We start from the raw sequence: 115,343 nt of genomic DNA, 5'->3' as shown, positions 1-115,343 counted from the left end.
GGATGTGCTAGCAGGAATTTTAGGACGAGGTCGTATGTCCAGGCTGTTTAGGGATTTGCGAGAAGAACGGCAACTGGTTACTCAAATTGGGGTTAGTAATATCACTCAGCGGCTGCAAGGGGTGTTTTATATTTCTGCTAAACTGCCAGCTGAGAATTTGGCAGAGGTGGAGAATGCGATCGCAAACCATATCCATCGCTGTCAGACAGAATTGGTATCAGACTCAGAGATTGCTCGGATTCGTACCAAAGTGGCCAATCAGTTTATCTTTAGTAATGAAAAACCAAGTGCTCGCAGCAATTTATATGGTTACTATTACTCCCAAGTCGGGGATTTAGAACCAGCACTGAATTACCCTAGTCATATTAAATCAGTTAGTGCTGTTGATATCCAAAAGGCTGCACAGCAGTATCTGTCTCCCCATGCTTATGGTATTGTGATCGCAAAGGGAACAGGGAACAGGGAGTAGGGAATAGACTAAGATGTGGAAAGAAATTGCTGACCAGATAAGCCAAGTCACTCGTGAAACCTTTGAGATTAACCAGCGCCAATCTGTTGGTGGTGGCTGTATTAATCAGGGTTATGCTCTGGTCGGTAAGACTAATAAGTATTTTGTTAAACTCAATTCTGCCTCTGCTGTCTATATGTTTGAGGCCGAAGCCCTCGGTCTAAAGCAGATGGTGGCAACTCAGACTATCCGAATCCCCAAACCAATTTGCTATGGTACTGCCGTGGATTGTTCTTATATTGTTTTGGAGTGGCTAGACCTTGGTGGCGGTAACAGTACCGAGTCTTGGGTAAAAATGGGACATCAGTTAGCAGCCATGCATCAGGCTGCTACTCCCCAAGCTTCAACCGAGATGGGTAAGTTTGGTTGGAATCAAAATAATACTATTGGTTCGACACCACAAGTTAATCAATGGATGTCGGATTGGGTAGAGTTTTTTGTAGAGTATCGCCTGGGTTATCAGTTTCAGCTAGCACGGCGTCGCAGTGGTCATTTCCCGAAACAAGACCAATTACTGGCAATAGTTCCTAAATTACTGGATCATCAGCCTCAACCTTCCTTAGTACACGGTGATTTATGGGGTGGTAATGCGGCTATTACCATGTCGGGAGAACCAGTAATTTTTGACCCTGCTACTTATGTAGGCGATCGCGAAGTTGATATTGCGATGACCGAATTGTTTGGTGGTTTCCCAGCAGCATTTTATCGAGGCTATAACGAGGTGTGGCCTTTAGAGCAAGGTTACAAACGGCGGAAAAACCTCTATAACCTTTACCACATCCTCAATCACTTTAATCTCTTTGGTAGTGGTTATGAATCCCAAGCTAACCGGATGATTGATCAGATTTTGAGGGATTAATTCTAATTAATTTGGCTCTCAATAATCTCCTCAATCATTGCTTCTAATTCACCCATAGGAAGATTGAGGTCATCGAGTGTTACCTGAAATTGGACATAACGTTCATCTAGATCGAATGTTTCTTCTAGAAAACCCCCAAATCCACGGGCTCGTTTATCTATTTCTAAGAAAACTTCTAAGTCTTCTGAGTAGAGAGAAAAAATGATTTCCAATTCATCCAAGCTACCCTGATACTTACCCATGGGACGAAACTCGAACTCTTGGACGAATGGATATCTACCCCCGAAGTGAGTATTATACTGACAATCGACTTCATGAAGTTGAAATCCTAGGTTTTCTAATGCATCAAACACCGCTTGCATTAACGGGTGTGGATGTACCTCAATGTAATCGGTGTCTTTCGGGTCAACGGCAATGGGAATATCTAAGCCAGTACGTAAATATACTGGTTGGCTGGTTAATGTCAGTGGTGTTTCCTCAGGGAGGGGAAACGAAAATGGAATAACTATTTCCTCTTTTGCCTCCAAGTTGAAGCGTTCCGAGAGGCGATATTGCATTAATATGCATTCCTCTGTGATTGAGGTATCTTCTTCTTCCCGCAAGTATTCGGTAACTAGATAAATATAAATATCATCAATCTTCTGGGAAACATCTCCCCCAGTAATATAAACTTCCCCTTCTACCATTTCCCCAGGAGCTAGGGAATCAAAGTACAAACGTGTATCTACCTTTGCTGCTCCAATGCCAACCTGAGCTAATAGCTTTTTGAACATAAACCTAGTTTTTTAACTAACTTTGCTACTAGCTTAATCTATGATTCTGGAGTTTTAGGGAGTCGGGAATCGGGAGTCGGGAATCGGGAGTCGGGATAATAAAATTTAATGTACCTGATCAGTATAATCAACTATATAAATGAAACACTTAGGTCGTGGGATTGCCCTACGGCCACGCTACGCGATTGATCTACGGTCACGCTACGCGAACACAAATTGAGATTATTTGGGCTTGAGGCAGATTAATTGGGGTTGGGGACAAATACAGTCAATCCCTTGGGAATACATTCAACTTTGATAGGAGTTGTTCCAATGACTTCTCCATCCACAACCACCTTCTGAGGGGGATCTGTGGCGATTTTGATACTGCGGGTTCGGACATGATGAATATTTTCTTGGTTGGGTGTCAGGTGAACCAACGCGGCACCAAAGGCATTGACCATTGATGTGACCGCCTGAAGTTTTGTGTCTACTTTGGCCATGGTGACATCCAGTAACCCGTCGTCGTAAATAACTTCACCCATTCCTTGGGCTAACACTGAGGTAGGGGGAGCCGCATTAGCCACAGTGATAGCCCCTACTTCAACTCGATAGATCTGGTCTTCAATTTCCACAGCCGCATCAAATAGCTCTTGTTCATCCAGTTGTTGCCATCCCGCTACCAGATAGGCCAGTACCCCCCACTGATCCTTGAATTCTCGGCTAGCTTTATCGACCATTTCTGCTTCAAAACCAATTCCGGTTAATAAAATCATGGGGGTGTCGTTACAGCGAGCCGCATCAATCACTTTGGTATAGCCTTCGGAAATGATGCGGCAGGCGGCGCGAATGGGCATTACTGTGCCACCAATGCCCAACGCCTGACAAAAGGCATTAGCGGTTCCTCTGGGAATAATGGCGAGGGGAATGTTGGTATCAATCAGCTGACTGGCAACGGCGGATACGGTGCCGTCACCGCCAGAGGCAATGATGAGATCGGCGTGGACTGCGATCGCCCGTTTGGTCAATTCTTCCGCCGTAATTTCTAGAGTAGTTTGATGGATATGGAGATTGAAATGGCCACCCAGCATGTTTTCAATAATGGTCAATTCATGATCGGAGTCTCCTTGACCGGCCACTGGATTAAAAATAAGGTGAGCCACTTGGGTCCGCGCTAGGGCACTGATGACCAGTTCTCCTGTAGCTAAGTTGGTGGCGATCGCTACATCATGGACATCACAAATCCGTAAGAGAGCCTGAATATCAGGTTCATGGGATTTAGCATGGAGTGCATCGATGAAGAAAAACACAGCACAGACCTTTCCCTCCGCCACCGCTGCAAACAACTGGGCATCTCCACCGATAGGACCAGGGAGTAAGCAATCAACAGGTAAGCCAGTGGAGTTTTGAATTTGTTTCCCTGTGTTCCCTGTAGCAATTAAGGTGTAGCGAGAGAAAACGATGTGGTGGCGCTTGACAAATGCCACTATATCATTTTTCTTGTTGTCGTGGGCAATCAGGGCAATAGTTGCAGGCATACTACTGTACCGGAACTCAAAACCAAAATTCTCAAAGGCCAATGGGCAAATGACCCAGTATTTACGTCATTCTAAAGCGTTTATTCCAGTTGTGTAGTTAAGCTATGGATAACTCGATACTAAGTTGCGGTCAAAGGTACAACTTTCTCTTTCCCAAATCTCCCTATCTCCCTATCTCCCTATCCCAGCAATCTACTATAGCAGTCGCCAGGGTAATTAGGACATGACAAAAGTCTCAAACTACAGTTTGGCTTGAGTTTAACTTCTGACTTCTGACTTCTGACTTCTGACTTCTGCTATATCTTTGAATGCAACTTGGTATAAAAATATTAACATTCCTAGATAAAAATACAAGCCTAAACATAAAAATTTACAAAAAAACCATTGACATTTTAAATTAGTTTATGCTAGGGTTAGATGTGATCAGATTTTTTTTGATATTCTAGTTTTTTCATCTTCTAGTCTTTAGCTTTTCCTTGAGGGGAAGGTTTTTACTAACTTTTTCTTCCCCATTTTTTTGGCTTTTTTCTAGGTTTTAGGGAGCAGGGAGCTAAGGCCGTGGGCCACGCTTACTGGCAGAGCCAGACGCTGCGCGAACGCGAACGGAGCTTCGGAGCAGGGAAAAATATTTATATGATGTACCTGATTAGACTAGGAAAAACTATAGAAAAATAAATACTATTCCCCATCTCCCTATCTCCCGACACTTGCCCATCTTCCCAATTGATATAATACCAAATCCGCTTGGTCATTACCCCTTTATTAAAATCGACCAAATCTTTTTATGCCAGGAATCTAGGGCTATGGGGATAAGGGGGGTATGGGAACAGAATTGATATAAGTCCTAATCCTATTCCACCATCTGCACCAATTTCCCTAGAATAGGTTCGATGGGAGGGAGTAAATATTCGGCGAGATCGAGGGTTACTGTTTTTTCCTCCAATTTCAGAAATCGCCATAGAGTCCCAGTGGTTACGGCACCGTAAACCGTTGCGATTGGCCGTAGGCCACGCTCCGCGAACGCATTACCGTTACTATTATTCTCCTGTTGGTTAAACCGACCAGCTGCTACCATCGCGGCGATACATTGTCCTAACCCCCCTTTCAGGTCTTCTTTTTTAGCTTCTATAATAATGGCTACCGGGGCTTTAATAAATAACTGTTCCGGTGACAGACTAATAATAAAATCACAGGTGCCATTTAATCCTACTTCTGGGTCAACATTAAACTCTTCCCCAGAAAACAAGCTAATCTGGTATTGATGGAATTCTCTAACTGCCAGTAACACTGGACATATCAAGAGTTCTGATCGGGCTTTTTCAGTATTTAGTGCGATGGCCAGTTGGTAATTTTGGGTGATAAATTCCGCTAAATAAGGACTAGGAGAAATTACGCGTTCGCGTAGCGTGGCCGTAGGCCAATCGCTTTCAAAAATATTCCCTTGTTCGATTAAAGTTAAGTCAAAATCCTTGACTACTTTTTGAATAGTAAATTGACTGTAAGACATGATCTAGGGAAGGGAGTAGGGAATCGGGAGTAGGGAATCGGGAATCGGGAATCGGGGGTAAAATATTGTGTACTTGATTACTAGGAAAAACGGGCTTATTGGATTTTTTAACTATTTTTTTTAACTATTTGCTGAAATGCTATACTTTGAATGCGAACGCAAACAGAAGGCAAAGTGTGCTATTCAATAATAATACTACCGTAAGGTAACGCTTCTTTTAGTGACGTTTATGAACTCTCCCAATGACAACCATTCCAACAATCTCAGAACATATTGAAATCACTCCGGGGGTTTGTGGCGGGAAACCTCGGATTGCCGGACATCGGATTCGAGTTCAAGATATTGTCATCTGCCACGAAAGCATGGGAATGTCACCGGATGAAATTCTCTATCACCATCCTAGCATTACCATGTCAGATGTCTATGCAGCACTGGCTTACTACCACGACCATAAAGAAGAAATCAGACAGGATATTAAGGCAGGAGTTGCCTTTGTACAAACGGTACAAGCTCAAACACCGTCTCTATTACAGCAAAAACCTCAGAATCGGTAATGACCAAAAAGCGATGCAGCGCGGTCTTGGGGGTCCCCCCCATGAGCGACTGCATCAAGACAGATCCGATTCCATTTGGATGAAAGTGTTAGCAATGCCATCTGCTGAAAGTTTGGGTTTAATTTCTGTGATTTCCCTTGGTCAATCGCTTCGCGACCATTCAAAATTATCAATTCAAAATTCAAAAACACCCCACGATTGAATTATTAGGTAAATTCAATTTTGTTATTCCTACTCCCGATTCACCACTCCCGACTCCCGATTCCCGATTCCCGATTCCCGACTCCCGATTCCCGATTCCCGATTCCCGATTCCCGATTCCCGATTCCCCACTCCCGACTCCCGACTCCCGATTCCCCACTCCCGACTCCCCACTCCCACTAGTCTTTTGCGGAATTGAATTATCTACTGGTGTATACCGTTAAAGAAACTAACATTGATTCACCAAAGGTTTCCATCGTGTCTACTCCAGTTGAACCATGCTCTCCCCAAACCCTCGCTGAGGCCAACCTGCAACCGAGGGGCAATGTTTATCCAAGTCCGATTACTTGGCGAGACCAGATTCTATACTTTCTGCTACCTGACCGATTCAGTGATGGGTTAGAACTAGAGCGGAAAAAATTTGACCCTAGTAACCCCAACCAATTTAAAGCCAAAAATAAAGGTGACTGGATGAGCAAGGGAAAAAGGTTTCAAGGGGGTACCCTCAAGGGAATCGAAAGTAAATTGGACTACTTGAAACAATTAGGTGTCACTACCCTTTGGATTGGTCCAGTTTGGCGACAACGGATTGAACTAGACACCTATCACGGCTACGGGATTCAAAATTTCCTAGATGTTGACCCCCGATTTGGCAGCCGTCAGGATTTACGGGATTTAGTGGATGCTGCCCATGAGCGGGAAATGTATGTGATCTTAGACATCATTTATAACCACAGCGGCAATAACTTTTTCTACCAAGACGAGAATGATAATCCTAAAGCTAGCCTTCCCTACCGTTTTGAACCACCTTATCCAGTTCATAGTTGGCGTTCTGGCACTGGTAAAGCGATTTCCGAAATCACTACAGAAATTGATGGGGTATGGCCTCAAGACTTTCAAAACATTGATTGGTACACTCGTGCTGGTCATATTAACGAATGGGGTGCAGACCCTTGGGAAGACAAACTGCATCCGGAGCTAGAATTTCGCCGAGGGGATTTCTTTGATTTAAAAGACATTAATCTGGCTAAACCGGAAGTCCTAGCAGGGATTATTAAAGTCTATCAATACTGGATTGCCCTAAGTGACTGCGATGGATTTCGCATTGATACGGTTAAGCATATTCCTTGGCGAGTTTCCCGTAGTTTTTGTGGTGCTATCCGGGAATATGCGGAATCGATTGGTAAGGAAAACATCCTACTGGTGGGAGAAGTAACGGATGGGGCTCATATGTCCCGCAACTACCTGGAAGTATTTGGTCGCAATTTGGATGCTGTGCTTGATATTGGGGAACCCACAAAGCGATTAGCACAGATGGTAAAAGGATTAACACCACCAAGGGAGTTTTTTAGTCAATTTGAGGAGCATAATATCCTTGGTAGCCACCGGGAAACGGGACGGTATCATGTTTCGATCTTAGATGACCATGATATGGTCGGACGCGATCGCAAGCATCGGTTTGCTGCTAATAACTCTATTCCTAGTAAATACCAGCAAATAGCCCATGCGGTAGGGGTGCAACTGACCACGTTGGGTATACCCTGTATCTATTACGGTACTGAACAAGCCTTTGATGGCACGGAAAACCGCCATGACCCTAGTGTTGAACCAATCAATGAGTATGGCAACATTTCCAATAGCGATCGCTATATTCGTGAATCGATGTTTGGGGGTAGCTTTGGAGCATTTGAAACCAGTGGCTGTCACTTCTTTGACCCAGACCATCCCACCTATCTCAGAATTTCTGCGATCGCAAACCTCCGAAATCGACAAGACCTGATTGGAAAAACCCTACGTGGCGGTCGTCAATACCTCCGAGAAACCTCCTATCTCGGCAAACCTTTTGCTATTCCTGATGCTGGAGAATTAATTGCTTGGTCAAGGATTCTCTACAATCAAGAAATTCTGGTGGTTTTAAACACCCATGGCATGGAAAGCCGCGGTGCATACGTCACCATTGATGCCTCACTACACCCCCACGGCTCAACCCTTACTCTGCTCTACAACAGTTACTGGAGTAACTCTCAATTACCCCATCCACCCCAGAATCAAACCGTAATCGTTCAACATGACCAGGGTAGGGCAACGGTCAGGATTGAATTACCCCCTAGCGGCATGATGATTTTGGCCTAGGGATTCTACCCAAAAACATTAAGGATTATAACATTTTGCTGGTATAGCAAGGTGAGGGGTTGCACCCCACATTTATCTTGCTATACTGAGATCAAGTAGATACACCCTGATGATCGAGAGAGTCACAAGCACGGCTCTCTATTTTTTTTTGAGATGGCTGAAACATTCTAATGGTGATTGAAGTCAAGGGTTTCAAGGGTTTCAAGTCAACTACTGGTTGCTGTATGAGTGGGTACGCTTCATCCCAAGCATTAAGCCTCAGCACACTATTAAGTTTTGTAACATTTTGCTCGCTTTAAGGGGTGAGGGGTTGCACCCCACATTTATCTTGCTATACTTAGATCAGTAGATGCACCCTGATGATCGAGAGAGTCACACCAACGGCTCTCTATTTTTTTTGAGATGGCTTAACAGTTCTTTACGTGTTTGAAGTGAGAGGTTTGAAGGGAACTGGTGGTTGCTGCATGAATGGGATTCGGGCAAAGCCCGACGCTGCGCGAACGCTTGATCCCAATCATTAAGCCGATGCGCACTATTAAGTTTTGTAACATTTTGCTCGCTTTAAGGGATGAGGGGTTGCACCCCACATTTATCTTGCTATACTTAGATCAGTAGATGCACCCTGATGATCGAGAGAGTCACACCAACGGCTCTCTTATTTTTTTTTGAGATGGCTTAACAGTTCTAATGGTGCTTGAAGTCAAGGGTTTCAAGTCAACTGGTGGTTGCTGCATGAGTGCGTAGGCTTGATCCCAATCATTCAGACTCTCCTATCTATTAAGTTTTGTAACATTTTGCTTGACTATAGGGGTGAGGGGTTGCACCCCTCACTTATCTTGCTATACTGAGATCAGTAGATGCACCCTGATGATCGAGAGAGTCACACCAACGGCTCTCTATTTTTTTTGAGATGGCTTAACAGTTCTAATGGTGCTTGAAGTCAAGGGTTTCAAGTCAACTGGTGGTTGCTACATCAATGGGATTCGGGCAAAGCCCGACGCTGCGCGAACGCTTTATTATCCCAATCATTAAGCCTCACCAAACTATTAAGTTTTTTAACATTTTGCTCCCGTTGAGGTATGAGGGGTTGCACCCCACATTAATCTTGCTATACTGAGATCAAGTAGATGCACCCTGATGATCGAGAGAGTCACACCAACGGCTCTCTTATTTTTTTTTGAGATGCCTTAACAGCTCTAATGGTGCTTGAAGTCAGGGGTTTCAAGGGAGCTGGTAGTTGCTGCATCAGTGCTTACGCTTCATCCCTTGCTGTGGGAGGGACAAAGTCACGAAAGTCCTAAGGAAACTTAAGTAATTACCGAAAAGTTCAGAAACAGTTAGTTAGGCCAAGTATGCTTGCTTACTTCGTCTATAGTCAGCGAACTTAATCTAGGGTTTTCGCCTATCATCTTCAAACCTATATCAAACTACCCTGAAATTATAATTAAAAAAACCTAAGCCTTCAGCTGTCAGCTGACGGCTGAAGGCTGACGGCTTAATGCTTATAACCAAAGACCAATTACTGAACACCAATTGTCATGGAAGATCAGCAAATCTATCAGTCTGTTGTCAATTATCTTAGGTCTGCTATCGGTCTGCTTGATTTGGAGCAAGACTCACCCTTGCGAAAGGATGTGATTGCCCTGTGCGACCATCTAGAAAATCCCACATTTCGGATTGCTGTCTTTGGTCCGTTTAATTATGGGAAATCTACCTTGCTCAATGCTTTGCTAGGAAAGCGCACTCTGCCCATTGGTCTAATTCCCACTACAGGGGCTGCAATTCATATCCGATATGGAGAAGAATTGCATACTCGAATTATCCTAACTGATGGCACAGAAATTAGTGAAAATAGCACAGAGGTCCTCAAGCGCTATGCTATCCTAGATGAGCAACGGTGTATGCGCTCTGATGTCGCTTCGATAGAGGTTTACTGTCCCCATCCCTTCCTAAAAACTGGTGTAGAATTTCTGGATTTGCCAGGAACAAATGACCGGGAAGCTCAGGATAATTTAGTGCGCGACCAACTGCTAACAGCAGATTTAGTCGTTCAAGTGCTGGATGGTCGCCAGCTGATGACCTTGGGTGAGCGGGAAAACCTGAGAGATTGGTTAATAGATAGAGGAATCAAGACTGTTGTTTTTGTGGTCAATTTCCTGAATTTATTGGAACCTGATCAGCAAAAAGAAGTCCAGACTAGGGCGTGTCTTCAAACTCGGAGATCCCCCTAAATCCCCCTTAAAAAAGGGGGACTTTGAGTATGGCTCCCCCCTTTTTTAAGGGGGGCTGGGGGGGATCATAATCTTGCGGAAAACTTTGAAAACACGCCCTAGGCTACGGTTTGTAGCGGAAAGTTTTCGGTCGGAATTACCGAATACCCTTAGTAACTTGTATCGAGTTGATGCCCTACCTGCTTTGAGAGCTAGACTAAAAGGATTATCTGATCAAGCACACACCACGGGATTGGCGATGTTTGAATCAGCACTGCAAAGCATGGTAGCTGCTCAACGGGAAAAGACAACGGTTCGGCTGGATCGTGTGGATGCGATCGCAACTCAGGTTAAAGCAGCACTACAGTCTAAAATCCAAGTCATCAACTCAGAATTAGAAAGTGCCAAAGAGAAGCATCAGGCTAAACTTGAGCTGCAACAAAAAGCTCAGAAATTGATTAAACAAGGATTCCAAGCCGCTGTTTCTGATTTCGAGAGTTGGCTGTATTTGCCCAAACTTTTAGAACGCTATCAATCGAAACTTGCGACAGCACTTCAGCAAGGGGAATTTAGCAGTTGGCAAGCACAATTCCAACAAGACATTGATGGATATCAACAGGCAATCCAAGAATGGGTTGATAAAGCGTGTGAGTTTTTTGAGCATCAGTCTCCTGGTAAGCTAATCATTTCCGTTCCCGATACTCCTCAAGTTATTATACCTGAGCCTCCCGAATTTTCTCAGGAGTCAAAGAAAGTTATCCCAATTGGTCTTTCTACTGGAATCCGTTTGGTTTTAAAAGGTAAAGTGGGCGCAGCTATGGCTGGAGGCGCTAGCTATATCCTCAGTAAAGGGGCAAAGAAAGATAAGTCAAATTCATCCGCTGACTCTTATGACCATCAAGTAGCCCAAGCCTTAAGTGATGCAGCTCAGGATTATCTGAGTTGTTTCAGTACTGACGCTTTCTCGATGGTGCGTAAGTATCAAGCCAAGGCAGAGAAAGTGATTAGTTTGCCAACAAATCAACAACCACAGGATACCAGCAGCCAGGTTTATCAGCTACAGTTATTAAATAGTGTTTTGGAAAGATTGAATGCAGAATTAATAATTTAGAATTTAGAATTAAGAATTAAGAATTTTCCATATTTTTACGTCCGCTTACAAAAAATGTAGTAATATCGTTCCAAATACCTTTGTCGGTGACTAAGGCATTAATTTCGGCAACGTAGTCAGCCTTGGCTTGTTCTAATTGTTTTGGCTCTAGTTGCTGCAGTGGCCAACACAGGGGATGTTTTAAGCTACCATCCCAGGTGCCTTCTACGTCACTTATCGTAATGTAGCTGCCCAATTGCTCCCGCTTAATTTTAATATCTTCAAATCCTGCTGCTGTGAGCAAGGAGTAGCATTTTTCTTCATCTCCGGTGACATCGCTAAATATCAATGAAATTCCGTATCTTTGGGCAACGTTCTGGAGAATAAAGCCAGTAGTAAAAGCGGTTTTAGCAAAAACACACAAGCCCATTAAGCCTCCTGGTACCAGAAAACGTTTCCATAAGCGTAGATCAGCAGGAACGTTTGTCATTAAAGGCAGGGCTGAACAACATAACACTCTGTCGAAACTGTTGTCAGGAAAGTTTAGGGTCTCAGCATCAGCTTCGATTAGCTCAATATTAGTCAACCCTGCTGCGGAGATCTTGCGTTGAGCTTGATTGAGTAAACCCGTAGAAATATCTACTCCCACCACTCGACCATCCTGACCAACCCGTTTTGCTGCTTCAATAGCAACTAAGCCAGTTCCCGTAGCAATGTCCAAGATTTTTTGTCCAGGTCTGATATCAACATGTTCGATTAGACAATTTGCAAGCCGAGGATGGAAATCCCCCTTATCGTAAGAATTGCTCCTGTTATCATAGATAGTAGCAATTTCTTGTTTAAACTCACTTAGCTCAAGATTATTGGTCATGGTATTTTGCCTCTTTATAGTTGATGTTAGCCTAAGCATTCAGCTGTCAGCTGTCAGCCGTCAGCCTTGGCCGTTGGCCACGCTACGCGAATGGCTGATAACTGATAACTGATAACTGATAGCTGATAACTGATAACTGATAGCTGATAGCTGATAGCTGATAGCTAATAGCTGAATGCTTTTGAGCTTAATGCTTTTGATCACAAGAAGAATACTCAAGGGGCACAAACTCTAACCCAGACTCCTGGTTGGGACAAGGCACCACATGGACTAAGATTTGTGAGGGATTCTTACGATTACCGTTAGCCGGTTCAAACTCAATTTTTCCCGTTACCCCATCAGCACTAAAATCAGGACTTTTCAAGGTTTTCTGCATACCAAGACGTGTGGGATTCTTCTGTTTTTCGATAGCTGTAATCAACACACGAGTTGCATCATAGGCTAAAGCAGACCAGGCAGTTAAGGAATTAAAAGATTTTCCCCATAAGGTTTGAGCATCTTGATTAACTTGTGGGTTAGCACTGTTTAGGTGATGCCAGGAAACAGACACCACAAGGTTCTCGAATAGATCGGGTTGTTTAAGTGCTAGTGTTTTTGACCTGGCGATTCCCGAGGAACCCACCATCACATTACGACCATTGTTTTCCTTGATCATATCGATAGCATTAGTGACAGCATTGGTGACTTGACCATCAGGATTTAAAACAATAGCTGTGTCCTGGGTTTTCCCAATTTCCTCTATTGCTTGCTTAGGGTTAAAGTTGGGCTTAGATATATCGTAGTGTTTGATATCGACAAGTTCTCCTCCTTGGTTAGTAAACTGCTGTTTAAATTCTTGCCAGAACGAGTGAGTGAATGGACTGCGAGGATTATAAAAAACTGCCGCTTTTTGGTGACCATTTTCAACCAAATAATCAACCAAATATTGGGCTGCAATTTTAGCGGTAGGTACCGTCCGGAAGAAAAAATTTCTAGGGTGCTCTGTCAGTTCTTCCGTTGTGGAGCCAGAGGAGATTAACACTAGCTTATTACTATTATAAATATCCACAGTTTCCATGGTCATATCACTAGCATAGTGACCAACTACCCCTAGGATATCCCGTTCCTTGACTAGTGCCTTTGCCCTTTGGATCGCTTCTGAGGTGATATTAGCATCATCAGCAATAAGAACTTTTAGACCCTTACCCTTGATAGATTTACCGTTTATAACATCCTTTCCTAGTAACTTTTCAGTAAAGTTGTTAGGGAGTTTGTCATTATCCTGAAAAAGCTCTAAGTTAACTTCTGTTTGAGCGTGACCGATTCCTCGAAGAATTTTTTGAGCTAGCTCCCGATGTTTGACAGAGCCATTTTTGTTTCTAACGATGGGCACCGCCACAGCAATGGTGTAGTAATCGGATTTAGTAGCCTCTAAAAGGGCATTATTCAGATAAATTAACGTTTCTGGGTCTTTGTCTTCCTCTTGCCAGGATTTTAAGAATAAATTACCAGCTTTTTTATAGTTAGATTTTGTCCACCAACACCTCTCCCATCGTTGCCAAGTTTTTTGACTAAAAATGGCTAAGTTATCTCTCCAGGGAGTCTGACATTTTGCCATAAATTTAACACCCCGGTGCTTGAAACGTCGAGCAGAGGTTGTATCCAGTATCTCTTCTCCAGAACTAATCTTGTCTCCTAGCTTGTTAGGCTCTGTGGCAATTTTGTAAATTCCGTAAATGCTAAGGAGCGCAACAGTCCCTAACGCTAATTTAATCAAAAGTGTAACTAATGATCCTGACACTGGCCAACGCCATGGTTGTGCTTTAGGATGGTGATAAATCACCGGTAACCAAGTAGCGTAGGGTAATTTTTTATCTAATCGATTCTCTAGATAATGGAGTCTTTTTCGTGCTACTTTAACTGCCTTATGGAGAGACTTTCCTTGAGAAAATTCTTCGAGAAAGAACCTGAGGAAGGTCTGGGCAACTTCATCGGGGACTGGCTCTTTCATAATAATCGCTTGTGGCATTTGTAATCTAGCTAGAGCATTGGCTAAGCCTAAGCCATCACAGCTATTAAATATCGCTAGCTTCAAGCCGTTTTTAATGGCTTCCTTTAGAGCAGGAATTAAATCATCAATGATGAGACTGTCTTCCTGATTGATATAAATTCGACCACTTTCATCATTACATTCGCTAGAACTATGACCAGCAAAAAACAGAATATCCCAGCCCTCTTTTTCCCAAAGTTTATGGTCTAATTCCTCTCGTGTCGGTTCTACTAGAAAGCAGGAGGATGAATCTAAGCTAGAGACTTGCTGCCAATTGTTGTGGTCGGTTTCGATATCAATTCCGTCACTGTTACCAAGAATGGCTAATAGTCTGACTCGATTTCTCAGTTTAGTTTCTGGAGTTGGCTGGTATTCCAAGGGAATTAAACTAAATTCAACGGAGTCATGATTATTTTCCCATACATCCCAGAGGTGCCATGGTAATCGTTGAAGCTGAGGATTATCGGTCTGAATCAATACCCGAATATCACGATGACGGCTTAACTCAGTTGTTAATTGATTTCTGATCTGGTCAAAGCCATCGGATCTAGAATTCAGCCATTGGTTAATATTGTTGCTTAACTCGTCAACCAATTGCTCACAGGATTTCATCGAAGAGATGTACAGTCCTTTGGGAGTTAAGCGGGGGTTTCGGTAAAAATACTCTAAATTACGATATCCTTTCTGCCAATCGGTGTATAGTTGATAAATTTCGGGGTTTGGTGCCAACCGACTCATAATTTTTCCTTCAGCTGACTTGTCTGTTGTTCCCCATGCCAAAGTGACTCGAATTCCCCTGTCTAGGTCACCATCTAGTGTTAGAATAACTACTCTATTCATTTCTATTTATTGCCGTATTTTTGTAGATTGCCAGATCCAATCACCGACAGGAGTCTCCTTGACTCTGATTGACTGACGAAAATTTGCATGTTGATGATTAGCGCTGTTACTCCCTCAGGATTTACTAGGAATTTTAATCCTAAGAATTGTGAGTCAAGCAGCGCTTTGAGTTATGGGGGTATGGGATTTAGGCAACTAGCATACTTGATAGTATATGGACTATACCATATTTTTGAAATTATCCAGAAATATTTAAACTATCTTCACACTAATTTGAAGCCAGACTGCCGCTCTAATGGTATGCGTAGTGCTATATCAGGCTGCTGAGAAAAGCGATTGGCCGTAGGCCACGCTACCCGAACGCAAAATCAAAACACCTTTTCATAAAACCTTGTTTTTGGGCTGAATATAAATATATGGGTAGATTCAGGTAACTAGCATTGTACAGGAAAACACAAACAATGATGAACCTTCAACAAACCCAACTCTATCAACGCCTTCAGGCATTTTCCTTAGATGATCCTGATGCCAAATTTCCCTTTAGCAAGCGACTGGCTCGGGAAAATCACTGGAGTCTTAAATACACTAAGCGAGTGATTGATGAATACAAGAAATTTGCGTTTCTAGCAGTAGTAGCTGACCATCCCGTTTCCCCTTCTGATCCAGTGGATCAAGTGTGGCATCTACACTTGACCTATACCCATTCTTACTGGAATGAATTTTGCCCAAACATTCTACAAATCCCCTTTCATCATCTGCCTAGTGGTGGTGGTGCCAGTGAAAAGTCTAAATTCGACGATTGGTACACTAAAACCCTAGCCAGCTATCACTATTTCTTTGGGGAAGCACCACCATTAGATATTTGGGCACCTGCTGATCTTCATGTTAGTCAGCATGTCAATTTTGTGCGGTTAAACCCTCAGCAGTACTGGATTTTACCTAAAGTTAATTTGCCTAAAGTTAGTTTGCGTAAGGTTAGTTTAGACTCACTACCCAACTTCGGCCTCAACCAATACAGGATGGTTTTCCTATTGTTCGTCTTGGCAGTAACCATCACAGGTTGTGAGTCATTAGTCTTAGTCAATAGCGCAAACCCAATTAATTTCACAGGACTATTATTTCTCGGGTTTTATCTAGTTCTAGTAAGTGCTGCGGTGGTCTTGGCCTACGGTTTACGTTGGTATCTACAACAACCAGCTTCCGATCCTGAGGGGAAATCCATCTCTCTCGATGCCTATGAGACAGGCTATTTAGTTGGAGGTAAAGAGCGAGCTGTCGATACAGCCATCGTTAACCTTGTGCAGGGTGGACATTTAAAACCTGTGCCTGAATACCGAGGGCTAGAATTAGTAAATCCTTTGGTTTACAAAAATGATCCCCTTGAGTTGAAAATTGACATTGGTGCTAGAACTGGTCAGACTATAACTCAAATTAGAGCATCCGCTGCATCCGCTACAGACCAAATACGCGATCGCTTAACCGATCTCAATCTCTTACTTACAGAAGACCAAACCAAATCAGCCCAGCAATATCCCGCACTCCCTCTGTTTGCTGTCTTGCTCCTAGGAATCAGCAAAATTATAGTAGGCATTTCGCGACATAAGCCAGTCGGTTTCCTGATGATACTGTGCCTCATCACAGCAATCATGGGTTTGTTCTTTCTGGTTGAACCAGTAAACCGTAGTGGTTACGGCGATACTGTATTAGACAACCTAAAAGTTAAGCATCAGATGCTGGAAAATGCTCAGAATAATTCTCAAGTAGCCCTGGCATTTGCTCTATTTGGTAGTACAGTTTTGAGCCAAAATGGTCTACAAAACTTGCGAAAGGTATTTAATCCTCCCAGCAATTCTGGTAATAGCAGTAGCAGTGGCTGCAGTAGCAGTAGCTGCGGTGGCAGTAGCTGCGGTGGCGGTAGCAGCTGCGGTGGCGGCTGCGGTGGCGGCTGCGGTGGCGGCTGCGGTGGCTGCGGCGACTAAAGAGTTATAGCGGTTCCCGCGACTGTGAGGTACATCTCGATCAGCCCTACTAGGGGAAAGAAATTTGGTATGTACCTCATCTAACTACAGAATCGCTATAGTTGATCGTTATCCTTCTGTTCCCTGATGGTGCCAAAGCATGGTTTAAGAGTAGCTTTGATGATTGCTTTTGGCTGACCTTTGTTAATCACAGGAGGTGGGATGGAGTAAAGTTATTATCTTACACCATTCTCCCCTCTTTTCTTTATGAGTTTATTCTGAATTTCAAGATTAGCCGAAATTGAGATTAAAAATTGACATTATTGAATTTTTTATTTAGTATAATCAAGGATTTAAAGGCAATCAATTTTGTTCATAGGGAGATTTAGTTTGTAACAAGATTACATTCATTGCTATTCAACCCAAGAGCAAAAACGCCTAATTGAACAAGCTCAATATTGGCGATAAAAACTGATACTGCGTGATTTAAACCTGTCTGGTGGTGAGCATGTCCTAGAACTCGGTTGCGGTGTCGGAGCTGTCTTCGGAATAATTTTGGAAACTTTTCCAGATTTAAGAGTAGCTGGAATTGACCTACAGTCTACCCAAATTGAGTACGCTCATCACTATTTAAATACTCTTGGTTTCGACAATATTGATCTGTGTGTAGGTGACCTGGGGGCGCTTGTCGCCCCCCCAGGTTTTTAGAGTATGTTTACTCTTGTCTAGAGCCAACTCTCAGGCAAATGACGGAAAAACTGGGAAAGGATTATCAACGATTAAAAGCCGGTCTAGAATTTTTTCGAGGTCTTTCAAAGCAGCCAGAAAGTGCAGCAACAATTACAGTATATCGGGCTTCAGGCACACGGTAGTCAAATCACAGACTAAGAGTATCTGATCCAGGACTTACGCAGACACAGTATGTATGTTATATGTTGATCGTTATCCTTCTGTTCTCCTTTCCCTGTTCCCTGCTCCCTATTTCCTATTCCCTGCACGCAGCGCTATAATTGGCTTAAGCTTCATCTTCATTTGCCGCAATAGAAGTGAGCAGTTTGATCCTAATGAAGCCTCCCCCACCTAGCTTTGCTTGAGGTGGGGGTGTCCTATGCTATCGTTTGAGGTTACCCATAGATCACATAAGACTGCCCGACTTCTAGGCAACCGAGTAGAACTTTTGCTACTACGGTTCTCACTGTCATTTCTGCGAGTGAGTTCTTGAATAGCTCTAGCTGCAATGTTGTAACTAGCGCTTAAATCAGCGTTGTATCGTTTACCGTTACTGAACGTAGCTAGAGCGTAATTTTTCCGATCACGCCAAACTGTTCCACTACCGTCATAAGCGTTGCTAGATGTTCCTCGGGCAACTACATCACAAATCTTCCCGCCAGATTCGATCCATTTCATTTCCGTTAATTCTCGAATTATAGACTTTAACCAACCGTGGAAACGCTGTTTAAGATTAGATTTCTTCTTACCACCTTTGGGCTTCCAGTTTTTTAGATATTCAAAAGCGATAACCGAAACATTATACTCAATGCTGATCTCAACAATCCCCTTAGAGACTATCTGGGCTATTTGACGGTTAATGTGGCGACATTTCCGATAAGTATTCCGGCAAAAACCTTTGTGTAACCTTCCGCCTTTACCCATCGTTTTCGACGCTTTTTTTGAGACTGATTTCAGCTTTTTATCACGACGGTCTATGTCTCTGACTGGGTGAATAAATTCACGATAAATTACAGTGCCATCGGACTCAACGACTGAAATAACAGCAGTTTTATTAATTCCTCTATCTACTCCTACTACACGATTAACTTCTTTTTTATGATTAGGTTTGCAATCAAACGGAACGGATAACCACGCTTTACCATTTCGTTGAATCAGCGACGGTTACAGCTGTTTGTTAGCTGGGATAGTATGTCGATTCCTAGTTGAAACGATCCCAACCGTTGTCCATACCCAATTTTTCCCGTTTAATACTTTGATTTGAATTTGTTCGAGGGAATCTAACCGATAACATTGACCTTGACCAAGTGCTGGATAACAGTTAGCTCCAATCGTCATTAATGGTGGCTTAGCATCCCGTCTCTTCCGTGACTGTCCACATTGCCAGTCTCTATATCTCGTTACAAAGCTGCTAACTTGCCCCAAGGAAAAAGCGATAGCAGCACGACGATAATAAGACGGCAATTTCTAAAATACTCGATTAAATATTTTATACTTAGGGTTAGGGTTTTTATTGGTTTGGTGCATTAGCCGTTCTACGGCTGTAACGGCTTCTTTTGTATCTTTGGAACCGATTGTCTCCCAATGGGTAAATAGTATTGAAGTCAAAAACTTACAGGCACGTTGATAAACAGAGATTGTCTCAGCAAACATTAATTGCTGAGGGGCACTTGGGTTAAGACTCCACTTATCGGTGCGAAGAATTTTCTGTGACTTCTTTGCTATCATGGCTACATGATAGAACATGTGTTCTTGTGGTTTCAAGCCGTCTAAGGTCTTTTTCCCATAGCGTTGGCTCGATTGAGATACATATAGTGTTTGTCACGAAGTCTCGTTATCCGGTGAGATCTGGTGATGTAGAGTTAGACATAATCGATCTCATCCATGGAATATGTCAGAAACACCGCTGCCTACTTAAAGAAGCGAAAGGTGACTTAGTTAAAAATGACCAGATCCACTTACTGATAGATTTGGCACCTGATGTATTAATAAGCAGGAAAATTAGGGAGATAACCATTTAACCATTAATAATAAGTTGTTCCTTGACCCCCACTTGAACGAAGTGGGGGAATGCGTCACAAATTTTGTTCAAAATCTCAGGAGCATGGTTAATGGCGAATCACAATCAACCATGCTCTGTAATTCTTCGAAATATCATACATTAGGCAAACCCGATTGTAAACATTGCTTTGCCACCATGTCTATATAAGTTCTCAAATTACGACATCAGAAACTGGCCAAGGAAAGAAGGATTTTGATGTCGTAATTTTATGTCAGTCTTGTTTTAGACTATCAAAGCATCGGCCTGAATCCTTTGTAATCTATCGGTTCCCGCCACCGTCAGCTAAATCTGGAGCAGGCTCATAGGTGAGAGTGGCAACAGAAGAAGGAAGGGGAAGAAATTTGGGTGTAGTTCATCCCAATGTTAACCCCTATAATAACATTTTCGAAGGAAAAAAGCAAAAGATAAAAGGCATATATAAAACTAAAAAAAAGCCATTAAAACTAAAACAAAATAATTAATGTTTTTCCACTTTTTATTGTTATTTTTTGTGGATTTTGACTATTTGATATTGCTAACAATCTACATCGTCAACCCTATACTCAAGCTATTAATTCTATGTTTACCTCAACTCTCGCCAAAGTTGGAGCAGTTTTTGCCACTGCTTCTGCTGTCATGCTAGGTTACACTTCCAACGCACAGGCTGAAATGTTGTTTGACCGGGGACTACCTACAGAAAATCTCAATAATATTTCTGGAGCAAACCGCAGTAATGTCCGTTGGGCTACAGATGCCCAGAACCAGGGCTTCTTTGGTGATGATTTCACTATCGGCAATGTAGGAGACACTTTTGTTATCGATACCATCCGCACTTGGATGGTACCTGGTATGAATATTGGTGACCCAGACAACTTGGGGGATTGGTTTGAGAGCTTGACTCTGTTGACAGGTTTTGCCGCTGAGGAGGATATTTCTCCCTTCGCCACTGCAACCTTAGACCCTAACAGTAACGTGACCAGCAACCCAGATATTACCATTACCCAAGTCCCGTACCTAGATGCTGCTGGCTCGATATACGATAACTTTGGTGATTTCGTCAATATTTGGCAAGTGGATTTCAACAATCTCAACTGGACTATCGAAGGCGGTACAACCTATAAATTCGGGGTGCGGGGTGTTGGTCGTCAGATCCCTGATTTCGATCTTTTCTATCCCTCGTATAACCATGCTTCCAACGCAGCATTGAGTGGTTCGCCCCAGGATGGCGCTGACAATCGTTACTTGCAGTTTGATGCCTCAGGTAACTTCGTTGATATCGTCGATAGCAATGGTAACGGCTGGGATAAGTCTTCGGATATTAATGTGCAGATTTTTGGCGAAGCGACTCCTAAGACTTCTGTACCAGAACCAGGTTCTGTATTAGCTTTACTGGCGTTTATTACCTTTTTAACTGCAGGTTCACCAAAGAAGCAATAGAAATCAAAGTAAGCATTCAGCCTTATGGGATCAGTTAAAGTTAAAATAAATCCCCTACCGAGGTGAGAGGTAGGGGAGCAAGGTATTGTCTTGAACGCAGACTGAGAGCTAGTAACTTGTGTCTAGAGCTTGTGTGTCTAGAGCTTGTGTGTCTAGTAACTTGTGTTTGGACAAAAACAGACTAAGCAATACTTTAATTACAATACTGTTTGCTCTGTTTGTGTCGCCAAAATGGCTCCAATTTCAAAAAAGGGAGCTTCGGAGTAGGGAAGTCGGAAGTGGAAAAAAATCCTGTATACCTCATGACTATCAGAACCGCTATAACCAGTGGGGATAAAAACAGATGCGTTCCCGTAGGGTCGGCTTTGCCGAATCGCATCCCCAAATCCCAATCATGCCGAAGCAGTACCCGAAACGCCCAAGCCAGAAGCAACTCAGTCCCCTGTACAGCCGAGCGCATTATCTGAAGCATCACAGATAGAAGCAGCACCCGAAATGACCCAACCACCAGAAGAGATTCAACCGCCAAAAGAGTCGAGCCAGCAACAGCAATGGGTGGACAGTCTAGCGCCAGACCTAGCTCAACTTTTGTCAGACGTGCGTTCGCGTAGCGTGACCTACGGTCAATCGCCCTTATTTTGCTTGATACGGCAGAGATGAATGGTGCAGATTGATTTTCAGATCACCGTTTTCATCGCGAACATAACCAAAAGAGTATTCTACCTTGATCTCGCTACCGTCTGTTTTGGTGAAAAAATACTCACCCATCGACATGGCTGTATCGCAGTGGGTAATAATTCCTTCATTCTCAAAGCGCACATTGTTATAGGGCGCAAGAGCAAAACCTTTATCTTCGCTGATGCTGCCGCGGACAAAATAAGACAAAGCCTCTTTCTCCGTGCCTCTGAACGGATCATCGCTGGCCAGTGTTGGTTTGAACAAAACCGTACCAAGATCATAAGCATAAAGCCTGTCAAGAGTACTTTGTGCTTCTGCTTGTGGGTTTTCTGCCTTGCCAATGGCGACAATGGCTTGGCCCCAGCTTTCCTGTGCAGCTAGAACATCGTTTTTTGTGACAGGATTTTCGCATGGCGCAGCCTGTGCTCTTGGCGTACCTCCAAGGTTCGTGCAACCAGCTATTGTGGTTACTGTGGATAGCATTAAAAGTGCAGAGAAATATGGTTTCATGGTGATCTTTTTATTTTATAAGACTAGGCGTAAATCTCAGTAAAGGACAAAAGTTGCCAAAAGAGCAGCGTGGGCGTAGCGCAATCGGTGCTTTTGAATAAAATAAGCTGTTCGCGCAGCGTGAGCTTTAGCTCACGGCTGTTCCCTTAGCTTGGTCTACGGCCAACGGCTGACGGCACCTCAAGTAGCGTGAGCCAAAAGCTGACGGCACCTCAAGCAGCGTGCGCGTAGCGCATATGCCGACGTTACAGATTTCGCGATCAAGTCGCTCAATCGAGATTCAGCTGTTGAACCGATTTCAACCCCGTAGCAATACCACAAATACTCTACCACCATTTTTCTGACATAATCCCAAATAATTGGGGTAAGTCGCTGATTTGAACTCTCCTCGACTTGAAACGTTGAGGATTTTGGGCTGATGGTGTGCAACCCTTGGCTAATCGCTGTTAGTTGACGAAATTATAGCACAGCAACCTATGTATTTTACATTACATTTACAAATATTTACATTTAGGCTAAAATTGATATAATAGAACAGGTTGTGTACATGTGATCTAGATCAGGAGCAACATCTATCGGGAAATCATAGGCTGTTCAGGATTCAGCCAAAACTGTTACGTGATAATAAAATCTGGGAATTCTATTAGAAAGTCCTAGACAGATTGATATGAGGTTACTAAATCCGGAACCAACAGCTCAACTGTTGAAGTCAAGCATAGGCAAAACGTTTACCGTCCAAACCTAGAGTCAGGATATCAGTCCTGAAATCAGAGCGGGGAACAGTTTCAGCTTGACTACCTCAGCTGAAATATTCAACCTTCCCTGCCTATAGACAACAATCTATCCAGCAAGAGCAAAGCATCTACTGAGTTGTTCGGTATTGAGTAATTCTCACTACTGATCACTCAATCTATACTCACTATACTTACTACTCAATACTCACGACTGACGTCTTCTGATGCCTCCAACGGATCTATTTCGTGAGGGTTTCAGACTCGCTTTATTGAAATTGTTACGGATGTCCCTAAGGATTATACCTTATGAATATTACCATTATTGGTTGCGGTTATGTTGGCACAGCTCTAGCAAATTTCTGGCATCACCAGCCGGGTCACCAGGTGACAGCTACCACTACTACCCAAGAACGGGTAGCAAAGCTGAAGGAAGTTGCCTCACAGGTAGTGGTGATGAAAGGGGATGATACCCAAGGGATGCAGTCGGCACTTATTGATCAAGACACTATTCTCCTGAGTATTGCCCCGATCAGTAATAGGCAAGTTGATGCCAACCTCTACGAAGCCACTTACATCCCCACCGCTAGCAATTTGGTAGCAGCTTTAGCAGATCATCCCACCGTGAAGCAGGTAATTTACCTAAGTAGTTGCGCCGTCTACGGTAACCAACAGGGAGCATGGGTAGATGAAAATTCTCCTATCGTTCCAGCGAACGAACATGGTCGGGTTTTGTCTTTGACGGAACATATTTTATTAGGGGCAAGCAGTGAAAATTGCAACGTCTGTATTCTGCGCCTTGGGGGGATTTATGGTCCCGGTCGTGAGTTAAGCAAGCGGTTTGAGCGACTGGCTGGCACGACGCTTCCTGGCAGTGGCGATAACTTTATCAATTGGATTCATCGAGACGACATTGTTCAGGCAGTAGAGTTCGCCAGACAAAACCGCTGTCAAGGTATCTACAACCTAGTTAACGACCTCAAACTCACGACGCGGGAGCTGACTGATCAAATATGCGATCGCTACCATCTTCCCAAAGTGTTATGGGATTCCTCACAACCTAGCTTCCGAACCAATAACGCCCGTGTACATAATCGGAAGTTGAAAGTTGCTGGTTATGAGTTGATTCATGCTCAAACCTTGATTTAAGCAATGCCTAATAATGTGAACTATAATCTAGAAGGTGACTAGCTTTTTATGAATAAACCTTACCGAAATTAACCCATAAATTACCAGAATACTGTATTTATAATTTTGGAAAAGTTTCGTTATTAATTCCCGCGCCCCATTAAACCTTGTTGGGTGGAATCAATTTTTTGAATACAATCAATCTCCGTTGATTGGAGTGCATCTCACTTTTGCAAAAATACGACCATTTAAGTAAAAAAGTTGCAAGCTTGATCTTCCTCCTTTACTGTAATCACAATCACCTTAAGATAGAGCAAAACTTGCTTTCTGATTTCTTTCAAAAGCCGTTCATAGTTTGAATTGTAATTTATTTTAAAATCTTTTCTTTAAATACTTCGGCTAAATTTTTTAGAGATAGGTTATAGTACAGCTGATTATAATTTTTGAAAAGGGTTTTTTCTGCTTCTGTCTTGGGTTGATCTTTTATAGCAGTCGAAGTAAAGCTTAAGACATCTTCTGCTCCCTGCTCCCTGCTCCCTGCTCCCTGCTCCCTTTCAACCAAAAGACTATGTCCTAAACTATACTTCCCTTGCTATACTTTGTTAATATCTTGAATGCAGGTTTGAAAAAACGGCTTAGTACTTTCATTTTAAAGTTTCAAATAAGGCTGACCATCACTATCTTTGCCAGCAATAAAATTGTGATATATTGCTTCAGATAAAATTTTTTTTTCGATTTCCATAAAACGCTCGCATAGTGCAGAAATAAAAATCGTTAAAGTAGTGATTCGTTGTTGACCATCAACAATCTTTAATTCTTGTGATTTGTCCTCCCCAACTAAAACAAGAGCACCTATAAAATGTTCTTCATGGTGAAACTCATGATTGTCTATAATCTCAATATTCGAGATTATATCTTCCCACAACTCATTAACTTCGTCTGTTGACCAAGAATATTCTCTCTGAAATCTAGGAACAATATACTTTTTGTTAGCGGCAAAAATATCATTAATTGTTCTAGTATGTGCATGAAGTTCCATGAGTTATGATCTTGATTTTAACTAAAAAACAACATTAGTAGGGATATAGCAGTTTTTAATTGGGTGATTTACACAAACAAGTTCAGAATTTTAGGAAACAGGTAACAGGAAAAAAATCCTGTGTACCTCATAGGTATGATAACCGCTATCTCTCTGATTGTGATCAGAAGATACAACCTTAGTATTACCAAAAAATTTTGTTTTAACAACAAGGTGTAAAAAGCATTTTACCCGATCAACCATCAACCATCAACCATCAAGCTTCCAACCTTTTAATCTGTCCTGCTTGTACTGAAAGAATCTGAGACGAATTCAGCCATTGGGAATCAAAGGCTCCCAAGTGAGTAGTGGTAATTAAAGTCTGAAACCGATCCTGAATAGCATCCAACAGCAAATTTTGCCGATTCAAGTCTAATTCAGCTAATACATCATCGAGTAGCAACAGAGGTGCTTCTCCTACCACCTCTTCAATCAGCTTCAATTCTGCTAACTTGAGCGCTAATACCAACGTTCGCTGTTGACCCTGAGAACCATAGGACTTGGCTGGGGTCTGATTAATGGTAAACTGTACTTCATCCCGGTGAGGACCAACTAGGGTTCTCCCTTGATGAAATTCAGGAAGGGAGTACTGTTGGATTTTCTCCAAAAAAGCCTGCTTGACTAGATCTGGGTCATCTTTGGAAAGACTGACATTAGGGGCATAGGTAATATCCAATACCTCTGTCTTGCCACTAATACTAGCGTGCCATGCTTGGGCTAAAGGAGCTAATCGTTTTAGCATTCTCTCTCGACGGCGGGTGACTCGTGAGCCAGCGGTAGCCAGTTGGGCATCCCACAACCCTAGCTCGGCATTGTATTGCTTGGATACCGATGCATCAACTTCCCCTTCTTGTTGAAGTTTACGGATTTTTTTCAGCAAAGCATTGCGCTGTCGCAATACTTGGTTATATTGCTGCAAAATGTAAGCATAAATTGGTTCGAGCTGAGTCAGAATCGAATCGAGCCAGGCGCGACGCCGTTCTGGTGCTCCTCGCACTAGTTCCAAATCTAAGCTAGAAAACTGTACCGCATTCAGAATACCTAAAAAGTCCAACTGCCGACGTAAGGATTCTTGATTGAGAGCAACAGTACGTCGTCCTTGAGTGCGCAAGGTTAATCCTAGTTCTACTGAACCATAGGTTCGTTCTAGAGTAGCCCGAATCTCCGCAATGGGAGTAGTTTCTAAGACCAATTCGCGATCGCGTACTGACCGATGACTCTTGAGGGTAGAGAGCAACTCTACTGCCTCCAGTAGATTCGATTTCCCCTGAGCATTATTACCCAGCAAAATTGTCTTGGGAGCATCGAAGTTGACCAGGCAATCTCTGTAGTTACGAAACTGTCGCAGGTGTAGGCTCTTAAGGTACATCCATTTAAGGTTACAGGTTGGGGGTTAGCAGGTTAGTAGGTTAGCAGGTTGAAGGTTAACAGGTTGAAGGTTAACAGGTTGAAGGTTAACAGGTTGAAGGTTAACAGGTTGAAGGTTAACAGGTTGTTCCCCCAAGGCGTCCCTTATAGGGTAGGTTAGCTGGTTGAAAGTGAGCAGGTTCTAGGTTAGCAGGTTCTAGGTTAATAGGTTAACAGGCTTAAGATTAGAAGTTTGATCTGAACTTAAAAAAATATCTAACCGTCCAACCAGCTAACCTTCAACCTTCAACCAGCTAACCTTCAACCTTCAACCAGCTAACCTTCAACCTTCAACCTTCAACCAGCTAACCTTCAACCTTCAACCAGCTAACCTTCAACCAGCTAACCTTCAACCTTCAACCTTCAACCAGCTAACCTTCAACCAGCTAACCTTCAACCTTCAACCTTCAACCAGCTAACCTTCAACCAGCTAACCTTCAACCTTCAACCAGCTAACCTTCAACCTTCAACCAGCTAACCTTCAACCTTCAACCAGCTAACCTACTAACCTTGAACTTTTCCCTTGCTATACCAACGAATAAATAATTTCTCCAGCTCAACCCAAACAAATAGTGACGTACTAAAGCCAATACAGACAGCAAATTCCATCATAGTCAGAGGCTCAGTGCCAAAGAAGTCTTGCAAAAAGGGTACATAGACCAGCAACAGCTGTAAGAGAGTAGTTACAGTAACTGCCAACAGCAAATAAGGGTTAGAGAATGGGTTTAATTCCAGAGTAATGCGTTTGTTGGAGCGCACTGCCAGGGCGTGACCCATTTGAGCAATACATAGGGTAGTAAATACCATTGTCTTCCAGTGAGGGAAGTATCCATAGGCGATTGCCATTAAGGTAATGTTGAAAATGGCAAAAACAATACCAATGCGCACCATATAAGAGCCCAATCCTCTGGCAAAAATACTTTCCTGAGGACTAAAGGGCGATCGCTTCATCACATCGGGTTCTGCTGGTTCCACAGCTAGGGCAAGAGCGGGTAAACCATCAGTGACTAGGTTCATCCAGAGAATTTGTAACGGTGTGAGGGGAACATCTGGTAATCCCATGATCGGGGCTGCGGCAATAGTTAATACCTCACCGATGTTACTGCCCAGGATGTATCTAATAAAGCGACGAATATTGTCATATACTGTCCGACCTTCTTCTGTGGCAGCAATAATGGTGGCAAAGTTGTCATCTAAGAGCACCATATCGCTGGCTTCTTTACTGACATCGGTTCCCGTAATTCCCATAGCGATACCAATGTCAGCTTGCTTGAGAGCGGGTGCATCATTCACCCCATCTCCGGTCATGGCAACAAATTTACCCCTACCCTGGAGTGCCTGAACTATTCTGAGTTTGTGTTCAGGAGCAACACGAGCATAAATGCTGACTTGGTCTACCTGTTCCTCTAGATCAACCTGGGAGAGCTTTTGTAACTCCTGACCAGTCAGTACCTGATCACCATGATTAGCAATTCCCAAATCCTGGGCAATCGCTTTAGCGGTAAGTTTGTGGTCTCCAGTAATCATAATCGGACGAATTCCAGCATTCCGGCACCGCTGAACTGCTTCTAGTACCTCTGGGCGTGGAGCATCCAACATTCCCACTAACCCCAACCACACCAACCCTTGCTCTAAGATTTCATGGTCTGCTTCTGGAGCTGATAAGCGATCTAGGGACTTATAGGCAAAACCTAGCACTCGCAAACCAGCCCCTGCCATTTGGTTATTCTGTTCCAAAATCTGTTGCCGCTGCTCTTCTGTCAAGGGTTGACACCCTAGAGTTCCTGCTGCTCTGTCATCATGATGTACTGATGAAGTACAATGCTCTAACACCAATTCTGGAGACCCTTTGGTCAACATCATGTAACGGGTCAGTTGTGGGTTCTCGGTTGTTCGCGTAGCCTGGCCGAAAGGCCAAGGTTGTTCGCCTTTGGTGTTCGAGTAGGGCAGGTTAGCAGGTTGAAAGCGATCTGGAGAACTATCCCACTGACAAATCACACTCATACGCTTGCGCTCAGAGGAAAAGGGAATTTCATCCACACGGGAATACCTTTGACTCAGGGGTTCCTTATCCACACCCCCTTTACCAGCCAGAGCAATTAATGCTCCTTCTGTGGGGTCTCCTAAAATCTTCCACTCCCCCTGTTCATACTGCAAGATCGCATCATTACACAGAGCACAAGCTAGAAGTAGGGGTTCGAGTTCGGGATACTGTTCTGTAGCAATGGGCTGATTGTCTAGGAGAAATTCCCCTACAGGTTCATAACCATCCCCAGTCACCTGAATACTATAGTTGAGGGTATCCACCCGTTGCACAACCATTTTGTTTTGGGTCAGGGTACCAGTTTTATCAGAACAAATGGTAGTCACACTTCCTAAGGTTTCCACAGCTGGTAGTTTGCGAATTAGAGCATGACGGCGTACCATTCTCTGGGTTCCTAGGGCTAAGGTAACAGTCACCACAGCTGGCAAGCCTTCTGGAACTACAGCCACTGCCATACTTAAAGAAACTTCTACCAGTTGTTGGAACACACTCAAGTCCCAACCGCTTACGCCCAAGCCAATGATAATTACTAGTGCTACTAGCAACAGCGAACCGGTTACCAAGACTTTTCCCAGCTGAGACATGCGCTGTTGCAGAGGTGTCGGTTCACTTTCCACCCCTTGTAGCATCTGGGCAATTTTCCCCAGTTCCGTATTCATCCCAGTACCAGTAACTAGGACTTTACCTCTGCCTTGGACAACTTCAGTTCCCTGAAAAACTAAATTAATGCGATCGCCTATGGGAGTATCTTCTGATAGCTCCACCTCTACGGTTTTATTGACAGCATTAGCTTCCCCAGTCAGTGCGGATTCTCTGACCTGCAAATTCGATGCCTCGATTAGCCTACCATCTGCTCCAACTTGTACCCCAGCTTCCAGCAACATGATGTCCCCTGGAACAAGCTGTGGACTGTCTATCTCTAAGGTACGACCATCCCGCAACACTCGTACCTTAGGAGATGCCATACTTTTCAGGGCTGCTAGGGCTTTTTCAGCACGGCTTTCCTGGAGATACCCGAGGATGCCATTGAGAATCACGATTGAGAGGATAGCAATCGTATCTTTGAAGGGGAATTCACTCGCCTTTTCTGAGGCTTGTTGCAGATTGATCAGATCTAAAATCCCGGAAACTATCGCTACTGCAATCAGCATCAGCAGCATGATGTCCTTGAATTGATCAAGGAACATTGCCCAGGAACTGCGCTTTGCTTTTTCCTCTAACTGATTTAAGCCATAGTATTCCAACCGCTGTGATACCTGTTGAGAGGTCAAACCGACTTGAGGGTCACAGCCGGATTCTGCTAGAGAATTTTCGACAGATTGGTTGTACCACGCTTTTAACGGGTCAGGCAATAAATTAGAATGGGTCAATGGATTCACCGGGAATGTTTGCTTTTAGATGATATTCATTCGATCATAAAAATTTCCTAGGAAGTTTGTAAGCATTCAGCCGTGAGCTTTTAGCTCACGCTACTTGAGGTGCTGTCAGCCGTCAGCGGTGAGCTTAAAACAAGCTATCCGGCTGACGAGTTCAACGGACTGCCAAAGACTATCAATTCCTGGCCGAAAGGCCAGGGAACTGAAATTAAACGAATGCTTACCTCTTTCATTCAAAAGCACCTCAAGTAGCGTGCGCGTAACGCATTAGCTGATAGCACCTCAAGTAGCACCATCTGTAGCGCATTAGCTGTTCACGAACCGTGCGCGTAGCGCATTAGCTGATAGCTTACGGGAGTTTGGAAACCAAGACTATAATCGAATCTAGCGGAACAAAATAGCACCCGATGCAGCAATTGAAGATCTGTTGTTCAAAGTCTGTATTGTTAAGATAGCGAGTTGCCGCTAATTATAGTAATTTAGTCCGTATTTGATCAGGTTTTATATCAAATCCGGATAATTGCCCACAGTTACGATATCTAGAGAAAATCTTTTTCTCCCTGTACCCCTGCGCCCCTGCGCCCCCTGCTCTTTTCACCAGGAAGTATGGGTATTCAACTGGATTTGATATTATTCACTGTTAACGCTCAACGGTTGCCCATTAACCTTAATCGTCAGAGTTTAAATAGTTTAATATTGATAGCGAACATTGAAGTAGAAGCCCTCATCCTGGGCATTGTTACTGCGATCATCCAATTCAAGCAGAGGAATGCCATAGTCAAGTCGCAGATTAAGCCCTGTCACTGGTTGCACAATTAGCCCTAAGCCAATACCCGCTAAAAACCGCTGTGACGGTAACGTATTAGGATTATCAGGGTTATTCCATACATAACCCATGTCGAAAAACGGAATTAGTTGTAATGCGGGGTCATCGTCTACGTCTCGATGTAAAGTTATACGGTCTTCTATAGAAAACCGTACTCCATTGTCCCCTGCTCTGATATTTTGACGGTAGCCCCTCACCGATTGACCACCGCCAAGTAAAAATTGTTGGGGAGGCAATAGGCTATTGGGGGTAAGCTGAACCTCGGTTCCCATAATTAAGAAATTATCCTCTGAGAGAATCTGTAACCGCTGTACTTGACCTACCCAGCGAAAAAAGCGTCCATCAGGTATAGGATCGGGGTTGATAGTGGCATCAAACCACCCAGTTCCGAGACTCAAAAGCGATCGCAAAAACCAAGTTCCCTCCAAATCCCGACGTAGATACTCTTGTTCAAACTTAATCACGCTCAGGGTAGTCGAGCCATCTTGATCTGGACCAAAGCCAAACCCAAGAGGCTCATCACCCAAAAAAGTCTGACCATCTCTGTAGCTGAATCCTAGAGACAGAGCAAATTCTTCCCGAGGTGTGCGGTACAACGGTTGACGAAATCGAATTTCATATAGCTCAGATTCTCCCTCAATATCAAAAACATTGAATGGTGCTTGAGTCACCCGATTACGGTCGATCACTGTTCGCAGTTCTAAGGTACCATTTCGGGGATTGAGGGGAAAGCGATAGCCAAAATCAAAAATATTAGACCCGCCAGTGGTCGAACGGCGATAAGTGAAGGAAATTTCATCCCCATTGCCAGTTAGGTTGAGATGGCGAAGATTAAAGCTGATTCGTTCAGAACCAATACTAGGAGGTGAGTAATTATCAACCCCTACACTTCCTTTGAACGGATTAGCTTCCACAACACGAACAATCAGAATGCTCTGTCCTACTTTTGTTCCTTTGCGGAGGCTCGCTTCTATACTTTCCAACTTTGGGTCAAGCCGTAACAATCGTAATTGTTTTTCCAAATCAGTAGTATTGAATGGTGTTCCGGTACCCAACTGGACACGGCTGCGGATATAGTTGGGATTGAGGCGGCGTGTTCCTTCAACTTCGATCTTTTCTATACCCCCTTCTATAACACGGATTGTAACAATGCCCTTGGTAATGTCAATCGTTTGCTCAGCAAGAAGAATTGCTCTAGTGTTAATATAGCCCTGCTTGAGGTAAAGGGTAGTAATAGCATCCGCGACTTCTCTTAGTTGCTCAATAGTCAGGGAGCGTCCTTGATAGGGTTGTATAATCAGCTTAAACTGCTCTGGTGAAAAGATGGTGCTACCAATGACTTCAATTTTATCAACTTGAATGGTTTTAGAGTCCAAAGCAGTTAGTCTAGCAGGTGTAGTGGCTTGAGTTTCTAGTATAACTGGTCCAACTGAATCTGATAGTATGGGCGCTAATAGTTCAGCTATCTGATTTTGATAATTTCCATCAACCAATTTTACTGACTCCTGAGCGGTTTTATGCTCCTGCTGCTTAAGCAGAAGTTTACTTGCTCTTAGAGATCTATGATTGCTTGGCAAAGAAGTTAGGGTTACTGCTAGGGCATCATTACAACTGGTACAGGCAATTATTAAATACAACGGTGTAAATTTATTTGATATGAATTTATTTAAGAAATACTTTATAAGCACAATTTGAATTAACATCTGATGCCAAAGCAATCCGATCTTCGAGCGCATCGGGTTTTTTATTCTCCTTGGGTGGGGATATCTAGGGATTTTGGGTGACAACGAATGGTCCAAACGTAAACGCCACTAAAAAGCCTAACCCTGATTAGTTCAAAAATTCCAAAAAACTATCACCATCGTCTATCGCAGTTATAGCTTATATCAAATTCGTTTAATTACCCATAATCAAAATCTCTACCCTGTCTGACCGTGTGGTGGTTTTTCCGGTGTCAGTCTAACCTGTGGGTATTCAACAGGTCCGACCCGTGGCGAATTTAATAATTAGATGCGGAAAGCGCACCTAACGGACTTGAGATGAGTTGTTATTCTCTTCAAACCACTTGCGATCATAACCAATTAAGCACACTTGAGGTGCGACCCGTGGCGAATTTAATTCTTAATGGTAAGAGCGCACCTATTGACTTTTGGCAAAAAAATCCCCCGGCTAGTGTCGGGGGAACTCCTTAGAAGTATGAAGTGTGAATTCTGAGGTTATTATAGGCCAATGCTGCTTCTTGAACTATAGCAATCCTAAATAGGTTGTGCTAATTTTATCCAAACGTGATTCTTGCTATACCTGGGTTTCAAGCCCTTGACTTGCCACAACTGATTTAAGGTCGCTATATAGCGTTTATCACAGCTATGAGGTACAGATATTTTTTTCCTTATTACCTATTCCCTGTTTACTGTTCCCTTCACCATGTAAAAGCTGGTTTGGCTTACCCCACCCAACTTCTAAAGTATGGGTGAATAATGATGGGTGGGGAGTATACTCAACAATTGTGTTCAATTGCACACGAGATCAGTATGGCATGATTGCGTCTTGCAGATGAACTTCATATGGATTGAGCGAGTTTCCTTGCCATGCGCTGACACTACCATGATTGGGTAGTCAATTAGGACATCCTGGAAAGACATCTGCAAGCGGAAGGTCCCGTCTGGGTTAATCTTGACTGGACGTCCATCAATAGTAACGGAAGCATCAGGATCGATGCTTCCGTGAATAATTAGCTCTTCATTTGCCACTAAGGACAATTCGGGAGAACGAGCGGGGGGAGCAGAAGCATTGAAACCAGCTCCCGACATGTTTGGAGAAAGCCACTTACCAATACCCGAAGGGAAAGGATTGGAACTTATTGCTGACCTTGGTGCTTGCTCCATAGAACTATAAACAGAATCAGCTACTGCCTGAGCTTCCCCAGATTGAGTTATGCCAAAGATTTCCCCATAGATAGGTCGATCAGGAATTTCCGAGCTACTCCCATTAGCTGTCTGGCTAGGCGGCACAAGTTTTAGGACAGTCTTACCCTGTAGATTATCATCCCAGTTGACCGTGACGAATTGGTCTTCCATCCATTTAGAGGGATAGGCAGGGGGAACATGGATAGGTGCTGAACGGGCCAGAACTAGCCATTGACCATCTTCACAGCGATAACCAATCTCAACTAAATAATCGCGATCGCTAACTGGCATGGGTAGATACCATTCTCGCGCTAGCTCATCACAGGGATATTCTTGGATACTATGGGGACTTTGATAATCCAGTTTGATTGCGGTAACATCATAGAGCCTTAGAGCGAGTTGTTGACCTCCCTGAGAGCGCAGTTCTTTTTTATGTTCATTGGGAATATCCCAATAAGCATAAGACCAATGTGGATCACGAGGCATTAGCACAATCCGGCTTTCACCATAACCTTCTGGTAGCTCTGCTAATCCCTCATCAACAGAAACTAGACTATCACTAGTCGGCTCTTGTTGAGCTAATTCAAACTGGCTTGATTCCTCCTTTGCTTGTGCCTCAATTATCGGCGATGGAGTGGTAGACCTTTTGTGACGTTCTATTGCTTGAATTTCCGCCAATAAGCGTTCTTTACGCATTCTACTGTATCGATATATACCATATTCACTCGCAACTCTACGTAATTGCCGTAGAGTCATTTCTTCTAGGGGAGTTCCTTCTTTTGCCATGATTTCTGTTCTATACGTTGTTAGGTTGCCTGATAGATTACTGATGTCAATCTTGAGGTGCGACCCGTGGCGAATTTAATTCTTAATGCGGAAAGCGCACCTAATTAAAAAAAGTTTTGGTTGCTATGAAACTTACCTAAAGGTCAGACCTGACTAAAGTTTTTATCCTTCTTGATTCCCAGACTTTAATGGAAATTGCCCGTCTACCCTTGCGACATTTCAGTGATTTTTTATACCAACAATATGTTCAAGTCAGCCATCTATAATTTGGTGAAATACTAACAAACCAGCATTTTTATGGGATCCTCTGATCAACTATATATAACAAGGAATTTTTGGGTCAGGTCAAGGGGTAAATAAGCCGATTTTCGGTAAATTCACGCATTTACCAGAAAATCGGGACTCAAAATGTCATGAAATTATCACATCACTCCTCAGGTGCGACCCGTGGCGAATTTAATAATTAGATGCGGAAAGCGCACCTAAGGACTCAGTCATCAATATTATCAAGTTAGGCACCATCAGTGATCCGTATCCAAGAAGGATGAAGCCCTGATCTACTTATCCTTGACACTCTTCATTAATCATTTATCTCTTAGCCTTAATGAGGATAAGCAAGACTATTTGGCTGCTTTCCTCAAGGGTGAGCGAAGCGTGGCAAGGCAAAGCTAATCGCATCATCAATAATCAACAGGAATAATCATTACTTTTCCATTTTCTTTTCGACAGGAATTGACTGGTCAGATATGTTTCTAGTTATCTTACCATCCAACCCTTAATTAACCACTGACCCCCTTGGCGTACTAAGTCATACTTGACTCTTAAGTTGTCATTACTCGAAGCTGCCGGACTCAACATACCATCTTGATATACCTTTGCTTGCTCTTTCACCGCAGCATCTATCACAGCTTGATTAGGATTCGATGTGCTAGTCTCAACTGAGTTAATTTTGACCGTGTGCTTGTAGATCCGGTAATAGTTCTTGGTTTTAGCCGCTTTAGCACTTTTGAGCCAGACAGACAGAGCTGGCTCAGCTAAGATTTTACTAAGTTGCCCTACTTCATGTTTTGGTCCAAAAGCAAGTTTTTTAGTATTTAACCAGGTTTCGATGAGTTGCTGAGCCGTTTCTTGATTTAGAGGACCACTCGGAGCGATCAGCCCACTGCCTGTCGGAGGAATCGGGACTGGAGGTTGGTCAAGCTGAACAAAAGGTTGTTCTCCCTCTAACGGTGGTTTTGAAAAACTTTTGAGAGCTTTATTGAGCAACATCAGCAGGATACCCAGTCCTAGCAAACTTAAAAGACTCAGGAAAATCAGACGTCTTAGTTTAGCCCCTGGTTGGAATCGCTCTGGTGAAGGTTCCATACGATCAGGGGATGAATGATTCAGACTGCTCCGCTGACTTGAGGAGTCTTTGACCAAAGAACCGCCTCTAGACCACCCACCTGAGGCGGTTGAATTGTGACTATCCAGGGTTTTGCCTGACTTCCCACCACCCAGAAAGCTACCTAAGGACTGACGCCTACGACGCCGTCCATGACTCCGCAAGCCTGTGGTTTTTGACTCTAAGTCCTGAGAGGTTTGTGGTTCTGAGCCATTTGATGAGTGGGATATCCCTTGAGCTGTAGGCAAAGTTGATACCCCATTAGTGGTGAAGCGATCGCTATTGACTCGGCTTTGACTAACACCGTTTGCCAACGCCCCACTTGGCCACCTTGACCCCACCGTTACTGGTTCTGCCGTTGTCTGTGAGCCTTGGCCATTGCTTAGTCTATCTTGCCCCAGGATGCTTTTAGAAGAGCCTACCGTTGCATAGGTGGTTGTTTGGGAAGGTACAACCGTCCACTGATTGCTAGTTTCCTCAGATGAATCTGGTAAATTTTCTAGATAGGCTTGTACTTGCTGATCAGCAAAGTATTCCTTCAAAGACACCTTCTGATTGGCCAGATCCCGGAAGTGGGGAAATACAGATTCTTGTAGCCAACGCTCTCCGTAGAGGCATAATCCTGGCAATAAGTCTGGGGAATTTTGAGAATGTTCCCGAATGAAAGCTAGGGGTTCGTATTCCTGGCTCAGTTCCAAGGCACGACTGGCTTCTTCCGTTTGGCCGAGAAGCAGAGCACAAACCCCTTGTTCTAGGTGAACATCCTGCCGCTTACCCAAACGCATCAGCATTTTCTTGGCACGAGCAATCAAAGCCGGTTCTCTGTGGGCAAATCCCCTTGCTAGTAAGGCGTAAACAGCTAGGTATGTAGCAACAGCTGAAGGACGTCGTGCTTCAGCTTCAAATAAGGTTTGCTGTTGGTTGGAGGTAAGATAGCCTCGCAACTGTTGGATAAAGCGTAGAAAGTCATCAATCCCTAAACCAGATTGATCATTACCAGTGCCATCGATCCCTCGACGCTCCTGTAACATTTCTTGGAGCAACCGCAAGCCTTTGCGCCGCTCAATGGCTTTTTCTTCTGGCAGGGCTAATAATTCTAAAATCCGATAAGGGCGAAGTTTATAGAGGTCTGCTTGGATTTCCCCTCGAACACTCGGAAATAAGCCTTCTTGTAGGAGTAATTGTTGTCCAGTTTCTAGGGACATAGCTGCGTTTTCATACTCCCCTTGCTGCCATTCCTCTCGACCTAGCTCTAAGCAGGCAATAGCTAAGGTCAAAACCACGTCGGGTTGAACAAGTTGGGGATCCCCCAATTTCCCCTGACTTAATCCAACGCTGTCACCTTTTTCCAGTAACGGTTGCGCCAGTTTTAGAACCAGTTCGTATTCCCCAAGTTCTTGAAGAATCAGTAAGCTTCCGAGTAATTGGTCGTTATCAATCTCAATCGTAGGAGTTTGAGCTTCGACGGTTTCACCTGTTACTGTTTGATTAGTACCAGGAGCACCCGCCACTGATGGGTGTTGCTCTTGGAGTTGATAAGCTTTGGCAATCAAGCCAGCATCGTACTCCTCTCTTGTTTCAGGGTCACTCAAAACCCCGTAGGCTTTTTCAAGGAGTGTTTTACGAGAGGCTATTGCTGCTTCCGAATACTCTCGGCGCGGTAGTTGTAAGGTACGATCACGATAGGCTTGGCTGAGCTGTTGGGCTGTAGCCTGAATCGGCAATCCTAATATGCGGTAGTAATCGAGCGGAATGCGCACGGTTCACTTCCCCAGCTTTTCGAGCAACTGAATGAGTTGATGATAGCCCATATCGTACTCCCTAAACTGGCTATAGCTATTTATCTGTCACTTTAAAAGACACAGTATCGCAGCTAACCGGTTTTGTCGAGTCGCTAAATACTATTTATTTTAGCAACTGGATCATCTCCTGTGAAGTACCCCAACCTGCAACGCTCACGGTTGGGGCAAACCACTCTCAGGTCAATTCAGGGACGGTCTTATTCGTCTTTTGGGCTTCCCGCGCGCGTCCCCGACGCCTCAAAAAGCCGCGCTAATTTTGGTCTTACTCAGCGTCCACAGGCAGACATCCGCCTTCTATCGACGTATACTTTTACGACAGACAAGTCTTGGAATTACAGCACTGTGGCTAACCAGCCGGGGCTTGTCTCTTTCCTGAGCTCCGCGCTTTACTTTGTATACCTCCAGGTCTAAAAACTGATAGTATATTAGACCGTTTATAAGGTAGCCTTTTAGTCGGTCAGGCGGCTCAGCGACCATCTTCATTTTAGCACGAATCATCACAAGTTATCGTCTCGCTATCCATCCCGGATACGAAACCTGATTGTTGGGTCGCCTTATTACAAAAGCGCCGTTACCTTTTATGCATATCCTGCCGACGCTCAAGCCGCGACCCTACCTTACGGTAACTTCAAGCCCACCTTGGAAGAAGGTGGGTAATTCCGCGAGTTTTGTTAATTAACTTTTACTAAACTAAACAGTATTGATTGTCAAGCAGTAGTGTGATTCTCACTCAACTCAACTTGACCTAACTATTCGCTCTAGGCTTGACCTAAAAGAGAAATCCTAAAAGAGAAATCCTGTAGGCTTGAGTGAAACTTTATGATAGCTTTGCTTAAATTGGCTAAACAAGTAGTTTGGCGAAATGCCAGTATAGTGTTGCGACAAGTATAGGACAAATTAATGGCTCAGGAAAGAACTTTACCTAAAGTAGAGGATTACAGCCCCATTACCAGCGCAGAAGGATTACTCCTTTACGAGGATATGATGCTCGGGCGCTTGTTTGAGGACAAATGTGCTGAAATGTACTATCGGGGCAAAATGTTTGGTTTTGTCCACCTCTACAACGGTCAAGAGGCAGTGTCAACAGGAGTCATCAAGGCGTTGCGTATTGGTGAAGACTTTGTTAGTAGCACCTATCGTGACCACGTCCATGCCTTAAGTGCAGGAGTGCCAGCACGGGAAGTGATGGCAGAGTTATTTGGCAAAGCCACAGGCTGCAGCAAGGGGCGCGGTGGTTCAATGCATATGTTCTCACAAGAACATAATCTCCTGGGAGGTTATGCCTTTGTAGCTGAGGGGATTCCCGTGGCCACGGGTAGTGCTTTCCAAAGTAAATACCGTCGCGAAGCCTTGGGTGATGAGAGTTCTGATCAAGTCACCGTTTGCTTTTTTGGTGATGGAGCTTGCAATAATGGTCAGTTCTTTGAATGTTTGAATATGGCAGCCCTTTGGAAATTGCCCGTTATCTATGTTGTGGAAAACAACAAGTGGGCAATTGGGATGGCTCATGAACGGGCAACATCCCAGCCAGAAATTTACAAAAAAGCCAGTGTATTCGGTATGGCTGGAGTAGAAGTCGATGGCATGGATGTAATGGCTGTCAGAACTGTTGCCCAAGAAGCGATCGCTCGGGCTCGTGCAGGAGAAGGCCCAACCCTTATTGAAGCCCTGACCTACCGCTTCCGAGGTCACTCTCTGGCTGATCCCGATGAACTCCGCTCCAAAGAAGAGAAGGAATTCTGGTTAACTCGTGATCCCATTAAAAACATGGCAAGTTACCTGACAGAAAATCATCTAGCTACTCCCGAAGAACTCAAAGCCATTGAGAGCAAAATCCAGGAAGTCATTAATGATGCAGTTGAGTTTGCCCAAGCCAGTCCTGAACCTGACCCTAGCGAACTACATCGCTATGTTTTTGCTGAGGATTAGTTAACTGAACTAGGAAGTGTGAACTATGAAATACTTCACGCTTTCTTAGTCACGGTCTCAATCCTAGGAGTGCCATCGGTTTCTACCCAGGCAATGTAGGTGATACCGTGACCCAAGGCGTATGCTCTAATTTGTGCTGGTGAGCGTCCCCCTAAATCCATCTCTACCCTGACCAAATGCTCAGAATCTCTAAGTTTCTGGGCATAGGTAAAAGCTACCGCCTCAGCCTCGGGAAATTCTGGCACCACTAACCAATCACTAGCTGGTGTCCGACTGGGTAGTTGATTACTCGACAGTAAGACATAATGAAGGTCTTCTAGGTTGAGGCAAAAACCAATTCCAGGGTAGGTTTCTCCTTGAGGATGATATAGACTCAGCAATTGATCGTACCGCCCTCCCTGGCCTAAAACTCGGCTAGAGCCCTCGCTACTACTGACTACTTCAAAGACAATACCAGTGTAATAGTCAAAGGTTTGTACTAAGGTCAGGTCAAGAACAATCGGTAAGGGGCTAGCGGAACTACTATTTAAAAGTTCCACCAGGGATTTGAGATTGCTCACAATCTCGTGTTCTGATGAGTCTAAATCCAAGCTGGCAACCTTTTGCAAAACATCAGCAGGGTCTCCCCTCAGGTCAAAGAGAAACAATGCCCGCTCTCGTAATTCTGGGGATAGGGGTAACGTTTCTAGGCTAACACGGTCAAGATAGGCAATGGCTTGACGAACCTTGTCTTGCATAGGTTTGGGGAAGGGAGACAAAAGCGATCGCGTTAGCCGAGCTTCCCCCAAAATCAGGTGCCACTGCTGCAACCCTAAATTATTAAGACAATCGGCTAGCAACAGCAGAATTTCCCCATCTGCCAACAGCCCACCAACTCCCAATAATTCTACTCCCGACTGGTAAAACTCTAGTTGACGTCCGTGGTTACCTATAGTTGGTCTGCGAAATACATTGGCATTGTAATAGAGTCGCTGGGGTAAGGATAGGCAGGCTTCACTATTACTGCCAGCAATACGAGTGACCATTGCTCTGGCTATGGATGCCGTTAATTCTGGACGTAGCCCCAGCGTTCCTTCCTCAGCATCGTGCAACTGGATGACCGTGGAACGTTCGACAGCTCCTCCTGCCATCAAGGTATCCAACCATTCTAGAGTTGATGTGATAATCCGGTGATAACTCCAGCGGTGAAATACTTGCTGTAAGTGGTTAGCAATCCAGCGTTTTTGGGTAACTTCTAGGGGGAGTAAATCCCTTGCCCCTGGGGGTGGTTGATGAATCATTACTTTTTCTTTCCACCAAATAAACCACCAAATAAGCCACCACCAGATTTATTGGACGGTTTCCCTTTAGCTGCTTCAGGCGAAACCTTTGGCTGGCTACCGGCACTTTTCGGGGTTAATTCATTTAGAATCTGTTTCGCCTTCAATGCTTTTTCGTTCTGAGGGTTCAATTGCAACGCCTTATTAATGTGTACTTTAGCCATTGTCCCCTTATTTTGCTTCAAATAAGCAATTCCCAATAAACTATGGCAGTCGCTATTGTTTTGGTCCAACTTCAGAGCTTCTCGCAACTCCAAAACTGCCGCAGCAAAATTGTTTTTCACCAAATATCCTTCAGCACGGCGGATATAGCTATCCACTCGTGATACTCCCTTAGTCCCAACCGACCCTCCCTGTGATGTGGCACCGGTAGTAGTCTGACTATTTGGCTGGGTCACACCAGTTGCTTGAGTTTTCACAGGGGTTGAGACAGAAGTTTTTACCGTTTCGCCCTTACCACTTTTACACATCAAATAAACTAGGTTAAGTTCACTGATTTCGGCAATTTTTGCCAAGGCTTGGTCAAGGGCTTGGTATTGCTCTGATGCTAGGTGGTCAACTGAGGTTTTGTAAAGATTATCTAAATTTGCCCCTGCTTGTAATAATTGCTTAGCCGTTGCGCTAGCCAGGGAAATTTTATCTCCTTGAGCCCCTAACCGCTTACTCAAGTGACTTAGACTAGCAGCATAGTCACGATGACCTCTAGAGAGCTGTTCATAAGCAGGATTAACCAGCCGTGTTAACAGCAGATTTGCTTGATTTTTTTCCACTTCGGTACTGGCTTTGCAACTGTCGGGATGCAAACGTCTAGCAATTTGAAGGTACCGTTGACGGACTGCCTTAACATCCGCATCAACTGGAATTCCTAAAACTGCGTGGTAGTCAGTGAAATCAAGCTTGAAGAGTCCGTATTCAATTTTCAAAGACATAGGCAACTGTCCCATCTCAACTGCTGCAAGGCTCGTTTCTAGTATCTCTTAGATTAGATAATCTGGGTTTGTTTCGGCAATAAAAAGCAGCTGCTTCGTTGAAGAAGCAGCTGTATCTATCTTTTATGCCAATTAGAGTGCTTTAATTCATTCGGTAGGCTTTAGTAATCAAAATCGCCACCCATACCAGCACCAGCAGCAGTATTTTCCTTAGGCTCAGGCTTGTCTACCACAATACACTCGGTGGTCAACACCATACCTGCGATGGAAGCGGCATTTTGGAGAGCAGAACGAGTTACCTTAGCTGGGTCAACGATTCCAGCTTCAAACATATCTACAAACTCACCATTGGAAGCATTGTAGCCGACGTTAAATTCTTTTTCTTTAACTCGCTCAGCGATCACCGCACCATTTTGACCAGCGTTCTGGGCAATTCGCTTCAGAGGTGAAGACAGGGCACGAGCAACAATCAATGCACCGGTAAGTTCTTCAGCCTTCAGGTTCTCGTTTGCCCAAGTTTCTAGGTCAGGAGTCAGGTGAGCTAGAGTTGTACCACCACCAGGGACAATACCTTCTTCCACAGCTGCCTTGGTAGCGTTGATGGCATCTTCCAGACGCAGCTTGCGGTCTTTCATTTCCGTTTCTGTAGCAGCACCGACTTTAATCACAGCGACACCACCAGCCAGTTTAGCTAACCGCTCTTGCAGTTTTTCTTTGTCGTAGGAAGAATCCGTTTCGTCCATCTGACGGCGGATTTGCTCACAACGACCCTTCACTGCATTTTCGTTACCTTCAGCAACGATAGTGGTGTTGTCCTTAGTTATGGTCACACGACGGGCTTTACCCAGCATTTCCAGCTTAGCGTTTTCAAGCTTTAGACCTGCATCTTCGGTAATTACTTGTGCACCAGTTAGGGTAGCAATGTCTTCCAGCATAGCCTTACGGCGATCGCCAAAGCCAGGAGCCTTGACAGCTGCCACATTCAAAACACCCCGTAGGCGGTTGACCACCAAGGTGGCCAGGGCTTCTTTCTCAATGTCTTCAGCAATAATCAGCAACGGCTTGCCAGAACGAGCCACTTGCTCAAGTACTGGCACCAGGTCTTGTACCAGGGTGATTTTCTTGTCAGTGAGTAGGAGGTGAGGTTCTTCTAGAACTGCTTCCATCCGCTCAGTGTCAGTAGCAAAGTAGGGAGAGATATAGCCTTTGTCAAAGCGCATCCCTTCGGTAATTTCTAGTTCAGTGGTCATAGACTTCCCTTCTTCAAGGGAAATCACGCCCTCTTTGCCCACTTTGTCCATTGCGTCAGCAATCATCTGACCAACGGTCTCATCGTTACCCGCAGAGATAGAACCAACTTGGGCAACGGCTTTAGAGTCTTCTACTGGGCGGGCATGTTCAGCAATCTTGTCCACCAGAAACGCAGTAGCTTTATCAATACCCCGCTTCAGGGCGATCGGGTTTGCACCGGCAGCAACATTGCGCAAGCCTTCTTTGACCACAGCATGAGCTAGTACCGTAGCGGTTGTAGTCCCATCACCAGCAGCATCATTGGTTTTTGAAGCTGCTTGCCGAATCAGAGAAACACCAGTGTTTTCAATGTGGTCTTCCAGTTCAATCTCTTTAGCAATGGTGACACCATCATTAACAATTTGAGGAGCACCAAACTTCTTCTCTAACACTACGTTGCGACCTTTTGGTCCAAGGGTGACAGCTACAGCTTCAGTCAGAGTGTCCATTCCCTTTTCTAGGGCGCGACGAGCATTTTCGTTGTAAATAATGCGCTTAGCCATAGGTTTTGAGTTCAGTTCCTAACGGTGATTAAGGTTGAAGATAAAAGCCTTGAAGGTAAAAGGGTTGAGGGTTTAAGGGCTCAACTTGTTTGCCTTCAAGGTGTTAGCTGACGACTGCCAAGATGTCTTTTTCTGACAACAAAACGTACTCTTCGTTCCCTAACTTAATATCGGTACCAGCGTACTTGGAGTAAAGTACCTTGTCCCCTACTTTGACTTCGAGAGCAGCGTGAGAACCATCATCGTTGCGCTTCCCAGGTCCGGTGGCTACAATTTCCCCAACTTGAGGCTTTTCCTTAGCGTTATCGGGTAGTAGAATACCGCCAGCAGTTTTTTCTTCAGCGGCGCTTACCTTAACAAAAACTCGATCCCCTAAGGGCTTAACGGTGGAAACACTCAGAGTTACAGCTGCCATATCAGTTTTTCCTCTCTACTTCATCTGATTCATCTGAGCCGATTTAGCACTCTCAGCTCCTGAGTGCTAATTTACTCAAAATCAGCAGTACATGGCAATAAATACCTCTGTACGGGTTCCCGAACTCATAGCAGGTTAACAGATAGCAAATGCACGGATCAGATAGCTTTGGGTTATTATCTGTGTATCAGTATCGGTATGGTGTAGCTTGTCCCTATTTCATCAGGTGCGACCCGTGGCGAATTTAATTCGCCGACGGCAAGGGCACCTAGAAGGTTTTACATTAGTCCCAGAAATTGGTTAAAAAACCAGCACTGCAACCAATGGACTGCTGACCACTGACAACTAGGACAAGCAAATAGATATAACAGATAGGTTGTTACTCTCCCCCTTTAAGCATTCAGCTAATGCGCTACAGATGGTGCTACTTGAGGTGCTATCAGCCGTCACTTAATCAACGGTCGGTAGTAAACAAGCACCGGGAGTGCTGGTACGGCTGGTTGAAAATCCCTGCTCGTTTTACTGATCCAACGCCGTGCAGTTAAAGCCCCTGCTAGCTGATAGCTGATAACTGACCGCTGATAGCTGACCTCGCACTTTCAACTCATCCTCACACAAAAGCCCTAAAACTCATGCCAGCAGACAAAACTGAGCCTGAAGCTACCCAAGCATCTAATTCTGATAATTCTGATAATTCTGATAATTCTGACACTTCCACTATCGAAGCATCAGAGCAAATTACCCTAGCTGCTAACATAAAAAGCTTAGGGCTTAATCAAATTCAGCGCCACATTTTCCTGTGTGCTGATCAAACTAAACCGAAATGCTGCTCAAAAGAAATTAGCCTTCAATCCTGGGAATATCTCAAAAAACGCCTTAAAGAGCTAAAACTAGACCAGCCCAAGGATGTTCAACCAAGTGGCATTTTTCGCACCAAGGCTAATTGTCTGCGAGTCTGTACCTATGGTCCTGTCATGGTAGTTTACCCAGACGGTGTTTGGTATCACAGTGCTACTCCTGAGGTGATTGAACGCATTATTCAAGAGCATATTATTGGCAACCAAGTTTTAGAAGACTATGCTTTTTTAGTTCATCCTTTGCCAGAAACTCTTCAACCATCTGCTTTAGACTACCAGGCAATGGAAGCAGCTCCTCCCCAACCCCAAGCAGGTTAACATCCTAGTTGTAATGAAGCCCACCTTGGCGACGCAACGGGTTCTAAAATCTACTGACTTGGCCAGCCTAGGGTTCCCGGTGCAACGTTCAAGTTAAGTCTTTTCCTTACCAACCCTAATTCTTACCAACCCTAATTATGGTGAGGTAGGATTATTGGTTGGAGAGTTAAAGCAGCTTGGTAACTTCCAGGCATTAGAAAAGGCAAGAGGTACTACCACTATTAACAAAATTAAGCAAGCAAAGTATAAAAAACGTTACAGTTATGAAGGACAATGCTGTAAGAGAGCAACAAAAACTGCTGCTGATTGATGATGACCCCAACCTCATATTGCTAGTCAAGGACTACCTAGAGTTTCGGGGATACGAGGTGATGACCGCTGAACATGGGAAAGAAGCTCTGGACATTTTAGAGCAGGATATTCCTGATATGATTATCTGTGACGTGATGATGCCAGAAATGGACGGCTATACCCTGGTAGAAAAGGTCAGAGATGATTCTCGCACCAGCTGCATTCCGGTACTATTTCTCTCAGCCAAGGGTCAAAGCCAAGATCGAATAAAAGGACTCAATAAGGGTGCGGATATTTATATGGTTAAGCCCTTTGAGCCAGAAGAACTGGTAGCACAGGTGGAATCTTGCCTCAAGCAAACTGCTCGTATGATGCAGCTCACAGTTTCTAATCCAGACAGCGCACCCAGAATTAACGTTCCTTACGATGTTGATTTGACTCCTACTGAGCGGAAGGTTGTCCAGTTTGTGGCAAGAGGTATGGCAAATCGGGAGATTGCTCAGCAGCTGAATGTTTCTCAGCGTACCATAGAAAGTCATGTGTCTAACATGCTAGGGAAAACTGGTCTCCATAACCGTACTGAATTAGCCCGTTGGGCAATTGAAAATAGTATGGCATAACGCTCCATACGCTCATTGGTAAAGCCTAGCAAGCCAACCTTGACCGTTCACTAATCACACAAGGACTAAGCTCGTGAGCCCAGAAACTATTGTTAACAATCCCACCCGACCGGCAGAGTCAGCTCCGGCTGGGGGTGCACCTTATGACCTAACTGAATTTGATGCTAGGGTCATGAAAACCTATGGACGCTTTCCTATTGCCTTAGAGCGGGGTGCCGGTTGCCATGTCTGGGATACTTCCGGGCGAGACTATCTTGACTTTGTGGCAGGGATTGCTACCTGTACCTTAGGTCATGCTCACCCAATTGTGGTAGAAACGGTAATTAAGCAAATCCAAAAGCTAAACCATGTTTCCAATCTCTACTACATTCCAGAGCAAGGGGCATTAGCGAAGTGGCTCATTGACCATTCTTGTGCAGAACGAGTATTTTTCTGTAACTCGGGAGCGGAGGCTAATGAAGCTGCTATCAAACTGGCACGGAAATATGGCCACACTGTGCTCGATATTGAACAGCCAGTGATTTTGACCGCTCAGGCCAGTTTCCATGGGCGAACCTTGGCAACAATCACAGCTACTGGCCAGCCTAAGTACCAGAAAAACTTTGACCCCTTGGTACCTGGGTTCGAGTACGTACCCTACAACGATATTCAGGCATTGGAAAATGCGATCGCAGATATTGATGAGGGAAATCGCCGGGTAGCAGCAGTGATGCTGGAACCATTACAGGGAGAAGGAGGTGTTCGGCCAGGAGACCTAGACTACTTCCAGCAAGTTAGAGAGATCTGTGATGAAACTGGCATCCTGCTGATTCTGGATGAAGTCCAGGTGGGTATGGGTCGCACTGGTAAATACTGGGGCTATCAGAATCTGGGAATAGAGCCAGATATCTTCACCAGTGCCAAGGGATTGGCTGGTGGCATTCCCATTGGAGCAATGATGTCTAAGAAATTCTGTGATATCTTCCAACCCGGAGAGCACGCTAGCACCTTTGGTGGTAATCCATTTGTCTGTGCAGTCGCCCTATCTGTAGGAAAAACCTTGGAACAGGAGAATATTTTGCAAAATGTTCAGGTGCGGGGTGAGCAGCTGCGCACCAGACTAACAGCGATCGCTCAGAAATATCCCGAAGTTATTGACGAAGTGCGAGGCTGGGGTCTAATTAATGGGCTTGTACTAAAATCAGATATCGATCTGACTTCCGTGGATGTAGTTAAAGCCGTTATGGAACGAAGTTTGTTGTTGGTACCAGCAGGACCAAAGGTAGTTCGCTTTGTTCCACCCCTAATTGTGTCAGCTCAGGAAGTTGACCAAGCGGCTCTTATTGTAGAGCAAGCCTTACAAGCTTTAGCTTAACCGTCAACGGTCAACCGTCAACTATCAACAATGTCGATAATCTTGACTTTAACTTGACCCTCACCTAACTGAATTTGTAGTTCTTCTCCAGGAGCCAAATGCCCTGTAGACGAAGCAATGGTTCCATCTGAGGTGCGCACTAGTGCATAGCCTCGTTGTAGGACTTTTTGAGGGTCAAGGGTATTGAGTTTTTCCTTGAGAAGTTGACAGTGCTGGATCCCTTGGCTCAGACGCTTTGATGTCACTTGCAACAATCGCTGATGCTGAAATGCAATCGCATTTTGTTCCTGGTGTAGTTGTTGGTCTAGAGCTAGGTGTCGCAATCGTGTTCGTAGATGGTGCAGTTGATGGCGAGATGCCTGTGTGATTTGAGTCACCGCTTGATAAAGGCTAGTCTGCCGCTGTTGATGTTCAGCATAAAGGGTGATCAGTTCTGGTACAGCTTGTTCCGCTGCTGCTGTCGGGGTGTGAGCACTGTAGTCAGCTACTAAGTCAGCTAAGGATTCATCCCGTTGATGACCAATACCAGTGATCACCGGTATTGAGCATTGAGCAATTGCTCGCACCACCCGTTCATCATTGAAACAAGCTAAATCCTCTGATGCTCCACCCCCCCGAGCTAATATCAGCAGTTTGGCTCTGCCATCCCGCTCGACTCGATCAATAGCGTTAACTATTGATGTGGTCGCAAGTTCTCCTTGAACCTGAGCTGGTGAAAGCAAGACTCGTAAACCAGGATACCGTTGCTGTAGTGTACGTTTAATATCTCCCCAAGCGGCAGCTTGGGGGGAGGTAACCACAGCAATAGTTTCAGGATGAATCGGCAAGGGGCGCTTTCGTAGTGGGTCAAATAATCCTTCTGCTTCAAATCGTTGACGTAATTGGCGTGAGCGCAAGGCTTGCAACCCCTCACCCGCCGGTAAGGCTTGCCAGACATTCAGCTGATACTGTCCCCGCTGAGGATAAACTCGAAGGCTGCCCAAAATAATCAATTGTTCTCCTATTACTGGTAGTTGCACCAGCTTGCTTAACTGGCTCCTCCAGGCTACACACCGTATAGTAGCCTTGGCATCTCCGTCTTGGAGGGTAAAAAACATCCCTTTTGGATGGTGGTTACTACTAGAGACTTCTCCAATCACCCAAACTCTATGGAGTTGGTCATCTTCCTCTAACAACTCTTGGATATAGTCGGTTAACCCAGCAACCGACACAATTGCTTCTGAGAATAGGGAATTGATTGTAGATGAGGCCATTGTATCGGTAATCGTTAATAAATTAATAATTTTTCACATCATGCTCTTGAATGTTTCCTAGTGACTGATCGCGTAGCGTGGCCAAAGGCCTTTCAAGGCTTTTGCTGATTATATATAATCAATTTTAGTTAAATCCTGAACAAAAGTATTTCCTAGTGGGTAGCCCATGCCAAGATTGATACCCATAGCAACAGGTGCGCGCCCGTTCGCGCCCCGCGTATCCTAAGGAAAAGGTAAAGCGGACCTATGAGAAAATCCCACTAGTTCCTTTAAGATCATTTCTTTACAAGCAAGTACTTTTGTACTATACTTTACTCAAGTAACTGATCCTCCTCAGCATTCCTACCCAGCTTAACCAAGCAGTGTTGCAGAGAGCTCAAGGAGCTTAAACAGTTAAAATGGATCAGTAACTATAGTCTGGCCTGATCCTTGCATTTAAGAGCCAGAAGGATTGAACAACACCAATCTTAACAAGGGATGGGATTTACCAAACCGTTGGCCTAATATAGAGTATCAGTCAGATCGGTGAAAACCCCTAATTTCAATAAAATTAAAATTTACAGCACAGCTGTTGTTGAGGTATTTTCCCTCCTCCTGTGGCAATAACTACCACAAAGCGTGTTAGTCCAATCCTACTTTTAAGGTTGCGTGTAGGCGGTCTTTAACTCCTTGAGCAACATCCCCTCTCAATTCCCCATGTTTCTTTAGGGGGAGAATTCAAACTACCTAATTAGTCCCGATACAGTAAACTTTTTGAGGCATCCATGGCTACCCCAATCACAAACAGTCCCGAAAAAGAAAAAGCTCTGAACCTGGTACTAAAACAAATTGAGCGTAATTTTGGTAAAGGTGCCATCATGCGCTTGGGTGATGCCACCCGCATGAAAGTGGAAACCATTCGGAGTGGGGCAATTACCCTAGATTTAGCCTTGGGGGGTGGTCTGCCAAAAGGTCGCATTATTGAAATTTATGGCCCAGAAAGCTCTGGTAAGACAACCCTAGCCTTGCATGCCGTTTCAGAAGTGCAAAAATCTGGGGGAGTTGCAGCGTTTGTTGATGCAGAACATGCTCTTGATCCCACCTACTCGGCAGCTTTGGGGGTTGATATCGCCAACCTTTTAGTATCTCAACCTGACACAGGGGAATCAGCCCTAGAAATTGTGGATCAACTGGTTCGTTCTGCCGCAGTGGATATTGTTGTTATTGACTCTGTAGCTGCTTTGGTACCCCGTGCAGAAATTGAGGGGGAAATGGGTGATAACCAAGTGGGTTTACAGGCGCGGTTGATGAGTAAAGCGCTCCGCAAGATTGCTGGTAACATTGGTAAGTCTGGGTGTACTGTTATTTTCCTCAATCAGCTACGACAAAAAATCGGCATCACCTATGGTAGCCCAGAGGTGACTACGGGTGGTAATGCACTTAAGTTCTATGCTTCAGTTCGCCTGGATATTCGTCGAATTCAAACCCTGAAAAAATCTAACGAGGGGGAATATGGGATTCGTGCCAAAGTCAAAGTTGCCAAAAATAAAGTTGCCCCTCCTTTCCGCATTGCAGAGTTTGACATTATTTTTGGCCAAGGGATTTCCCGCTTAGGGTGTCTGGTGGATTTAGCAGAACAAACCAAAGTCATTCTGCGCAAGGGAGCCTGGTATAGCCACAATGGGGACAATATTGCTCAAGGTCGGGATAATACAGTTAAGTATTTGGTTGAACATCCCGAGTTTGCTGAGAATATTGAGCAGCAAGTACGTCAACAACTGGACATGGGAGCAGTAGTTTCAGCTAACTCAGTGGCTCCTGTGGATAGCAAGGAAGCAGATAGCATTGAAGCAGGAGAAGAAGAGGCTTAATCTATCAGCATTCAGCTATCAGCATTCAGCTATCAGCATTCAGCTAATGCCCTACGCGCACGCTACGGGAACAGCTTTTGAATCAAACAGGTAAGGATTGGTTTAATCTGAGTGAAGTCACAGGCTGGAAGCCTGTGCCACAAAGCTGAGTGCTGACCCCTGACCCCTGACCCCTGACCCCTGACCCCTGACCCCTGACCCCTGATAGCTGAATGCTTACAATTTACTTTTCTTGAGTGTACTTTCTAATCAAAAAGCGGTCTGTTTCTGGTGGCTCTACAGACGAGTATCATGGTTTTCCTGCTATAACTTGCGTTCTGCCTTATTTTCCAAGCGAAATAGCCAAACCATCAACATAACTACACCAATTTGCAGAGCCAAGTTAGGCATGGCAGTAGCTACAGCTTTACCAGCAGCTAACTGGGCTAGAAAAACCATTGCACCGATAAAACCAGAGGCACCGAAGGCAATATAGATAAACTTTCTTAAGCCTCGGTAGGGATGTTGGGCTTCTGCTTTTAGCCTGGCATACTTCTCGGGATTGATTTTTTGCCCAGAGACTTTGGGATTGGGGTAAGGTTTTTTTGAGTTCGAGTTGGTCATGAATGTTTTACCCTAACTTACCTGACTGATTTGCTGTAGTAATATTTGCTATATTAATAAACTGGTGCCGATGTAGCTCAGTGGTAGAGCATTCGATTCGTAATCGAACGGTCGGCGGTTCAAATCCGCTCATCGGCTTTGGGTAAGCAATCAGCAATCAGCAATCAGCAATCAGTTATCATTTATAAACTATCAGTTATCAGCTATTAGTTATCAGCTATTAGTTATCAGCTTATGGGTTAGGTTCGAGCGATTAAAGTCACAGGGTCGAAGCCTGTGCCACAAAGCTGACGGCTGACGGCTGACCACTGACCGCTGAATGCTTACCCAGCTTTTATGCCAGTTTTAAGGATATTAAAGGTTAAATGGGAGCCACCTTTAGGTATGATCTTAAAAAAGTATGAAGTTAGTCGTGTCGCAAAATCAGATGGTTTTTGATCTAGATTCCCAATTCTAGAAGTTTCACCATCAGACCAATGTCTCATGTACTACTTCATCTTCCGTATTTCATATCTTCTTGGGAGAACTCAACATGGCAACACTCAAAATCATTGTTTATATAGTGGTTAGCTTCTTTATTGCCTTATTTGTGTTTGGCTTCTTGTCAAACGATCCATCTCGTAACCCTAAGCGGAAAGATTTCGAGTAAATAGCGTTCGCGAAGCGGTTCCAAAGGAACATCGCATTATCATGTCAGGTCTATCAAAGACCTCAACTAGAGATAGCCACGGCTCGTGAAGACGGGATTATCTAGACAAAACCACGCTCTTAGATGAGGGTGGTTTTGTATTTATGCTTAATTAGTTGTAATATGGGCTGTCTTTGTCGATAACCGATTTGGAACTACAATCTTGGGGATTGAGTCAAGGATTGTTGGTCTGAATAGTAAAACACCAGCCAATTAGTGAAAAATGCCCCAGCCAGTTCAGCCGCCGGTCGTACCCGCAATTATTCAAACCGTTAAACCTTCCCAGACCACTAGCCACCTCGATGAATTATCTCAAAGAATAACCGTTTCGGCACCGTACCAAACACAGCAAAACCAGGTACTGCTCAAACCCTACCCAACAGGAGAGCTCAAGATTGAGGCTTTCCCAATATTAGCCACAGACAAAAGCGCTGCTAGCTTAGGTCTACCAATTTCCCGAGCAGTTGGCCAGACCTTGCCAAGCATAACAAACAGCCAAGACAATTGGCAACTAGGGCAAGGAAAACAGTGGCAACAAACTTTTCTAAAACCAGGAATCAAGCAACCACTCCATCCTGATTTAACCTCCTTACTCAATAGTCCAACTCCAGAAGCACCATCAACTCTGGAACCGGAATTTTCGACTAGGGTTTCTCCTAGGTTTTCCTCGTCGGTTACTTCTGAGACAGGGGTTGCTGATTCTGGGTATAATGCGGCCCCCCTAGCCCCCCAAGTTTGGGGGGAACAAAACCTTCAAAGTACTCCAAAATTAGGCGTTGCTGATTCTGGGTATGATGCGGCCCCCCTAGCCCCCCAAGTTTGGGGGGAACAAAACCTTCAAAGTACTCCAAAATTAGGCGTTGCTGATTCTGGGTATGATGCGGCCCCCCTAGCCCCCCAAGTTTGGGGGGAACAAAATCTTCAAAGTACTCCAAAATTAGGCGTTGCTGATTCTGGGTATGATGCGGCCCCCCTAGCCCCCCAAGTTTGGGGGGAACAAAATCTTCAAAGTCCCCCAAACTTGGGGGATTTAGGGGGCTTTCCCAAAACCAGACGATCCCACATTAATACTTCAATTCACCAAAGCCAACCTAATAGCCAACCTGAAATTAAACCTGAAATTAAACCTGAGCTAAGACCTGAGCCTGGGAATCAAGAAAGATTCTTCGCTGTTAACTCTTACCCCAAACGATGTTCTACTCTCGAAACCTTACCCAGGCCAGATGACCCCTTGAGCATCAATCCAAATTGCCCTTTGCCAATTCCTAGGAGCAAGCGTATTATAGCTCAAGAGCGGGGGGGAGAGACTAGAGAATTTGAGTTAATCATCCCTGAGCAATCTAACCCACCTTCCCTAGAAGAGACTGCACCACAATCAGACCAAGACTTGTCTCAACGCCAATCTGGTTCCGAGTTAGATTCGGAGGTTACTGCTCCCACAAGTACCTTCGATACTAATGAGCCAGACATACTTGAATTGACTTCAGACCGTCAGGAGTATGACGATACTAGACAAGTGATTACAGCAGTGGGTAATGTTACCTTGCGGTTTCAAGATGCCTTACTAGAAGCTGACCGTTTGCAAGTAAACTTGCCTAATAAGATTGTGGTCGCGGATGGGAGTGTGGCTCTCACCCGTGGTAACCAGGTGCTAGAGGGAGAGCGCTTTGAGTATTATTTTGTTCAAGATACTGGAGTGGTGTTGAAGGCTAGGGGAGAATTTGTCAGAGCAAGTTCAGATTCTGGGCAAACCACCCCAACTCAACCGGTCAGCCGCAGAATTATTAATAGCCAGCCCTTAGCTGGAATTAGTAATCCCGGAGCCTTTGCCATTGAGTTTGGTGCTCGGGTTATTCCCAATACTGAAACTGGGGCAACCACAACCGCTATCGAATCTCCCGACATCGAAGGGACTATCAATCGATTCCGCTATGAAGCAGACCGGGTGGAGTTTGATGGGTTAGAAGGAGTTGCTACTAATGTCAGAATTACCAACGACCCCTTTTCCCCACCAGAATTGGAGTGGCGCACCAGAAATGCTCGATTTCGGCGGATTTCCCCAGAAGTAGATGAAGTAATTGCCAAGAATCCTCGACTGGTGTTTGATCAAGGGTTTTCCTTGCCTACATTTCGTGAACGGTTTGTGATTGACCGCCGTGAGCGGCAACCGAGTTTATTGGATTTTGGGTATGATGATGACGACCGGGGTGGTGTGTTTATTCAGCGTGGCTTCAAGGTAGTTGAAACACCCTCGGTCAGGTTTAGTCTAACACCACAGTTCTTTCTTCAAAAAGCCATTCTTGGAGATAATGATGAAGATGAGAACAATGATCCAGAAGGTGGTGGCGTAATCGATCCGGCTAACTTTGGTTTGCTTGCTGACCTGGATGCTTCCTTAGGGCCACGCACGACACTAGTAGGTTCCGCAGAACTCACTAGTCTGGATCCTGATGATCTAGAAAACGAATCTCGGGGAAGTTTGCGGCTCCGACAAACTATTGGTAACACATATCCTCATCGCCTGACCTTGGAATCCAGCTATCGCGATCGCCTTTTCAATGGGTCTTTGGGTTTCCAAACCGTTCAGAGTAGTATTGGGGGTATATTTGAATCACCAACAATTCCCATCGGGCAAACTGGTTTGACCATTCGATATCAAGCTGGTGTTCAGCATATCAATGCTAAGACCGATCGAGCAGATTTGCTACCTCTGCCACCTCGGGATAACAATCGGATTAGTTTGACCCGTTATCAAGGGAGTGCAACTTTAAACTGGACACAACCCCTTTGGCAAGGTAAAACATTGCCAGCAACTGCGGAAGAAGGTATGCGCTATACACCAGCACCAATCTTACCCAATGTTCAACTAAATTCATCCATTACCGGTGTGGCTAGTGCCTATAGTAACGGTGATTCTCAAGAATTTCTCCGTGGGAGCATTGGCTTAACTGGGCAATTCGGTCATTTTTCTAAACCGTTTCTTGACTATACCGGTTTTAATATTGGCTATAGTCAAGTCGCCTTAGGAAATACATCACCATTTTTATTTGACCGAGTTGCAGATACTCGAGTCCTTAATGCTGGTATTACCCAACAACTCTATGGTCCATTTCGAGTGGGTTTCCAGACTTACCTAAATTTAGATACAAATGAGGAAATTAGTACTGATTTCTTTTTAGAGTATTCTCGTCGAAGTTACAATGTTTTATTGCGCTATAATCCAGTACAACAACGGGGTTTAGTTGGTTTACGAATTAATGATTTTAACTGGACAGGTGCCACAGAACCCTTTGATACGTTTAGTAACAGCTGGGAGGATGATTAGGGAGGTCAGCCGTCAGCCATCAGCGGTCAGCCGTCAGCCGTCAGCTAAAAGCTCACGCTACTTGAGGTGCTTTTTAGCACAGGCTTTGGCCTTTGGCCACGCTGTGCGAACGACGCTGTGACTTTCGTGACTATTAAACCAATCCTTACCTGTTTTATTAAAAAGTTCCGTAGCGTGCGCGTAGCCCATAAGCTGATAACTGAAAGCTGATAGCTGTTCGGTGTAGCGTGCGCGTAGCGCTTAAGCTGACATAGGGAGTAGGAGTATGAAGTAGGGTGAAGCAAATCGAATGGCTCTGATAATTATCAGAAACGTTAGAATTATTTGTGTGGAAAAAGAAACCGTAAACATTCAGGTAAGCTATCAGCTAATGCCCATAAGCTGATAGCTGATAGCTGACGGCTGAATGCTTACGATAAACCCTACCCAAATTAAGCTCCTGGATAGGTTGGGCATCTCAGATGAAGACTAATAAGCATCGGTCAGTCTGTGGGAAATTCAAGCAGCGGTTAAATAATGCGATTAAACGCTGGTTTAATTCCCCTAAAAATCGTCATAGCAGCACCACACAACCGATACCTCTTTCTGTGGGAGAGCCTTATTCTCCCTACAAACCTCCCTTAACTACTCAGGGACCTAACCACAGCTACGGCGTAACTAATCATACCTGGCCCCCTGGTTATCGGCTCCAAAAGGGTAAGTACACCATCGAAACAAAACTAGGAGAAGGTGGACTGGGTATTACCTATTTAGCCCGAACTAAAAAAGGCGATCGCATTGTTATCAAAACTATCGTTAATCATGTACTCCGCCAAGATAATTTATTAGAGTATTGGAAAATTTTCGCCAATGAAGCGGTAAAATTAGCCCAATGTAGCCGTGGGAATCCTCATCTAGTCCGTTTATCTGAAGAAATCATCCGAGAAGGTGAACTGCCCTGCCTAATTATGGAATACATCGAGGGGGAAACCTTGTCGGATATAGTTAACCGGCAGGGTGTGCTCTCAGAAGAGAAAGCCTTGCTTTATATCCAGCAAATTGGTAGCGCCCTCTGGGACATTCATCAGCAAGGGTTGCTCCATCGGGATGTTAAACCCAATAACATCATGGTGGGTCACGATGGTTCTGGTGCGGTGTTGATTGATTTGGGTATTGCTACTAGGTTTGTCCCTGGGGTTACCCAAAGTCATCTTTGTGCTGTGACTCCAGGTTATTCTCCTCTGGAACAATATCAGTTCCGAGGGCAACAAGGTCCCTACACCGATGTTTATGCTTTGGCCGCTACCTTGTATGTTCTCTTAACTGGAAATGAACCAGTACCAGCTGACGAGCGGGCTGAGGGAGCTGTATTACCAGCACCAAACTATTTTAATCCCCAGATTAGCGATCGCATAAATCGAGCCATTATCCATGGCATGAATTTGGTGGCAACCGATCGCCCTCAATCTATACCAGAATTTTTAACGTTACTGGGTATTGAGTTACCAACTAATAATAGTAACTATAATAGCACAAATAACAGCAATATTCAACCACAGACAACCGCTAAAGTTGAAGACTTTTATATAGAACGTCCTCAAGATGCTGAGTGTTATCAAAAGATTTTACAACCAGGGCAGCTAATTCGGATTAAAGCACCCAAGCTGATGGGGAAAACTTTACTCAGTCATCGGATTATTGATTATGCTAAGTCTAGGGGTTATGGTACGGTTTATTTAAATCTTAATCAATTACCTTGCCATGAATTGGATGTATTTTTACAGTCGTTTTGCGTGCGGGTTGGTGATAACTTGGGCTTATCAGACCAGTTGGATAAGTATTGGAGTAAACGGTTATATAGTAAGGTAAATTGTCAACGATATTTTGAGCAGTATCTGTTAACGTCTTTATCGAGTCCTATAGTGTTGTGCTTGGATGAAGTCGATCGCGTTTTTCCTCATCCAGAAGTAGCTGGAGAATTTCTAGGGTTGTTGCGCACGTGGCATGAGGATGCGAAAAATAATCAACTTTGGAATAAATTGCGATTGATTGTAGTTTATTCTACCGAAGTTTATATTGAATTGGATATCAATCAGTCTCCTTTTAATGTGGGAGAAGCAGTAGAGTTATCGGACTTTTACTTAGATAAAGTTCAGAGTTTAGCTGGGCGTTATGGTTTAAATTTATCGATTAAATCAGCTCAAAAATTAATGGGAATGGTAGGCGGACATCCTTATTTGTTGACCCTGGCTTTCTCTACTCTTAGCAAAAATACCAACATGACCATGGAGCATCTTTTAGAAACCGCTCCGACAGAATCAGGGATTTATCGTCATCATTTGCGAGAACTTTTAAATAATCTCATTCTCCATCCCAATTTACTGGAAGCTTTCAAGAAATTACTGACAACTACTAAAGCTGTTCGTCTGGAACCTAAGGCAACCTATCTATTAGAAAGTCTGGGATTAGTCAGAGTCATCGGTAATGATTGTATCCCTAGATATAATTTGTATCGTGAATATTTTAGTAACAGGATTTTCTAGTTAGGGAGCAGTCAGCAGTCAGCAGTCAGCAGTCAGCAGTCAGCAATCAGCCGTTAGCAGTCAGCAGTCAGCAGTCAGCAGTCAGCAGTTAGCCATTGGTTGGAAAATGAAAAGTGAAAACTGATAGCACCTCAAGTAGCGTGCGCGTAGCACATAAGCTGATAGCTGATAGCTGATAGCTTCTTTATTCCCTACTCCCTTTCCTACCATGACCAACCAACCAACAATCTATCAAGTTGGGGGAAGTTTACCTCAAGATTCCACAACTTATGCTGTGCGCAAAGCTGATGACGAAATTTTTCAGGCTTTGATGGCTGGGGAATTTTGTTATGTGCTCAACTCGCGACAGATGGGGAAATCGAGTTTGCGGGTACAAACTATGAAGCGTCTCAAAAAAGCAGGAGTAGCTTGTGGTTGTATCGATTTTACCATGATTGGGAAAGAGAATATACCCATAGAGATGTGGTATTCAAGCTTGATAGTGATGCTGGTGGATGAGTTTAAGCTATCAGATAAATTTGATGAAGAGGCTTGGTTTAGAGAAACAGAGCACATCGCACCCTTGTTAGGGTTTGGTAAGTTTATTGAATCGGTATTGTTGGCAACTATTCCAGAAAATATTGTTATTTTTCTAGATGAAATTGACAGTATTATTAAGGTAGCATTTAAAGATGATTTCTTTGGCTTTATTCGCAGTTGTTATAACAAACGAGCTGAAAATCCAGTCTACAATCGGCTGAGCTTTTGTTTGCTGGGAGTAGCAACTCCAGCGGATTTGATTCAGGATAAACAGCGCACTCCCTTTAATATTGGTCGGGATATTGAACTGACTGGCTTTACCTTTGAAGAAGCGAAAACACCACTGCTCCCTGGTTTGCTAGGAAAAGTGGATAATCCGGAACAGGTGTTAGGTGAGATATTGATCTGGACAAGGGGACAACCGTTTCTGACCCAGAAGTTGTGTAAGTTAATGGTGGAGAATGCTCTGGCTTCCCCCTTATTAAGGGGGACGGGAGGGGGATCCATCGATAGCACTTCTGGAGAGGGTACCCCCCTAACCCCCCTTAACAAGGGGGGAACTTCTGGAGGGGGATCCATCGATAGCACTTCGGGATTGGGTACCCCCCTAACCCCCCTTAACAAGGGGGGAACTTCTGGAGGGGGATCCATCGATAGCACTTCGGGATTGGGTACCCCCCTAACCCCCCTTAACAAGGGGGGGACTTCTGGAGGGGGATCCATCGATAGCACTTCGGGATTGGGTACCCCCCTAACCCCCCTTAACAAGGGGGGAACTGGAGTTGGGGGAACTGGAGTTCACACAACTTCAGTTGAACAGGTCGCCCGTAGCCAGATTATTGAAAATTGGGTATCTCAGGATAAGCCAGAGCACTTGAAGACTATACGCGATCGCATTCTCAGAAATGAGCAACGAGCCAGTAGGCTGTTGGGATTGTATCAGCACGTATTAGATCAGGGTAGTCTTGCCGCTGATGGCAGTGAAGAACAGACGGAATTAAGGCTATCGGGGTTGGTAGTGGAGCTGGATGGGTATTTACAAGTTAGCAACCGGATATATGGCAGTGTTTTTGATAGGGATTGGGTTAAGCAGGAATTAGCGAGACTGCGTCCCTATTCTGAAGCATTTACCGCTTGGGTTGAGTCTGGGTGTCAGGATGAAGCTCGTTTGTTGCGGGGGGTAGCGTTAGAGAATGCTCAAGCTTGGGCGAAGGGTAAAAGTTTGAGCGATTTGGATTATCAGTTCTTAGCGGCTGGTCAGGAATTAGACCGCAGGGTATTGGCAGAAGAAAGTCGGATATTAGAGCAGGCTAATGAGACGTTAACTGAGGCTCAAAAGAAAGCGAAGCGAACCATACAGAGAGGGGGTTTAGCACTGGGTTTGTTCTCAGTTATAGCAATAATTGTGGCTGTGGTAACTGGGATCAAAGCTAGAGATAATTTTAAACAATCACAGGAAGCTAAAACAGGTGCGCGACTAGAACAACAAGGGGTTAGTATTTTACGACGCTTAGGAGGGGATAATGTTTACTATGGCGAGCGAGAGCTTTTATACTCAGCCATGGAGACTGGGCAACAGCTGTTTAACATAGTTAAAGATGGTCGTTCCCTAGATAAATATCCTGCCATCATTCCTCTGTATGCTCTACAGCAGAGTCTTAGTAAATTCAAAGAAAAGAGAAGATTTCGAGGACATGAATCCTTGGTATCAAGTGTAAGTTTTAGCCCCGATGGTAAGATTATTGCTACTGCATCATTTGACAAAACGGTCAGACTCTGGGATTTACAGGGAAAGCAATTAGCTCTGTTGAAAGGACATCAATCCTCGGTAAGAAGTGTAAGTTTTAGCCGAGATGGTAAGAGGCTTGCTACTGCATCCGACCTTACTGTGATACTTTGGGATTTAGAAGGAAATCAATTAGCACTGTTGAGAGGACATCCATCCTCGCTATTAAGTGTAAGTTTTAGCCGAGATGGTAAAAGGCTGGCTACGGCATTATCGGACAAAACGGTCAGAATCTGGGATTTACAGGGAAATCAATTAGCACTGTTGAAAGGACATCAAGATTTGGTAAGAAGTGTAAGTTTTAGCCTTGATGGTAAAACCTTGGCTACAGCATCAGACGACAAAACGGTCAGACTCTGGGATTTACAGGGAAAGCAATTAGCTCTGTTGAGAGGACATCAATTCCGGGTAAATAGTGTAAGTTTTAACCTTGATGGTAAAACCCTGGCTACGGCATCATACGACAAAACGGTCAGACTCTGGGATTTACAGGGAAAGCAATTAGCTCTGTTGAGAGGACATCAATCCTCTGTATCAAGTGTAAGTTTTAGCCGAGATGGTAAGATGCTCGCTTCTGCATCAAAGGACAAAACTGTTAGACTCTGGGATTTACAGGGCAATCAATTAGCTATATTTCAAGGACATCAAGACTCGGTAAATAGTGTAACCTTTAGCCTTGATGGTAAAACCTTGGCTACAGCATCAGACGACAAAACGGTCAGACTCTGGGATTTACAGGGCAATCAATTAGCTATATTTCAAGGACATCAATCCTCGCTATCAAGTGTAAGCTTTAGCCCCGATGGTAAGATGCTTGCTAGTGCATCATCGGACCATACCGTCAGACTCTGGGATTTACAGGGCAATCCATTAGCTCTGTTGACAGGACATCAATCCGAGGTAAATAGTCTAAACTTTAGCCGAGATGGTAAGATGCTTGCTAGTGCATCATCGGACCATACCGTCAGACTCTGGGATTTACAGGGCAATCCATTAGCTCTGTTGACAGGACATCAAGAGTTGGTATTTAGTATAAGTTTTAGCCGAGATGGTAAGATGCTTGCTACTGCATTATCCGACAATACTGTCAGAGTCTGGGATTTACAGGGCAATCAATTAGCTATATTTCAAGGACATCAAGACTGGGTAGAAAGTGTAAGGTTTAGCCCCGATGGTCAGAGGCTGGCTACGGCATCATGGGACAAAACGGTCAGAGTCTGGGATTTAGAAGGAAATCAATTAGCTCTGTTGAAAGGACATCAAGACTCGGTAAATAGTGTAAGCTTTAGCCCCGATGGTCAGAGGCTGGCTACGGCATCATGGGACAAAACGGTCAGAGTCTGGGATTTAGAAGGAAATCAATTAGCTCTGTTGAAAGGACATCAAGACTCGGTAAATAGTGTAAGCTTTAGCCCCAATGGTAAAACCCTCGCTACGGCATCAGACGACAAAACGGTCAGAGTTTGGGATTTAGAAGGAAATCAATTAGCTCTGTTGAAAGGACATCAAGACTCGGTAAATAGTGTAAGCTTTAGCCCCGATGGTAAAACCCTCGCTACGGCATCATCGGACCATACGGCCAGACTCTGGGCCGTTGAAGATTTAGATGAGATGCTAGCTAGGGGCTGTAAGTTGCTTGAAAATTACTTTGTGGAGAATTTTCAAGCTTTAGAAAGCTTAAGCTCATGTCAAGATTCAGTTAACAAAGCAGCAGTAGCTCCCGGTCTTGTCAAACAAGGTGAGAAGTTAGCTAAAGAAGGTAAATTAATCAAAGCCTTATCTCTCTATAAAGAAGCACAACAACTAGATCTAAATCTAAAAATTGATGCTAATTATTGGAACAACCTCTGTTGGGATGGTAGCCTCCATGGATATGCTGTTGAGGTGATGGATGCCTGTGAAAAAGCAGTAGCAAAAGAACCTGAAAATGGATTCTTTAAGAGGAGTCGTGGTCTGGCTAAAGCTCTGACTGGGGATAAAGCAGGAGCAATATCAGATTTTCAGGTATATGTAGACTCGACCGACAATGATGAGTGGAAAGCACAACCGCAAAAATGGATAGATGACCTCCGGGCTGGTAAGAATCCTTTTACGGAAGAGGTGTTGAAGGATTTACTTGAGGAGTGAGGGAAAGTCAGAAGTTAGAAGTCAGAAGTCAGAAGTCAGAAGTCAGCGGTCAGCGGTCAGCGGTCAGCAGTCAGCGGTCAGCAGTCAGCGGTCAGCGGTCAGCAGTCAGCGGTCAGCGGCCAACTTTTTGGCATAGGCTTCGACACCAATGTTATTCACAAGCTGAACGCGATCGCGTGTGCGTAGCACATAAGCTGATAACTGAACGCGATCGCGTGCACGTAGCGCATAAGCTGATAACTGATAGCTGTTCGCGTAGCGTGCGCGTAGCGCATAAGCTGATAGCTGATAGCTGATAGCTGATAACTGATAGCTGATAGCTGATAGCTGTTCGCGTAGCGTGCGCGTAGCGCATAAGCTGATAGCTGATAGCTCCCTTTGTTACAAAATTTTTCAAAATATGTTATAATATAAGATTATTTGTGCTACACTATAACAGTGGGCGCTGAGACGCCCAGAGTCAAGAGCTAGCCCGGTGAAAGTCCAAAATCGACGGGCTAGCTCTGGCTCTCCAATCACAAGGAGATACTTTTATGATGACGTATTCAGAACGGCTTCATCCATGGGTGGTCATGCGACTGTTACCCAAGATGCAGCGGGTAGTTGTTGCTCGCTTCCGCAATCGGTCGGATGCAGAGGGACATTTGTGGGCTTTGAAAAGATTAATGCCTGATGCGGAATTTATAATTATTTTTGATGTCGGTAATAATAATCCGATGGATGAAGAATCCTAGAAAATTACATGCATCTTGGTGGAATGGGCATCTTGCCCGTTCCACACTGAATACTGATAGCTGTTAGCGTAGCGTGTGCGTAGCGCTTAAGCTGATAGCTAAACATACGGCGGTTTGCATAACTATCAAGTACACTGACTTTTATCCCTATTCCCTATTCTCTATTCCCTCTTCCCTGCTCCCTGCTCCCTGCTCCCTAAAACCTAGATATTTGTACCTCACAAGTCGTAGAATTGCTATCAAACATCATGCTAGTATTAAAATCTTGCGCCCTAATCTTATTCACAACTTGTTTGATTAGTTTTTCTTGGGCAGGCTTGGCTTTATTTACTCGGCCTAACGGAATCCCAAATGGTGTGCGGATTCTGTCTGTCTTATGGACGCTATTAATAGTTCTACAGGTCAGTACCATCGTTCTTACTGAAGAAACCAATCTAATCCTAAGTTTAATGGGACTGAGCATCTATATCAGCTCACTAGTTTTGTTTTCGTGGACAGTTAAAACAACTAAGGAAAAGCCTTTGTCTCTTTGCTATTCCGATGATTTACCAAACCACATCTTTACCACTGGCCCCTATAAATTCATTCGTAATCCCTTTTACACATCCTACTTACTCTGTGTGCTAGGTGGTGTTTTTGTTACTAATCAACTCTGGCTAATAATCATAGTAGTAGTAATCTTTGTACCCTACTATCAAGTTGCTCGCCAAGAAGAAGCTAAATTTTTAGCTAGTAGTTTTGCGGCTGACTATAAAGTGTATAAAGAAAACACAGGAATGTTTTTACCTAAGTTATGGCCTCAATCACAAGGTTAAAAGTTTACATATGACAATCCCACACTATAACGATCTCGGCGGTGCGATTCGTGGGGTCTGCCATGCTTGGTGTAAAGAGCAAGGCTATAGCAATCCCTTTTGTCGCAATGGGGAGTGGTGGGCGTATCCCCCTAATGGCGTCATGCCTATCCAAATCAAAACAGTGATGGGAAAAAGTTGCCAGCGCCCAGTTCGACTCGGGCGATTGATTCTGTTTCTATATCCCGATGGATCCTTAGCTCCTGAGCCTGAGTTAGCTCTTGATGTGACAATTTTCAAATAACAGTGTCCTACTCCCGACTCCCGACTCCCGACTCCCGACTCCCGACTCCCGATTCCCTATTCCCTACTCCCTTCTATTCAAAATGGCCACAACCGTTGCAGCAATCGCCAAATTTTAACCACTAGCTCTTCTATCCAAAGTATGGTGATGTCTAACCACTCCAACACTCGTTCTAAAGGATGCTTAATATATCCTTCTGGAGTTGCTTGAGTTTCAATCCAGTCTTGATCTGGCTCTAGATCACTAGAGTTTTTAGAGTTAGCGATCGCACTATTTTCTTCTCCCTTAGATCCGTTAACCTTGGTGCTACCAGAGTTAACAACTGCTAGCGGTTGATCTTGAGATTCTTTGGGAGTAGTTTTTCCTAAATTATCCTGAATTTGGGACAGGTCTGGTGATTTATCAGTTTTAGAATTTCTCTTCTGGCTGATCGATGGTCTTGCTTTAACTTTTGAGGATTTATTTCTCGATATAATCAGCTTACCTGGAGCCTTTAGTAAGTGCAGGTATCGCTTAAAGAGGGTCCAAATAGACTTTTCTGACTTCACAGGAATCTTGCTGTTGAATCCTTCGGGTAACTGATGTCTATTATATTTAAGATTAGCAACCGGTAATTCTGCCTGATTTCCGGAGTTGGAGGTTGAGGCAGAGAAATTTTGGGAGTGGTCAGATCCATCTGGATTGCCCCATAAATCATTATCGGTTAACCAAGGCTCCAATTCATCTGATTTAGACCCAGATGGTGTTGAGGTGGATGATCTTAATGAGGGGGAAAGTGGAGGGGAATTATCTCCTGATAGCTGATGGGCTTCTGGGTATAAATTATCCCTGTTTCCTCCTGGTAAAACCTCTCCAGAACCAGAAGCAATTTCAGATTGGTCTGAGGAACTACTCAAACTAAAATTAGATGCTTTTCTACCAAAGAAATAGTCAATCGCAGCATAGATTAAGCTTAAAATTTTAAGTCGGTTAGTGTCAGACCCAACCGTTACCTCCTCTGAGCTATCACCCTTAATAAATGGTTTTTGTAGGGCTTGCCTCAGCTTAACCACCACTTCAGACCCTGGTAATAATTGGTGTGATTCCAGTTCTAGCAATTTGTTATCCAGGAAAGTTAATAGGTCTTGAATTGGGCTAGAAGGTGATAGCTGGAATGGTTTGGGTTTAGGTTGTCGGTGATTAGAGGTGGCTGATTTACCCTTGGAAACAGCTCGAATGATCCTCGATTCCCCGAAAAGATTAATTGCGATCGCTACAGGACTAGTTTGCACCCAGGCCATTAATCGCCAGAATAGCCTGATGGGTGGCAAAATAGGGGGGTGATCTAAGGTAGCAAGGGAAGGGGATGCTTTTTTGCCATCTAACGAGTGGGCTAAACGCCATTTACGCATTAAGTCAGCCACCTCCCAGCTAATTCTGGATGCTAGTTTTTGCTGCTGCTGGGGTGTCAATATATCCAGAATTTGGTTTTGCACTGTCACCAGCACTAGACCCCGGTTGTCCAATAAACAAGCTACTCCCTGAATCAGCATATGCTCATTAGTCGGGGCTTGAGCTGGGGTTTGATTTGGAGTTGCCCATTCTCCTGCGGTTACAGCTTGCCCATTATTTAGGCTGACAGGTTGCCCGTTATTTAGGGATGTTCCCCTTTGCCGTTCGATTAGGATAGGTTGCCCGTTATTTAGGGTAACAGCTTGCCCATTAGACGGTCTTAGGTTGTCTAGACCAAGTTGAAGGTTAAAGCTGCCAAGGTTCAACTCTTGTAAGACTCGCTGAATTGCTGTATCTGCTTCTGGCGGTGTTTCCTGGGTCTGGGCGTGGCTAAATGTCCTTAATTGGGGCAATCCAGCTTTTACTGAAGAGGAGATTTGACGCCCAGCCGATAAACTAGCTTGCACTAGCAGGTAAACCGGATAAAGTAAAATTTGTCCTCCCCATACCGCTGCAACCTTTAAATGCCGTGTTGTACGTTCAATTTGGTCAACAAACCGTTGAGATTGTCGATTGATAAAGTTAAACAATCTACTGCGATAGGGACCTTTGGCAGGGGAAGACATGATGGTTATTGCTTGGGTGAGGGATTAGCTATAGCGATTTGTATCTCGATTGTGAACACACTTATTGCAGGAAAAGGCAAAAGGCAACAGGCAACAGGCAACAGGCAACAGGGGCAAGAGCTCCTCAATTTTATTGTCCAATAAAAAAAGAGCTTTTAGGTTTACATCTCAAATACAAACGCGCTTATCAGCCTGATCGACATTTAAGCTGCATCTATACCAGGAACTGGTTATTGGTTGACAGTTGACGGCTAGCGCTCATAGCACTACCCATTAAGCTGTTTGACATTGATACAAGCTCAAAAGCTGTTGTAGTCAACTTTTAGGTGCGACCCGTGGCGAATTTAATTCTTCATGGGTCAAGGGCACCTTTGCCTCTAGCATGCATGCCTCTTGCCTTGCGCGTAGCGCTATAACTTTCAATAAACCACCAATAACAAATTAATCATAGTCGGTGCCATTGATTTTAGGGAAAATTTGACTAATCTTATTCCAATTACTTAAACCCAATGGATCAGATTAGGATTATTGATGGAATTAATCATGCGATCGCAAAACTCCGTGCTTTAACTCAAACAAATGTTCAGCAGGGTTGGCGATACTGTAATGAAGATATTCCTTACCCTGTGGCCACTCAACCAGAGTGCTGGGAGAATTGGTCAATAGCCCAACGTAATGACAAGGATTACATTACTTGGTCTGCTGGCAGACAAGTGATCTGGTTGAGTCAACGATTCCTAGTGCCCCAGGATTTGCAGGGCTATCCTTTAGCTGGCTTAGGATTACGTTTGGTATTGACGTGGTGGGCAGAATCGGCTGAGATTTTTGTCAACGGTCAGCTGGTACAAGAAGGGGATTTGTTTGATTCCTCCACACGGATGCTGCTAACTTCAACAGTCGTGCCAGGGGAAGAGTTTGCCGTAGCCCTAAGGTTGGTTAGTCCTGGTCATGATATCGGGGGATTAATGCGATCGCAAATCCTCTACGAAGCCACCAATCATGATATCGATCCAGGCTTTGTAGCTGATGAATTGGCTGTCTTACAAAAGTATAGCGCTAACTTTGAACCCGAAAAATTAGCGACTCTAGCTAAGGCTGTGGCTGAGATTAATTGGGATATGGTTTCACAGCCGACAGAATTTATGCGATCGCTTACCCGATTGCGCCAACAACTCAGTACAATTGAGAATTCAAACTTCAGAATTCAAAATAGTCAAAACTCTATCCAAATGCTAGGTCATGCTCACCTTGATCTAGCTTGGTTATGGCCAGTGAGCGAGACCTGGGACGTAGCTGTGCGTACCTTTGAATCAGTATTAAAGCTACAGCAAGAATTTCCAGATTTCACCTTTTGCCATACCACACCTGCCCTTTATGCCTGGATAGAGCAGCATCGCCCTGACTTATTTAAAGCGATTAAACAACAAGTGGCTGCTGGTCGCTGGGAAATTGTGGGGGGGATGTGGGTAGAACCGGAATTAAATTTAATTGATGGTGAATCAATTGTCCGACAAATCCTCTATGGTCAACGTTACGTCCAGAAAACCTTCGGTCAGTTAACCACAGTGGCATGGGTAACCGATAGTTTTGGCTTCTGTTGGCAACTACCTCAATTGCTCAAACAGGGTGGAATTGACTACTTCGTGACCCAGAAGCTGCACTGGAACGATAGCACCAAATTTCCCTATGGTGCTTTCTGGTGGCAGTCTCCCGATGGCAGTCAAATCTTCAGCCTAATGTCTCCCCCTAACGTTGCTGGTGTTATGGATACAAATCCCATTACTATGGCAAGCTATGCCATTGATTGGGAAATTCAAACTTCACTCAAGGAGGCATTTTGGTTACCTGGTGTGGGAGATCATGGCGGTGGTCCCACCAGGGATATGTTACAAGTAGCAAGACGTTGGCAACAATCCCCATTCTTCCCAAAGCTGGAATTTACCACGGCCAGTGAGTATTTGTTGTTCGCGAAGCGTGGCCTTTTGGCCAAGGTTAGCAGGTTGAAGGTTGCAAGTTGTGTTGAGAACCTTAGTGTCGGAAGTGTCGGAAGTGTGGGGAGAGAAGAAAGCAGAACAGAGCAGAGGGGAGGGGGGAAAGGCCAAAGCCAAACCACTAAAGAGATTCCGGTCTGGAATGATGAACTATATCTAGAATTCCATCGGGGTTGCTATACCACTCACGCTGACCAAAAGCGCTATCTACGTCGTTGTGAGGGATTGTTGTACCAAGCAGAACTGTTTGCAGCCCTAAAAACCATTGCGACAGGACAAGCGTATCCTAAGACTGAACTAGAGGAAGCCTGGAAAAAGGTGTTATTTAATCAGTTCCACGATATATTACCAGGAACATCGATTCCGGAAGTCTTTGTAGACGCTAATCAGGCTTGGCAGGAAGTAGAGGAGGTGACGGGAGATATATTGGAGGAATCCTTAAATGCGATCGCATCCAAGATCACCCTGCCACCACCACCAAAACCCAATGCTCAAGCGATTATTGTCTTTAATCCTCTCAATTGGCAGCGTTCAGAAGTAATTGCGATTTCTTTAGCTGTTTCGTTACCTGTTTCTATACCGGTCGAGTCAATCGAATGGGAAGTGTATGACTGTTTTGGGGAAAAGATAGTCTCTCAAGTTAGCCACGATCAAGCCCAAGATATCCCAAACCATGACAATAACAATGAAAATCTCTCCTATTCTCAAATAGAATTGCTGTTTCTAGCCAGTAATATTCCTTCGGTAGGATATCGTGTTTTTTGGTTGTGCAGCAATGATGTGGAGTTGACCATAGAGCTATCTCCCGATTCCCGATTCCCGATTCCCGATTCCCTCCTGGGAGGGGTTAGGGCGTGTTTTCAAAGTTTTCCGCAAGATTTAGATCCCCCCCAGCCCCCCTTAATAAGGGGGGAGCCAAACTCAAAGTCCCCCGAGCGAGCAATCCCTCGCTCGGGGGATTTAGCCCCCCAGCCCCCCTTAATAAGGGGGGAGCCAAACTCAAAGTCCCCCTTTTTTAAGGGGGATTTAGGGGGATCTCCGAGTTTGAAGACATGCCCTAGGGGTGGGTACCGATTCCCGATTCCCAATTCCCGATTCCCGATTCCCGATTCCCGATTCCCGATTCCCGATTCCCGATTCCCGATTGAAGATTTAGTCTTAGAGAATCAATACCTACGAGTAGTGGTAGACCCAGAAACTGGAGATTTGAGTAGTGTCTTCGATCAGGTTAATCAGCGGGAAGTGCTTAGTGGTCCTGGAAATCAGCTACAAGCTTTCGAGGATAGTGGTCAATATTGGGATGCATGGAATATAGACCCAAATTATGCTGACCATCCTTTGCCGAGCACTGAGCTGATCGGGATCGAGTGGGTTGAAACAGGAGTATTGAGTCAGCGTTTGCGAGTGGTGCGTCGGCTGATGCGATCGCAATTTTGTCAGGACTATATCCTCTCAGCAGAATCCCCAGTCCTCAAAATTGCCACTACCGTAGACTGGCAGGAACGCCATGTATTAGTCAAAGCTGCTTTTCCATTAGCCATTGATGCCGATTATGTGTCCTATGAGATGCCTTGTGGGGTAATTAAACGTTCTACTCGACCCCAAACCCATGCTGAGCAAGCTAAATGGGAAGTACCTGCTCTGCGTTGGGCAGACTTGAGTGATCAAACCTATGGTGTCAGTTTGCTCAATGATTGCAAATACGGTTATGATGCCCAGGCGTCCCAATTACGTCTAACATTGCTTCGCTCTCCGACGTGGCCCGATCCTGAAGCTGATCAAGGCATCCACCAATTCACCTATGCTCTTTATCCTCATCAAGGCAATTGGCGTTTTGCAGATACAATTCACCTAGCATACCAGCTTAACTTACCATTTCTAAGTTTACTTTGGTCTCCCCCCAATAGTTCTGTTGTCAGTAATAATGTCAGTAATAATAGTCAACCTTCTTTACCATCAACCGGACAACTATTAAATTTGTCAGCCAAGACTCTAATTTTAATGGCACTTAAACAATCCGAAGATATCCCTGATCAATGGATTCTCAGGTGTTATGAATCTCATGGGGAATCAGCGAATTTATCCTTAGTGAGTGATTTGGGATTAAAAGTAGTTCACCCAGTTGATTTATTGGAAAGACCTGTGAGTTTATCAGAACCATCACCGGATGGAAAAGTAGTTCAGATAGAGCCTTGGAAAATAAGTAGTTTTGCAGTTAGATTAATAACCTAGAAGGGAGTCGGGAGTCGGGAATCGGGAATCGGGAGTCGGGAGTCCGGAGGTAAGCTATCAGCTATCAGCGTGTCGCGTATCAGCTATCAGTTATCAGCTAAAGGCTGAGGGCTGAGGGCTGAGGGCTGAGGGCTGAGGGCTGACCACTGACCGCTGAATCCTTACCTATTTTCTAATCTGCACTGGCATAATCAAATAGGTCATCTTCAATCCCCCTAGAGGCATAAAAATCACAGGACTATTAGCTTCATTCATCTGCATTTTAATCTCAGAGGTAGAAAGGGCTTTTAAGCCATCAATTAAGTACTTAACATTAAAAGCAATTTCCAAACTATCACCCGATATTTCTACTTCCATTGACTCCCGACCACTACCCAAATCTTTTGCCTCTACCGAGAGGTGAAGCCGCTGGTTAACACTATCGATATTAAACTTGACAATATTATTTTTCTGATCAGCCAACACTGCAATCCGTTCTACTGCACTCAGTAATTGACGGCGATCGAGAATGAGCTGACGCTCAAAGTGTTTGGGAAGCAGCTGATGATAGGAAGGGTACTGTCCTTCCAAAGTTCGGCTTGTTAAACGCTGTTCTCCCCCTTGACAAACAATCTGACCAGGTTCAAACTGAATCGCAATAATATCTTGAGCTTCAGCCTTAGATACTATCCGCTCCAACTCCCTTAACGCTCTAGCTGGTAAAGTAAATTCTAGGGGGAAATCATGATCATCCAATTCTTGGGTAGCTTCAGTCGTTGCACTTTCCTCTATTGTGCGATTAGTTTCCACAACTGCTAGTCGGTGACCATCGGTAGCAGCAAATTCCAATTTGTCCGACTGTACAGTAAGGTGAACCCCCGTCAACACTTGCTTAGTTTCATCAGAACTGGTGGCAAATAAAGAACCCTGCAATCCAGCCTTTAAGACTTCTACAGGAATATGAACCGCAACGGATGTGTTAACTTCCGGCAGTTCGGGGAATTCCTCAGAACTCATGCCTCGAACCTGATAACGTCCGGTAGCCGAGGTTAAGGTCACAATCAGGCTATCACTGTCTGTTCCTGTCCCATCATCCTCTAGAGTAATTTCCCCTGAAGGTAGACGGGAGACAATATCATTGAGCAGTTTGGCTGGCAGCGTAATTTCCCCTCCTGTCTCAACGTCAGCATTAAAGCTAGTCTGGATACCCACGCTCAGGTCGAAAGCAGTTAGTAGCACCCGCTGATTTTTTTGGTCTGCTTCTAACAAAACATTACCCAGCACAGGATGAGTAGGGCGAGAAGGGACTACCCGACTCACTAGTGAAAGGTTTGTATTGAGGTCACTTTGACTGCAAACCAGTTTCATGATTGGTTTTCTAATGGGGCTTGCTTTAGCAAAAAACTATAGTACTCGATTACTAATCTTTCTACAAAACCACCTCAAAAACCTAAGTATTCAGTGGTCAGTAGTCAGCGGTCAGTGGTCAGTGGTCAGCGGTCAGTGGTCAGCGGTCAGTGGTCAGCGGTCAGCGGTCAGCGGTCAGCGGTCAGCCTTTAGCTGATAGCTGATAGCTGATAACTGATACCTGATAGCTGATAGCTAATGACTGATAGCTGATAACTGATAGCTGATAACTGATAGCTGATAACTGATAGCTGATAACTGATAACTGATAGCTGATAGCTGATAGCTGATAACTGATAGCTGAATACTAATTGGGCTAGTAATCCATTTGTGGAAAAAGTTGTGGAAAAATTCGGTGATTTTTCCACAGAGCATTTATACTCAGAAGCCAGATATTCCAGCAGTAGACTCGATCATAACATCAAGCTCAAGGGGTTAATTAATAAACTTTAATTAATAAACTTTAGTTAATATAGTGTTTTCTAGGCTAATCAGGTACAGAGTATTTTTTCCCTGTTCCCTATTCCCTATTCCCTATTCCCTATTCCCTATTCCCTATTCCCTAAAAGCCAGGACAAAATTACCTCAAACGTCGCTGATAATTGCTATAAACACGCTTTATTTTTGGTTTTGACTCCTGGCTGTCAGATTTATGCGATCGCTTAACTGAGAAAGTTTCTGAGCTAACTCATCATCTTTTTCCCGCAGCTGAGTTATTTTATCGCAGCTGTACATGACTGTCGTGTGGTCTTTGCCCCCAAATTCTTCCCCAATTCGGGGTAGGCTCAATTCTGTATGCTGCCTCATCAGATACATTCCAATTTGCCTAGCCCAACTAATTTCTCGCCTCCGAGAGCTACTTTTTAAGTCTTCCACTGAAAGATTAAAAGTATCAGATATAGTACTTAAAATCACTTCAGGAGAAGCTTGAATCTTCTTGGTCGGTGGGTTCAAAATCGGTGCAATATTTTCCACATTCATCGCTAACCCCGCAATCGATATATAAGTCACAGCTCTAGTTAAAGCTCCCTCTAATTCTCTAATGTTAGAGGTGTAGCTAGCAGCAATGTACTCAACCACGTCGTGGGGTAGACGTATATTTTCGTCCTCTGCCTTTTTTTGCAAAATAGCCATCCTAGTTTCCAAATCCGGTGGCTGAATATCAGCGATTAGCCCCATAGAAAAGCGGGAACAAAGGCGTTCTTCCAAGCTATTAATCTGATGAGGAGGACGGTCTGATGCCAAGACAATTTGTTTGCCAGCTTCGTGCAAAGTATTGAAGGTGTGGAAAAACTCTTCCTGAGTATATTCCTTACCTTCAATAAACTGAATATCGTCTACCAAAAGTACCTCAGCTGTCCGATAATGTTCTCGGAAACTCTGGAGACTATCCTCGCGAATAGCAGAAATTAAATCATTAGTGAACTGCTCAGTAGAAACATAAAAAATTTTAGAGTCTGGGTTATTCTCCAAGCGGTAATGACCAATTGCCTGCATTAAGTGAGTTTTGCCTAAACCAACACCACCACAAAGAAACAGAGGGTTAAACTCCCGTCCTGGATACTCCCCTACCGCCAAAGATGCAGCATGAGCCATGCGATTATTAGGACCAACCACAAAGCGAGAGAAAACATGCTTAGGATTTAACTTAGACCGTCTTGGCTGGTTTTTAAAGGTATTTTGGGAATGATTAGTGGCTACGGTAAATGACCAGGAAAAGTCAACATCACCAGTCATTGAGTTATTGTCTCCTATAGCTGTTGTGAAGTGAATTTCCACTGGTTGACCTAAAATATCTTCCACGACATCAGCAATTGTTTTAACGTAATACTTCTGCAACCAATTTCTGGAAAAGGGATTGGGAGTGCGAATCACCAAGCAGTTATTGTCAAGCTCTTGAGCGCTAGTTGTTTCGAGCCAAGTTTCAAAGGTGGGCTGACTCAGTTGTAGTTTGAGACGTTCTAATACCTGAATCCATAGTTGTTCTGGGGAAATTTTCACCGTTTTTCTTCTATCGTAGTCAATGGTTTCTAAGCTAGATGTCATGAGCAACAGCCCAGACCAAAAGAATAAAAATTCCTTTCCCTATATCCAACCCCCCAAAACGGTTTACCGATTTTCAGCATATAAAGGTACTGTTTGAGCATTTGATCGAATAAGCTTGACGGATATAGACGTTTGGTTTTTACTATGGCGAGTGAAACACTACAAATTGCTCAGTTAGGCAACCCGATTTTACGGCAGCACACTAAGCGAGTAGATAATTTGCTAGATGAACGCCTTCAACAACTGATTGATCACCTGATAGCAACTGCTACAGCGGCCAATGGGGTTGGCATTGCAGCACCCCAAGTATCTCAATCCTATCGTTTGTTTATCGTAGCGTCTCGTCCGAATTTAAGGTATCCCCACGCACCGTTGATGGAACCAACGGCTATGATTAATCCTGCCATTATTAGTCACGACACTGACATGGTTAAGGACTGGGAGGGGTGTCTGAGTATTCCCGGAATTCGAGGGTTAGTACCCAGGTATACTAGAATTGAGGTGGAGTATACTAATCGGTATGGTCAGTGTCAGCGGCAACAATTAACAGACTTTGTAGCCAGGATATTTCAGCATGAATATGACCATCTTGAGGGAATTGTATTTTTAGACCGAGTGGAGAGTACCGAAGAGATGATGAGTGAGGAAGAATATCAGAAGCAGATTATCCATAACTTATAGCAGTTGTCAAATCCTTTACTCACTAATTTTCAAATCGCTACAATCTATTGATACTGGACAGTGCGAAGTTCTGTGGTCGGTTGAGTGGTTGAATTACCCCTAAGAAAAGAACACCCCGATCGCGCCTAGGGACGAGAATGTTCCAAACGGGCTGAATCAGCAAAACTCAGCCCGTTAGATTATGGCTCTATATCGTCGAGTCGAGCAAATCTTAGTTGAACTGCACCCTATGTTTGCATGTTTTGCCACCTTCGAGTGGTTTGTGTTGCTGCTATGGGGAGTGCTCTTATACACGCTGTTCATTGTTAAAAAGAGCCAGAGAACATTACTCACAACATTACACTCACGACTAGAGGTAGTAATTATGGTCAAAGAAATTGAAGTACAAGCTAGTAGTGGTAATGTGTTTGCCGATTTAGGTTTAGAAAACTCTGACGAATTAATCGTTAAAGCAGAACTGGCTCGTAAGATTAGTAGTATTATTGCCAAGCAGGGTATGACACAAGCTGCGGCGGCAAAGGTTTTAGGAGTAGATCAGCCTAAAGTGTCCGCACTTATCAATGGTAAGTTGGCGGGTTTTTCAATTGTGCGGCTGTTTCGCTTCTTAAACGCTTTGGGTCAAGATGTGGAAATTGTGTTGACACTCCCCGTCATGGAAGAACGGGGATTCTTAGTTCTTCGACATGCCTTAAAATTAGCTATCCGTCAAAGGTAATATTTAAGCCGAATATCCGTTGAAAAAAACCAAATACCTAGCTTAATTTAACTAACCCCAGTGGGCTTGTCTCCCTAAGCGTTGATTTTGCTCAGTTTCCGTGTGCCCCACGGTACTTTTTAGTTTTTAAAGTTTGCTTTACTGGTTTTCGGTATCTGTTAGGATCCATACGTTTTTAATGAGGTTTTTCGCGCCTCACGTGCTAACATCGCTTTACGTCGTGGGGTTTATGACAGTACCGACGAATCCTGTCTGTGCTAGGCCACTCTTTGATTATAACAGATTACTTGAAAGCCGCCGAACGAAGGACGGGGCTTGAAACCCCTTTTTTTGGTCAAAACCAAACCATTATCTCACCCTGTGGCTCGAAGACTAGTGTCGTGAACTAGCTGATGCTGAAGTAGAGTTATTCAGATAGTTCACTGTACTACATCCGCTCCAGTACCTGAATTCCGAGTAAATACAATCCCAGTTTCAGAGTTCTAGCAGTCAAATCACATAGCAGCAGACGGGATGTGCGTTTGGGTTCTTCGGCTTTCAGTACAGGGCATTGGTCATAGAATTGATTAAACTTCTGGCTCAATTCAAACAAATACTGACAAAGGCGATTCGGCATCAATTCTTTCTCAACTTCACCAAGAACCTCATTCAGTTGCAATAACTTCTTCCCTAGCACCAATTCTGGGTTTTCTTGCAACAAAATTTTGGCATCGGTTCCCAGTTGCTCAAAATCAATCTCCCCTTTGCGGCTAATTCCCTGAATGCGGACATAGGCATAAAGCATATATGGTGCCGTATTGCCCTGGAGTGCCAACATCTTATCAAAGCTGAATATATAGTTGCTGGTACGATTTTGACTAAGGTCAGCATACTTAACTGCACTCATGCCTACAACTTTGGCAACATGCTCTTTAAATTCCTCAGTTTCCTCCCGACCTTCTTGCTTCAGTCTCGATTCTAAATCAGCACCAGATCTTGCGATCGCTTCATCCAACAAATCCCGCAACCGCACTGTTTCCCCAGACCGCGTTTTCAGCTTTTTGCCATCTTCCCCCAGAACCAAACCAAAAGGAACATGAACGACTTCAACATTTTCTGGAAGAATACCAGTCCGCCGAGCCACCTGAAATACCTGCGCAAAATGATTTGCTTGTCCGGAATCAGTAACATATATAATCCTTTGAGCCTGGTCTTGCTCAGTCCGGTAGCGCAGTGCAGCTAAGTCAGTGGTGGCATAGTTATAGCCCCCATCAGATTTTTGCACAATCAACGGCAGAGGCTCACCATCTTTATTTGTAAACCCCTCAAGGAAAACACATTTCGCTCCCGAGTCTTCCACTAACAAGCCAGACTTGTCTAAATAGTCCACCACCTCTGGCAGCAAGGTATTGTAAAACGATTCCCCCCTTTCGGTGAGCTGAATATCCAGCAAATCGTAGATAATCTGAAACTCCCGCCGAGATTGGTCACACAGTAGTTGCCAAGCACGGCGGCTATCGGCTGCACCAGATTGGAGTTTAACAACTTCGAGTCTAGATGCTTCCCGAAATTCCTCATCTGCATCAAACCGTTGTTTAGCTTGCCGATAAAGGGTAACTAAATCTCCCAAATCCAGGGCATCAGCTGTAGTCAAAGCACTTGGGTAAGCTTCCCTAAGATAAGTGATCAACATCCCAAATTGGGTTCCCCAATCTCCCACATGATTCAAGCGCAGTACATTTTGACCCCGAAATTCTAAGATCCGGGCAATCGAATCCCCAATAATCGTTGAACGTAGATGTCCCACATGCATCTCTTTAGCAATATTGGGAGAAGAAAAATCAACAATGACCTGTCGAGGGGCTGGAGCGACTGCTACTCCTAGACGTGGGTCAGTGTGAATCTCCCTTAGCCGTTCTTCCAAGTAAGCAGGTTTTAAGCTCAAATTAATGAAGCCTGGACCAGCAATAGTCGGGCTCTGACATATCTCAGCCACATCTATATACTGCAACAAAGATTCTGCGATCGCTCTTGGCGGCTGTTTCAAACGTTTGCTCAAAGCCAAGGCCACATTAGACTGATAGTCACCAAATTTGGGATTGCTGGCAGGTACCATCATTGGATCTACCCCTGCCACGTCAGAACCGAAGGCAGCAGTTAAGGCTTGAGTGAATTGAAGTCTAAGTTGTTCAACAATGGATTTCATGGTGCCAGTGCAAAGGGCTCTTCACTAATCTTGCCTCTGAATGGTAACAGCCACTACTTACGGATTAATCCTGGAAATAACCGGACAATTACTTTGACACTCCCCGTCCTAAAGGCGTGGGGATTCCTAGATCAACGAGCCGCCTTAAACCGTCGTGTTCTAATCTTTGACGCCGCCAAAAACTAGACAGTACTTAAACCAAGAACCCGTCAAGACCAAGTTCCTAGTCAATTCACGACAGACCCAGAGGGCGATTCTCCTTAAGCGTTTAGTTACTTAATAGGAAGTGCCTTAAAAAGTCCGTTTCCCTTCCTTTTCACTTGGTTCCGGTGTGCCCCACCGTACCGTTTCTTTTAAAGTGTGATTTTTCTGGGTTCACACACCAACGGTTAATTGATGATTGGGTTTTTGAAGAGGATTTTCCCTGCCCTCTAGGCATTATTATTTTAAGGTCAATAAGTTACGGGTCTCTCTCCCGGCTCAGCCTCGGTTTTTCAACCTGTACCTACTTTAGTATACATTGCTTAAGGGCTATGATTCCGGAATCTTTCAGAGATTTCTTTTACGGCGGCTGAAGCCGCTATAAACTTTCATCCCGGAGATGAAACCTTAGAAGAGTGGAGCCTTATTTGACGAGTTTTAACCAAAGGTGCGCTTTCCGTTCGCCGTAGGCGAAGCTTCGCGAACGGCGAATTAAATGCGCCACGGGTCGCACCTCTTTTATGCATAGCCTGCCGACTATAAAGGCGACCCTCTGAATGCGGTAACTTTTGACCCGCTCACTTTGTGGCGGGGCTTTCAGTTGTTTGATTCCTAGTAAATCCAGGTGAATTGCCCGTTTCACTGGGAAGCATCGGAGCAATTATACCAACCTGCACTTAAACGACCAACCGACACGCCCCTGTTAATGTATGTATCTAAATATACAATAATTACTTAATAATTCTCCCGACTCCTGACTGCCCACTGCCCACTGCCCACTGCCCACTGCCGACCTAAATCTAAAAAACCTACCACTGTGACCTCAGAGCTTACCCCTCTTCCCTTGGTCAGACCTCGGAAACGGATTCAAAAAAAAATTTTTTAATTCTAAAACCCTTGTCATGCCTAGGTTTCAAGAATTTATTCCCAACAAAGTTTCGGGTTTAGGTTGACAAACCCTTTTTTACCCTGTAAATTAGTAAATGGCGATGAGGAAAGCCAAGCGCACCGCACCGCCCCGAACCAAGAAAAATCTATAGTTTGAGAGCCAATATACGGTCGCTACTCGTCAAGAAATTTTCAATTTAGTCTGACCTAATTATAGGACAGATTAGCTAAAACTAAAACCTAAAATTCCGAACTGGTTCGAAGTTAACTGTTTAAGTTGACTAAGGGTCAGGGAAAGAAAAAAACTGAGTACCATGGAGAGTTTGATCCTGGCTCAGGATGAACGCTGGCGGTATGCTTAACACATGCAAGTCGAACGCCCCTTCGGGGGAGTGGCGGACGGGTGAGTAACGCGTGAGAATCTGCCTTCGGGNTATCTTCCCGAGTATAGTCCTGATTATAACTTAATTGAATTGGTTTGGCATTCAGCAAAAGAATATATTGCCAATCGAGTTTTCAAATCAATTGAAGAATTAGAATGTTTGTTAAATCATCTTTTAAATGAAGGAGGGTTAATTATAAAATGGGTACGAAAAATAAAAAACAAAGGCAATGCTGTTATCACAGTTTAAATGCGCAACAGCTTAGTAACAGTTAGTTCTAAACAGCTGGTAACATTAGTTACTGAATTCCTAAACACAGATGGGACGACAGCTTAAAAAACTGGAGTTTAAAAAACTGGCATCCGGGAAGCAGTCACCCTTACTCTAGGTCTGGTAACCATTAGCCTAAAGCTGAAAGCCCATGGGGGAAAGAGCCTTGGTGCTTCCCTGGCACAAATTGCCCGGATTGGGTAGAATCAGTGACGGGATTTGCGATCGCAGGTCAGCTATCAGCTATCAGCGTGTCGCGTATCAGCGAACAGCGATTAGCGCTACGCGCACGCTACACCGAACAGCTATCAGCTATCAGCCTTTGGCTGACCGCTGACCGCTGACCCTTATCAGCTATCAGCCTTTGGCTGACCGCTGACCGCTGACCGCTGACCGCTGACCGCTGAATGCTTAATCCTTAATCTTTCATACTTCTTATGCTACCTGGTCAAGAACCCCCTCAACTCCTGAAAAAACACCTATTTTTCCAAGGAAGACGATTTAGTTTCGAGGTGAATAATCTACGTCTTCCTAATCAATCAGAAGGGCAATGGGAATGTATCCGTCACCCTGGTGGTTCCTTGGCGGTACCGGTAACACCCGATGGTAAACTGGTACTAGTACGGCAATATCGCTTTGCTGTTAGTGGGCGTCTTTTGGAATTCCCTGCTGGTACGGTAGAATCCCATGAAAACCCAGCTGAAACTATTAAACGGGAAATAGAAGAAGAAACTGGCTATCGCGCTCATCGCTGGAAATCTTTGGGGAAATTTCCCCTTGCTCCTGGCTATTCCGATGAGTACATTTATGCGTTTCTGGCGGAGGATTTGGAGAAATTGGAAGCCCCTCCTAAGCAAGATGATGATGAGGATATAGAGGTGGTTTTAATGACACCAAAAGAGTTAGAACAAGCTATCTTGGAGGGTGAGCCAGTGGATGCTAAATCTATTTCCAGCTTTTTTATGGCTCGCCCGTTCTTGAATGACTAACCTGATTCTATTCTGGCATCGCCGTGATTTACGGATTTCTGACAATGTGGGACTAGCTGCTGCTTTTGAGCTAAGTCCCAAGCTTGTCGGTGTTTTCTGTCTTGACCCTACTATTCTAGAGCGGGATGATATTGCCCCAGCAAGAGTAACTTATATGATTGGCTGCTTAGAACAATTGCAGCAGGGTTACAGGCAAGCTGGTAGTCAACTATTAATCCTACATCAAGACCCTAGGCAAGGAATTCCTAATTTAGCTGCTGCTCTGGAGGCTAAGGCTGTTTGTTGGAATTGGGATGTGGAACCTTATTCTAAGGAACGGGATCAAGATGTAGCAGCAGGGTTGAAGGAAAAGGGTATTGCTGTCTATAACTATTGGGATCAGTTATTACACGCACCAGGAGAAATTTTCACTAAGTCTGGCAATCCCTATAGTGTCTACACTCCTTTCTGGAAAAATTGGCAAGGTCAATCTAAGGCAGAACCTGTGGCAACTTTGACTAGGGTTGAATCCTTGACGGAAATAGAACAAGACAATGCCCTAGCAGCAGGGGTGACTGATTTACCTAGTGCTATAGATTTGGGGTATGTCTGGGAGAATGAACTGTTAGTGCCACCAGGGGAAAAGGTAGCCCAAGAGATACTGGAGGAATTTTGCGATCGCACTATTGGGGATTATCACGAACAACGTAATTTCCCAGGGGTGGATGGTACCTCGAAACTTAGTGCTGCTCTCAAGTTTGGTGTGATTGGGATTCGCAGGGTTTGGCAGGCCGCTCAGAATGCTTATAATTTGAGTCGCAGTGATGAAGCTCGCCAAAGTATCCAAACTTGGCAACAGGAACTGGCTTGGCGGGAGTTTTACCAACATGCTATGTATTTCTTCCCAGAATTAGCACAAGGACCTTATCGCCAGAAATTCCAAGATTTTCCCTGGGATAATAATCCAGAATTCTTTCAAGCTTGGTGTGAGGGCAAGACTGGCTACCCGATCGTTGATGCTGCGATGAGGCAGTTAAATCAAACCGGATGGATGCATAACCGCTGTCGGATGATTGTTGCTAGTTTTCTGACTAAGGATTTGATTATTAATTGGCAGTGGGGGGAAAAGTATTTTATGCAGCGGTTATCGGATGGAGACCTTAGTGCTAATAATGGTGGTTGGCAATGGAGTGCCTCTAGTGGGATGGATCCTAAACCATTGCGAATTTTTAACCCAGCTAGTCAGGCTAAAAAGTTTGACCCGGACGGTGAGTATATTCGGGAATGGTTACCGGAGTTGAGTTCTGTGGATACGGAGTATGTGGTGAGTGGGAAGATTCCTGAAAGCGGACGCGAAATGTGTGGGTATCCAGCACCAATTGTCGATCATAATCAGCAGCAGCGTCGGTTTAAGGAATTATATAAGGAATTGCAGTGATGCCAAGGCGTTGCTTAATAATGGAATGATTTTAAGAGTAGGTGCGCGCCTCCTAGGCCGGGGAACCCGGCCTTGGGTCGCACCTGTGGAATGGGCATCAGGCGTGGAACTGGCATCTTGTGTAGAACTGGCATCTTGCCAGTTTCCTCCTTATTTTCGAGCGGGCAGGATGCCCACTCTACTCCTATTGATTCCAAGATTCAGCAATGCCAATGCCAAAGGTGGTGCGTTACGGGGCGGATGCTGTTGGCGAAATATTTCGCGAACTTACCTTGAAGCCCGATCAGCCCTCACCCCCAGCCCCTCTCCCAACCTTGGGAGAGGGGAGCAGATTACGGCAGAATAAGGGTTTCACGAATTCGCCAGCAGCGTCCGCCCCTAAGGCACCCTAGGTACTCTCTTCTTGATCCATGGGCAGACCTATATCAAAAAAAAGGACAAACTTGGCATTAGGCATCAGAGGTTTCAGAGCCTGCAAATAGCTCTCGCCATCAGAACGGTTGCGGAACCGAGCGAATACTACTGGTTGCCTCCGTGGTGATAGGCGAATCATAACCCATGGGTATAGGCATGGACGATAAGACATAATATGAAGTTATCTCCTTTAAGGGGAACCCAGAGCCAGCCTTGAGCCTACGAAAATCCCTAGGCTGGCTCTTCCCGTGGATTTTATGTCCACAATTTGATTGTAGCACAAAAAATATTATATTATAGCATATTTTTTTAATTTTTGTAACAAATTCTTGAGGTAGTCGGGAGCTTCGACTTCCGACTCCCAATCCCGACTCCCTAAAACCTTGCACCTCACCGATTGATAAAGTTGGTACTATACCATAAAATAGTAATCTCGACTAGACGGTGGCAGTAATTTACATAGGCGATCGCAATACCGGCAAGACAGCCTTAGCCATTGAGTTAACTAACTCTAAATTTGACTATGTCCATATTCCCAACCAGAGTTACGACAACCTGAAGGCACTCTTCTTTGATGAAACAGAAGACAAATTTCGACCCACACCAGTTGATCCCACCAATGTCTATAGCACTCGTTACCTTGAGGTAGAAGTAAAGTTACCGGCTGGTCGCAAGACCATCTCTATAGACTGGATCGATACTCCGGGGGAAGTCTGGCGCAAATCCTGGCAGCTGGATAATCCCCAACAATGGCAGCAGGTATTGGCAGCAGTAAAGCAGAGCGAGGGGATTTTGCTAGTCTTGCCACCCTATCGGGAGATGCTATCACCCCAGGCTCCGGTAGACTTCTCGGAATTTCCTACTCAACAACAGTGGTGTAATAGATTTCAACGGTGGGTAGATTTTTTTCATAATGATTGCCCCAAGGTACGACATATTGTGATTTGCTTAAACAAAGCCGATCTATTTTGCGATTTAGAGCAAGAAGCCTTTCAGCTTGCCTATGATCCACTGCGTTCTCGGAAAAACTGGTATCAACGTAATAGCTATGTTTCCCAGCGCTACTTTCGACCAGTGCAACGTCAACTAGTAGCCATGACTAAACCTCCTGCGGGGGTGCCTGTGCGTTGTTTTATTACCAGTATTTATAATCGTGCTCTGTTAGAACTACCCTGGATTTATTTAGCCAGCTTTCTTGCTAGTTAGGAGGTAAGCTATCAGTTATCAGCTATCAGCTATCAGCTATCAGCTATCAGCTATCAGCTATCAGCTATCAGCTTCAGTTATCAGCTATCAGCTATCAGCTTCAGTTATCAGCTATCAGCTATCAGCTATTAGCTATCAGTTATCAGTTATCAGTTATCAGTTATCAGGTGATCTGCACGCTGAACAAACCCTTTAAAATAAAACACCTAAGCTTTGTTTAATCTTAGTTACGTCTACTGACCGCTGACCGCTGACCGCTGACCGCTGACCGCTGAATGCTTACGTTAAGAGAGGAATTACAAGATGGGAAATATCTTTGTCATTGGTCCGCGAAAATCAGGAAAAACCACTTATTTAGCTGGTTTGGCTTATTGGTCCGAGCGAAAAATGGCTTTTAACCAGAAGATGTTTACCGTCCACCCCTTGAATGAAGATGCTAGACATCTTGCTGAACAAGCTAGAAATATAATCCTGTCAGGAGATTCCTTAGAAGGCACAAGACTTCCTTTAGGAGGGGTTAGTGATTTACCTGTTTACTCCTTTCAGATCGAAGTGAAGAGAAAGCTGCATAAGAACGAAACGATTAACCTAGTTGTTAAAGATGCTGCTGGAGAACTTTTTGACGAATTAGAATCAGGCTTTATATACCATAAACACGAAGATTTATTTCAAGAATTATTAAGTAAGGATGTAGGGGGATGTTTAATTTTCCTGACTGGGTGGCAAGGAAATAGTGATGAGTATTACGCTCAAAAATTGAGGGTTTTTACTCAAAAACTCGATTTCTATGAAAGAACCAAAGACTTACGGGTAGCGGTGGCCATCACTAAATGTGAACGAGGGGAACTGTGGCCGGGCAGGCTTGATCCAGGAGTTGACTTGTTTGATGTGCATTTACGACAAACTAAATTATTGCTTCAATCGGAGATTGCACCAGAAAACTTGCGCTTTTTTGCTTTATCAACCTTTGGGGTTTTGGGTCGAAATGACCCCAGACCTAATCGTATCAATGAACCAGGATGGGATGGAGAAATGTCAGTGCTGAGAGACCCTGATAAATGGCAACCCTATAGTATATTTTCTCCCCTTTATTGGCTCAGTACAGGCAACAGGATAGGAGTCAATGTTTAATAAGTGGTTAGGAAAAAACAAGTTAGGGAAAAAAATCCTGCCTAAACCAGCACAACTGAGTGCTAGTGTGCGGGTGATTGGAGACCGTAAATCTGGCAAAACTACCTACATGGCTGCCTTGGCTCGTTGGCCTGGAGCTGACCCCTCCACCAGTCCAGTGCAGACAGTAACACCAATTAATGAAGATGGGGAAGCACTAATCGAGAAAGCCAAGAAAATTTTAGAACAAGGGGAGCAGTTAGAAGGCACTCCCTTGGATGCTAAGGCCGATGAAGTTAAAGATTATAGTATCGAGATAGTTCTCAAAGACCAGTTTTCCTGGCGGCGGCTGAAGACCAGCTTAGGTTCCTCTTTGGTAAGGCTCAACATAAATTGTAAAGACTATTCTGGAGAGTTTTTCCAAGATGTGTTGTACCAAGCAGCTACCCCCTTGCTTCGGGATTACCTAGAAGATGCCGTGCAAGCCAACGGCATTATGTTACTGGTTGATGGCTTAGCTAATCGCAAAGACAAAGAGTATGCCAATGGTCTGGATAAATTTTTGATCGCACTAGACCGAGCAGAAACAGGGGTGATACACCGGCGCATTGCCCTGGTTCTCACCAAGTGCGAACAGCCTGAGTTATGGGTAAATCGCCATCAACCGACGTATGTAGCAACCGCTCGCTTTCCTGAAGTTATGAAACGATTGCAGGCTTGGGAGCAATCGGGACCTGGAAGCATTGATTGCTTCACCACCTCGGCTTTTGGCATGTTGGGGGAGCGCCATCCAGAACCAAACATGAGGCGTATTAGTCGAGACCGTGAGGGAATTAAGGAATCAATCCTGAAAAATCCCCAGGGTTGGAAACCCTTTGGCTTAGTAGCTCCGATCTACTGGCTTTGTACTGGCCAACGGCATAGAAAACTAGACCAGGAGTAAAACAATGGACTCTTTTAATGGTAATTCTATTACTATTACTGTTGAAATTTACGAATTTAGCACTGGTATCAAGGCTGAGATCACCCCAGATGGGGGCTGGATATCCAGAGGCTTCACTGGACGGTACATGAATGTCACTTTACCCCAGATTCCCTATACGGTCGAGCGCGCGATCGCTAATAAACGATTTGCTGTAGTTGAGGGTGCTAATAGTAACCAGCCAGCAGTAATTGGTCGAGTTGTGCCAGGAGAGCCCGATTCTTGTATACCGGATTGGTCAGTGGTGGCAGTGGTGAGTCGGGGTAGGGATGATGGGGGAAGACCTCTTTCAGTCTATCGTTATTTCCTCTGTCAGGGGGCAGATAGTCTCGGTAAAATCCTGAGCTGGATGGAGGACTATGCCCAGCGAGTAGGCCATCTGCCTGTTTTTAATCCTTTTGAGACTAGAGTAGATCCTTCACAAGAGATTTCTATACCACCTGAAATCCCCTCAGAGAAACTTGAGCACAAGTTTGAGCATAAGTCTGTGCCGATAGTGCTCTCATGGCAGCATAAGCCTAATTTCAGACTGATTAACAAAATAGCTGAAATAAAAGCTGGAGCTGAGCCGGTATCCTGGGCTTACAATGCTCAAGCCTTAGAGAACCCTTGGAGCTTTGTTGTGATTCATCCAGCCAGTGAGCGTGCCTATGGAAGTTTTCTGCAAGTGAAGGCTAATCGTCCCTTAGCTCTGATGCCAGCAACGGTAGACGAACAGGCACTCAAGTCAGCAATTAAACGCTTGATCAACAGTTCTCAGGTGAAATCAGAAGCGGTTCGTCAGATAGCAGGGGCGTTAGGGAACCAGAAAATTACTTCAGACTACTGGCACAGGTTATTTGATGATCAAGGAGCCCAACATGCTCTGAGCCAGAACTTATATACTCCTCAATTCATAAGATTGATAACTCTCAGAGCCATGGTGATTCCAGAAACTCTACCAGAGTTTTTGGATTGGTTGAATATCAAGGGTGGTAGACATAAACCTGACAACAATCAAGTCATATCCTTAGAGTTTCAAGAGGCTATTGGTGACCAAATCCCACCGGAGCTACTTGCTAGGGGCATCAAACTTATCCTGCCTAAACTGCTCGAAAAACAAATCACTCCTGAAGCTGTTCATTGGTTACTGGCAGCTCGTCACAGTGCCTGGAAACATTACCGCAAGCAGTTTATCAATGATGTTCAAGCTGATTTAGAAATGATTAGTAGTTTTAATCGGCGGTCATATAGTTCAGAGTCCAACTCTTTCCGTTGTGGAGATAAAATTTGGAATAGATTAAAATATTTGAAAGTAATTCGCCGCCGACATAGACACTCTGAACCTTATTACAAGCCTCTAGCTAAATTGTTTGAATGCCTGAGAGAGTATCGTTTATCTGCCTATTTTTATCAGGTTGGTTTTGGTGGAGTACCAAAGGAAATATTTAATAAAGCTTTTCCAAATTCACGTAAATCGGTTCAAGACGCTTTTGGATTGCCTATCAAGCCAATGATGACTCCACAAGAACAAATAAGTAAGCAATATTCTGGGATTTTAAACTTTATATGGAATAATAGAGACTATTTTTCGATTATTATAGGATTATTTTTAATTTTCTCGCTTAGTTATAAATTTATTCAAAAATCCGGAGATTATATCAGTTATATAAACAGGCAACTATCAAACAAAAAAAAAGATGTCAAAAAAAAATCAAGTACTACAAAGAGTGCTGTGGTTACTCCAACCCAGCCTACTTCAGGACAGAAGGTCAATCTTGCTCCTGAAATGACTAAAATTGAGAAGGATAAAGCACTTGCGGAATTTCCTAAAACCACTAGTCAAGTAATTTCGAGAATAGTCCAGGAATTGACTAATGATCTCAAAGGTATACTACCACAAGATCTACCAGCAACACCAGATAAACGAGAAAATGAAATTGAAGTTGTCAAAGCACTTAAGACAATTCTTAAAGACCCAACTCTCAATTATACTGGTGCAATTGAAAGAAAGGTAAAACCTGAAAGTATAAAATATTTAAGTACGAAATGGGTAGAAGCTATTTATGCATATCAAAAAAATAAAGGGATTCAGTATGATGGTATCATAAATTATTTACCTGGAATATCTGAATCAACCTATGAACAATTAAAGTATGATACCAAAAAAAATCTTGAACAAGTAGATAATAGAACCCAAAATAATCAAAATAAAACATGATGTAAAAAATGCGGATTTACCTTTACATACTAGCTGGAATAACCTCAGCATTAATTGGCTGGAATATCGGTCAAGTCGCCATTACTAACCTAGGCTTGTCAAGGCTAATTCCAGAAGAAATTGTCCTATTTCCGTGCATTGCTATCTCCTTAGCCGTGGGGATGGTAATTAATGAAATCTTTATTAGTAACCCCACCAGACTTAAACTAAACCTCCGCATTGCCAAAATTCCGATCCTGATTGCTGTTGGCTTAGGAATTATCATCGGTTTAATTTCTGGAGTGATTTACCAAATCCTGTTATTATCTCCTATTCCAGGAATTATAATTAGACTCCTAAGTTGGCTCTTAATAGGGAGCTCAGTAGGCTTGGCAGAGGGACTGACTTGGTGGTGGCGCAGTGTGGAAGCAGGGGATCCCAAACGCTTCCAAGAACGGTTAAGAACTAGTATGATTGCGGCTAGTGGTGCAGCGTTAGTTGCTGCTCTACTGTTTGAATCGATCCGCCCACTGTTGAGTGAGATCGAAAACAGAGGTTTTGAAGACCCTCTAGGATTCTCGATTTTAGGCTTGGTGCTAGGTTTAGTATTTAGCATTACCAATTCACCAAGTTATATGGCAGCACTGAGAGCAGGTGGTGGTTTTGAATACACCGGACCTAACTATGAAGATAGTGAGCCAGGGGTGATCACCGTAAATAATCCTTTTCCCTATATCAATAAGTCTCTACTAAAATTTGTCAGTAACAGTAAAGCCGATGAAATCGAAGAGGGGTTGTCAATTCAATTACCTGCTACTGGCACGATTAGAATTGGCTCTGCTGTCAAACAGGTAAACCATAAAGGAGGCTCGGATATTTATTTGCCTGGATTGCCACTCCATGTAGCAGACATAGTACTGAAGCAGCGCCAAGCAATTTTATCTCCCAATCCCCTACATTTCAATACTATCGAAATTAACGGTAAACCCTTGAAAACCCGCGAAGATATTGTTTTGAAACATAACCATGTCTTGACGTTTAATAGCCTTTATCCAGGAGGGAAAAATGAAGAAAAAATCTATCGCTTTGTCTACTACAATCGTTTCTTTGACCCGCAAGCTTAGTTTACTAATATTGTGTGCCGGTTGCTTTAGTTATCCTAGTGGAGTACAGGCACAAGAAGCGAAAATCCTTAATGCCACCGTTGAGGATGAACAGGTCAAAATTCGCATCCAAGTCAAAAATGAATATGACCAACCTGTCACCAACCTCACCGATGAAAATTTCCAGGTCTATGTAAATAATGATAAAGTTACCTTTAAGCCCAAGCATTGGAAAAATCCGACAAAAGCTGAGCAGCCTTCGGCCTGGATTATCTTCCTACTGGACATGAGTGGCAGTATGGCCAAGCCCGATAAACCAGGCTCTAGCCAAAGCAAACTGGAGGGAGCCACTGCAGCGATGCGAGAATTTATCAAAAATACAGCAGATCGCAGTAGTCATACTCAAGTAGCAATTGTTCCCTTTGGTGAACCCCATCCCAAAAATTGCCCCAAGGGTGGCTATCCTGTTAATCAAGCCACACTCAATAAATTTTTTCCTGTAGGAGACTCCGAACTCCAAAACTATCTTGGTGAGCTTGCCAGTAAAAAACCCTGTGCTGCCACTAATGTCTACAAACCCCTTACTGAAGCAGTAAATTTCTTAAGTGAGCAAAGAGGTGACCCTCGCTTCTATCCGAAAAAAGAGAAATTCTGGCAACCTCAGCCTCAACAGCCCCGGCTTTCGATTATTCTTCTATCTGATGGTTATCACAGTACATCGGCAACCAAAGAAGCAGAAGAGCAGGAATTTGAAACACTCAAGAGACTGATCAAAGTCAATGATAATATTATTGTGCATACTTTGGGGTATGGCTTAAAACCTCGAGAGTTAGCCGAGAAGTATAAAAACAATGGCTTTTCTAAACAAGAAGCAACAAGGGAAGACGTTTTTTATACTGAGGGTGGCAAGAAAAAATTGCCACCAAACAAAGTACCAGAAGAAGAGTTTGTAGACCGCGATCGCATAGACGAAATTTCCAGGATTACGGGAGGAATTTGTAAAATTTCGGGGGATGCTCAGGCTCTTGGCAAGTCCTTGAAAGTATTCCTTGATGCTCTGCTCGGTGAGTATGAAATCACCTACAATGACCCCAACCCGATACGGGCGGAAAGGCATCAGGTTCAGGTTAAAGTTGATTCCCGACATGTTTCCACAGAACGCTCTGAACCTAAACCTTACAGAATTACCTCCTTTGGATGGTCACTTCCTTTACCGATCAGACTGACCATGTTTCTGGGTACTTTCGTGGTCATGGGAGTTGGAGGTGCAGTGCCATTTTACTTATGGGGACAATATCTAAAGCGAGAGGAACTTGAAGATTAATATATCAAAGAGAACAGGGAGTCGGGAGTCGGGAGTCGGGAGCGGTGCGACCCGTGGCGAATTTAATAATTAGATGCGGAAAGCGCACCGAGGGAGTCGGGAGTCGGCAGTCGGGAGTCGGGAAAAGGTAACAAAAATTCTCACAATTCCGACACGGATTGGTATTACAGGTCTTGGTGGCGAGTGTGGGAAATTGGGCGCGATGTTCCTTCGGAACCGCTTCGCGAACGCATCATCTCCAGCACAAGCGGTAGAGTTTTCTTCCTGGTCTAGTTCACAACTACACCATTATAATTACTAACCCTATCTGGAAGGAGCCAAACAATCTTGTTTCCCGATTCCCGATTCCCGATTCCCGATTCCCGATTCCCGATTCCCGATTCCCGATTCCCGATTCCCGATTCCCGATTCCCTAAAAAAAAACCCAATCGATAACTCCTATAAAATGGTAAACTATACATTCATTCTCCATATAAATAATATAGAAGATGAATACAGCTATGCCATTAATTTAGACAAAAGCCAGGAAGATAATCCCGATTTATTTTTCACTAAATCAGAGCGAGAAAAACTGAGAAATTGGTTTCAAGAGCAAAGCCTATACAAAATTAATGATGATAACCTTAATAAAATCATAGAAACCTGGATAAAAGACATAGAAGAAGGCTTTAGAGACAGTTCAATTACTATGGCTTTACCTTTACTGATTAGTCAGATGAAAGAAGCCGGTAATCAAGAAATACCCCATCCAATTTACCCAGATTTGTCTGGGATAGAACCTATTTCAGGAATGTTACCGCCGTTGAATTTTAATTAGAATTATTGTAGAAGTAGGGAACAGGGAACAGGGAGTAGGGAGTAGGGAGTAGGGAGTAGGAAGTCAAGAATATGGCATCAAAAATTATCACAATTAATTCATTTATTATCTCTAGATTTAGACAGCGTTTTTAATAACTATGAGGTACATAGAATTTTTTCCCGGTTCCCGATTCCCGATTCCCGATTCCCGATTCCCGATTCCCGATTCCCGATTCCCGATTCCCGATTCCCGATTCCCGATTCCCGGTTCCCTTTTTAGTTCAATCCTATGTTCACAACTCAAATAAAAACCCTATACAACAATGAGTAATCCACCCCTATATGTAACAATTACTCCTCATCGTGAATTTCTGCCTGCGGATACCCCAGACCAGAAACTATTTGTGATGTTGAAACTGCGACCGACCAAAGAAGTAGCAGTCGAGCTACCCTCAACTAGTTTTGCTTTTGTGATCGATACCAGTGGTTCCATGTATGAAGTGGTGGAAGGGGACACAAAACCTACAGGTAGAGTTTACACACAGGATGGAAACGACTATGAGGAAGTGATAGGTGGTAAAACCAAGATCGATATTGTGATTGAGTCACTGTTAAATTTAGTGCGCTCTAACCAGTTAGGTGGAAGCGATCGCATTGCCATTATCCAATTTGACGACCAAGCCTCTACTATTGTTGGACTAACACCAGCAACTGAAACCAGCCAGTTAGAAGCAGGGATTGAGAAACTCCGTAACTACAGTGGTGGCACCTGCATGGGAGAAGGGATGGAGCAGACCCTGACTATGCTCTCCGGTCAAACCATGACCAGTCGTCATGCTTTAATCTTTACTGATGGTCAAGCTTTTGATGAAGAAGAATGTCGGGAACTCGCGAAACAATTTTCGGAAAACGGTATCCCCATTACAGCCTTGGGAGTTGGTGACTACAATGAAGATTTACTGATCAACCTCAGCGATACTACCGCTGGTCACCTTCACCATATCGTTTCAGGAGATGCCACAGGTACTGATGTTGCTATTAGGGACTTACCCCAAATCCTGTTTAGAGAATTTAGCCAAGCCCAACAGGAAGTTATTAATAACCTTACCCTTACTGCCAAGACAGTTAAGGGGGTAAAACTCACCCGTGTTGTCCGGGCTTACCCTGACCAAGCGGAATTTCCCCTGATTCAATACCCCTATCTGATTGGCACCGCCATGGCCAATGATGAAACAGTCTTTATTCTGGAATTCACCATCGACAGTCACAGCAGCTCCCGTGTACGTATTGCTCAACTTGGTTTAACCTACGATATTCCAGGACAAAATCGCCGAGGTGAGCTGCCACCTCAAAATGTGGTAGTTCAATTTGTTCCTGGTCAGAGCGGAGCGGCACAAGTAGACCCAGAAGTAATGGGTTATGTACAACAGTGCAATATTTCTCAGCTAGTAACTCAAGCTACCAGACTGGCTGATAGTAATCCCGAAGAAGCAGGAAAACTCTTAGATACTGCCCGTCGGATGACAGTCAGGATTGGCAACCAAGCCATGCTTGACTCTCTCAATCAAGCTCAAGACGAGTTACGCAAAACTCGCAAGATTTCTTCTGGAACTCGTAAAACCATCAAAATGGGTTCCAGAGGTAAGACTATCAAAATGACTGGAGATATTAATAGTGACCTTTCAGAAGAACAGATTCGTAACCTCTCAGGAACTTAGACCGTCAGCGGTGAGCTAAAAGCTCACGCTACGCGAACAGCGGTCAGCGGTCAGCCGTCAGCCGTCAGCCGTCAGCGGGCATCTTGGTGGAACAGGCATCTTGCCTGTTTCAATTCCCAGGCGGACTGTCCCAACCCTGGCTACGAGCTTGAACATCAGGGCAAGCCCGCCCCTAACGCACTCCTCCCGACTCCCGACTCCCGACTCCCGACTCCCGACTCCCTTTATATATATTTACTCACCAAGGATTTATCAATGATTACCTGCTCAATTTGTGGCTATGATAAAAACCCAGAAGGAACCGAATTCTGTGAGGCTTGTGGTTCTGAATTACAATCCCAAACCAAAGTACCACCTGAATCTCAACCACCAATCATAATCCAACCTCCTCAGCAGAATCCCTGGAAAACTACACCAGCACAACCTCTTGATGAGCCTCTACCAATCACCCTAGAGCAACCCCAACCCCAGCCCTTTATACCTCCAACTCCTCCTATTACTAATACTGCTTTAATAGCGAAACTGATTGCTAAGCAAGCTGATGCTCCTGTCCCAGAATTCTGGCTAGATCATAGCAATCTTATCGGCATCTTTGATCCAGATATGGGTCCTGTTGATATTGACTTAGAGCCATTTGTCGGTAACGAGACAGTCTCCCGCCACCACGCAGAAATTTATCGAGAGGGAGGGCAATGGAAAATCAAAGACCTTGGTTCTACCAATGGTGTTTTTATCAAGCCTGCTGGTAAAACTCGCTTCAATGCCAAAATTACCCGACCGGAAACCATCAATCCCGGAGATGAAATTGCGATCGCTAAAATTCGTTTCCTCTTCCAAAGCCCATAACAGTGCATCTCATATTTGTCGGGAATCGGGAATCGGGAATCGGGAATCGGGAGTGTGGGGAGATGGGGAGATGGGGAGATGGGGAGATGGGGAGATTATGATGACAGCGTTTTTCATAACTATGAGGTGCGCTCTTACCATTAAGAATTAAATTCGCCACAGGTCGCACCTGAGGTACACAGGATTTTTTTCACTCTTACCTCTTGCCTATTGCTAGCATGCCTATTGCCTATTGCCTGCTCCCGACTCCCGACTCCCTCGGTGCGCTTTCCGTTGGCGAATTAAATTCGCCACGGGTCGCACCGCTCCCGACTCCCGACTCCCCCACTCTCACAACCATGGAATTTAAATCAATACCAGCTTATGACCAATGGTTTAGTAATTGAACAAGATGCAGAATTCCCGATAGACAACTATCACCTCAAAGTCCGGTCATACCTAGGTCAATTGACAGCAGGTATTCACTACTTTGAAGTCAACTTTGAAGTCAACCTTGAGTCTACTGACCCCAGTCCCACTACAGGCAACTTGGCCTTGCTGCGTGTGGGGTCTAGTGACGGTGGGCTAAGTCGAGAATTACAGCTAAGGGAAAAGCTAGGTAACTATGCCATGATTGCCGAATTACTAGCTAGTACCATCCAAGACTCTGTAGTTATTAACCCTAGCCCACCCTCCCTGGAGCCAGAACCGGAGACACAGAAGCCAGAGGAGATAGAATCTTCTGAGCAACAGTCTCCAGTTACCACTGACCAAGAGGAATCAGAAGCAACAGTTAGTGAAGAAGAAACAACTGACCAAGAGCTCAACTCTGAAACTAGAGAAGATACTAGAGAAGATTCCTCGGAAACCCCTAAGGACCCTGAGCCTGAATCTGAATATCTAGAGGAAGAATACTATCCAGAAAATGAAATCAGTCCTGACACCTCTGGTCAAAGGCTGATGCTATTAACGTCGCTGCCAGACAGTCAATCAACCTTAGAGACTTGGCTGCAAGAAGAGCATTCTGATCAAGAGTCTCTATCACTGATTATCCCCATCTGTCAATGTTTTTACTATTTATATCAGCGTCAGTGGTGCTTGGTTGATGTGATTCCGAAACTGATTGAAATCGGAAAACCGATCAAGTTTTTTGATTTAACCAGTGCCTATCCTATTGATCAAAAGCTCGACTATGGCTTGTTAGGAAACTACTGCGCTTTTGAACTCTCCTCCGGTAATCCCTTCCAGGAGTCAATGAGCAGTTACACTGTGGGAGCGCTGCTTTACCAAGCTATTCATCAACAGCTTCTTCCACAAGACCAGACTCTTGACATCCAGATTAAGCCCATTCCTCAGATTTATCAACTGCTCAAGATTTGCCTCTCTTCTGTTCCAGAAGAACGCTTCTCCCTTTCCCACTTACTGAGTCTCTTAATTGAAACTCGTAAATCATTTCAGACCACCCAAGTTCAATGGCAAGTGGCCAGTAAATCAACAGTAGGACTCTCAACTAGTCGTTTACACAACGAAGATAGTTATGGAGTACGACAGCAACAGTTGAGTAATGGTGATACTATGATTTTAGCCGCTGTTGCTGACGGTATGGGTGGCATGTCTCAGGGAGAGTTAGCCAGTCAATTAGCCATCAAAACCGTGTTTGAGCAACCGATTCCCTCTGAGTTGAAAACTGTCAACCAGCAGACAGATTGGTTGGTATCATTATTCCAAAACGCTAACCAATCTGTAACTAACGCCGTACGAAACGGCGGAACCACACTAAGTGTAATTTTAGGGATTAGTAACAACTTACTAGTGGCTCATGTGGGAGACAGTCGTATTTACTTAATCAGGAAAGAACAAATATGTCAATTAACTGAAGACCACTCACTAGTAGCGATGTTACTGGCCAGTGGTGAAATCACCTATCAAGAAAGTCTTGACCATCCAGATAGTAATATTCTTACTAAAGCCCTGGGTTCACAACCAAGACTTAGTGATGGTTATGTCCAAGATTTGAGCCACTTTAGTCAAGACTTATCCCTAGCTCTAGAAGATAGTGATATCTTGCTGCTCTGTTCAGATGGTGTCTGGAGTTTAGTGTCAGATACTGAACTAGCGGAAACTTTTAAAAAAACTCAGCCTTTACAAGCAGCTGTTGACGAAATTATCCAAAAAGTTATAGATAATGGAGCATATGATAATGCTACAATTTTAGCATTGGAGTGTTGTATAAAAAATGCTAGTTGAGGCATCTGCACTTAAATAAAGTATAGCATTTATAAATGAGATGTAAACCGAGGATGTCTTTTTTTATTGTCTAATAAAAATACGGATATCTTTACCCTCTTGCCTCTTGCCTCTTGCCTCTTGCCTTCCCCTCCTGGGAGGGGTTAGGGGTGGGTTCCTCTTGCCTCTTGCCTCTTGCCTCTTGCCTAAAAGACTATGTTCACAACTCAAATCCAAACGCTATAACTTATGTACACCAATCAACAGAGAACCAATATAGCCTCTCGTCTTACGGAAATTCTCGAAAAGCGCAAACCCTTTATTGAACGCCTCACCAGTGTAGAAAACCACCTAAAAACCCTTCACTCCACACTACTTGAGCTAGAAAAACACCGCCAGAAGCTAATTCAATTACCCGATAATGCTGAAATAGCTGGGAACTTACAACAAATCAATTTCCCTGGACTGCTCAAGCGCTTGGAATTTCAAAGTAATAAACTAGCTCAACTTCATAAACGCTTTGACCGTGGCACCCTTAATATTGGTGTCGTGGGGTTAATGCGACAAGGTAAAAGTACACTACTCAAAAGTTTGAGTGGACTTTCCGATGATGAGATTCCTGCTCGTGAAGGAGGAGCCTGCACAGCAGTTAGGAGTACAGTCTATCATCAAAATCAACCAACCTATGCTAGGGTAACATTCCATGATGAAGACTCATTTCTCAAAGAAGTCATTGGCTCCTATTACGAAGAACTAGGCTTAGCACCCAAACCAAAGAGTTTGGATGACTTTGCTAGTCAGCTTCCCGAACTGCCTAGTGATGCTGCCACAAAAAAAGCCATGTACGAACGCCTCCGCAACGAATATTATGCTCATTTCAATCAGTATCGCCATCTACTGGAAGCAAACTCCCCTCGGGTATTAGATCGGGTTTCCAAGGAAGAAATACGCAACTATGTAGTTCACCAACAAGATCCCAATAGTAACTTCGCGGTTTTGGCAGTCAGAGAAGTAGAGATATTCTGTCCTTTCAGTAAATCCGAAGTTGAAAAGATTGCCTTAGTAGACATACCCGGTTTAGGGGACCTCAGAGTAGGGGATGAAAAGCTGATGCTACAAACCCTAGGGGAGCGAGTGGATGTGGTTCTTTTTGTGCGGAGACCAGACCCTGTAGGCTACCAATGGGAAGAGAGAGATACGAAACTTTATGACACAGCCCAGAAAGCCCTGAATGACCTGCCAGCTCGCTCTTTCATGGTACTCAACAAAATGAGCAGTGCTGATCAAGACAACTCTAAAGGCTGTGAAACCCTTAAAAGAACGATTCGGGAAAACCACATAGAGGTGGTTAATTGTGTAATCGCTGACTGTTCTAATCCTGACCAAGCTAACCAAGTTTTGGAGTTAATTCTAGACTACCTAGTGGACAACATTGAAGACCTAGACAGTAAATATGCCAAAGCTTATCAAGACCACATAGATATCCTCCACAGAGACTTAGAAACTGATTTACAGAAAGCCAGTAAAGCCCTAGCTGGATTTGGGGATGAAGACCAGTTATTTGTGGAGCGATTCAAGGAGTTTAAAGAAGAGCTATCTGACAGTCTTGAAAAATTCCTCAAAAAACTCAGAAAAAACCGGGAAACAGTTGATCCTTACTTTAAAGCAAAAGTCGATACTGTAATGAAAGCCTGCCAAAGTGACCCGGGAATTCCAGAACTAGACGAAATTGAAAGACAACGCACAGACCGATTCGGAGGCTCTTACAGGTCTACCTACTACGGGTCGATTGCAGCGATGCGAGCCAACCTCTCAAAGCATTTCCTTTCCTTAAACGAAGGGCTACAGCAGTCAGTGGAGCAGCTCAAATCAGAAGTAACAAATGTGCTGGTAAACCTGAAAAAGGGGCACTTGGGGAATCTAACCAAGGAACGGGACGCCAAGTTTCTAGGGGTGATGACCGAGTTACTCGATAAGTATAACAATCAATTAGAGCTAGGATTCCGAACCCTTTGGGAGTCTCAAGTTTCCTATGAGGGATTAATTATACACAGTATTCGACAGCACTTTGATGACGAACTTGAACCGGATCTAATCAACAACAACACCCTGAGCATTAAAAATTCAGAGTCAGGAGAATCCCAAGTTGAAGAGTTTAATCAACAAGAAGTAAAAAATCGTCTAGAAGCTCTTCATAAAAAAGTGGTCATTAAATGCAAAGAAACCTTAGATCAGTGGTTAACTGAGCCGAGCCAAGTCAGATACTTCATCATCGGAGAGTTTTTTGATCGCATTCACTATGCCAAAGATATAGGAGACCAGTGGCGGACTTTTCTAAGAAAGGAAGAAATTCGCTCGAAAGTATGGCCTGAGTTCCAAAGGCTCAAAGAACATAAACAAATTCAGCAGGAGTGGCAAAATTTGCTCCAGAAAGCAATCAGCAGCAACAAATTGGAATCTATGCAGTTTTTGAACTAACTTTGCGTAAGCTATCAGCCTGGTTGACTGACAAAATTTGAAGTGGAAAGAGCGAAAAGTAAGAGTATTCAGGGTGTGGATAAGGTTGACAAAAGTACACCGGATCATCTGATTGACCCATGATGTGATGAGTTAAAATACACAAAAAACTATTGAGCAAGCAAACCCAAATGCAGATTAAGGTCGCAATACATCCAGCAGAAGAAGGTGGTTTTTGGGCAGAAGTACCCGCACTACCTGGCTGCATTACTGAGGGAGACACAATGGAAGAGGTTTTAGCAAATCTTCAAGATGCCATTGAAGGTTGGTTAGAAGTTGCCAGCAATTCCTATATTCCTGAACCCAACAGCAAAATTGTGGAAGTTACAGTATGAAATCTGTTTCTGGCAAAAAATTCTGTAAAATTATTGAGAAAAAAGGATGGGTTTTGAGAAAAATTACAGGAAGCCATCATATTTATGAAAAGCCAGGAGCTCAAAAAATCCTATCCGTTCCAGTTCACAAAAATCAAGATTTGAAGAGAGGAACCCTAAAAGCATTGATGAAAATAGCAGAATTGGAAGAATCAGATCTCCAGTAACACCTTTGATCACAACCTCAACTTTTGCACCGCCAACCGCTTCGTCTCCTCCCCCCGTCTATCATACTTGGCAGTGGTCACAGGAGACCCATAACCCGCCAACTTCTGAACCGTAACGATATCCACTCCCCCATCCAATAGATCACTACAAAACGTCCGAAGCTATGAGGTACAAAGGATTTTTTACCTATTGCCTCTTACCTATTGCCTATTGCCTCTTGCCTATTGCCTCTTGCCTATTGCCTCTTGCCTTTTGCCTTCCTAAAATTGTAGAAACCTACAATAATGTCTATTACCTGTATAGTATGCGGTCATATTAATACTGGCAGTACCAACTACTGCACTAGTTGTGGTGCGGCTCTTGAGTTTGAAGAGACTGTTAGTTCATCAGCCTACCATTTGCCTGCTGGCACACTCCTAAGGCAGAGTCATTATCGGATCGAAAAAGTCCTAGGAGAAGGGGGATTTGGCATTACCTACCAAGGAATTTACCTACCTAACTCGGCCAAGGTTGCCATCAAAGAACTCTGGCCAGAAAAAGCAGCTAGGATGGGTAAAACCATTACTTGGCCCCCTTCTATTGCTCCGATTGACCGACAACGACAACTCCACAAATTTCAGTTAGAAGCCAGTTACTTACAAAAATGCTACCACCCTAATATTGCTCAGGTTTATGATTGGTTTGAGGAGAATAATACTGCCTATTTAGTCATGGAGTTTATCTCTGGAAAGTCCTTATCCAAAATCTTACAAGAAGAAGGTGTTCTTTCGGAAGAAAAGCTCAAGGGCTATTTTATCAAAGTAGCAGAATCCTTAACAGTTGTTCACTCTAATCAACTATTACACAGAGATATTAAACCTGATAATATTCTAATTGATCACCAAGATCGAGCTGTATTGATTGATTTCGGTGCTACTAAAGAATTCATCGCCGGTCAAACCCGTGAAATGAGTGCAACATTGTCACCAGGATACGCTCCTCTTGAGCAATACAGTTACCGAAGTAAGCGTTGGCCAGCTACAGACATCTATGCTCTATGTGCGTCAATGTATGAATTACTCACTGGTGAATTACCAGCTCAAGCTACGGAAAGGGCTGGATCAGAAACGTTAATTCCACCGCGACAGTTAGCTCCTGAGATTACACCCCAAACTGAGCAGGTAATCTTAACTGGAATGAGAATGAAGGTAGAGGAGCGATTTCAAACAGCCGAGGAACTGATTGATGCCCTCAAAGGTAAGTTTGTTTCTCCCAGTCAAAGGAAAGCGTGGGGATTACTTAAGCAAGGAAAGTTAGCAGAGGCGGTTCAAGCTTATCAAAAATGTCTAACTAATCAGCCAAACCATGGTGAAGCTGCGGTTGAACTAGCCCTAGTCCAGATGCATCTCAATGACTCTCAAGCTGAGGTAGCAGCAGAAACAGCGATTCGACTACAACCAAATGATGGCAGGAGCTATGGGGTTTTAGGACTGGTAAATTGTCGTAAATCAAATTGGTCAACAGCGGTAAAACAGTTGCAACAAGCTGCCAAATTAGCTCCCCAAGAGGTTTGGATACAAGCTAATCTAGCTTGGGCATGGGGAAAGCTTGGCAATTGGCAACAGGCAGAATCTGCTGTTTCCAAGGCACTACAAATTGATAGTAACTGTACCTTTGCCCTAGGGTTACAAGCTTGGATTAATGTCAATCAACAGCAATGGAAACGAGCAATTCGTACTGCTACCCAGGCACTGTTCAAGTCAAAACAGGCTCAGTCTAGGGAATCCCAAGAACTACAACAATGGATATATCCCTATTTAATCATTGCTTTGGAAAAGGCAGTTGTTACTAGACAGTCTAGGGATGTGGAGCGCAGGATTATAGAGTTTACCACTCAAGTCCCCGATAGTGCAGTTGCTTGGGGATTGAAAGGTTGGAAGCAAGCTGTGCAAGGGTTGTGGCCTGAGGCTCTGGCCAATTTTGACCAAGCCAGCCAGAAAGCAGACGTTCCTAGCTGGGTATCGCTAAATCAAGGAATCACTCAGGAACACTTGCAGAATTATCAAGGTGCTATCCAAACCTATCAAGCCTACATTCAGAAATTTCCATCTGATGCCTTTGCTTTATTCCGTCTAGGCACTTTACTAGGAAAAGTGGGACAATGGGCACAAGCACGCTCCCATCTGGAAAAAGCCGTGCAGTTAAAACCAGACTATGCTGAGGCTTACCACAACTTAGGTTGGGTTTTACTTAATATCAGAACTGTAGACGGTCAGGTTGAGAATTTTCGTCCCCTGTTGTCCGCCTATCGTCAAGCATCTGAATTTTACATGCAACAGTACCAATCGCAATTAGCTGGTGCAATTAGACAAGCCTTTCAAATAGCTGGGGTTGAGCTTTAGCTGAATTTCTGTAGCTTGAAGAAGAATAGATAGCGTTTATCGCACTTATGATATAGTAGCGTTTATTGCATTTATGAGGTACGTTCTAAACCTCAAAGTACCCCTTATTAAGGGGGATTTAGGGGGATCCCTTTGTACCTCATATGAGGTAAGTTCTAAAGGTCAAAGTACCCCTTATTAAGGGGGATTTAGGGGGATCCCTTTGTACCTCATGGGAGAGAGAATTGCTATATACACTATTCTTTTACTTGGGATACCCCCTAACCCCCCTTAATAAGGGGGGGATCTGATTCATGAGAATTGATATATAAGATTAGATCACTTCTATACACGAGCGTAAAGAGTCTGTATCCATTCCCATTCTTGGGCTAAGCCTTGGGATAGGGATACCTGAGGTTGATAATTTAGCAAGGTTTTGGCCTTGGTAATGTCTGCTGCAGTATGACGTGCGTCTCCTTTCGCTTTTTCGATGTAGTTTTTCTTAATGGGATGTCCAACAATTTGTTCAATGGTGTCGAGAACATCCGCAAGCACCACTCGGCTACCACCACCAATGTTAAAGACTTCCCCAACAGCAGCTGGTGTGCTACCTGCAGCCAGATTCGCGGCAATGATGTCTTTGATAAAGGTGAAGTCTCGGGTTTGCTTTCCGTCACCATATATGCTAATGGCTTCATCCGTGAGAATGGCTTTTAGGAATTTGTGAAATGCCATGTCTGGGCGCTGTCTCGGTCCATATACGGTGAAATAGCGTAAGGCAGTAACGGGTACACCAAAATTATGGTAATACAGCAAACATAGGTGTTCTGCTGCTAGCTTGGTTACCCCATAGGGGGAAACCGGTTGGGGAAGAATTGTTTCAGATGTCGGTAGGGCTTCCGCATTACCATAAACTGAAGAGCTGGAAGCATAGACTAATCGCGTCAGATGTTTGGCATCTTTGGCGGCTTCGAGTAGGATTTGGGTAGCGTTAATATTGCGCTCGGTATAATCCCGAAAACCATCCCCCCAACTAGCCCGAACTCCAGCTTGTGCTGCCTGATGATAAACTACCTCTACATCAGTTAGGAGCGATCCCCAATCCAAGGTCTGAATATCACTTTCGATTAACTCAAAAGCGGGATGCTCTTTAAAATTTTCAATATTCCGGCGCTTGAGGTTGGGATCGTAGTAATCGTTAAATTGATCAATACCAATCACTCGCTCACCTTGATTCAAAAGGGTTTCTACTAGGTGAGAACCGACAAAACCCGCAGCACCCGTAACGATATTAAGAGCCATAAATTTAAGATTTCAAACTATTGGTTAAGCTTTGGGCAGACTAGTTTATTTTTGAATGTATATTAAATATAGTCTGGCACAATATCTGAAATTATGACTAATTTTTTTTTTAGTAAAAATGGATTCAAAACTTTGGTAAGGTCATAGAATAAGATAGAGTATTCAGCACAGAGTGTAGAAAAAAAGTGAAGATTTTGGTAATTGGCAATGGGGGAAGGGAGTACGCCCTGGCCTGGAAACTACTGCAATCTCAAAGTATTCAGCAGGTGATATGTGTTCCTGGTAATGGTGGCACCGCTACACTAACAGGTTGCCAAAATCGTTTATTAAACCTTCAAGATTTTGAAGCAATTGCTGAGTTTGCTCTGGTTAACCATATATCTCTAGTGGTGGTAGGTCCAGAACTCCCACTGTCTTTAGGTATTACAGACTATCTCCAAGGTAAAGATATCCCTGTGTTTGGTCCCACCCAGGAGGGAGCGCAAATTGAGTCGAGTAAGTCTTGGGCAAAGGATTTGATGCAGTCGGCTGGTGTTCCTACCCCAAGTTTTGCTGTGTTTACGGAACCAGAGCCAGCATTGGCTTATGTGAAAGCCCAGGTAGCACCAATTGTGGTCAAAGCCGATGGCTTAGCAGCCGGTAAAGGGGTAACTGTTGCGGCGACGATAGACGAGGCAGAAATGGCTGTGGAGTCACTCTTTCAGAATGGGTTTGAGACGGTAGTGATTGAAGAGTGTGTCACCGGTCAAGAAGTTTCGGTTTTGGCTGTTACGGATGGCTTGACGGTTCGTCCCTTAGTACCAGCTCAAGACCATAAGCGAATTGGGGAAGGGGATACGGGTCCCAATACCGGAGGGATGGGAGCTTATGCTCCTGCACCGATTGTTACCCCAGAGCTAAGCACACGCATTGAGACGGAGATTCTTAATCCTACCCTTGAGGCTTTAAAGGTCAGGGGCATTGATTATCGGGGAGTTCTCTATGCAGGATTGATGATTACTCCAGAAGGAAACCCAACGGTTCTGGAATTTAATTGTCGCTTTGGGGATCCAGAAACTCAAGCTATCCTACCCTTGCTAGAAACTCCCCTAGATCAGGTGCTTCTGGCTTGCACCCAACAGCGACTGGCTGAATTACCAACGATTACCTGGAAACAAGGGGCTGCTGCTTGTGTGATTGCTGCCTCGAAGGGGTATCCGGGAGCTTACGAAAAGGGTAAGGTAATTACTGGTATCCAACAAGCTGAGCAACACGGAGCAATAGTTTGCAGTGCTGGTACTACCTTGAAGCAGGAAGAGCTAGTTACCAGTGGTGGTCGGGTTTTGGGGGTTACCGGAACGGGGAAAACAATAGCGCAAGCTTTATCAGTTGCTTATAGCGCTATGGATTGTATCCACTTTGAAGGGATGTATTACCGTCGGGATATTGGTTATCGGGTTTTGCAGGATGTTTATTGATGCGATCGCATTCGTAAGTTCTTGCTCCCATTGATAGCAGCAACACGAGACCAGCAATACTCCCTCAACGGCTATTACCCATGGTTAACCCATCAAGCCGTAATAACATCACACACTACCCGAAAACCAATGTTGACTTGGATATTGTCTGCCGGGATATAGCTGAAGCGGCAAGCCGAGCGGCATATCCCAGGAATGATATCCCAGGAACCACCGCGCAGAAGCCGGGAATGATGATCATACTCATTGATACTATTTAGCCAAGCACTACCATCAACCGGAGCGCTTAGGTAGTTTGGGTACCAATGGTCAGCACACCACTCCCAAACATTCCCATGCATGTCATACAAACCAAAGGAATTGGCTACACCAAAGCTACCTACACGAGTAGTTTGTTCTCGATATACCCCTTCTGGCTCAGAGCTGTATGTACCGTTGCTATCGTAATTGGCCACATCGGTGGTAATGGTTTCACCGAAGTGGAATGGCGTACTGGTACCAGCCCGACAGGCATATTCCCATTCCGCCTCACTCGGAAGCCGATAGTTTCGTCCAGTCAGCCTAGATAGAATAGCACAAAATTTCATCGCCTCATACCAAGATACCTTTTCCACTGGCAGAGTATCGCCTTTGAACTTAGAGGGCTGGGGGTTTAGGGAAGGGGAGACTTGGAATAAGGTTGCTACAGCCCGCCACTGGGCCTGGGTAACCGTAAACTTTCCCATGAAGAAGGGAGAGACTCTGACCCAATGCTGTGGACTTTCATCGTCGCTATGTCCCTTCTCAGTTTCTGGTGAACCCATGAGGAATCTTCCCCCAGGGATGTACACCATATCTAGCCCTACACCATTGCCTAAGTCTTCTGTGAAATATTGGGCTTGGTGACGGCGGCGCTTTTTAATTTCACCGTATTTATCTAGAGTTACCACATCAAACTCAAAAGATTTTAGGGTCACTCCCTCGACTGGTGAGGGCTCGGAGTTTTGGAATTGGTTAAAAAATCCAACTACAGCTATTCCTAAACTGCCCAACCCCCCCGCTTGACTTGATTGTTGTCTATTAACAACAGTAGAATCTTCTGGTTTCTGGGATGGCCGTGGAGGATTAAGTTCGGAGTTGATTGCTTGTAACTTTTCCCAAAGAACCTGAGTATCTTTAGGACGTTGATAAACTCGCACCATCAAACTATCAATAAAATCCCCTAACTCTGAAGAAATGTGTGGTGCATGGGGTCGCCACATCAAGATATCATTACCAGCATCATACAAATCTGAGGGTTCTTGCCCTGTCAGCAAATAAACAAATGTCCGTCCTAGAGCGTAGAAATCCGATTGGGGTACCGCTTGACCATGGATTTGTTCTAGGGGAGTATACCCAGGGGAAATCATACTGGTAACATTCCCAGCAGATTGTTTGAACATAAAAGTGTCGGTAACTTGGCGCACTGTGCCAAAATCAATTAATACTAGTTGTCCATCTGGACGCAAAATAATATTGGAAGGTTTGATATCGCGATGGAAAAAGTTTTCCTGATGAACTGCTTGGAGAATATCAACGATTTGAAATAACCAATCCAAGGCTAATTTTTCATCAATGGGGCGATTTCCTCGCTTTTCCTGATACTCCTCTAAATTCAGCCCAGAGATTTTTTCCATGACCAAACAGTATAGGGGGGTTTGGTGGTTTCTGGGAAAGAAGGTAAAATTTTCCTCTCCTTTAGGAATACCTGGATGATTGAGCTGAGTGAGAACTCTGGCTTCTTGCTCAAAAAGTTCCACAGCTTTGGGTTCATCGTTAATCAAAATTTTGAGAACCTTGGCAATTCCCTTGTGAGTCACCTCATAGATTCGTCCAAAGCCACCTTCTCCGAGTAATCGGCTGACCCGATACCGTCCCGCCAGCAATAACTCAGAACCGCAGCTTGAGCAGAATAGATCCGTATCAGGGTTACCGGGCTGAGGACACCCAGGATTTATGCACAGGATCATTGGGGTTAAAGATGGGTTGATCTACTTGAAAGTTTAGCTTTAAGTTTGTTAAGTAGAAGTTTTAAGTAGAAATGCGTTCGCGTAGTGTGGTCTACGGCCAATCGCTTTTGGTATAGTCAACGACAATAATAAGCCTAAATATTACAACTTAATCGTTGGTCATTAATAATGCCACGAACAGATAGCTATGGGCAAGATACTTATAGGCAAGTCTACAGACTAGATTTTCCGCAGCTGGATGCCGGGAAAGCAGCACCTGCGGTTCTAACATCCCAGGAAAAGCGCGATCTATCGCGATCTATACAGTGATATCTATAACAGTGCGATCGCACTCCCATCCAATTGCTGATGAACCCTATATATAAAAACAATAGCGATAGAGCTATCCTAGCAATGCTTTAGGTCTAGGATAGACAAGGGGTGATCGGGTGATCGGGAGAAATTAAGCTCTCAAGTATATACTAGACACTGAAGTTCTCAAAAAATCTTCATAAAGAAACTTATACCCACTGATACCAGCGGTATCGATGGTCTCAATGATAACCTTCATGGGAAAATATGAATCCAGGAATTGACCTCCAAAGCAGTTTTATTCAATCGCTGAGTGATCTAGGCATCCCCGCTGGTGCAGCTAAAGCCATTTGGATGCCATTACCCCTATTTCTAATGATTACCGTTGCCACCGTAGGGGTTTTGGTAGTGGTCTGGTTAGAACGAAAAATTTCAGCTGCTGCTCAACAGCGCATTGGTCCAGAATACGCTGGCCCTCTAGGGGTACTCCAGCCTGTAGCAGATGGCATCAAACTCGTCTTCAAAGAAGATGTTATTCCAGCCAAATCTGACTCTTTATTATTCACCCTCGGACCAATCCTGGTTGTACTGCCGGTATTTATCTCCTACCTGATTGTACCGTTTGGACAGAACTTGGTAATTACCAATGTGGGCACAGGCATATTCCTATGGATTGCCCTGTCGAGCATTCAGCCGATTGGTCTGTTAATGTCTGGCTACGCCTCTAATAATAAGTATTCCTTACTCGGAGGCTTAAGAGCTGCAGCTCAGTCTATCAGTTACGAAATTCCTCTAGCATTAGCGGTTCTAGCTGTTGTCATGATGTCCAACAGCCTCAGCACCATTGACATCGTTGATCAGCAATCGGGATACGGCATTCTGGGTTGGAATATCTGGCGTCAACCAGTGGGTTTCCTAATTTTTTGGATTTCGGCCTTGGCAGAATGCGAGCGACTCCCCTTTGACTTACCCGAAGCAGAAGAAGAACTGGTAGCTGGCTATCAGACAGAATACGCTGGGATGAAATTTGGTTTGTTCTATGTCGGTTCCTACGTCAATCTCGTGTTATCTGCCTTGCTCGTAGCAGTGCTCTATCTCGGTGGGTGGGAGTTCCCCATTCCTCTCGATAAGCTTGCGGGCTGGCTAGGTGTGAGTGAAACCAGTTCCTGGTTGCAGGTGATTACTGCTTCTTTAGGGATTACCATGACCCTGCTAAAGGCTTACTTCCTGATCTTTACAGCTATTCTGTTACGCTGGACACTGCCTCGGGTTCGGATTGACCAATTGCTTAACTTAGGCTGGAAGTTTCTACTACCAGTAGCTTTGGTAAATCTTCTATTAACTGCTGCTCTTAAATTGGCATTTCCAATTGCCTTTGGTGGTTAGTTATTAGTTATATCAAGTCCGTTTACTGGCTACTTTTTTATTAAAAGTTAAGAATTAACAAGTAACGAAAAAACGATAGTAATAAGTAGTAAAACGGACAAGATATACTTAAAAAAGTACATAATTTAGGAATCATAAATCAGTACTACAATACTCAGCAAGACCATCAAGAGAGAGACACTAAACTATTATTATGCTAAAGTTCATCAAACAGGTTGGCGACTACGCTAAAGAAACTGTGCAGGCTGCTCGCTACATTGGTCAAGGGATATCGGTGACTTTTGATCACATGCAACGGCGTCCAATTACAGTACAATACCCTTACGAAAAACTAATCCCCTCTGAGCGCTATCGCGGTCGGATTCATTTTGAATTTGATAAGTGTATTTCCTGCGAAGTCTGTGTGCGGGTTTGTCCGATTAACTTGCCAGTGGTAGATTACGAATTTGATAAAGCTACTAAGAAGAAAAATCTCAAGCACTACAGTATAGATTTCGGAGTTTGTATTTTCTGTGCTAACTGCATTGAATACTGCCCCACTAACTGTCTATCAGCGACGGAAGAATATGAAATTTCTACCTACGACCGTCATGAGTTGAACTATGATAATGTAGCCCTGGGACGCCTCCCCTATAAAGTTACCCAAGACCCAATGGTAACTCCTCTAAGGGAATTGGCTTATCTACCGAAAGGGGTTATGGATCCTCATGATTTGCCAGCAGGTTCTCAAAGGGCTGGTATGCGTCCAGAGGAAATTCTCGAGCAAATGCAATCAAAGGAAGAAGACGTTAAGAGTTAGTTGTTAGTCATTGGTCTTTTAAAAGTTGTTCGCGTAGCGTGGCCAAAGGCCAAGGTTGAAGGTTGAAGGTTGAAAATTTAAAGTTGAAGGTTGAAGGTTGAAGGTTAACTAGTGACTGTTGACTGTGACCAATGACTTATCACTAATAACGATTAGCCAAAAATATATCACGAGGAGATAAGCTAAGCATGAATCTAGCGGAAGGGGTTCAGATAATTTCCGTTGCCATACTATCGGTGATCATGATTGGGGCGGCTTTAGGGGTTGTCCTTCTTTCCAACATTGTATACTCAGCGTTTTTACTGGCTGGTGTTTTCATCGGTATTTCTGGATTGTATATTCTGCTAAATGCTGACTTTGTAGCAGCAGCACAGATATTAATCTATGTTGGGGCGGTTAATGTCCTAATTTTATTTGCCATCATGTTGGTGAATAAGCGAGAGGATTTTCAACCAATGACTAAGCGCTGGGTGCGCACTGGATCCACTGCTATAGTCTGTATTGGTTTGTTTGCGCTTCTGAGTACAATGGTTTTGGCAACGCCATGGTCAGTTGAAATTGATCCAGCTATGGTTGTTACTAATACTGCTGTGGAGATTGGTCAGCATTTTTTCAGTGACTTTTTATTGCCGTTTGAGCTAGCTTCTGTACTTTTGTTAATGGCAATGGTAGGGGCAATTATCATAGCTCGTCGGGATTATATTCCTGAGGAATTGGTTTCGAGAGATCAGGAAATTGCTACAGCTTTGACCTTGCCTGAACGTCCTCGGGAGCTTGCGTCTGTAGCAGGAGATTCCACTAAGACAACCGTTTAGTTTTTTGTTGAAGGTTGTTCGCCCTTGGCATGGTGAAGGGTAAGTTGTTCGCGTAGCGTGGCCGAAATGCCAAGGTTTACTGTCACCCCTCAAGGGTCAATAACCAACTAGTAATTACCCATTTAAAAACTAAGCTGATGTTCATTTTTCTTGATGCAGTCGCTCATGGGGGAGACCCCCAAGACCGCGCTGCATCGCTTAAATTGGTTATTACCTGTTACCATAACCGCTGTTAACTGTTCCCTTTGAGCAATTTAGGTATCCCAATCTAAATGCTGAATAGCTTACTATTACCTACCTAAAAAACTATCAGATTTATGGAACTTCAACTCCAATACTTTTTACTACTTGCTGCTGCTTTGTTCTGCATCGGTATTTATGGTCTAGTAACTAGCCGCAATGCCGTGCGAGTGCTGATGTCTATTGAGCTAATGCTGAATGCGGTCAATCTGAATTTAATGGGGTTCTCTAATTTTATGGACTCAGCAGGGATTAAAGGTCAAGTGTTTACTGTTTTTGTAATTACGGTAGCAGCTGCAGAAGCGGCGGTGGGTTTAGCTATTGTGCTGTCGATATATCGTAATCGGGATACGGTGGATATGGAACAATTTAATCTGCTGAAGTGGTAGATTCAACAAAAGCTAAACATAGGGCGTTGCTCACTTGTGGAATGATTTAGGGTAAGTGGTAAGTGGTAAGTGGTAACTGACCCAACTAGACTTGATATTATTCCTTAGATCAGCAACGCCAAAATCTAGCACTCCTCAATCAGCTGACTTATCTAGTTCACAAATCAAGTTTTAGTTAACTTGAGAAAAGTGTGATAATAGACGGGGGTTGAAAACTGACTGCTTAGCAAAAACTCAAAGATTAGTTAATTTTGTAAACTTCCTTTAGAATCTGGTGTGACTATTTCGGTGAACTCATAAAATAAAAATGAATTATGGTACCCCTAAGAGACGAAAACCCAATCACAATCACGCCATATATTACTATCCTTCTGATTGCTATTAATATTTTAGTCTTTATTTATGAACTTAGCTTAAGTAAACCAGAACTCGACACGTTTTTTAGGCTTTATGCTGTGGTACCTAGGGAGTTAACCGCTAGTTTCGAGGGTTTTCCTGTGGGCCAGCCTGTGCCAGAACCCTTGACTCTGATCACATCCCAATTTCTCCATGCTGGCTTTCTTCATGTTGGCTCCAATATGTTATTTTTGTGGATTTTTGGTAACAACATTGAAGAAAAACTTGGGGGGATAAGGTTCTTAATTTTTTATCTCACTTGTGGGGCTTTAGCCGCGTTAGCCCAATGGTTTTTCTCAGCTCTATCTCCTATCCCTGCTTTAGGAGCTAGTGGAGCAATTGCTGGAGTGATGGGTGCCTATATTATCAGGTTTCCTAATGCTAAAATCCTGACTCTAGTGCCCCTATTTATCATATTTTTCGTAGCTAGGATACCAGCTGTATTTTATCTAGGGTTTTGGTTTCTACAGCAAGCGTTTAATGGCATAGCTAGTCTGGGAGCACAGGCTCAAGTGGGAATGGAGGGGGGAGGAATTGCTTACTGGGCTCATGCTGGTGGATTTGTGTTCGGAGCTATCCTTGGTCCAATCTTAGGTTTATTTGATGATTAGTGATTGGTGGGGATGGGGAAGCCTTCAGCAGTCAGCACTCAGCAGTCAGCACTCAGTAGTCAGAACTCAGCAGTCAGCACTCAGCTTTCAATAACATTGATTAAAGAAATTTACCGGTTTTATTCAAAAGCTGTTGTCGTAGCTTGCCCATAATAGCCCATAAGCTGCATGCTGATAGCTAATGGCTGATAGATGATAGATGATAGCTGAATAATTATAGGGAAGCTGTTAATTTTTTTAGCAAAAATGTAAAACCTGTGTTGAACAGGACATATTTTAGAATAGAATGTGAAATCTGGGGGTAAAATACATTACCCCTGTCTTGGATTCCAGGTAAGAAGCCTTTTCTAAATGAGCGCGAGAACACTGTTTGACAAAGTTTGGGATTTACATAGTGTTGGCACGTTGCCTTCGGGTCAGACTCAACTATTTATTGGTTTACACTTAATTCATGAAGTTACTAGTCCCCAAGCCTTTGCGATGCTGCGGGAACGGGGATTGAAAGTGCTGTTTCCGGAACGAACTGTGGCAACGGTAGACCATATTGTTCCGACGGAAAACCAAGGTCGTCCGTTTGCTGATGTCTTGGCAGAGGAGATGATGCAAGCGTTGGAAAACAGTAGTAAGGAGTTTGGGATTCGATTTTATAATATCGGCTCTGGGAATCAGGGCATTGTCCATGTGATTGCTCCGGAACAAGGGTTGACTCAGCCAGGCATGACGGTGGCTTGCGGGGATTCCCATACTTCGACTCATGGTGCGTTTGGTGCGATCGCATTTGGAATTGGTACCTCTCAAGTCCGTGATGTCTTAGCTTCCCAAACCTTGGCATTGTCTAAGCTTAAGGTTCGCAAAATAGAGGTGAATGGTAGTTTACCCCCAGGGGTTTACCCGAAAGATGTGATCTTACACATCATCCGTAAATTAGGGGTCAAAGGTGGCGTTGGCTATGCCTATGAATATGCTGGTACTACTTTTGAACAGATGTCCATGGAAGGACGGATGACTGTGTGTAATATGTCCATCGAGGGGGGGGCTCGGTGCGGCTATGTTAACCCGGATCAGGTAACCTTTGACTATCTTAAGGGGAAAGATTTTGCTCCCAAGGGCGCAGATTGGGATCAGGCGGTGGCTTGGTGGAACAGTATCCGGTCCGATGATGATGCCGTGTATGATGATGTGGTTAGGTTTGAGGCGGCAGACATTGCGCCTACAGTGACCTGGGGGATTACACCAGGTCAAGGAATTGCGGTTAATGAAACCATTCCGATACCGGAGAGTTTGCCAGAAACGGAAAGAGCGATCGCACAACAAGCCTATGAGTACATGCAGCTAACTCCAGGCACAGAAATTCAAGGCACAAAGGTGGATGTGTGTTTTATCGGTAGCTGCACCAATGGTAGACTGACTGACCTGCGAGAAGCCGCTAAATTTGCTCAAGGTCATCATGTGGCTGAGGGAGTCAAAGCCTTTGTGGTTCCAGGTTCGGAACGGGTTAAGCAAGAAGCAGAAGCAGAAGGACTCGATCAAGTCTTTGTGGAGGCTGGGTTTGAGTGGCGAGAGCCTGGATGCTCGATGTGTTTGGCAATGAATCCGGACAAACTCCAAGGGAGTCAGATTAGTGCTTCGTCTTCTAACCGCAATTTTAAAGGTCGCCAGGGGTCTTCCACGGGACGGACGTTGTTGATGAGTCCAGCTATGGTTGTAGCCGCAGCCGTTAAAGGGGCAGTGGCTGATGTTCGGGAGTTGATGGTATAGGAGCAGGTCTGATGAGTAGTGAAGTAAAGATGATTACCGGAACAGGAATTCCTGTAGTAGGGAATGATATCGACACCGACCGGATTATCCCAGCTCGATTTTTGCGCTGTGTGACCTTTGATGGTCTCGGACAACAGGTTTTTGTTGATGACCGCGCTCAAGCTAACGGACAACATCCCTTTGACCAACCCCACTATCAAGGTGCAACGGTTTTAGTAGTAAATGGTAACTTTGGCTGTGGGTCTTCACGGGAACATGCCCCTCAAGCGATATCTAAATGGGGGATTCAAGGAATTGTCGGAGAGAGTTTTGCCGAAATCTTTTTTGGTAACTGCTTGGCGATAGGGCTTCCCTGTGTGACCGCTGACTCGGAAACCGTCAAGCAATTACAAACAAGCCTCCATGAGAATCCTGAAATCCCGATGACCTTGGATTTGGAAGAGATGCAAGTCTATTGTGGTGAGTTGCAGGCTTCTGTGTTTATGGAGGATGGACCAAGAAACATGCTGTTGACTGGGACTTGGGATACTTGTGGACAACTGGTTGCTCAAGTAGAAGCGATTCGATCCACAGCGGCTAGGTTGCCTTATATGGATTGGGGAGTTGTTTCTTAGTAGCTGATTAACTAGGATCTGCTTAACTAGACATAACTTGACCGAAGACCCTGAGGGCGCAAGCCCCTGGATTCTATCCCGGAGACGAAACCTTAGGAGAGTGGAGCCTTTATGGTTGGCAGGCTATGCATAAAAAGGTTAAAACTTATTGATTAGCGATGCAGCGCGGTCTTGGGGGTTTCCCCCATGAGCGACTGCATCAAGACAAGGCTCCACTCTCCTTACGGTAACTTCAAACCATGGGGTTAGCCCGAACGGTAATTTATTCCCTAACTGTTCGGGAACTTTTACTTCAATAGTTCGACTATAATAGTAAGTAAAGAAACTACAGCAAAGGAGGTGATAGTAAAGTGCTGGGAATGGAGTTCAAGGCTGTCTTAAAAGAGAGTCAGAAAGTAGCAATAAATGAAGCTATTAGAACAGCTCGCTTTGTCAGAAACAAGGTGCTCCGATTCTGGATGGATAATCGTGGAATTGGAAAGAAAGAACTCTATCGATACAACACTCAATTAAGGGATGAATTTGAATTTGTCAAACATCTTAACAGCCATGCTTGTCAAGCATCTGTTGAAAACGTAGAACGTGCTATTAAACGCTTCTTTGATAACTGTAAAAAGAAAGTCCCGGGGAAGAAAGGGTATCCAAAATTTAAGAAGCATTCTAGGTCAGTCGAGTATAAGCAATCTGGATGGAAGTTATCCCCAGATAGTAAGTCGATAAAATTCACGGACAAAAAGGGGATTGGGCAAGTAAAGCTCAAGGGTACCTGGGACTTATGGCGATTCGACCCTAAGCTCATAAAGCGGGTTCGCATAGTCCAAAGAGCTGATGGCTACTACATTCAATTTTGCGTGAAAGTTGATACTTCAGAACAATTACAAGCCACTGGCTGTAATGTCGGCCTAGATGTTGGCTTAAAAGAGTTTTATACGGACTCAGATGGATATGCAGAACCCAATCCTAGATTTTACCGAAAAGGCGAGAAACGATTAAAGTTCTATCAGCGTCGGGTTTCTCGAAAAAAGAAAGGCTCTGCTAACCGAAAGAAAGCCATTAATAGACTAGGCAGGACACACCTCAAAATAAGTAGGCAACGTGAAGAACATGCCAAGAGACTGGTTAGAAGTTACCGTAAGATAGTGGAGCCTTATTACAAAAGATTTAACCCTTTTATGCAAAGCCGAACACCCATAAAGGCTCCACTATCTAAGGTTTCGTCTCCGGCAAGTTGCGTAATCAGGTCTAACGACCTGGTCGCTTACGAAAATTTGAGGGTTAAAAACTTAGTTAAAAATCACTGTCTCGCCAAGTCTATTAATGATGCAGGTTGGTACCAGTTTAGGGAATGGTTGGAGTATTTTGGTCAAAAGTTTGGTCGGATAACTGTCGCAGTTAATCCTGCTTATACAAGCCAGAATTGTTCCAATTGTGGTGAGGTGGTCAAGAAGTCATTATCAACTCGAACCCATGTCTGTAAGTGTGGGTGTCGGCTAGATCGCGACCACAATGCCGCCAAAAACATCCTAACTAGAGCCTTGAGTACCGTGGGGCACACGGGAACTTTAATTAACGCTTGGGGAGAATTGGCCTCTACTCTTCCTGATTCCGGTCTGGTTGAGCAAGTCAGCTCGTTGAACCAAGAATCCCCTAGCTTCTAGCTATGGGGAGTGTCAAAAATGCTGAACAGGAAAATAATTTTGTGGAGCCTAAAGTTGCCAGTGAAATAGTTAACACTGACCAGTGAATAAATATGGGTTAACAGATCAAAAGTGGTTCTCCCTTCGCATTCGGTTTAGGGTAGGTTTGTAGGTTTAAGAATGAAAAAAAGCTTGAGGCTAGCTGCGGTTTTTTATATACTCACGTGTTGTGTGGCTTCTGGTTTAGTATCTCAAGCTACTGTTGAGTCAGAATCTGGTCAACTAGGCCATAAACGATTAATTACTAGCAAATTAATTACTAGCACTATATCCGAATCATTAAAGGATAGGGCTGAGTCACTGATGATAGCCCAATTTCCCCTACCAGAAATTAGTGACCCAGCAGATAAAAAGCGTTTCGAGCAGGTGATGGAGTATGCGATCGCAAACCACTTGTCTGAGCGGACGCTCCCAGAGATCATGCAAGCGATCGCACAGCAATTTTTGGGCGCAAGCTATAAAGCTCACTTATTAGACCAAGCCAGTCAAGAAACTTTAGTTATCACCCTCAATGAATTTGACTGCGTCCTTTTTGTGGAAACCATTCTAGCCCTAGCGCGAGGGATAACCGTAAAGGATTATTCTCAGCAGACCTTTGTCAATCACCTTCGT

General features: G+C 44.1%; 99 protein-coding genes, 1 tRNA gene and 4 pseudogenes (2 of these 104 cut by a window edge). 70 read left to right on the top strand and 34 right to left on the bottom strand.

Annotated elements, in window-relative coordinates; genetic code table 11:
• Both F6K64_RS14610 and F6K64_RS14605 read left to right on the top strand, forming a co-directional pair.
• Window positions 1-469: the 3' end of a M16 family metallopeptidase gene (locus F6K64_RS14610; protein ID WP_008188045.1), read on the top strand. Its footprint begins 815 nt before the window's first position; only the last 469 of its 1,284 coding nucleotides appear in the window; its start codon lies off the left edge, out of view; the stop codon is at window positions 467-469.
• A 13-nt stretch (window positions 470-482) separates the two neighbouring features.
• Window positions 483-1,367, top strand: a complete 885-nt coding sequence (locus tag F6K64_RS14605; RefSeq protein ID WP_008188046.1) for a fructosamine kinase family protein — start codon at window positions 483-485, stop codon at window positions 1,365-1,367.
• Window positions 1,368-1,369: 2 nt separating this feature from the next.
• On the opposite strand, the gene F6K64_RS14600 is transcribed toward F6K64_RS14605, so the two are convergent.
• The 3 genes from F6K64_RS14600 to F6K64_RS14590 form a co-directional block, all read right to left on the bottom strand.
• A complete protein-coding gene (locus F6K64_RS14600; protein WP_008188047.1) occupies window positions 1,370-2,140 on the bottom strand; it encodes a sporulation protein in 771 nt (256 codons plus the stop codon).
• 242 nt (window positions 2,141-2,382) lie between these two features.
• Complete coding sequence (gene mgsA, locus F6K64_RS14595) at window positions 2,383-3,657, bottom strand: methylglyoxal synthase (RefSeq protein ID WP_008188048.1); 1,275 nt, start codon at window positions 3,655-3,657, stop codon at window positions 2,383-2,385.
• An 850-nt stretch (window positions 3,658-4,507) separates the two neighbouring features.
• Window positions 4,508-5,164 carry a hypothetical protein gene (locus F6K64_RS14590; protein WP_287265681.1) on the bottom strand — a complete coding sequence of 219 codons (657 nt, stop codon included), beginning with the start codon at window positions 5,162-5,164 and terminating at the stop codon, window positions 4,508-4,510.
• A 242-nt stretch (window positions 5,165-5,406) separates the two neighbouring features.
• Here F6K64_RS14590 and F6K64_RS14585 point away from each other — a divergent pair, with 242 nt between their 5' ends.
• The 6 genes and pseudogenes from F6K64_RS14585 to F6K64_RS14560 all read left to right on the top strand — a co-directional run bounded on the left by F6K64_RS14585 (window position 5,407) and on the right by F6K64_RS14560 (window position 11,373).
• On the top strand, window positions 5,407-5,718 hold the full coding sequence (locus tag F6K64_RS14585; protein ID WP_287265680.1) for a DUF433 domain-containing protein: 312 nt from the start codon (window positions 5,407-5,409) through the stop codon (window positions 5,716-5,718).
• Window positions 5,719-5,731: 13 nt separating this feature from the next.
• Window positions 5,732-5,920, top strand: coding sequence for a hypothetical protein (locus F6K64_RS14580; protein WP_287265678.1), 189 nt, complete (start codon window positions 5,732-5,734; stop codon window positions 5,918-5,920).
• A gap of 20 nt (window positions 5,921-5,940) precedes the next feature.
• On the top strand, window positions 5,941-6,102 hold the full coding sequence (locus tag F6K64_RS14575; protein ID WP_287265677.1) for a hypothetical protein: 162 nt from the start codon (window positions 5,941-5,943) through the stop codon (window positions 6,100-6,102).
• A gap of 75 nt (window positions 6,103-6,177) precedes the next feature.
• A complete protein-coding gene (locus F6K64_RS14570) occupies window positions 6,178-8,052 on the top strand; it encodes an alpha-amylase family glycosyl hydrolase (RefSeq protein WP_287265675.1) in 1,875 nt (624 codons plus the stop codon).
• Window positions 8,053-9,590: 1,538 nt separating this feature from the next.
• Window positions 9,591-10,250, top strand: a pseudogene (locus tag F6K64_RS14565) (dynamin family protein); the annotation flags it as partial.
• Window positions 10,251-10,368: 118 nt separating this feature from the next.
• Complete coding sequence (locus F6K64_RS14560) at window positions 10,369-11,373, top strand: hypothetical protein (protein ID WP_052308409.1); 1,005 nt, start codon at window positions 10,369-10,371, stop codon at window positions 11,371-11,373.
• 16 nt (window positions 11,374-11,389) lie between these two features.
• Here the strand turns inward: F6K64_RS14560 and F6K64_RS14555 are convergent, their stop codons facing one another.
• The 3 genes from F6K64_RS14555 to F6K64_RS14545 are packed head-to-tail and all read right to left on the bottom strand — an operon-like array spanning window position 11,390 to window position 15,092.
• Window positions 11,390-12,223, bottom strand: a complete 834-nt coding sequence (locus F6K64_RS14555; RefSeq protein ID WP_008180259.1) for a class I SAM-dependent methyltransferase — start codon at window positions 12,221-12,223, stop codon at window positions 11,390-11,392.
• Window positions 12,224-12,283: 60 nt separating this feature from the next.
• On the bottom strand, window positions 12,284-12,427 hold the full coding sequence (locus tag F6K64_RS14550; RefSeq protein WP_008180261.1) for a hypothetical protein: 144 nt from the start codon (window positions 12,425-12,427) through the stop codon (window positions 12,284-12,286).
• A complete protein-coding gene (locus F6K64_RS14545; protein WP_008180263.1) occupies window positions 12,411-15,092 on the bottom strand; it encodes an ABC transporter substrate-binding protein in 2,682 nt (893 codons plus the stop codon). The genes F6K64_RS14550 and F6K64_RS14545 overlap by 17 nt, the downstream gene beginning before the upstream one ends.
• A gap of 461 nt (window positions 15,093-15,553) precedes the next feature.
• Between F6K64_RS14545 and F6K64_RS14540 the strand changes: the two genes are divergently transcribed.
• Together F6K64_RS14540 and F6K64_RS38230 are read left to right on the top strand one after the other, a co-directional pair.
• On the top strand, window positions 15,554-17,071 hold the full coding sequence (locus tag F6K64_RS14540) for a TIGR04222 domain-containing membrane protein (RefSeq protein ID WP_202799158.1): 1,518 nt from the start codon (window positions 15,554-15,556) through the stop codon (window positions 17,069-17,071).
• A 450-nt stretch (window positions 17,072-17,521) separates the two neighbouring features.
• On the top strand, window positions 17,522-17,758 hold the full coding sequence (locus F6K64_RS38230; protein ID WP_202799160.1) for an SAM-dependent methyltransferase: 237 nt from the start codon (window positions 17,522-17,524) through the stop codon (window positions 17,756-17,758).
• Window positions 17,759-18,130: 372 nt separating this feature from the next.
• Here the strand turns inward: F6K64_RS38230 and F6K64_RS14535 are convergent, their stop codons facing one another.
• Together F6K64_RS14535 and F6K64_RS38890 are read right to left on the bottom strand one after the other, a co-directional pair.
• Entirely contained in the window at window positions 18,131-18,703 is a 573-nt protein-coding gene (locus F6K64_RS14535; RefSeq protein WP_008180272.1) for a hypothetical protein, read from the bottom strand.
• 240 nt (window positions 18,704-18,943) lie between these two features.
• A pseudogene (locus F6K64_RS38890) lies at window positions 18,944-19,507 on the bottom strand (hypothetical protein).
• Here F6K64_RS38890 and F6K64_RS14520 point away from each other — a divergent pair.
• From F6K64_RS14520 to F6K64_RS14505, 4 genes are all read left to right on the top strand, one after another.
• On the top strand, window positions 19,489-19,800 hold the full coding sequence (locus tag F6K64_RS14520; protein ID WP_081431899.1) for a transposase: 312 nt from the start codon (window positions 19,489-19,491) through the stop codon (window positions 19,798-19,800). The pseudogene F6K64_RS38890 and the gene F6K64_RS14520 overlap by 19 nt on opposite strands.
• A gap of 352 nt (window positions 19,801-20,152) precedes the next feature.
• Complete coding sequence (locus F6K64_RS14515; protein WP_008180278.1) at window positions 20,153-20,302, top strand: hypothetical protein; 150 nt, start codon at window positions 20,153-20,155, stop codon at window positions 20,300-20,302.
• Between the two features lie 97 nt (window positions 20,303-20,399).
• Window positions 20,400-21,257 carry a hypothetical protein gene (locus F6K64_RS14510; RefSeq protein WP_008180280.1) on the top strand — a complete coding sequence of 286 codons (858 nt, stop codon included), beginning with the start codon at window positions 20,400-20,402 and terminating at the stop codon, window positions 21,255-21,257.
• A 495-nt stretch (window positions 21,258-21,752) separates the two neighbouring features.
• Window positions 21,753-21,917, top strand: coding sequence for a hypothetical protein (locus F6K64_RS14505; protein ID WP_154659687.1), 165 nt, complete (start codon window positions 21,753-21,755; stop codon window positions 21,915-21,917).
• Here F6K64_RS14505 and F6K64_RS14500 read toward each other — a convergent pair.
• Entirely contained in the window at window positions 21,891-22,445 is a 555-nt protein-coding gene (locus tag F6K64_RS14500; RefSeq protein WP_008180285.1) for a metal-independent carbonic anhydrase family protein, read from the bottom strand. The genes F6K64_RS14505 and F6K64_RS14500 overlap by 27 nt on opposite strands.
• Window positions 22,446-23,485: 1,040 nt before the next feature.
• On the opposite strand from F6K64_RS14500, the gene F6K64_RS14495 reads away from it, so the two are divergent.
• Complete coding sequence (locus tag F6K64_RS14495) at window positions 23,486-24,325, top strand: SDR family oxidoreductase (RefSeq protein WP_008180287.1); 840 nt, start codon at window positions 23,486-23,488, stop codon at window positions 24,323-24,325.
• A gap of 346 nt (window positions 24,326-24,671) precedes the next feature.
• On the opposite strand, the gene F6K64_RS14490 is transcribed toward F6K64_RS14495, so the two are convergent.
• The 7 genes from F6K64_RS14490 to F6K64_RS14460 form a co-directional block, all read right to left on the bottom strand.
• The gene (locus F6K64_RS14490) at window positions 24,672-24,866 is read right to left on the bottom strand and encodes a hypothetical protein (protein WP_008180290.1); all 195 of its coding nucleotides are present in this window, start codon (window positions 24,864-24,866) and stop codon (window positions 24,672-24,674) included.
• Between the two features lie 87 nt (window positions 24,867-24,953).
• Window positions 24,954-25,343, bottom strand: a complete 390-nt coding sequence (locus F6K64_RS14485; RefSeq protein ID WP_008180291.1) for a DUF262 domain-containing protein — start codon at window positions 25,341-25,343, stop codon at window positions 24,954-24,956.
• A 256-nt stretch (window positions 25,344-25,599) separates the two neighbouring features.
• On the bottom strand, window positions 25,600-26,751 hold the full coding sequence (recF, locus tag F6K64_RS14480; RefSeq protein ID WP_008180294.1) for a DNA replication/repair protein RecF: 1,152 nt from the start codon (window positions 26,749-26,751) through the stop codon (window positions 25,600-25,602).
• 542 nt (window positions 26,752-27,293) lie between these two features.
• A complete protein-coding gene (locus F6K64_RS14475; protein ID WP_008180298.1) occupies window positions 27,294-30,212 on the bottom strand; it encodes a cation-translocating P-type ATPase in 2,919 nt (972 codons plus the stop codon).
• 687 nt (window positions 30,213-30,899) lie between these two features.
• Window positions 30,900-32,672, bottom strand: a complete 1,773-nt coding sequence (locus F6K64_RS14470) for a ShlB/FhaC/HecB family hemolysin secretion/activation protein (RefSeq protein ID WP_008180301.1) — start codon at window positions 32,670-32,672, stop codon at window positions 30,900-30,902.
• 873 nt (window positions 32,673-33,545) lie between these two features.
• Entirely contained in the window at window positions 33,546-34,727 is a 1,182-nt protein-coding gene (locus tag F6K64_RS14465; protein WP_008180305.1) for a DUF4912 domain-containing protein, read from the bottom strand.
• A gap of 756 nt (window positions 34,728-35,483) precedes the next feature.
• Window positions 35,484-37,871, bottom strand: coding sequence for an IMS domain-containing protein (locus tag F6K64_RS14460; RefSeq protein ID WP_044492352.1), 2,388 nt, complete (start codon window positions 37,869-37,871; stop codon window positions 35,484-35,486).
• A gap of 942 nt (window positions 37,872-38,813) precedes the next feature.
• Between F6K64_RS14460 and pdhA the strand changes: the two genes are divergently transcribed.
• Window positions 38,814-39,842: a pyruvate dehydrogenase (acetyl-transferring) E1 component subunit alpha gene (gene pdhA / locus F6K64_RS14455; protein ID WP_008180311.1), complete on the top strand. Its 1,029-nt coding sequence runs from the start codon at window positions 38,814-38,816 to the stop codon at window positions 39,840-39,842.
• A 35-nt stretch (window positions 39,843-39,877) separates the two neighbouring features.
• Here pdhA and F6K64_RS14450 read toward each other — a convergent pair whose 3' ends face one another.
• From F6K64_RS14450 to groES, 4 genes are all read right to left on the bottom strand, one after another.
• Complete coding sequence (locus tag F6K64_RS14450) at window positions 39,878-41,122, bottom strand: ATP phosphoribosyltransferase regulatory subunit (RefSeq protein ID WP_008180314.1); 1,245 nt, start codon at window positions 41,120-41,122, stop codon at window positions 39,878-39,880.
• Entirely contained in the window at window positions 41,122-42,090 is a 969-nt protein-coding gene (locus F6K64_RS14445) for a J domain-containing protein (RefSeq protein ID WP_044492359.1), read from the bottom strand. Before F6K64_RS14445 ends, F6K64_RS14450 begins: the two co-directional genes overlap by 1 nt.
• Window positions 42,091-42,251: 161 nt before the next feature.
• Window positions 42,252-43,883, bottom strand: coding sequence for a chaperonin GroEL (gene groL / locus F6K64_RS14440; RefSeq protein WP_008180317.1), 1,632 nt, complete (start codon window positions 43,881-43,883; stop codon window positions 42,252-42,254).
• A 103-nt stretch (window positions 43,884-43,986) separates the two neighbouring features.
• Window positions 43,987-44,298, bottom strand: a complete 312-nt coding sequence (groES, locus tag F6K64_RS14435; protein WP_008180318.1) for a co-chaperone GroES — start codon at window positions 44,296-44,298, stop codon at window positions 43,987-43,989.
• 632 nt (window positions 44,299-44,930) lie between these two features.
• On the opposite strand from groES, the gene F6K64_RS14430 reads away from it, so the two are divergent.
• The 3 genes from F6K64_RS14430 to F6K64_RS14420 all read left to right on the top strand — a co-directional run bounded on the left by F6K64_RS14430 (window position 44,931) and on the right by F6K64_RS14420 (window position 47,738).
• The gene (locus tag F6K64_RS14430) at window positions 44,931-45,473 is read left to right on the top strand and encodes a (2Fe-2S) ferredoxin domain-containing protein (protein WP_287265674.1); all 543 of its coding nucleotides are present in this window, start codon (window positions 44,931-44,933) and stop codon (window positions 45,471-45,473) included.
• 263 nt (window positions 45,474-45,736) lie between these two features.
• Complete coding sequence (locus tag F6K64_RS14425) at window positions 45,737-46,384, top strand: response regulator transcription factor (RefSeq protein ID WP_008180320.1); 648 nt, start codon at window positions 45,737-45,739, stop codon at window positions 46,382-46,384.
• A 73-nt stretch (window positions 46,385-46,457) separates the two neighbouring features.
• A complete protein-coding gene (locus F6K64_RS14420; protein ID WP_287248905.1) occupies window positions 46,458-47,738 on the top strand; it encodes an aspartate aminotransferase family protein in 1,281 nt (426 codons plus the stop codon).
• Window positions 47,739-47,755: 17 nt separating this feature from the next.
• On the opposite strand, the gene xseA is transcribed toward F6K64_RS14420, so the two are convergent.
• Entirely contained in the window at window positions 47,756-48,991 is a 1,236-nt protein-coding gene (xseA, locus tag F6K64_RS14415; protein ID WP_287265672.1) for an exodeoxyribonuclease VII large subunit, read from the bottom strand.
• Window positions 48,992-49,755: 764 nt separating this feature from the next.
• On the opposite strand from xseA, the gene recA reads away from it, so the two are divergent.
• Entirely contained in the window at window positions 49,756-50,841 is a 1,086-nt protein-coding gene (gene recA / locus F6K64_RS14410) for a recombinase RecA (protein ID WP_008180323.1), read from the top strand.
• A gap of 303 nt (window positions 50,842-51,144) precedes the next feature.
• Here the strand turns inward: recA and F6K64_RS14405 are convergent, their stop codons facing one another.
• Window positions 51,145-51,444 carry a DUF3493 domain-containing protein gene (locus tag F6K64_RS14405; protein ID WP_008180324.1) on the bottom strand — a complete coding sequence of 100 codons (300 nt, stop codon included), beginning with the start codon at window positions 51,442-51,444 and terminating at the stop codon, window positions 51,145-51,147.
• A 66-nt stretch (window positions 51,445-51,510) separates the two neighbouring features.
• Between F6K64_RS14405 and F6K64_RS14400 the strand changes: the two genes are divergently transcribed.
• The 7 genes from F6K64_RS14400 to F6K64_RS14370 all read left to right on the top strand — a co-directional run bounded on the left by F6K64_RS14400 (window position 51,511) and on the right by F6K64_RS14370 (window position 62,547).
• Window positions 51,511-51,582 (top strand) — tRNA-Thr (locus tag F6K64_RS14400).
• A 394-nt stretch (window positions 51,583-51,976) separates the two neighbouring features.
• Window positions 51,977-52,093, top strand: a complete 117-nt coding sequence (locus F6K64_RS14395) for a photosystem II reaction center protein I (protein WP_071986807.1) — start codon at window positions 51,977-51,979, stop codon at window positions 52,091-52,093.
• 262 nt (window positions 52,094-52,355) lie between these two features.
• On the top strand, window positions 52,356-55,457 hold the full coding sequence (locus tag F6K64_RS14390; protein WP_287265670.1) for a DUF3769 domain-containing protein: 3,102 nt from the start codon (window positions 52,356-52,358) through the stop codon (window positions 55,455-55,457).
• Entirely contained in the window at window positions 55,450-55,578 is a 129-nt protein-coding gene (locus F6K64_RS14385; RefSeq protein ID WP_267871992.1) for a hypothetical protein, read from the top strand. The genes F6K64_RS14390 and F6K64_RS14385 overlap by 8 nt, the downstream gene beginning before the upstream one ends.
• 340 nt (window positions 55,579-55,918) lie before the next feature.
• A complete protein-coding gene (locus tag F6K64_RS14380) occupies window positions 55,919-57,979 on the top strand; it encodes an AAA-like domain-containing protein (RefSeq protein WP_287265669.1) in 2,061 nt (686 codons plus the stop codon).
• Between the two features lie 208 nt (window positions 57,980-58,187).
• Window positions 58,188-62,411 (top strand): AAA-like domain-containing protein, encoded by a 4,224-nt coding sequence (locus F6K64_RS14375; protein ID WP_287265667.1) that lies wholly within the window; start codon window positions 58,188-58,190, stop codon window positions 62,409-62,411.
• Window positions 62,401-62,547: a hypothetical protein gene (locus tag F6K64_RS14370; protein WP_287265666.1), complete on the top strand. Its 147-nt coding sequence runs from the start codon at window positions 62,401-62,403 to the stop codon at window positions 62,545-62,547. Before F6K64_RS14375 ends, F6K64_RS14370 begins: the two co-directional genes overlap by 11 nt.
• 15 nt (window positions 62,548-62,562) lie before the next feature.
• Here F6K64_RS14370 and F6K64_RS14365 read toward each other — a convergent pair whose 3' ends face one another.
• Window positions 62,563-62,808 carry a hypothetical protein gene (locus F6K64_RS14365; RefSeq protein ID WP_287257411.1) on the bottom strand — a complete coding sequence of 82 codons (246 nt, stop codon included), beginning with the start codon at window positions 62,806-62,808 and terminating at the stop codon, window positions 62,563-62,565.
• A 139-nt stretch (window positions 62,809-62,947) separates the two neighbouring features.
• On the opposite strand from F6K64_RS14365, the gene F6K64_RS14360 reads away from it, so the two are divergent.
• The 4 genes from F6K64_RS14360 (at window position 62,948) to F6K64_RS14345 (ending at window position 64,368) form a co-directional block, all read left to right on the top strand.
• On the top strand, window positions 62,948-63,145 hold the full coding sequence (locus F6K64_RS14360; RefSeq protein WP_070393635.1) for a hypothetical protein: 198 nt from the start codon (window positions 62,948-62,950) through the stop codon (window positions 63,143-63,145).
• A gap of 248 nt (window positions 63,146-63,393) precedes the next feature.
• The gene (locus F6K64_RS14355) at window positions 63,394-63,960 is read left to right on the top strand and encodes a methyltransferase family protein (protein WP_287265664.1); all 567 of its coding nucleotides are present in this window, start codon (window positions 63,394-63,396) and stop codon (window positions 63,958-63,960) included.
• A gap of 10 nt (window positions 63,961-63,970) precedes the next feature.
• Window positions 63,971-64,243, top strand: a complete 273-nt coding sequence (locus F6K64_RS14350; RefSeq protein WP_287265663.1) for a hypothetical protein — start codon at window positions 63,971-63,973, stop codon at window positions 64,241-64,243.
• A gap of 2 nt (window positions 64,244-64,245) precedes the next feature.
• A complete protein-coding gene (locus F6K64_RS14345; protein WP_287265661.1) occupies window positions 64,246-64,368 on the top strand; it encodes a hypothetical protein in 123 nt (40 codons plus the stop codon).
• Here the strand turns inward: F6K64_RS14345 and F6K64_RS14340 are convergent.
• Window positions 64,321-66,300 (bottom strand): hypothetical protein, encoded by a 1,980-nt coding sequence (locus F6K64_RS14340; protein ID WP_287265660.1) that lies wholly within the window; start codon window positions 66,298-66,300, stop codon window positions 64,321-64,323. The genes F6K64_RS14345 and F6K64_RS14340 overlap by 48 nt on opposite strands.
• Before the next feature lie 509 nt (window positions 66,301-66,809).
• On the opposite strand from F6K64_RS14340, the gene F6K64_RS14335 reads away from it, so the two are divergent.
• A complete protein-coding gene (locus tag F6K64_RS14335) occupies window positions 66,810-70,523 on the top strand; it encodes an alpha-mannosidase (RefSeq protein WP_287265658.1) in 3,714 nt (1,237 codons plus the stop codon).
• Window positions 70,524-70,688: 165 nt separating this feature from the next.
• Here F6K64_RS14335 and dnaN read toward each other — a convergent pair whose 3' ends face one another.
• Entirely contained in the window at window positions 70,689-71,870 is a 1,182-nt protein-coding gene (dnaN, locus tag F6K64_RS14330) for a DNA polymerase III subunit beta (protein ID WP_287265657.1), read from the bottom strand.
• Here dnaN and F6K64_RS14325 point away from each other — a divergent pair.
• Window positions 71,869-72,066, top strand: a complete 198-nt coding sequence (locus tag F6K64_RS14325) for a hypothetical protein (protein WP_287251292.1) — start codon at window positions 71,869-71,871, stop codon at window positions 72,064-72,066. The two genes, dnaN and F6K64_RS14325, sit on opposite strands and share 2 nt — an antisense overlap.
• Here the strand turns inward: F6K64_RS14325 and F6K64_RS14320 are convergent.
• Together F6K64_RS14320 and dnaA are read right to left on the bottom strand one after the other, a co-directional pair.
• Window positions 72,059-72,277: a hypothetical protein gene (locus tag F6K64_RS14320; RefSeq protein WP_287251293.1), complete on the bottom strand. Its 219-nt coding sequence runs from the start codon at window positions 72,275-72,277 to the stop codon at window positions 72,059-72,061. The two genes, F6K64_RS14325 and F6K64_RS14320, sit on opposite strands and share 8 nt — an antisense overlap.
• 250 nt (window positions 72,278-72,527) lie before the next feature.
• Window positions 72,528-73,910 carry a chromosomal replication initiator protein DnaA gene (gene dnaA, locus F6K64_RS14315; RefSeq protein WP_287265806.1) on the bottom strand — a complete coding sequence of 461 codons (1,383 nt, stop codon included), beginning with the start codon at window positions 73,908-73,910 and terminating at the stop codon, window positions 72,528-72,530.
• A gap of 189 nt (window positions 73,911-74,099) precedes the next feature.
• Between dnaA and def the strand changes: the two genes are divergently transcribed.
• A complete protein-coding gene (gene def / locus F6K64_RS14310; protein ID WP_287265656.1) occupies window positions 74,100-74,636 on the top strand; it encodes a peptide deformylase in 537 nt (178 codons plus the stop codon).
• 364 nt (window positions 74,637-75,000) lie between these two features.
• Window positions 75,001-75,351, top strand: a complete 351-nt coding sequence (locus F6K64_RS14305; protein ID WP_287265655.1) for a helix-turn-helix domain-containing protein — start codon at window positions 75,001-75,003, stop codon at window positions 75,349-75,351.
• Window positions 75,352-75,778: 427 nt separating this feature from the next.
• Here the strand turns inward: F6K64_RS14305 and argS are convergent, their stop codons facing one another.
• Entirely contained in the window at window positions 75,779-77,536 is a 1,758-nt protein-coding gene (gene argS / locus F6K64_RS14300) for an arginine--tRNA ligase (RefSeq protein WP_287265654.1), read from the bottom strand.
• Between the two features lie 625 nt (window positions 77,537-78,161).
• Complete coding sequence (locus F6K64_RS14295) at window positions 78,162-78,380, bottom strand: hypothetical protein (protein WP_287265652.1); 219 nt, start codon at window positions 78,378-78,380, stop codon at window positions 78,162-78,164.
• Window positions 78,381-79,062: 682 nt separating this feature from the next.
• Here F6K64_RS14295 and F6K64_RS14290 point away from each other — a divergent pair.
• The 5 genes and pseudogenes from F6K64_RS14290 to F6K64_RS14270 all read left to right on the top strand — a co-directional run.
• Window positions 79,063-79,257: pseudogene (locus F6K64_RS14290) on the top strand (transposase); the annotation flags it as partial.
• A 172-nt stretch (window positions 79,258-79,429) separates the two neighbouring features.
• Complete coding sequence (locus F6K64_RS14285) at window positions 79,430-79,615, top strand: hypothetical protein (RefSeq protein ID WP_044495103.1); 186 nt, start codon at window positions 79,430-79,432, stop codon at window positions 79,613-79,615.
• A 100-nt stretch (window positions 79,616-79,715) separates the two neighbouring features.
• A complete protein-coding gene (locus tag F6K64_RS14280; protein ID WP_008189336.1) occupies window positions 79,716-80,267 on the top strand; it encodes an NUDIX hydrolase in 552 nt (183 codons plus the stop codon).
• Window positions 80,260-81,684 carry an FAD-binding domain-containing protein gene (locus F6K64_RS14275; RefSeq protein WP_008189337.1) on the top strand — a complete coding sequence of 475 codons (1,425 nt, stop codon included), beginning with the start codon at window positions 80,260-80,262 and terminating at the stop codon, window positions 81,682-81,684. The genes F6K64_RS14280 and F6K64_RS14275 overlap by 8 nt, the downstream gene beginning before the upstream one ends.
• 25 nt (window positions 81,685-81,709) lie before the next feature.
• Complete coding sequence (locus tag F6K64_RS14270) at window positions 81,710-82,030, top strand: hypothetical protein (RefSeq protein ID WP_287254189.1); 321 nt, start codon at window positions 81,710-81,712, stop codon at window positions 82,028-82,030.
• Between the two features lie 42 nt (window positions 82,031-82,072).
• Here F6K64_RS14270 and F6K64_RS14265 read toward each other — a convergent pair whose 3' ends face one another.
• Window positions 82,073-82,270, bottom strand: coding sequence for a hypothetical protein (locus F6K64_RS14265; RefSeq protein WP_287254190.1), 198 nt, complete (start codon window positions 82,268-82,270; stop codon window positions 82,073-82,075).
• Window positions 82,271-82,542: 272 nt separating this feature from the next.
• Between F6K64_RS14265 and F6K64_RS14260 the strand changes: the two genes are divergently transcribed.
• The 12 genes from F6K64_RS14260 to F6K64_RS14205 all read left to right on the top strand — a co-directional run bounded on the left by F6K64_RS14260 (window position 82,543) and on the right by F6K64_RS14205 (window position 93,364).
• Window positions 82,543-83,304 (top strand): hypothetical protein, encoded by a 762-nt coding sequence (locus F6K64_RS14260; protein WP_008184446.1) that lies wholly within the window; start codon window positions 82,543-82,545, stop codon window positions 83,302-83,304.
• 303 nt (window positions 83,305-83,607) lie between these two features.
• On the top strand, window positions 83,608-84,435 hold the full coding sequence (locus F6K64_RS14255) for a hypothetical protein (RefSeq protein ID WP_008184443.1): 828 nt from the start codon (window positions 83,608-83,610) through the stop codon (window positions 84,433-84,435).
• A complete protein-coding gene (locus tag F6K64_RS14250; RefSeq protein WP_008184439.1) occupies window positions 84,428-85,357 on the top strand; it encodes a hypothetical protein in 930 nt (309 codons plus the stop codon). Before F6K64_RS14255 ends, F6K64_RS14250 begins: the two co-directional genes overlap by 8 nt.
• Window positions 85,358-85,361: 4 nt before the next feature.
• On the top strand, window positions 85,362-87,596 hold the full coding sequence (locus F6K64_RS14245) for a hypothetical protein (RefSeq protein ID WP_008184437.1): 2,235 nt from the start codon (window positions 85,362-85,364) through the stop codon (window positions 87,594-87,596).
• 8 nt (window positions 87,597-87,604) lie between these two features.
• A complete protein-coding gene (locus tag F6K64_RS14240; protein WP_008184435.1) occupies window positions 87,605-88,699 on the top strand; it encodes a hypothetical protein in 1,095 nt (364 codons plus the stop codon).
• On the top strand, window positions 88,641-90,002 hold the full coding sequence (locus F6K64_RS14235) for a vWA domain-containing protein (protein WP_008184433.1): 1,362 nt from the start codon (window positions 88,641-88,643) through the stop codon (window positions 90,000-90,002). Before F6K64_RS14240 ends, F6K64_RS14235 begins: the two co-directional genes overlap by 59 nt.
• A gap of 73 nt (window positions 90,003-90,075) precedes the next feature.
• On the top strand, window positions 90,076-90,303 hold the full coding sequence (locus F6K64_RS14230; protein WP_131826922.1) for a hypothetical protein: 228 nt from the start codon (window positions 90,076-90,078) through the stop codon (window positions 90,301-90,303).
• 144 nt (window positions 90,304-90,447) lie between these two features.
• Window positions 90,448-90,819, top strand: coding sequence for a hypothetical protein (locus tag F6K64_RS14225; RefSeq protein WP_287265650.1), 372 nt, complete (start codon window positions 90,448-90,450; stop codon window positions 90,817-90,819).
• A gap of 139 nt (window positions 90,820-90,958) precedes the next feature.
• Window positions 90,959-91,108: a hypothetical protein gene (locus F6K64_RS14220; RefSeq protein WP_154659747.1), complete on the top strand. Its 150-nt coding sequence runs from the start codon at window positions 90,959-90,961 to the stop codon at window positions 91,106-91,108.
• A gap of 15 nt (window positions 91,109-91,123) precedes the next feature.
• Window positions 91,124-92,518 (top strand): vWA domain-containing protein, encoded by a 1,395-nt coding sequence (locus F6K64_RS14215; protein WP_008182210.1) that lies wholly within the window; start codon window positions 91,124-91,126, stop codon window positions 92,516-92,518.
• A gap of 100 nt (window positions 92,519-92,618) precedes the next feature.
• Window positions 92,619-92,777, top strand: a complete 159-nt coding sequence (locus F6K64_RS14210; RefSeq protein ID WP_154659746.1) for a hypothetical protein — start codon at window positions 92,619-92,621, stop codon at window positions 92,775-92,777.
• Window positions 92,774-93,364: an FHA domain-containing protein gene (locus tag F6K64_RS14205; RefSeq protein WP_008182209.1), complete on the top strand. Its 591-nt coding sequence runs from the start codon at window positions 92,774-92,776 to the stop codon at window positions 93,362-93,364. Before F6K64_RS14210 ends, F6K64_RS14205 begins: the two co-directional genes overlap by 4 nt.
• Here F6K64_RS14205 and F6K64_RS14200 read toward each other — a convergent pair.
• Window positions 93,333-93,524, bottom strand: coding sequence for a hypothetical protein (locus F6K64_RS14200; RefSeq protein WP_131826923.1), 192 nt, complete (start codon window positions 93,522-93,524; stop codon window positions 93,333-93,335). The two genes, F6K64_RS14205 and F6K64_RS14200, sit on opposite strands and share 32 nt — an antisense overlap.
• Window positions 93,525-93,567: 43 nt before the next feature.
• Between F6K64_RS14200 and F6K64_RS14195 the strand changes: the two genes are divergently transcribed.
• From F6K64_RS14195 to F6K64_RS14175, 5 genes are all read left to right on the top strand, one after another.
• Entirely contained in the window at window positions 93,568-93,750 is a 183-nt protein-coding gene (locus tag F6K64_RS14195) for a hypothetical protein (RefSeq protein ID WP_131826924.1), read from the top strand.
• Window positions 93,728-95,590 (top strand): PP2C family protein-serine/threonine phosphatase, encoded by a 1,863-nt coding sequence (locus F6K64_RS14190; RefSeq protein ID WP_008182207.1) that lies wholly within the window; start codon window positions 93,728-93,730, stop codon window positions 95,588-95,590. Before F6K64_RS14195 ends, F6K64_RS14190 begins: the two co-directional genes overlap by 23 nt.
• A 228-nt stretch (window positions 95,591-95,818) precedes the next feature.
• Window positions 95,819-98,047: a dynamin family protein gene (locus tag F6K64_RS14185; RefSeq protein WP_008182205.1), complete on the top strand. Its 2,229-nt coding sequence runs from the start codon at window positions 95,819-95,821 to the stop codon at window positions 98,045-98,047.
• 170 nt (window positions 98,048-98,217) lie between these two features.
• Window positions 98,218-98,421 carry a type II toxin-antitoxin system HicB family antitoxin gene (locus F6K64_RS14180; RefSeq protein WP_008182203.1) on the top strand — a complete coding sequence of 68 codons (204 nt, stop codon included), beginning with the start codon at window positions 98,218-98,220 and terminating at the stop codon, window positions 98,419-98,421.
• Entirely contained in the window at window positions 98,418-98,627 is a 210-nt protein-coding gene (locus F6K64_RS14175; protein ID WP_008182201.1) for a type II toxin-antitoxin system HicA family toxin, read from the top strand. Before F6K64_RS14180 ends, F6K64_RS14175 begins: the two co-directional genes overlap by 4 nt.
• A gap of 9 nt (window positions 98,628-98,636) precedes the next feature.
• On the opposite strand, the pseudogene F6K64_RS38885 reads toward F6K64_RS14175, so the two are convergent.
• Window positions 98,637-98,786, bottom strand: a pseudogene (locus F6K64_RS38885) (tyrosine-type recombinase/integrase); the annotation flags it as partial.
• 5 nt (window positions 98,787-98,791) lie between these two features.
• Between F6K64_RS38885 and F6K64_RS14165 the strand changes: the two are divergent.
• Window positions 98,792-98,947: a hypothetical protein gene (locus tag F6K64_RS14165; RefSeq protein WP_158026258.1), complete on the top strand. Its 156-nt coding sequence runs from the start codon at window positions 98,792-98,794 to the stop codon at window positions 98,945-98,947.
• Entirely contained in the window at window positions 98,913-101,009 is a 2,097-nt protein-coding gene (locus tag F6K64_RS14160) for a serine/threonine-protein kinase (RefSeq protein WP_287263027.1), read from the top strand. The genes F6K64_RS14165 and F6K64_RS14160 overlap by 35 nt, the downstream gene beginning before the upstream one ends.
• 324 nt (window positions 101,010-101,333) lie before the next feature.
• Here F6K64_RS14160 and F6K64_RS14155 read toward each other — a convergent pair whose 3' ends face one another.
• Window positions 101,334-102,290: an NAD-dependent epimerase/dehydratase family protein gene (locus F6K64_RS14155; protein WP_008185038.1), complete on the bottom strand. Its 957-nt coding sequence runs from the start codon at window positions 102,288-102,290 to the stop codon at window positions 101,334-101,336.
• Between the two features lie 185 nt (window positions 102,291-102,475).
• On the opposite strand from F6K64_RS14155, the gene purD reads away from it, so the two are divergent.
• Window positions 102,476-103,747 carry a phosphoribosylamine--glycine ligase gene (gene purD, locus F6K64_RS14150; RefSeq protein ID WP_008185036.1) on the top strand — a complete coding sequence of 424 codons (1,272 nt, stop codon included), beginning with the start codon at window positions 102,476-102,478 and terminating at the stop codon, window positions 103,745-103,747.
• Window positions 103,748-103,839: 92 nt separating this feature from the next.
• Here the strand turns inward: purD and F6K64_RS14145 are convergent, their stop codons facing one another.
• Window positions 103,840-105,735, bottom strand: a complete 1,896-nt coding sequence (locus F6K64_RS14145; protein WP_008185033.1) for a bifunctional serine/threonine-protein kinase/formylglycine-generating enzyme family protein — start codon at window positions 105,733-105,735, stop codon at window positions 103,840-103,842.
• 168 nt (window positions 105,736-105,903) lie between these two features.
• On the opposite strand from F6K64_RS14145, the gene F6K64_RS14140 reads away from it, so the two are divergent.
• The 10 genes from F6K64_RS14140 to F6K64_RS14095 all read left to right on the top strand — a co-directional run.
• Window positions 105,904-106,044: a hypothetical protein gene (locus F6K64_RS14140; RefSeq protein ID WP_154659812.1), complete on the top strand. Its 141-nt coding sequence runs from the start codon at window positions 105,904-105,906 to the stop codon at window positions 106,042-106,044.
• A gap of 249 nt (window positions 106,045-106,293) precedes the next feature.
• Window positions 106,294-107,412: an NADH-quinone oxidoreductase subunit NuoH gene (gene nuoH / locus F6K64_RS14135; RefSeq protein ID WP_008185031.1), complete on the top strand. Its 1,119-nt coding sequence runs from the start codon at window positions 106,294-106,296 to the stop codon at window positions 107,410-107,412.
• A gap of 193 nt (window positions 107,413-107,605) precedes the next feature.
• Complete coding sequence (gene ndhI, locus F6K64_RS14130; RefSeq protein WP_008185029.1) at window positions 107,606-108,211, top strand: NAD(P)H-quinone oxidoreductase subunit I; 606 nt, start codon at window positions 107,606-107,608, stop codon at window positions 108,209-108,211.
• A 188-nt stretch (window positions 108,212-108,399) separates the two neighbouring features.
• Entirely contained in the window at window positions 108,400-109,026 is a 627-nt protein-coding gene (locus F6K64_RS14125) for an NADH-quinone oxidoreductase subunit J (protein ID WP_008185027.1), read from the top strand.
• A 317-nt stretch (window positions 109,027-109,343) separates the two neighbouring features.
• Window positions 109,344-109,655, top strand: a complete 312-nt coding sequence (gene nuoK / locus F6K64_RS14120; RefSeq protein ID WP_008185025.1) for an NADH-quinone oxidoreductase subunit NuoK — start codon at window positions 109,344-109,346, stop codon at window positions 109,653-109,655.
• 314 nt (window positions 109,656-109,969) lie between these two features.
• Complete coding sequence (locus F6K64_RS14115; protein ID WP_008185023.1) at window positions 109,970-110,662, top strand: rhomboid family intramembrane serine protease; 693 nt, start codon at window positions 109,970-109,972, stop codon at window positions 110,660-110,662.
• Between the two features lie 351 nt (window positions 110,663-111,013).
• On the top strand, window positions 111,014-112,420 hold the full coding sequence (gene leuC / locus F6K64_RS14110; RefSeq protein WP_008185021.1) for a 3-isopropylmalate dehydratase large subunit: 1,407 nt from the start codon (window positions 111,014-111,016) through the stop codon (window positions 112,418-112,420).
• An 11-nt stretch (window positions 112,421-112,431) separates the two neighbouring features.
• A complete protein-coding gene (gene leuD / locus F6K64_RS14105; protein WP_008185019.1) occupies window positions 112,432-113,034 on the top strand; it encodes a 3-isopropylmalate dehydratase small subunit in 603 nt (200 codons plus the stop codon).
• 359 nt (window positions 113,035-113,393) lie between these two features.
• Window positions 113,394-114,692 (top strand): RNA-guided endonuclease InsQ/TnpB family protein, encoded by a 1,299-nt coding sequence (locus F6K64_RS14100; RefSeq protein ID WP_008185017.1) that lies wholly within the window; start codon window positions 113,394-113,396, stop codon window positions 114,690-114,692.
• A 159-nt stretch (window positions 114,693-114,851) separates the two neighbouring features.
• Window positions 114,852-115,343: the start of an N-acetylmuramoyl-L-alanine amidase-like domain-containing protein gene (locus F6K64_RS14095; RefSeq protein ID WP_008185013.1), read on the top strand. Its footprint extends 534 nt past the window's final position; 492 of the gene's 1,026 nt are visible here — the first part of the coding sequence; its start codon is at window positions 114,852-114,854; its stop codon lies beyond the right edge, outside the window.

Source organism: Moorena sp. SIO3A2, assembly GCF_010672265.1.
GTDB lineage: Bacteria > Cyanobacteriota > Cyanobacteriia > Cyanobacteriales > Coleofasciculaceae > Moorena > Moorena producens.
Note: the sequence above shows the minus strand (reverse complement) of the source record. Positions and strands in the feature narration are given on the sequence as shown.

Bases quoted from the DNA above. Each gene is read 5' to 3' on its own strand.
- F6K64_RS14180 (WP_008182203.1), top strand. From the start codon at position 98,218: ATGCAGATTAAGGTCGCAATACATCCAGCAGAAGAAGGTGGTTTTTGG.
- F6K64_RS14250 (WP_008184439.1), top strand. From the start codon at position 84,428: ATGTTTAATAAGTGGTTAGGAAAAAACAAGTTAGGGAAAAAAATCCTG.
- F6K64_RS14235 (WP_008184433.1), top strand. From the start codon at position 88,641: ATGAAGAAAAAATCTATCGCTTTGTCTACTACAATCGTTTCTTTGACC.
- F6K64_RS14445 (WP_044492359.1), bottom strand. From the start codon at position 42,090: ATGTCTTTGAAAATTGAATACGGACTCTTCAAGCTTGATTTCACTGAC.
- F6K64_RS14145 (WP_008185033.1), bottom strand. From the start codon at position 105,735: ATGATCCTGTGCATAAATCCTGGGTGTCCTCAGCCCGGTAACCCTGAT.
- F6K64_RS14355 (WP_287265664.1), top strand. From the start codon at position 63,394: ATGCTAGTATTAAAATCTTGCGCCCTAATCTTATTCACAACTTGTTTG.
- F6K64_RS14545 (WP_008180263.1), bottom strand. From the start codon at position 15,092: ATGAATAGAGTAGTTATTCTAACACTAGATGGTGACCTAGACAGGGGA.
- F6K64_RS14155 (WP_008185038.1), bottom strand. From the start codon at position 102,290: ATGGCTCTTAATATCGTTACGGGTGCTGCGGGTTTTGTCGGTTCTCAC.
- F6K64_RS14160 (WP_287263027.1), top strand. From the start codon at position 98,913: ATGTCTATTACCTGTATAGTATGCGGTCATATTAATACTGGCAGTACC.
- F6K64_RS14350 (WP_287265663.1), top strand. From the start codon at position 63,971: ATGACAATCCCACACTATAACGATCTCGGCGGTGCGATTCGTGGGGTC.
- F6K64_RS14265 (WP_287254190.1), bottom strand. From the start codon at position 82,270: ATGTCTTATCGTCCATGCCTATACCCATGGGTTATGATTCGCCTATCA.
- F6K64_RS14115 (WP_008185023.1), top strand. From the start codon at position 109,970: ATGGTACCCCTAAGAGACGAAAACCCAATCACAATCACGCCATATATT.
- F6K64_RS14590 (WP_287265681.1), bottom strand. From the start codon at position 5,164: ATGTCTTACAGTCAATTTACTATTCAAAAAGTAGTCAAGGATTTTGAC.
- F6K64_RS14125 (WP_008185027.1), top strand. From the start codon at position 108,400: ATGAATCTAGCGGAAGGGGTTCAGATAATTTCCGTTGCCATACTATCG.
- F6K64_RS14390 (WP_287265670.1), top strand. From the start codon at position 52,356: ATGCCCCAGCCAGTTCAGCCGCCGGTCGTACCCGCAATTATTCAAACC.
- F6K64_RS14280 (WP_008189336.1), top strand. From the start codon at position 79,716: ATGCTACCTGGTCAAGAACCCCCTCAACTCCTGAAAAAACACCTATTT.
- recA (WP_008180323.1), top strand. From the start codon at position 49,756: ATGGCTACCCCAATCACAAACAGTCCCGAAAAAGAAAAAGCTCTGAAC.
- F6K64_RS14385 (WP_267871992.1), top strand. From the start codon at position 55,450: ATGATTAGGGAGGTCAGCCGTCAGCCATCAGCGGTCAGCCGTCAGCCG.
- F6K64_RS14275 (WP_008189337.1), top strand. From the start codon at position 80,260: ATGACTAACCTGATTCTATTCTGGCATCGCCGTGATTTACGGATTTCT.
- F6K64_RS14425 (WP_008180320.1), top strand. From the start codon at position 45,737: ATGAAGGACAATGCTGTAAGAGAGCAACAAAAACTGCTGCTGATTGAT.
- F6K64_RS14605 (WP_008188046.1), top strand. From the start codon at position 483: ATGTGGAAAGAAATTGCTGACCAGATAAGCCAAGTCACTCGTGAAACC.
- F6K64_RS14335 (WP_287265658.1), top strand. From the start codon at position 66,810: ATGGATCAGATTAGGATTATTGATGGAATTAATCATGCGATCGCAAAA.
- F6K64_RS14535 (WP_008180272.1), bottom strand. From the start codon at position 18,703: ATGGGTAAAGGCGGAAGGTTACACAAAGGTTTTTGCCGGAATACTTAT.
- pdhA (WP_008180311.1), top strand. From the start codon at position 38,814: ATGGCTCAGGAAAGAACTTTACCTAAAGTAGAGGATTACAGCCCCATT.
- def (WP_287265656.1), top strand. From the start codon at position 74,100: ATGGCGAGTGAAACACTACAAATTGCTCAGTTAGGCAACCCGATTTTA.
- F6K64_RS14375 (WP_287265667.1), top strand. From the start codon at position 58,188: ATGACCAACCAACCAACAATCTATCAAGTTGGGGGAAGTTTACCTCAA.
- F6K64_RS14360 (WP_070393635.1), top strand. From the start codon at position 62,948: ATGACGTATTCAGAACGGCTTCATCCATGGGTGGTCATGCGACTGTTA.
- F6K64_RS14190 (WP_008182207.1), top strand. From the start codon at position 93,728: ATGACCAATGGTTTAGTAATTGAACAAGATGCAGAATTCCCGATAGAC.
- F6K64_RS14485 (WP_008180291.1), bottom strand. From the start codon at position 25,343: ATGGAACTTCATGCACATACTAGAACAATTAATGATATTTTTGCCGCT.
- F6K64_RS14175 (WP_008182201.1), top strand. From the start codon at position 98,418: ATGAAATCTGTTTCTGGCAAAAAATTCTGTAAAATTATTGAGAAAAAA.
- F6K64_RS14165 (WP_158026258.1), top strand. From the start codon at position 98,792: ATGAGGTACAAAGGATTTTTTACCTATTGCCTCTTACCTATTGCCTAT.
- dnaN (WP_287265657.1), bottom strand. From the start codon at position 71,870: ATGAAACTGGTTTGCAGTCAAAGTGACCTCAATACAAACCTTTCACTA.
- F6K64_RS14510 (WP_008180280.1), top strand. From the start codon at position 20,400: ATGTTTACCTCAACTCTCGCCAAAGTTGGAGCAGTTTTTGCCACTGCT.
- F6K64_RS14395 (WP_071986807.1), top strand. From the start codon at position 51,977: ATGGCAACACTCAAAATCATTGTTTATATAGTGGTTAGCTTCTTTATT.
- F6K64_RS14240 (WP_008184435.1), top strand. From the start codon at position 87,605: ATGCGGATTTACCTTTACATACTAGCTGGAATAACCTCAGCATTAATT.
- mgsA (WP_008188048.1), bottom strand. From the start codon at position 3,657: ATGCCTGCAACTATTGCCCTGATTGCCCACGACAACAAGAAAAATGAT.
- nuoK (WP_008185025.1), top strand. From the start codon at position 109,344: ATGGAACTTCAACTCCAATACTTTTTACTACTTGCTGCTGCTTTGTTC.
- F6K64_RS14430 (WP_287265674.1), top strand. From the start codon at position 44,931: ATGCCAGCAGACAAAACTGAGCCTGAAGCTACCCAAGCATCTAATTCT.
- F6K64_RS14225 (WP_287265650.1), top strand. From the start codon at position 90,448: ATGGTAAACTATACATTCATTCTCCATATAAATAATATAGAAGATGAA.
- F6K64_RS14245 (WP_008184437.1), top strand. From the start codon at position 85,362: ATGGACTCTTTTAATGGTAATTCTATTACTATTACTGTTGAAATTTAC.
- nuoH (WP_008185031.1), top strand. From the start codon at position 106,294: ATGAATCCAGGAATTGACCTCCAAAGCAGTTTTATTCAATCGCTGAGT.
- F6K64_RS14185 (WP_008182205.1), top strand. From the start codon at position 95,819: ATGTACACCAATCAACAGAGAACCAATATAGCCTCTCGTCTTACGGAA.
- F6K64_RS14465 (WP_008180305.1), bottom strand. From the start codon at position 34,727: ATGGCAAAAGAAGGAACTCCCCTAGAAGAAATGACTCTACGGCAATTA.
- F6K64_RS14305 (WP_287265655.1), top strand. From the start codon at position 75,001: ATGGTCAAAGAAATTGAAGTACAAGCTAGTAGTGGTAATGTGTTTGCC.
- F6K64_RS14555 (WP_008180259.1), bottom strand. From the start codon at position 12,223: ATGACCAATAATCTTGAGCTAAGTGAGTTTAAACAAGAAATTGCTACT.
- F6K64_RS14340 (WP_287265660.1), bottom strand. From the start codon at position 66,300: ATGTCTTCCCCTGCCAAAGGTCCCTATCGCAGTAGATTGTTTAACTTT.
- F6K64_RS14220 (WP_154659747.1), top strand. From the start codon at position 90,959: ATGAGGTACATAGAATTTTTTCCCGGTTCCCGATTCCCGATTCCCGAT.
- F6K64_RS14140 (WP_154659812.1), top strand. From the start codon at position 105,904: ATGCCACGAACAGATAGCTATGGGCAAGATACTTATAGGCAAGTCTAC.
- F6K64_RS14585 (WP_287265680.1), top strand. From the start codon at position 5,407: ATGACAACCATTCCAACAATCTCAGAACATATTGAAATCACTCCGGGG.
- recF (WP_008180294.1), bottom strand. From the start codon at position 26,751: ATGTACCTTAAGAGCCTACACCTGCGACAGTTTCGTAACTACAGAGAT.
- F6K64_RS14215 (WP_008182210.1), top strand. From the start codon at position 91,124: ATGAGTAATCCACCCCTATATGTAACAATTACTCCTCATCGTGAATTT.
- F6K64_RS14380 (WP_287265669.1), top strand. From the start codon at position 55,919: ATGAAGACTAATAAGCATCGGTCAGTCTGTGGGAAATTCAAGCAGCGG.
- F6K64_RS14500 (WP_008180285.1), bottom strand. From the start codon at position 22,445: ATGAAACCATATTTCTCTGCACTTTTAATGCTATCCACAGTAACCACA.
- F6K64_RS14580 (WP_287265678.1), top strand. From the start codon at position 5,732: ATGCAGCGCGGTCTTGGGGGTCCCCCCCATGAGCGACTGCATCAAGAC.
- F6K64_RS14230 (WP_131826922.1), top strand. From the start codon at position 90,076: ATGCGGAAAGCGCACCGAGGGAGTCGGGAGTCGGCAGTCGGGAGTCGG.
- F6K64_RS14495 (WP_008180287.1), top strand. From the start codon at position 23,486: ATGAATATTACCATTATTGGTTGCGGTTATGTTGGCACAGCTCTAGCA.
- leuC (WP_008185021.1), top strand. From the start codon at position 111,014: ATGAGCGCGAGAACACTGTTTGACAAAGTTTGGGATTTACATAGTGTT.
- groL (WP_008180317.1), bottom strand. From the start codon at position 43,883: ATGGCTAAGCGCATTATTTACAACGAAAATGCTCGTCGCGCCCTAGAA.
- groES (WP_008180318.1), bottom strand. From the start codon at position 44,298: ATGGCAGCTGTAACTCTGAGTGTTTCCACCGTTAAGCCCTTAGGGGAT.
- F6K64_RS14100 (WP_008185017.1), top strand. From the start codon at position 113,394: ATGGAGTTCAAGGCTGTCTTAAAAGAGAGTCAGAAAGTAGCAATAAAT.
- F6K64_RS14205 (WP_008182209.1), top strand. From the start codon at position 92,774: ATGATTACCTGCTCAATTTGTGGCTATGATAAAAACCCAGAAGGAACC.
- F6K64_RS14285 (WP_044495103.1), top strand. From the start codon at position 79,430: ATGGGGGAAAGAGCCTTGGTGCTTCCCTGGCACAAATTGCCCGGATTG.
- F6K64_RS14540 (WP_202799158.1), top strand. From the start codon at position 15,554: ATGATGAACCTTCAACAAACCCAACTCTATCAACGCCTTCAGGCATTT.
- ndhI (WP_008185029.1), top strand. From the start codon at position 107,606: ATGCTAAAGTTCATCAAACAGGTTGGCGACTACGCTAAAGAAACTGTG.
- argS (WP_287265654.1), bottom strand. From the start codon at position 77,536: ATGAAATCCATTGTTGAACAACTTAGACTTCAATTCACTCAAGCCTTA.
- leuD (WP_008185019.1), top strand. From the start codon at position 112,432: ATGAGTAGTGAAGTAAAGATGATTACCGGAACAGGAATTCCTGTAGTA.
- xseA (WP_287265672.1), bottom strand. From the start codon at position 48,991: ATGGCCTCATCTACAATCAATTCCCTATTCTCAGAAGCAATTGTGTCG.
- F6K64_RS14270 (WP_287254189.1), top strand. From the start codon at position 81,710: ATGATTTTAAGAGTAGGTGCGCGCCTCCTAGGCCGGGGAACCCGGCCT.
- F6K64_RS14450 (WP_008180314.1), bottom strand. From the start codon at position 41,122: ATGATTCATCAACCACCCCCAGGGGCAAGGGATTTACTCCCCCTAGAA.
- F6K64_RS14405 (WP_008180324.1), bottom strand. From the start codon at position 51,444: ATGACCAACTCGAACTCAAAAAAACCTTACCCCAATCCCAAAGTCTCT.
- F6K64_RS14505 (WP_154659687.1), top strand. From the start codon at position 21,753: ATGACCCAACCACCAGAAGAGATTCAACCGCCAAAAGAGTCGAGCCAG.
- F6K64_RS14325 (WP_287251292.1), top strand. From the start codon at position 71,869: ATGATTGGTTTTCTAATGGGGCTTGCTTTAGCAAAAAACTATAGTACT.
- F6K64_RS14600 (WP_008188047.1), bottom strand. From the start codon at position 2,140: ATGTTCAAAAAGCTATTAGCTCAGGTTGGCATTGGAGCAGCAAAGGTA.
- F6K64_RS14255 (WP_008184443.1), top strand. From the start codon at position 83,608: ATGGGAAATATCTTTGTCATTGGTCCGCGAAAATCAGGAAAAACCACT.